The sequence below is a fragment of the Stieleria neptunia genome (assembly GCF_007754155.1).
Lineage (GTDB): Bacteria > Planctomycetota > Planctomycetia > Pirellulales > Pirellulaceae > Stieleria > Stieleria neptunia.
The window spans coordinates 5700567-5815909 of sequence record NZ_CP037423.1 but is presented as its reverse complement, the minus strand read 5'-3'; the positions used below and the strand labels follow the sequence as shown (position 1 = coordinate 5815909).

The 115343-nt window shown below is 58.7% G+C and carries 100 protein-coding genes, 1 tRNA gene, 1 other RNA gene and 1 pseudogene; 61 read left to right on the top strand and 42 right to left on the bottom strand.

Features of this window, described 5'->3' with window-relative positions:
• The first annotated feature begins 123 nt into the window (after positions 1–123).
• The 3 genes from Enr13x_RS20230 to Enr13x_RS20220 all read left to right on the top strand — a co-directional run bounded on the left by Enr13x_RS20230 (position 124) and on the right by Enr13x_RS20220 (position 3469).
• The gene (locus Enr13x_RS20230) at positions 124–1443 is read left to right on the top strand and encodes a Gfo/Idh/MocA family protein (protein ID WP_145388739.1); all 1320 of its coding nucleotides are present in this window, start codon (positions 124–126) and stop codon (positions 1441–1443) included.
• 80 nt (positions 1444–1523) lie between these two features.
• Positions 1524–2558: a Gfo/Idh/MocA family protein gene (locus tag Enr13x_RS20225; protein WP_145388738.1), complete on the top strand. Its 1035-nt coding sequence runs from the start codon at positions 1524–1526 to the stop codon at positions 2556–2558.
• Positions 2555–3469 (top strand): carbohydrate kinase family protein, encoded by a 915-nt coding sequence (locus Enr13x_RS20220; protein ID WP_145388737.1) that lies wholly within the window; start codon positions 2555–2557, stop codon positions 3467–3469. Before Enr13x_RS20225 ends, Enr13x_RS20220 begins: the two co-directional genes overlap by 4 nt.
• Here Enr13x_RS20220 and Enr13x_RS20215 read toward each other — a convergent pair.
• Both Enr13x_RS20215 and Enr13x_RS38110 read right to left on the bottom strand, forming a co-directional pair.
• Positions 3456–3782: a DUF6793 family protein gene (locus tag Enr13x_RS20215; RefSeq protein ID WP_145207679.1), complete on the bottom strand. Its 327-nt coding sequence runs from the start codon at positions 3780–3782 to the stop codon at positions 3456–3458. The genes Enr13x_RS20220 and Enr13x_RS20215 overlap by 14 nt on opposite strands.
• A 111-nt stretch (positions 3783–3893) precedes the next feature.
• The gene (locus Enr13x_RS38110; RefSeq protein WP_197455223.1) at positions 3894–4070 is read right to left on the bottom strand and encodes a hypothetical protein; all 177 of its coding nucleotides are present in this window, start codon (positions 4068–4070) and stop codon (positions 3894–3896) included.
• A 313-nt stretch (positions 4071–4383) separates the two neighbouring features.
• On the opposite strand from Enr13x_RS38110, the gene Enr13x_RS20210 reads away from it, so the two are divergent.
• From Enr13x_RS20210 to Enr13x_RS20090, 25 genes are all read left to right on the top strand, one after another.
• Positions 4384–4457 (top strand) — tRNA-Asp (locus Enr13x_RS20210).
• A gap of 118 nt (positions 4458–4575) precedes the next feature.
• A complete protein-coding gene (locus tag Enr13x_RS20205) occupies positions 4576–5757 on the top strand; it encodes a tyrosine-type recombinase/integrase (protein ID WP_145388736.1) in 1182 nt (393 codons plus the stop codon).
• A 61-nt stretch (positions 5758–5818) separates the two neighbouring features.
• A complete protein-coding gene (locus tag Enr13x_RS20200; protein WP_145388735.1) occupies positions 5819–6547 on the top strand; it encodes a hypothetical protein in 729 nt (242 codons plus the stop codon).
• A gap of 339 nt (positions 6548–6886) precedes the next feature.
• A complete protein-coding gene (locus Enr13x_RS20195; protein ID WP_145388734.1) occupies positions 6887–7096 on the top strand; it encodes a DUF1580 domain-containing protein in 210 nt (69 codons plus the stop codon).
• Positions 7097–7310: 214 nt separating this feature from the next.
• Entirely contained in the window at positions 7311–8600 is a 1290-nt protein-coding gene (locus Enr13x_RS20190; RefSeq protein WP_145388733.1) for a hypothetical protein, read from the top strand.
• A 757-nt stretch (positions 8601–9357) separates the two neighbouring features.
• Positions 9358–9765 (top strand): hypothetical protein, encoded by a 408-nt coding sequence (locus Enr13x_RS20185; RefSeq protein ID WP_145388732.1) that lies wholly within the window; start codon positions 9358–9360, stop codon positions 9763–9765.
• Between the two features lie 274 nt (positions 9766–10039).
• Positions 10040–10267, top strand: a complete 228-nt coding sequence (locus Enr13x_RS20180; RefSeq protein WP_145388731.1) for a hypothetical protein — start codon at positions 10040–10042, stop codon at positions 10265–10267.
• A gap of 234 nt (positions 10268–10501) precedes the next feature.
• Positions 10502–12610 carry a terminase gpA endonuclease subunit gene (locus Enr13x_RS20175; RefSeq protein WP_145388730.1) on the top strand — a complete coding sequence of 703 codons (2109 nt, stop codon included), beginning with the start codon at positions 10502–10504 and terminating at the stop codon, positions 12608–12610.
• Positions 12611–13397: 787 nt separating this feature from the next.
• Positions 13398–13622, top strand: a complete 225-nt coding sequence (locus tag Enr13x_RS20170; RefSeq protein ID WP_145388729.1) for a hypothetical protein — start codon at positions 13398–13400, stop codon at positions 13620–13622.
• On the top strand, positions 13622–15025 hold the full coding sequence (locus Enr13x_RS20165; protein WP_145388728.1) for a phage portal protein: 1404 nt from the start codon (positions 13622–13624) through the stop codon (positions 15023–15025). The genes Enr13x_RS20170 and Enr13x_RS20165 overlap by 1 nt, the downstream gene beginning before the upstream one ends.
• Complete coding sequence (locus Enr13x_RS20160) at positions 15022–16167, top strand: hypothetical protein (RefSeq protein ID WP_145388727.1); 1146 nt, start codon at positions 15022–15024, stop codon at positions 16165–16167. The genes Enr13x_RS20165 and Enr13x_RS20160 overlap by 4 nt, the downstream gene beginning before the upstream one ends.
• A 56-nt stretch (positions 16168–16223) precedes the next feature.
• Positions 16224–17162 (top strand): major capsid protein, encoded by a 939-nt coding sequence (locus tag Enr13x_RS20155; RefSeq protein WP_145388726.1) that lies wholly within the window; start codon positions 16224–16226, stop codon positions 17160–17162.
• A 4-nt stretch (positions 17163–17166) separates the two neighbouring features.
• Entirely contained in the window at positions 17167–17547 is a 381-nt protein-coding gene (locus Enr13x_RS20150; RefSeq protein ID WP_145388725.1) for a hypothetical protein, read from the top strand.
• A gap of 2 nt (positions 17548–17549) precedes the next feature.
• On the top strand, positions 17550–18059 hold the full coding sequence (locus Enr13x_RS20145; protein ID WP_145388724.1) for a hypothetical protein: 510 nt from the start codon (positions 17550–17552) through the stop codon (positions 18057–18059).
• A gap of 54 nt (positions 18060–18113) precedes the next feature.
• The gene (locus tag Enr13x_RS20140; protein ID WP_145388723.1) at positions 18114–18671 is read left to right on the top strand and encodes a hypothetical protein; all 558 of its coding nucleotides are present in this window, start codon (positions 18114–18116) and stop codon (positions 18669–18671) included.
• Positions 18672–18720: 49 nt separating this feature from the next.
• On the top strand, positions 18721–18972 hold the full coding sequence (locus Enr13x_RS20135; RefSeq protein ID WP_145388722.1) for a hypothetical protein: 252 nt from the start codon (positions 18721–18723) through the stop codon (positions 18970–18972).
• Entirely contained in the window at positions 18959–19462 is a 504-nt protein-coding gene (locus Enr13x_RS20130; protein WP_145388721.1) for a hypothetical protein, read from the top strand. Before Enr13x_RS20135 ends, Enr13x_RS20130 begins: the two co-directional genes overlap by 14 nt.
• A gap of 277 nt (positions 19463–19739) precedes the next feature.
• Complete coding sequence (locus tag Enr13x_RS20125) at positions 19740–20147, top strand: hypothetical protein (protein ID WP_145388720.1); 408 nt, start codon at positions 19740–19742, stop codon at positions 20145–20147.
• A gap of 9 nt (positions 20148–20156) precedes the next feature.
• Positions 20157–22784 (top strand): hypothetical protein, encoded by a 2628-nt coding sequence (locus tag Enr13x_RS20120; protein ID WP_145388719.1) that lies wholly within the window; start codon positions 20157–20159, stop codon positions 22782–22784.
• Entirely contained in the window at positions 22784–23806 is a 1023-nt protein-coding gene (locus tag Enr13x_RS20115; RefSeq protein WP_145388718.1) for a hypothetical protein, read from the top strand. Before Enr13x_RS20120 ends, Enr13x_RS20115 begins: the two co-directional genes overlap by 1 nt.
• Before the next feature lie 162 nt (positions 23807–23968).
• Complete coding sequence (locus tag Enr13x_RS20110) at positions 23969–24667, top strand: hypothetical protein (protein ID WP_197455222.1); 699 nt, start codon at positions 23969–23971, stop codon at positions 24665–24667.
• Positions 24661–25257: a hypothetical protein gene (locus Enr13x_RS39020; protein ID WP_145388716.1), complete on the top strand. Its 597-nt coding sequence runs from the start codon at positions 24661–24663 to the stop codon at positions 25255–25257. The genes Enr13x_RS20110 and Enr13x_RS39020 overlap by 7 nt, the downstream gene beginning before the upstream one ends.
• A 125-nt stretch (positions 25258–25382) precedes the next feature.
• Entirely contained in the window at positions 25383–26474 is a 1092-nt protein-coding gene (locus Enr13x_RS20100; protein ID WP_231743663.1) for a phosphoribosyltransferase, read from the top strand.
• 158 nt (positions 26475–26632) lie between these two features.
• Positions 26633–26995, top strand: coding sequence for a hypothetical protein (locus Enr13x_RS20095; RefSeq protein WP_145388714.1), 363 nt, complete (start codon positions 26633–26635; stop codon positions 26993–26995).
• Positions 26992–27915, top strand: coding sequence for a radical SAM protein (locus tag Enr13x_RS20090; protein WP_197455220.1), 924 nt, complete (start codon positions 26992–26994; stop codon positions 27913–27915). The genes Enr13x_RS20095 and Enr13x_RS20090 overlap by 4 nt, the downstream gene beginning before the upstream one ends.
• Positions 27916–28433: 518 nt before the next feature.
• Here the strand turns inward: Enr13x_RS20090 and Enr13x_RS20085 are convergent.
• From Enr13x_RS20085 to Enr13x_RS39435, 3 genes are all read right to left on the bottom strand, one after another.
• Positions 28434–28688 (bottom strand): hypothetical protein, encoded by a 255-nt coding sequence (locus tag Enr13x_RS20085; protein WP_145388712.1) that lies wholly within the window; start codon positions 28686–28688, stop codon positions 28434–28436.
• Between the two features lie 1085 nt (positions 28689–29773).
• Complete coding sequence (locus Enr13x_RS20080) at positions 29774–29995, bottom strand: hypothetical protein (protein ID WP_145388711.1); 222 nt, start codon at positions 29993–29995, stop codon at positions 29774–29776.
• Between the two features lie 632 nt (positions 29996–30627).
• A complete protein-coding gene (locus tag Enr13x_RS39435; RefSeq protein WP_261344141.1) occupies positions 30628–30750 on the bottom strand; it encodes a hypothetical protein in 123 nt (40 codons plus the stop codon).
• A 287-nt stretch (positions 30751–31037) separates the two neighbouring features.
• Between Enr13x_RS39435 and Enr13x_RS20075 the strand changes: the two genes are divergently transcribed.
• Positions 31038–32267: a DUF1015 domain-containing protein gene (locus tag Enr13x_RS20075; protein WP_145388710.1), complete on the top strand. Its 1230-nt coding sequence runs from the start codon at positions 31038–31040 to the stop codon at positions 32265–32267.
• 474 nt (positions 32268–32741) lie between these two features.
• Here the strand turns inward: Enr13x_RS20075 and Enr13x_RS20070 are convergent, their stop codons facing one another.
• From Enr13x_RS20070 to Enr13x_RS20055, 4 genes are all read right to left on the bottom strand, one after another.
• The gene (locus Enr13x_RS20070; RefSeq protein WP_145388709.1) at positions 32742–33803 is read right to left on the bottom strand and encodes an exonuclease domain-containing protein; all 1062 of its coding nucleotides are present in this window, start codon (positions 33801–33803) and stop codon (positions 32742–32744) included.
• A 255-nt stretch (positions 33804–34058) separates the two neighbouring features.
• The gene (gene rimI, locus Enr13x_RS20065; protein WP_095739449.1) at positions 34059–34535 is read right to left on the bottom strand and encodes a ribosomal protein S18-alanine N-acetyltransferase; all 477 of its coding nucleotides are present in this window, start codon (positions 34533–34535) and stop codon (positions 34059–34061) included.
• A 402-nt stretch (positions 34536–34937) separates the two neighbouring features.
• Complete coding sequence (locus tag Enr13x_RS20060) at positions 34938–36206, bottom strand: nickel-dependent lactate racemase family protein (RefSeq protein WP_145388708.1); 1269 nt, start codon at positions 36204–36206, stop codon at positions 34938–34940.
• A gap of 16 nt (positions 36207–36222) precedes the next feature.
• Positions 36223–37302: a tRNA dihydrouridine synthase gene (locus Enr13x_RS20055; RefSeq protein WP_145388707.1), complete on the bottom strand. Its 1080-nt coding sequence runs from the start codon at positions 37300–37302 to the stop codon at positions 36223–36225.
• Between the two features lie 211 nt (positions 37303–37513).
• Between Enr13x_RS20055 and Enr13x_RS20050 the strand changes: the two genes are divergently transcribed.
• Positions 37514–38548, top strand: coding sequence for an aldose epimerase family protein (locus Enr13x_RS20050; protein WP_145388706.1), 1035 nt, complete (start codon positions 37514–37516; stop codon positions 38546–38548).
• Positions 38549–38813: 265 nt separating this feature from the next.
• Here Enr13x_RS20050 and Enr13x_RS20045 read toward each other — a convergent pair whose 3' ends face one another.
• Positions 38814–39539, bottom strand: coding sequence for a 3-keto-disaccharide hydrolase (locus tag Enr13x_RS20045; RefSeq protein ID WP_231743661.1), 726 nt, complete (start codon positions 39537–39539; stop codon positions 38814–38816).
• A 172-nt stretch (positions 39540–39711) separates the two neighbouring features.
• Between Enr13x_RS20045 and ilvD the strand changes: the two genes are divergently transcribed.
• From ilvD to Enr13x_RS20020, 5 genes are all read left to right on the top strand, one after another.
• A complete protein-coding gene (ilvD, locus tag Enr13x_RS20040) occupies positions 39712–41388 on the top strand; it encodes a dihydroxy-acid dehydratase (RefSeq protein ID WP_145388705.1) in 1677 nt (558 codons plus the stop codon).
• 81 nt (positions 41389–41469) lie between these two features.
• Positions 41470–42456, top strand: a complete 987-nt coding sequence (locus Enr13x_RS20035) for a WD40 repeat domain-containing protein (RefSeq protein ID WP_145388704.1) — start codon at positions 41470–41472, stop codon at positions 42454–42456.
• Positions 42453–43370 carry a PSP1 domain-containing protein gene (locus Enr13x_RS20030; RefSeq protein WP_231743660.1) on the top strand — a complete coding sequence of 306 codons (918 nt, stop codon included), beginning with the start codon at positions 42453–42455 and terminating at the stop codon, positions 43368–43370. The genes Enr13x_RS20035 and Enr13x_RS20030 overlap by 4 nt, the downstream gene beginning before the upstream one ends.
• A 62-nt stretch (positions 43371–43432) precedes the next feature.
• A complete protein-coding gene (locus Enr13x_RS20025; protein ID WP_145388703.1) occupies positions 43433–43879 on the top strand; it encodes a Minf_1886 family protein in 447 nt (148 codons plus the stop codon).
• A gap of 154 nt (positions 43880–44033) precedes the next feature.
• The gene (locus tag Enr13x_RS20020; protein ID WP_231743659.1) at positions 44034–44846 is read left to right on the top strand and encodes a class I SAM-dependent methyltransferase; all 813 of its coding nucleotides are present in this window, start codon (positions 44034–44036) and stop codon (positions 44844–44846) included.
• Between the two features lie 403 nt (positions 44847–45249).
• On the opposite strand, the pseudogene Enr13x_RS20015 reads toward Enr13x_RS20020, so the two are convergent.
• The 3 genes and pseudogenes from Enr13x_RS20015 to Enr13x_RS20005 all read right to left on the bottom strand — a co-directional run bounded on the left by Enr13x_RS20015 (position 45250) and on the right by Enr13x_RS20005 (position 48278).
• Positions 45250–46411, bottom strand: a pseudogene (locus Enr13x_RS20015) (transposase).
• A 245-nt stretch (positions 46412–46656) separates the two neighbouring features.
• Positions 46657–47808, bottom strand: a complete 1152-nt coding sequence (locus Enr13x_RS20010) for a hypothetical protein (RefSeq protein WP_145388701.1) — start codon at positions 47806–47808, stop codon at positions 46657–46659.
• Between the two features lie 176 nt (positions 47809–47984).
• Positions 47985–48278, bottom strand: a complete 294-nt coding sequence (locus Enr13x_RS20005; RefSeq protein WP_145388700.1) for a transcriptional regulator — start codon at positions 48276–48278, stop codon at positions 47985–47987.
• Between the two features lie 595 nt (positions 48279–48873).
• Here Enr13x_RS20005 and Enr13x_RS20000 point away from each other — a divergent pair.
• From Enr13x_RS20000 to Enr13x_RS19985, 4 genes are all read left to right on the top strand, one after another.
• Positions 48874–51588: a hypothetical protein gene (locus Enr13x_RS20000; protein WP_145388699.1), complete on the top strand. Its 2715-nt coding sequence runs from the start codon at positions 48874–48876 to the stop codon at positions 51586–51588.
• A gap of 79 nt (positions 51589–51667) precedes the next feature.
• Positions 51668–52465 (top strand): tetratricopeptide repeat protein, encoded by a 798-nt coding sequence (locus tag Enr13x_RS19995; protein WP_145388698.1) that lies wholly within the window; start codon positions 51668–51670, stop codon positions 52463–52465.
• A gap of 405 nt (positions 52466–52870) precedes the next feature.
• Positions 52871–53605 (top strand): SGNH/GDSL hydrolase family protein, encoded by a 735-nt coding sequence (locus Enr13x_RS19990; protein WP_231743658.1) that lies wholly within the window; start codon positions 52871–52873, stop codon positions 53603–53605.
• 269 nt (positions 53606–53874) lie between these two features.
• Positions 53875–54462: a hypothetical protein gene (locus Enr13x_RS19985; RefSeq protein ID WP_145388697.1), complete on the top strand. Its 588-nt coding sequence runs from the start codon at positions 53875–53877 to the stop codon at positions 54460–54462.
• Between the two features lie 75 nt (positions 54463–54537).
• On the opposite strand, the gene Enr13x_RS19980 is transcribed toward Enr13x_RS19985, so the two are convergent.
• Complete coding sequence (locus Enr13x_RS19980; protein ID WP_145388696.1) at positions 54538–55008, bottom strand: nuclear transport factor 2 family protein; 471 nt, start codon at positions 55006–55008, stop codon at positions 54538–54540.
• Positions 55009–55064: 56 nt separating this feature from the next.
• Positions 55065–55649: a carboxymuconolactone decarboxylase family protein gene (locus Enr13x_RS19975; protein WP_145388695.1), complete on the bottom strand. Its 585-nt coding sequence runs from the start codon at positions 55647–55649 to the stop codon at positions 55065–55067.
• 223 nt (positions 55650–55872) lie between these two features.
• On the opposite strand from Enr13x_RS19975, the gene Enr13x_RS19970 reads away from it, so the two are divergent.
• Positions 55873–57492: a sigma-54-dependent Fis family transcriptional regulator gene (locus Enr13x_RS19970; protein WP_145388694.1), complete on the top strand. Its 1620-nt coding sequence runs from the start codon at positions 55873–55875 to the stop codon at positions 57490–57492.
• Positions 57493–57679: 187 nt separating this feature from the next.
• Here Enr13x_RS19970 and Enr13x_RS19965 read toward each other — a convergent pair whose 3' ends face one another.
• The 6 genes from Enr13x_RS19965 to Enr13x_RS19940 all read right to left on the bottom strand — a co-directional run bounded on the left by Enr13x_RS19965 (position 57680) and on the right by Enr13x_RS19940 (position 65961).
• Positions 57680–58936: a DUF1559 domain-containing protein gene (locus Enr13x_RS19965; protein ID WP_145388693.1), complete on the bottom strand. Its 1257-nt coding sequence runs from the start codon at positions 58934–58936 to the stop codon at positions 57680–57682.
• 1081 nt (positions 58937–60017) lie between these two features.
• Positions 60018–60245 carry a hypothetical protein gene (locus Enr13x_RS19960; RefSeq protein WP_145388692.1) on the bottom strand — a complete coding sequence of 76 codons (228 nt, stop codon included), beginning with the start codon at positions 60243–60245 and terminating at the stop codon, positions 60018–60020.
• A 129-nt stretch (positions 60246–60374) separates the two neighbouring features.
• The gene (locus Enr13x_RS19955; RefSeq protein ID WP_145388691.1) at positions 60375–61457 is read right to left on the bottom strand and encodes a hypothetical protein; all 1083 of its coding nucleotides are present in this window, start codon (positions 61455–61457) and stop codon (positions 60375–60377) included.
• Between the two features lie 203 nt (positions 61458–61660).
• Complete coding sequence (locus tag Enr13x_RS19950) at positions 61661–62860, bottom strand: efflux RND transporter periplasmic adaptor subunit (RefSeq protein WP_145388690.1); 1200 nt, start codon at positions 62858–62860, stop codon at positions 61661–61663.
• A gap of 2 nt (positions 62861–62862) precedes the next feature.
• On the bottom strand, positions 62863–65226 hold the full coding sequence (locus Enr13x_RS19945; protein ID WP_145388689.1) for an ABC transporter permease: 2364 nt from the start codon (positions 65224–65226) through the stop codon (positions 62863–62865).
• A 3-nt stretch (positions 65227–65229) separates the two neighbouring features.
• Entirely contained in the window at positions 65230–65961 is a 732-nt protein-coding gene (locus Enr13x_RS19940; RefSeq protein WP_145388688.1) for an ABC transporter ATP-binding protein, read from the bottom strand.
• A 453-nt stretch (positions 65962–66414) separates the two neighbouring features.
• Between Enr13x_RS19940 and Enr13x_RS19935 the strand changes: the two genes are divergently transcribed.
• Entirely contained in the window at positions 66415–66870 is a 456-nt protein-coding gene (locus Enr13x_RS19935) for a c-type cytochrome (RefSeq protein WP_145388687.1), read from the top strand.
• A gap of 41 nt (positions 66871–66911) precedes the next feature.
• Here Enr13x_RS19935 and Enr13x_RS19930 read toward each other — a convergent pair whose 3' ends face one another.
• Entirely contained in the window at positions 66912–67838 is a 927-nt protein-coding gene (locus Enr13x_RS19930; protein WP_145388686.1) for a helix-hairpin-helix domain-containing protein, read from the bottom strand.
• A gap of 171 nt (positions 67839–68009) precedes the next feature.
• A complete protein-coding gene (locus Enr13x_RS19925) occupies positions 68010–68474 on the bottom strand; it encodes a methyltransferase family protein (protein WP_197455219.1) in 465 nt (154 codons plus the stop codon).
• Positions 68475–68633: 159 nt separating this feature from the next.
• Here Enr13x_RS19925 and Enr13x_RS39430 point away from each other — a divergent pair, with 159 nt between their 5' ends.
• From Enr13x_RS39430 to Enr13x_RS19915, 3 genes are all read left to right on the top strand, one after another.
• Positions 68634–68762, top strand: a complete 129-nt coding sequence (locus Enr13x_RS39430; RefSeq protein WP_261344140.1) for a hypothetical protein — start codon at positions 68634–68636, stop codon at positions 68760–68762.
• Between the two features lie 420 nt (positions 68763–69182).
• Positions 69183–69827, top strand: coding sequence for a flavodoxin domain-containing protein (locus Enr13x_RS19920; RefSeq protein WP_145388684.1), 645 nt, complete (start codon positions 69183–69185; stop codon positions 69825–69827).
• A gap of 215 nt (positions 69828–70042) precedes the next feature.
• A complete protein-coding gene (locus tag Enr13x_RS19915) occupies positions 70043–71668 on the top strand; it encodes a glutaredoxin family protein (protein WP_145388683.1) in 1626 nt (541 codons plus the stop codon).
• 303 nt (positions 71669–71971) lie between these two features.
• Here Enr13x_RS19915 and ssrA read toward each other — a convergent pair.
• The 6 genes from ssrA to Enr13x_RS19890 all read right to left on the bottom strand — a co-directional run bounded on the left by ssrA (position 71972) and on the right by Enr13x_RS19890 (position 78779).
• Positions 71972–72344, bottom strand: a transfer-messenger RNA (tmRNA) gene (gene ssrA, locus Enr13x_RS19910).
• 850 nt (positions 72345–73194) lie between these two features.
• Positions 73195–75441, bottom strand: a complete 2247-nt coding sequence (locus Enr13x_RS19905) for a serine/threonine-protein kinase (protein ID WP_197455218.1) — start codon at positions 75439–75441, stop codon at positions 73195–73197.
• On the bottom strand, positions 75438–75746 hold the full coding sequence (locus Enr13x_RS38100) for a hypothetical protein (RefSeq protein ID WP_197455217.1): 309 nt from the start codon (positions 75744–75746) through the stop codon (positions 75438–75440). The genes Enr13x_RS19905 and Enr13x_RS38100 overlap by 4 nt, the downstream gene beginning before the upstream one ends.
• Positions 75747–76015: 269 nt before the next feature.
• Positions 76016–76579 carry a sigma-70 family RNA polymerase sigma factor gene (locus tag Enr13x_RS19900; protein ID WP_145388681.1) on the bottom strand — a complete coding sequence of 188 codons (564 nt, stop codon included), beginning with the start codon at positions 76577–76579 and terminating at the stop codon, positions 76016–76018.
• A 107-nt stretch (positions 76580–76686) separates the two neighbouring features.
• The gene (locus Enr13x_RS19895; RefSeq protein WP_145388680.1) at positions 76687–77295 is read right to left on the bottom strand and encodes a metallophosphoesterase family protein; all 609 of its coding nucleotides are present in this window, start codon (positions 77293–77295) and stop codon (positions 76687–76689) included.
• Positions 77296–77483: 188 nt separating this feature from the next.
• Entirely contained in the window at positions 77484–78779 is a 1296-nt protein-coding gene (locus Enr13x_RS19890; RefSeq protein WP_231743657.1) for an outer membrane protein assembly factor BamB family protein, read from the bottom strand.
• A gap of 162 nt (positions 78780–78941) precedes the next feature.
• Between Enr13x_RS19890 and Enr13x_RS19885 the strand changes: the two genes are divergently transcribed.
• Complete coding sequence (locus Enr13x_RS19885; protein ID WP_145388679.1) at positions 78942–79940, top strand: Gfo/Idh/MocA family protein; 999 nt, start codon at positions 78942–78944, stop codon at positions 79938–79940.
• Between the two features lie 72 nt (positions 79941–80012).
• On the opposite strand, the gene Enr13x_RS19880 is transcribed toward Enr13x_RS19885, so the two are convergent.
• Positions 80013–80438, bottom strand: coding sequence for a YkgJ family cysteine cluster protein (locus Enr13x_RS19880; protein ID WP_145388678.1), 426 nt, complete (start codon positions 80436–80438; stop codon positions 80013–80015).
• 435 nt (positions 80439–80873) lie between these two features.
• Here Enr13x_RS19880 and Enr13x_RS19875 point away from each other — a divergent pair, with 435 nt between their 5' ends.
• From Enr13x_RS19875 to Enr13x_RS19855, 5 genes are all read left to right on the top strand, one after another.
• Positions 80874–81590 (top strand): ribonuclease HI, encoded by a 717-nt coding sequence (locus Enr13x_RS19875; protein ID WP_145388677.1) that lies wholly within the window; start codon positions 80874–80876, stop codon positions 81588–81590.
• Positions 81591–81758: 168 nt separating this feature from the next.
• Positions 81759–84008 carry a 1,4-alpha-glucan branching protein GlgB gene (gene glgB / locus Enr13x_RS19870; RefSeq protein WP_145388676.1) on the top strand — a complete coding sequence of 750 codons (2250 nt, stop codon included), beginning with the start codon at positions 81759–81761 and terminating at the stop codon, positions 84006–84008.
• A 95-nt stretch (positions 84009–84103) separates the two neighbouring features.
• Positions 84104–84523: a bifunctional nuclease family protein gene (locus Enr13x_RS19865; RefSeq protein WP_145388675.1), complete on the top strand. Its 420-nt coding sequence runs from the start codon at positions 84104–84106 to the stop codon at positions 84521–84523.
• 12 nt (positions 84524–84535) lie between these two features.
• Complete coding sequence (panC, locus tag Enr13x_RS19860; RefSeq protein WP_145388674.1) at positions 84536–85393, top strand: pantoate--beta-alanine ligase; 858 nt, start codon at positions 84536–84538, stop codon at positions 85391–85393.
• 207 nt (positions 85394–85600) lie between these two features.
• Positions 85601–86569 carry a UDP-glucuronic acid decarboxylase family protein gene (locus tag Enr13x_RS19855; protein WP_145388673.1) on the top strand — a complete coding sequence of 323 codons (969 nt, stop codon included), beginning with the start codon at positions 85601–85603 and terminating at the stop codon, positions 86567–86569.
• A 69-nt stretch (positions 86570–86638) separates the two neighbouring features.
• On the opposite strand, the gene rsmG is transcribed toward Enr13x_RS19855, so the two are convergent.
• Positions 86639–87310 carry a 16S rRNA (guanine(527)-N(7))-methyltransferase RsmG gene (gene rsmG, locus Enr13x_RS19850; protein ID WP_145388672.1) on the bottom strand — a complete coding sequence of 224 codons (672 nt, stop codon included), beginning with the start codon at positions 87308–87310 and terminating at the stop codon, positions 86639–86641.
• Between the two features lie 995 nt (positions 87311–88305).
• Here rsmG and Enr13x_RS19840 point away from each other — a divergent pair.
• The gene (locus Enr13x_RS19840) at positions 88306–89331 is read left to right on the top strand and encodes a helix-turn-helix transcriptional regulator (protein WP_145388671.1); all 1026 of its coding nucleotides are present in this window, start codon (positions 88306–88308) and stop codon (positions 89329–89331) included.
• Positions 89332–89359: 28 nt separating this feature from the next.
• On the opposite strand, the gene Enr13x_RS19835 is transcribed toward Enr13x_RS19840, so the two are convergent.
• Both Enr13x_RS19835 and Enr13x_RS19830 read right to left on the bottom strand, forming a co-directional pair.
• Positions 89360–90166 carry an N-acyl amino acid synthase FeeM domain-containing protein gene (locus tag Enr13x_RS19835; protein WP_145388670.1) on the bottom strand — a complete coding sequence of 269 codons (807 nt, stop codon included), beginning with the start codon at positions 90164–90166 and terminating at the stop codon, positions 89360–89362.
• 504 nt (positions 90167–90670) lie between these two features.
• Positions 90671–90928: a response regulator gene (locus Enr13x_RS19830; protein ID WP_145388669.1), complete on the bottom strand. Its 258-nt coding sequence runs from the start codon at positions 90926–90928 to the stop codon at positions 90671–90673.
• A gap of 242 nt (positions 90929–91170) precedes the next feature.
• Between Enr13x_RS19830 and tmk the strand changes: the two genes are divergently transcribed.
• Positions 91171–91809 carry a dTMP kinase gene (gene tmk / locus Enr13x_RS19825; RefSeq protein WP_145388668.1) on the top strand — a complete coding sequence of 213 codons (639 nt, stop codon included), beginning with the start codon at positions 91171–91173 and terminating at the stop codon, positions 91807–91809.
• Here the strand turns inward: tmk and Enr13x_RS19820 are convergent.
• Complete coding sequence (locus Enr13x_RS19820) at positions 91788–93992, bottom strand: hypothetical protein (protein WP_145388667.1); 2205 nt, start codon at positions 93990–93992, stop codon at positions 91788–91790. The two genes, tmk and Enr13x_RS19820, sit on opposite strands and share 22 nt — an antisense overlap.
• Before the next feature lie 176 nt (positions 93993–94168).
• On the opposite strand from Enr13x_RS19820, the gene Enr13x_RS19815 reads away from it, so the two are divergent.
• Positions 94169–94837 (top strand): hypothetical protein, encoded by a 669-nt coding sequence (locus tag Enr13x_RS19815; RefSeq protein WP_145388666.1) that lies wholly within the window; start codon positions 94169–94171, stop codon positions 94835–94837.
• A 146-nt stretch (positions 94838–94983) separates the two neighbouring features.
• Here the strand turns inward: Enr13x_RS19815 and Enr13x_RS19810 are convergent, their stop codons facing one another.
• Positions 94984–95643 (bottom strand): metallophosphoesterase family protein, encoded by a 660-nt coding sequence (locus tag Enr13x_RS19810; protein ID WP_145388665.1) that lies wholly within the window; start codon positions 95641–95643, stop codon positions 94984–94986.
• 292 nt (positions 95644–95935) lie between these two features.
• Between Enr13x_RS19810 and Enr13x_RS19805 the strand changes: the two genes are divergently transcribed.
• The 4 genes from Enr13x_RS19805 to Enr13x_RS19790 all read left to right on the top strand — a co-directional run bounded on the left by Enr13x_RS19805 (position 95936) and on the right by Enr13x_RS19790 (position 100929).
• A complete protein-coding gene (locus tag Enr13x_RS19805; RefSeq protein WP_145388664.1) occupies positions 95936–98056 on the top strand; it encodes a vWA domain-containing protein in 2121 nt (706 codons plus the stop codon).
• 419 nt (positions 98057–98475) lie between these two features.
• Positions 98476–99600, top strand: coding sequence for a hypothetical protein (locus Enr13x_RS19800; protein ID WP_231743656.1), 1125 nt, complete (start codon positions 98476–98478; stop codon positions 99598–99600).
• Between the two features lie 657 nt (positions 99601–100257).
• The gene (locus Enr13x_RS19795) at positions 100258–100656 is read left to right on the top strand and encodes an HU family DNA-binding protein (protein WP_145388663.1); all 399 of its coding nucleotides are present in this window, start codon (positions 100258–100260) and stop codon (positions 100654–100656) included.
• A 54-nt stretch (positions 100657–100710) separates the two neighbouring features.
• Positions 100711–100929, top strand: coding sequence for a hypothetical protein (locus Enr13x_RS19790; protein ID WP_095740768.1), 219 nt, complete (start codon positions 100711–100713; stop codon positions 100927–100929).
• A 448-nt stretch (positions 100930–101377) separates the two neighbouring features.
• Here Enr13x_RS19790 and Enr13x_RS19785 read toward each other — a convergent pair whose 3' ends face one another.
• The 7 genes from Enr13x_RS19785 to Enr13x_RS19755 all read right to left on the bottom strand — a co-directional run bounded on the left by Enr13x_RS19785 (position 101378) and on the right by Enr13x_RS19755 (position 110400).
• Positions 101378–103021 carry a flagellar hook protein FlgE gene (locus Enr13x_RS19785; RefSeq protein WP_145388662.1) on the bottom strand — a complete coding sequence of 548 codons (1644 nt, stop codon included), beginning with the start codon at positions 103019–103021 and terminating at the stop codon, positions 101378–101380.
• A gap of 152 nt (positions 103022–103173) precedes the next feature.
• Positions 103174–103539, bottom strand: coding sequence for a flagellar hook capping FlgD N-terminal domain-containing protein (locus tag Enr13x_RS19780; protein ID WP_145388661.1), 366 nt, complete (start codon positions 103537–103539; stop codon positions 103174–103176).
• A gap of 10 nt (positions 103540–103549) precedes the next feature.
• Positions 103550–105496, bottom strand: coding sequence for a flagellar hook-length control protein FliK (locus Enr13x_RS19775; protein ID WP_145388660.1), 1947 nt, complete (start codon positions 105494–105496; stop codon positions 103550–103552).
• A 194-nt stretch (positions 105497–105690) separates the two neighbouring features.
• Positions 105691–106710, bottom strand: a complete 1020-nt coding sequence (locus tag Enr13x_RS19770; RefSeq protein ID WP_145388659.1) for a sigma-54 interaction domain-containing protein — start codon at positions 106708–106710, stop codon at positions 105691–105693.
• A gap of 36 nt (positions 106711–106746) precedes the next feature.
• Positions 106747–107133 (bottom strand): hypothetical protein, encoded by a 387-nt coding sequence (locus Enr13x_RS19765; protein WP_145388658.1) that lies wholly within the window; start codon positions 107131–107133, stop codon positions 106747–106749.
• A complete protein-coding gene (locus Enr13x_RS19760; protein ID WP_145388657.1) occupies positions 107120–108157 on the bottom strand; it encodes a tetratricopeptide repeat protein in 1038 nt (345 codons plus the stop codon). Before Enr13x_RS19760 ends, Enr13x_RS19765 begins: the two co-directional genes overlap by 14 nt.
• A complete protein-coding gene (locus tag Enr13x_RS19755; RefSeq protein ID WP_145388656.1) occupies positions 108154–110400 on the bottom strand; it encodes a tetratricopeptide repeat protein in 2247 nt (748 codons plus the stop codon). Before Enr13x_RS19755 ends, Enr13x_RS19760 begins: the two co-directional genes overlap by 4 nt.
• Before the next feature lie 211 nt (positions 110401–110611).
• On the opposite strand from Enr13x_RS19755, the gene Enr13x_RS19750 reads away from it, so the two are divergent.
• The 4 genes from Enr13x_RS19750 (at position 110612) to Enr13x_RS19735 (ending at position 115319) form a co-directional block, all read left to right on the top strand.
• A complete protein-coding gene (locus tag Enr13x_RS19750) occupies positions 110612–110905 on the top strand; it encodes a flagellar biosynthesis anti-sigma factor FlgM (protein WP_145388655.1) in 294 nt (97 codons plus the stop codon).
• Positions 110906–111000: 95 nt separating this feature from the next.
• Positions 111001–112413, top strand: a complete 1413-nt coding sequence (locus tag Enr13x_RS19745; RefSeq protein WP_145388654.1) for a flagellin N-terminal helical domain-containing protein — start codon at positions 111001–111003, stop codon at positions 112411–112413.
• 464 nt (positions 112414–112877) lie between these two features.
• Complete coding sequence (gene fliD / locus Enr13x_RS19740) at positions 112878–114872, top strand: flagellar filament capping protein FliD (protein ID WP_145388653.1); 1995 nt, start codon at positions 112878–112880, stop codon at positions 114870–114872.
• Positions 114873–114908: 36 nt separating this feature from the next.
• On the top strand, positions 114909–115319 hold the full coding sequence (locus Enr13x_RS19735) for a flagellar export chaperone FliS (protein WP_145388652.1): 411 nt from the start codon (positions 114909–114911) through the stop codon (positions 115317–115319).
• Positions 115320–115343: the final 24 nt, after the last annotated feature.

Genomic DNA, 115343 nt, shown 5'->3' with positions numbered 1-115343 from the left:
GCGATCCGTGGCGTAAGCTTCCAGCTTGCGTGTTGTGCTTGCTTGTCGGCTGGAGCGTTGCTCCAGGGGATCGCAAGCTGGAAGCTTACGCCACCCAACCTCCCTCCTCAAACACCACCCACCATGTCAACGACCAGGCGAACTTTTCTGGCACGCTGTGCATCCGGCATCGCGGCCACCACGGTTGCCTACCAAACGGGCAATGCGACTGCGGCGAAAAATGATCGTCCGAGTTTCGGGTTGATCGGCGCCGGCTGGCAACCGGAAACCAAACGACAAGGCCGCGGCATTGCGATCGGCACCCAAGCCGCTTCGCTGGGCGACATCCCAATGATCTGTGAACTCGATTCGGTCGCCGCCGACTTTGCGAACCAAAAAATCTGCGGCGGCAAAGCGACGATCGTGGAAGACTACCGTCGCGTCCTGGATCACCCTTCGATCGAAGCGGTGCTGATCGCCACCCCGGATCACTGGCATGCCAAAATTGCCATCGAAGCGATGCGGGCAGGCAAAGACGTGTATTGCGAAAAACCCGTCGCCGTGACGATCCAAGAAGGCCAGTGGTTGCGCGCTGTCGCACAGGAAACCGGCCGCGTGTTCCAAGTCGGGACGCAGCAACGGAGCGAATATGACCAGCGATTTTTGAAAGCGATCGTGATGGTTCGCGACGGCCGCGTCGGCCAACTGCGACGCATCCATATCGGACTGGGCCCCGGATGGAAGGGAGGCCCGTTCGCCTCCACCTCGCCACCCGCGTCGCTTAATTGGGAACGCTGGCTCGGCCCGGCTCCGCTGACCGAGTACATCCCCCAGCGGACGCACCGCACGTTTCGTTGGTGGTTCGAATACGCCGGCGGCCAGTTGTGCGATTGGGGTGCCCATCACGTGGATATCGCGCAATGGGCGATCGGCCAAGAAGACGGTGGACCGATCTCGGTCGGCGGAACCGCCACGATGAATCAACCGCTCCAAGCCGGGATGCCCACCAGAAGTGACATGTACAACACCCCCATCGAGTTCTCGGTGACCTGCAACTTTCCCGGCGGCATCGAAATGCAGATCGATTCGAAGCGAAATGGAATCACCTTTGAAGGCGACCGCGGACGGTTCTTCGTCAATCGCGGGACGTTGGAAGGCATCCCGGTCAACGCGTTGAAAGACCAACCGCTCGACGACGATGCGATCACAAAGTTGTATCGAGGTAGGCAACCGACGTCGCACATGCAAAACTTCGTCGATTGCCTGAAGACACGTGACACGCCGATTTCCGATATCAACACGCACCACCGCGTGTTGACGACTTGCCACCTGGCCAACCTGGCCTTGCGGTTGGGCCGCACCGTCCGATGGGACGCCGAATCGGAACGTGTCGTCAGCGACGAAGAAGCAAACGGTTTGATGTCTCGAAATTATCGCTCCGGCTACGAAATTGAGAACGTCTGACTTCCTCGGTTACCGCCACCGATCGTCCGCCGCGTCGGTATTTTACTTTCCAACGCATTCCTCCCTAATACAAACACACAATGAACCTGGTTCGATATGGATTGATCGGTTTCGGCGCTTGGGGAAAACACCACGCCGATGCGATCACCAAAGCACACAACGCCCAGCTGATCGGGATCGCCGCACACAGTGAGTCGACGGCGTCCGATGCGTCCCAGGCGTATCCCGACGCCTTCGTCACGACGGACTATCACGCCTTGCTCGCACGCGACGACTTAGACGTGATCGATGTCGTCGTCCCCAGCCATCTGCACCACGAAGTCGCCACGGCGGTGCTTCAATCGGGCAAGCACCTGTTGCTCGAAAAACCGATGGGCATCAACCTGGACCAATGCGATTCGATGATCGCATCGGCCCAATCGCACGATCGGTTGCTGTGCGTCGGTCACGAACTGCGACTGTCGTCGATGTGGGGCAAGGTCAAGGAAATGATCGACGACGGGTTCCTCGGCACGCCCCAGTACTGTCTGGTCGAACTTTCCCGAAACCCGTATCGCCAAGGTGCGGGCGGTTGGCGCTACGACATCAATCGGGTCGGAAACTGGATTTTGGAAGAACCGATCCACTTCTTCGATCTCGCACGCTGGTACTTGGAATCGGCAGGCACGCCCCAGTCGGTTTATGCGACGGCCAATTCTCGAGATCCGGAGCGTCCCGAATTGCAAGACAACTTCAGTGCGATCATGCACTTTGCCGGCGACGCCTACGCCGTCGTCTCACAAACCCTTAGCGCCTTTGAACACCATCAAACCGCCAAGGTCACCGGCAGCAAAGGCGCCTTGTGGGCTTCCTGGAGCGGGGCGATGGACCGGACCCGACACCCGACGTTCAAGTTGCGTGCGTTTGACGGCAACGAAGTGGTCGATGTGCCGATCGAAAAGCCGACCGGGGAGCTGTTCGAACTGGAAGACCAGATCGTTCGCGTCGCCGAGGCGATTCAATCCGGCCGCCCGCTGCATTGCACCGCCCAAGACGGGCGCTGGTCGGTGGCGATGTGCTTGGCCGCGTCGGCGTCGGTCGCCAGCGGTACAAAAGAACCGATCGATCAAGGATGAGTCAGCGAATGGACATCGTCGGCATCGGCGTCTCCGTTTGGGACAGCCTGATGCTGGTCGACGCGCTGCCGCAACCCGGTTCCGTCGTCCAGGCCGAACGACACCTTGAGGGCATCGGCGGTGGGATCACCGTCGCGATGGCGACCGCGGCACGACTGGGTTCCAGCGCCGCGCTGATCGATTCCCTTGGCGAGGACGCGGCGGGAACTCGAATCCTGCAGGCACTGAACATTGAAGGCGTCGACACGCAAGCGATCGTCCGATCGGCGGGCACAACCAGTTCGGTCGCTTCGATCTGGTCCGAAAGACAATCCGCCGAGCGGACGATCGTCTTTTCGCCCGGCTCGGCGTGCGAACGGTTGCAGTGGACGCCGCAAATCGAACAGCTGATCGCGCGATCCCGCGTCCTGCATTTCAATGGACGGCATGGCGATGTTTGTCTGCAGGCGATTCGCGTTGCCAGAGAAAGCGGAGTCAAGATTTCATTCGATGGTGGGGCATACCGCTATCGCCCCGAAATTTTGCCGATGCTCCGCGCCGCCGATCTGGTGATCGTCGCGCGGCAATTTGCCGAATCGCATCTGCAACCGCCGTCTGATTCCGAGCGTCGTCGCCCGGCAATGGAGTTGGCCGAGTCGCTGATGGAGGACCTCGATTGCGAGATCGTCGCCGTCACCGACGGGGCGGCGGGAAGTGCCTGGGTCGAGCGAGAGGGATCGGGTTTTCACCAGCCGGCGATTTCGCCGGAATTGGCGATCGACACGACGGGCTGTGGAGACACCTATCACGGCGCATTCCTGCACGGCTACGTGCGGGGGCATGGAACACGCCAAGCCGCAGAACTCGCCGCACGTGTGGCGTCGGAAAATGCCCGGCGGCTCGGTGGCCTGGCTTTCGCTACCAGCCCATGACCATGTTCGATTCGATCATTTTGCGAGCCTGATCGAGATCGCTGCCGGTTTCCATTCGGTACAAACGAATCGCATTGACCTTGTCGCCGGCCGATCGATTCAGACATTCGCGAGCGACCATGCACGGATCCAGCGTGGTATTGGTCAGGCCCAGAGCGCCTTTGCTGATGACCCAGGTGTCGCGAGGCCGTTTGGTCAGCCGGACAACCTCGTCATGGGGATAGGCGTCATGGACCACATCACGAGCGGCATCTTCGTTCTCTGCCCAAGTGATGATGATATGGGAGTTGGTTTCAATTTCAAAAAGTGGCATTTCCAGTTCTCCGTGCGAAGGGGCTCGCCGGGTGGTGGGCCGACCGGACCGGTCGAAAGTCGGGTCCAACAAATGACTCGGGATCTCTCGTGATTCTACGTCGCCAAGCTGTTATCGGTTTACACCGCTGCCCTTCAAGCACAAAAAGCCGAAAGCGACGGCGCATCCGGCGACAATTCCCCAGTGTGTGGTGGTCATCTGGTTGGAATACGTGATCAATTCGTTGCCGACGTCACGGATCAAGTCGCCGGCGGAGGCCAGAAAAGGCGGGTGAAAGCTAAAAAACATGGCGACGATTTTGGGGCATGTGAACGGGAAATCGAAAATGGCACGCGGATTTTTGCGTCTCGAAACGCAATCCACCGTAAAAACGCTAGGTCTCCAGCAACCGCTGAAGCACAAAATTTGACGGATGGGCAGAAATCCGAATCGTCCCGAGCGTGTTTTTTTTGGCAAAATGGGACCAGTCAAAACAATCCGACCCAGAAGGTTAAAGAAAGATCTGCAAATGAGCCGAAGCATGGTCTTGCGGCGGGATCGACCATCGATATAATCCCGCATCCACGAAGGATGGAACGCAAGATTTTGCGAACCAAACTTCGGCGCGGTAGCTCAATTGGTTAGAGCCCCGGACTGTCGATCCGGAGGTTGCGGGTTCGAGTCCCGTCCGCGTCGCTTTCTTAACTCTTGGTCGATACGCGACTTAGCGTAACCGCCACTTCGGCGTGCAGCCTGTCTCCGGAAGCATTCTTGATAAATCGATATCAAGAATCCCAGCAGAAGGCTTTCTACTATGCCACGCAAAAAGGGTGTACCGTCGATGCGGTACCACGTCAGCGGCCAGTCTGTCGTCACGTTCTGCGGTCGCAACTACTACTTAGGGCCACACGATTCGGTTGAGGCCCAGGCACGCTATCACGCGCTCGTTGCCGAGTACATCGCCAACGGAATGGCGTCACCACCGGAACAACCCGAGCGTCAGGTCGATTCCGTGATCACAGTTCGTTGCGTCACGGGTGAAGTCAGGGAACACGTCAAAACCAAGTATGCCAACAACAAGCAAGAGCTGGAGAGGTTCACAAATCTTTGCCAGTTGCTGGAAGACGAGTACGGCAACGAACCCGCAGCCGACTTTGGGCCGCGAAAACTTTCGGACGTCCGCGAGTTGTTCGTGAAATCCGGCAACTGCCGATCGTACGTGAATCGCCAGACCCGAAACGTGGTCGCGATCTTCCGACACGGAGTCAGCCGCGAGCTAATCAAGCCTGATCAATTGGTTGCTCTCCAGTCGCTTGAGCCGCTGAGGTACGGGCAAACTACCGCCAAGGAATCAAATCCTGTTACAGCGGTGGACATCGAGGCGGTACGGCTAACCGCTCAGCATCTCAGCCCGATCATCAAAGCAATGGTTCGCATTCAGGCCGCGACCGGGATGCGACCATCTGAGGTTTGCAAGATGCGTCCCTGTGATATCGATCAAAACGGGACCGAATGGATCTACCGCCCATCGAGCCACAAAACGGCACACCGTGGCAAAACGAAAGGAGTTCCGATTGTTGGCGATGCCAAGTTGGCGTTGATCCCGTACATGAAACGCGAGCCCGAAGCGTTTTGCTTCTCGCCAAAAGAGGCCGTGGAATGGCGTAACGCGCAATTGCGGAAGAATCGCAAAACCAAGGTTCAGCCGTCGCAGGTGTCCCGGAAGAAAGCCAACCCAAAAAAACTGCCGCGTGACCGCTACGACGCATCCAGCTACCGACATGCGATCCAGCGAGCCGCAAAGAAAGCCGGGACCGATCACTGGTATCCGTATCAGCTTCGCCACACGGCCGCCAGTGTGGTACGCGAAGCGCTTGGTGTCGAATACGCCCAGGCACTGTTGGGGCACAGTCGCCCGTCGATGACGGAGCACTACGCGAAGCTGAGTGAAGCCGTGGCAATCGAGGCGGCCAAGCGGGCGCCGTCGATCGGCTGAGCGTGTCTCCCCGTGAGACAAACTTAGGTATCATGCACTCACCCTTTTTTGGATTTCTACGATGAATGATGACGGCAATTTACTCGTTGACCACGTGTCGCGGAAAATTTGCGACTGTGCCAGGCAGGCGGCCGACAGGCTTATGCAGATCACTTTTTTGTGGTGCGACCGCAAGAGCATCTATGACGGGCACCCGGCTCCGGGTAGCTACTCTGCGTTGCTCGATCGTCCAGAGTCCGGTACGACCATTGTCGATGGCCGTGACATCCTCCAGGTGGCCGGTCTCGATGCCGATAGCGACCGAGCGACGCTCGAGCGGGCATTGCCTGATCGCGACGAAGGGGAGCCGGGCTCGATTGGTCGTCGGATCACAGCAATTCGCCAGATCAACCATGCGGCCGCCATGAAATTGCTTCGGCTGGCGGAGCGAGCACGGTCGTACGAGCCGCGGTCGCACGAGCCGCGGAAGCGACTCTCGCGAGAGGAGATCGTGGAGCGTCTGAACGTAGCAGCCGTGCGTATACGCCTGACGAAGGGCCGGCCGGCCAAAAGCCAACGCGAGCTAGCCGATGAGGCCCAGGTATCGCGGTCGAGCGTAGTGGCTGAGTACTGGCGACAGAACTTCGTCGTGGCGACGGCGCCCAAAGTGATGGAATACCGCGATGACCTATGCGGCATCGAACCTGGGGAGGACGGCGAGGATCTCTGGATCGATGAGATCAAGGAGCTGGAGCGACAGCAGCAACGCGACCTCGCATCGGAAGGCCTGCCGCAGCGGCGGCGGCTCTGACCGGCGCTATCGCCACGCTATCGCCACGAAAAAACCGATTCACCCTGCAAACCACGGTGAATCGGTTTTTTTCTTGCGCCGCTGGGACGAATGGTGTACCCCATCACTCATTCCTGGAGGCGAAGCAATGCAGCAACAGGCCGTACACTTCCTAACACCAGCGAGGATTTCCGAGCTACTCGGCGAGCCCCTGGACCGCGTCACAGACGTAATCGATTCGTGCCCTGACATCAGGCCGGCCGGCATGGCCGACACAACGCCGATCTACAGCCGGCGCTCGCTCGCTCGCATCCGCCATGAAATCAACGCAGCGGATGCGAAAACCGACGGGGGTGACGCATGAAGTCCACCGACCTGCTCACCGAGGACATTCTCACGATGTCTCAGGCGGCCAAGGAGCTGCCCAACCGGCCGAACGTCAGCACGCTATGGCGATGGGCCAACCGCGGCCTCAAAGGCAAGAAGCTGGAGACGCTCCGCATCGGCGGCCGCAACACCGTCACCAGTCGGCAGGCGCTCACACGCTTTCTCGATGCGATCAACGAGTGAGGCCAGCGCATAAAAAAAGCGGCGTCAGCAATCACTGACGCCGCCCCCTTTTCTGGAACACGCGACAGGGCCAGTCGGAGTCCTGTGCGATCCGGACAGGCGTAGCGATCAAAACCACCACGACAGCGACACTCCCAATGGAAGCGGCGTATTCGCCGCCGCGAGACCAGCGCAAAACCACTCGCGCCAGAATCACCTACCCACATCACACGTCATGAGTCTATCCGCGTCGCCGCCGAGCGGCAAGAAAAGATTACAGCGAGTTGGCTTTTTCGCGCCGTCAACGTTCGATGCCACGAAGAAAATCTCATTCACATACACCGACGGCGCACGCTACTTCGTCGGCCTGGTGATGCGGCACTCGGCGACCAGCGACGATGGACTGGCGAGGCTCAACGCTTCGCACCTGCGATCAATAACCGGATCGCGATACAGCAAGCAGATCATCACACCGTTATTGGCCGACGGCACACTCAACCGGAAACCATTCAGTCGGACAGAGCGCAAGTCGTTCGGATATCGCATCGGTGATCGATTCGCGGATGACTCGATCCACTGGACGCCGGCCACATGTCCAAGGATCCGGGATCGACTCACCGAACACTATCGGCGGTGCAGAGACGAGCGAGAGGCGACGTGGGCGCCGATCCACCACGCACTGCGGCAGATGCAGCAATCCTTGCGGATCGATCTCGACGCGGCCCTGACGGACATCAAGGACATGCCGATCGAGTCGCGACTGGGACAGCGACTACTAGTCGAGCAAATCGACCGACGACAAATGAGATACTCGGTTTGCGCACAGGGACGAGCACACAATGGGATCACGTCACTACGTCGAGACCTGAAACGTCACCTCATCGACGACAACGGGGAGAGGCTCGTCGGTGTGGACATCGTCAACAGTCAGCCAGCGATGCTCGCGACACTGCTACGGACACGCAACACCCACCCACCCACACACAGCACCCCACCCCCACCCTTCCACGGATCACTACCATATTACTCTGCGCACCCTTACAACCCGATAGGCGGGGAAACGAGACGAAGTCGGTCGACCGAGCGATACATCGAGTTGGCGTCCACGGGGCGATTGTACGAGGACTTGGTCGAGGGCACCGGCCTGACGCGAGAAGAGTGCAAGTCGCACTTCCTGAAAGACGTCCTGGCGAAGAAGGGACGCTACCAGCGAGCGGCCAAGCCGGACACTCGCTCGGTCGAGAGCTACGTGCGTGAGACGTATCCTGATGTCTTCGCGTTCATTCGCCGCGTCAATGCTGAGGATCACGGCGCACTGATCAGGCTGTTACAGCGTGTCGAGAGCAGTGTGGTGATTCACACAGTGGCGGCACTGCTGGTCGAGCGGTACCCGGACGTGCCGATCCTGACGCTGCACGACGCGGTATACGGGCCCACATCGCACGAGCAAGCGATCTCTGACGCATTCACCGAGTCCTGCCAGCGGCTCGGCATTCAGCTGGTCACCGAGCCGAAGCCGGCGTAATCGCCCCCCCGCGACGGCCGCCGCGCGGTGTTTCGGCGGCCACAAAAGTTGTCTCACCGTGAGGCGCTTTCGCTAACTCAAACAGAGGTTCGCACGATGTCAACGTCCACCGGATGCCCATGCTCAGTCTGCCGCCACCTGCGACGCGTCCCACGGCCACCATCACGGCGTCTGTTGCGCGTCGAGCGTGCCAGCTGGCACTGCGAGCCCACGCCACCCACTCCACGATACGACGGTGATGCCGGCTCCGATTGGATTGCCGACGTCGCCGATGTGCAGCCCCATTTGTCTCACGGTGAGGCGCTTTTGGGAGTGATCGAAGCGGGCAAAGTTTCCCACTTGGATCGACGGGCAAAGTTTCCCACGGCAAGTTGGTTTTTCTAAAACGCCGTAAATCGCCGGGCGAAGTGGCGGGCAAAGTTTCCCACTTTGCGGATCGGTGGGCAAAAGTGTCTCACGGTGAGGCGCTTTTTGGGCATCGAAAACCTGTCTCACGGTGAGGCGCAAAGGCAAATCCGGTCGCGGGCAAAGTTTCCCACCTGGCGATTGGCGGGCAAGGATTTCCCGCGGCTGGGAAGCGGGCAAAGTTTCCCACTTGGGTCGGGTTTTCTCCTCGGGCACGGGTTTTTTGACCCGTTTGGCGTAAATCGCATCCAGGTTCCCTGGGTGGATCCGAGCGAAAAGTGTCTCACGGTGAGGCGCTTTTGGCGGTGATCGCCGCATACAATTCACGCACGGCAACCTACACGAGGCACACATGACAGACGTAATCGGCGGAGTGAGGGTGGACGGCAGCGAGCTATTGATCGCCGGCGCGGCCACGCCCAACCGCGACAGCAGCACACCGATCAACGTATACACCGGCGAGACGATCTCGGTATCGGTGCTGGTCTATGACACCGATGGGACGACTCCGATCGATCTAGACGGCATCGATCTGGCAGTAGCCATCGAGGATGAGCGGTGTCAGCACATCGCCACGGTTGACTCGGACGATATCACGATTGCAGGATCGGACAGCAATCTGGTCGAGTTCACTTTGCCGGCGGCGGTAACATCGAAGCCACGCCTTGCTGGGTACGCGATTCGCGTTGCGAGCGGCGCGAAGTACGTCTACGCGCGGGGGACGATCTATGTCCAGCACGCGCCGGCCGCGGTAGAATAGCGGCGAAAGGGCTTCGCAATTCCAAAAAGGGCACAACGATGGAAATAGATAGGTGGTCAGCTGCCCCAGTGTCCTGCCCGATCGTGGGTCGTTTCGCGATCGGTGCGCATTTCTCCGCGCGGTAATCTCCGGCGAGAGTATCGCGCTCGGCGAACGATTCGGAATTAGCTTGGGCGTCCAGCAGCGCTGGGTCAGGGACGGCCTCGCCCGGCGTGTGCCGTCGATATGCTACCGGTTGGAGCATGAGTGGTACGTCCAGCGGCGTGCACGACTCATGACGATCTCGGAGGCTGCCCTGCGTACCGGCGAGGACGAGTCTGTTGTCCGCTGGCACTACGGCGTGGCTCAGACCGGCCAGATCAACTGGCGGACGCTGCGGGGATGCCCGGTCAGTAGGGCGCAACTCGCGTACCTGGAAGCGTGCGACGCACTGCAAGTGTGGAGGGACGCCCGTGGGACAGCCAGTCGTCGCAGTCGCGTCGATCGCAACGGCGATACATGAGGCCCAGCCGTGGATAGCAGATGGCAGCTCACATGCGCCGACGGCAAACAACCAGCGGCACAGACGGCCTCACAACGCAACGCCAACCAGAACGGCCAAGCGGGCGTGAACACACAGAAGCTCAGAGGGGACGTGGTGGCAGTCGGGCGAGAAAAACGGGTCCTTTCTGGGATCTGGGCGCGATCGATAGCTAAGGGAACAGTCGATTCCACGCATTCATAGGACATCAGGACCTTGGCGAATAAACGGCGTGACCAAAAGAACGAAAGCCAGAACCGTATCAACGCGCAAAAACGCGACATTGGGGATCTGCCGCCGGCGCCAGAGGGCGAGCTTGCCGAGCTGCGACGTCGGTGTGATGAGTCGCTACGGTTCTTCCTGGAATACTGTTTCCCGGCGGCGTTCTTTTTGGGTTGGTCGGATGATCATCTGCGATTGATTGCGGAGATCGAACGTATCGGGATCCGGGGCGGGCTAAAGGCGATCGCGCATCCACGGTCCGGAGGCAAGACTGCGATCCTTGTCCGCGCTCTTCTGTGGCTGATCCTAACGCGTCATCGTCGGTTTGCCGTGATTATCGCGTCGACAGCCAAAAAAGCGAAAGAGCTGCTGACCGGCATCAAGACAATCCTCCTGCACAACCAGTGTCTCCACGAGCTATACCCGCAGGAGTTGCACGCGATCCTGTCTCTTGGGGGCGAGGGCAAGAAAGGGCCAGCGCAAACCAGCAATGGTACGCTAACAGGCGTGGTGTGGAACACCGAACAAATCGGATTCGGTGTGGTCGATGGCTGCCCGTTGAAGGGCGCCGGTATCTCGGCGATCGGCTTGACCAGCGGCAACATCCGGGGGCAACAGTTGGTTTTGCCTGATGGCACAATTTTGCGGCCCGACGTCGTATTGCCTGACGACCCGCAAACTAAGAAATCGGCCAAGTCGCCAAGTCAGAACCAGGAGCGGTACGAGCTGATCATGGGCGACGTGTTGGGCATGGCTGGCCCGTCCAAGGCGATCGCGGCGTTATGCGCCTGCACCGTCATCTACGACGACGACCTGTCATCCCGATTGCTGGACCGAGAGCAGTCTCCCGAGTGGCAGGGTGACACGTGCGCGATGGTCTACGAGTGGCCGGCGAACGAAGAGATCTGGGAAGAGTACCGGGAGATTAGGCACGCCGAATTGCGGATCGGTGGCGACGGATCGGCGGCGAATCAGTTCGTGCGTGACAACTACGAAGAAATGCACACGGGTAGCCGTGTCGGCTGGGAAGCCCGCAAGGGATCACTGGACGAGGATGACGACACTGGTACCGAATGCGTCTCGGCACTTCAGTATGCATACAACCTTCGGTTCCAGGACGAAGCGACTTTCTTCAGCGAGTATCAAAACGCGCCGCTGACGTCCGTGATCGAAAAGCGGTTTGACCTGAAAGCCGATGACCTCGCGGCACGGATCGGCGGCGACAAGCGAAACGTGGTCCCGGCCGAATGCGAAAAGATCACGGCCTTTGCGGACTGTCAGGGAAACGTGTTGTTCTACATCGTGGTTGCGTGGACTTCGACGGGACGTGGTCACGTTATCGACTACGGGACGTACCCCGATCAAAAGAAGAGCTATTTCGCCAAGCGGCAAATTCGGTACACGCTTCAAAAGGCCGCAGACTCCGACATTCTCAATGAGGCGATATACGCCGGATTGGAGGTACTGACGGACCAGCTGCTGACTAGAACCTACAAACGCGGCGACGGCGCTGCAATGCGGATCGATCGCATGGGGATCGATGTTCGGTGGGGACACTCGACACGGGTGATCCGGCGGTTCTGCCGCGAATCTCAACACATCGGCAAGCTGCATCCAATGATGGGGCAGTACATCGGATCGGATAACCGACCGTGGAATTTCTGGACCCACAAAAAGGGAATGCGGCTCGGCGTTCACTGCCGAATGCAACCGCCACCGCAAAGCCAACCGGGTGCCCGCGAGATTCTTGTCGACACGAACTGGTGGAAGTCATGGGCAGCCGAACGGCTCTCAACGGTCAAAGGATCCGACCGCGCTATTCTTCTATTCAAAGCGAGTCCGACAATTCACCGCATGATCGCGGAACACTGGACGGCCGAGGACGCGATCGATCAAGAAGGACGCAACGGCAACGTGGTGACGGAATGGAAGCAATCACACAGCGGCATCGAGAACGACCTGTGGGACTGCCTGATCGGTGCGTCGGTTCTCGCGCACATCGAGGGCATTGCGGTTGAAGACGGCGTCCAGAAGTCCCCCGCGGCCAAAGCAACCACGCGGCCGAAAAAACGGCGTCGAAAAGTTTCCCCCTTAGCTTGCTGAGCAACATGGCAGCCAAACGAACTCGGCCAAAGACGGCCGCAAAGTCCCGAAACACTTACACGCAGGTGGACGTGATCCCGTCGGCGTGTCCCAAGTGCAAGAGTACGAACCGCGGACGGTACCACAACGTCCGCTCGATCAAGTCAGAGGGTGTTTCCCCGAGCGGTCTGCCGTACGCCCGCCTCGTCCTGAGGCGCACTCAGTGCGGGCAGTGCGGACAGCACCGGGTAGACAGATTCTTCGACAACCCGTGAGCCGTCCCGCCCAAAAAGCGCCTCACGGTGAGACACTTTTCGCGGCAAGTGGGAAACTTTGCCCGCCGAAAAACCCGCAAATTCCGGGGCCGATGCGATTGCGACCCCTGAGAGCGAGCCAGCCGAAGCGGGCTTCGACGCGGCGGATGAGGCGTCTGGGCCGGCAGAGCTTATCGGCGGCAAACGGGAAACTTTGCCCGCTTAAAAAGCGCCTCACGGTGAGACAACTTTCCGCGAAAGCCGAAGAGGCATGGCCGGTGGCGGAGCCTACCGACGGCGATGTGGCAAGTTTGCCCGCCGAAAAACCCGTAAATCGCGGGGCCAAACCCAAAGTAACTTCCGAAAGCGGTGCCGCCGAAGCCGGCGATGTCCGACGCCATGGACGAATTACGGTTTCGTGTGGCTGAAACATAGTCGGTGATTCGCGCACCCCAAAAAGCGCCTCACGGTGAGACACTTTTCGCGGCAAGTAACTCCGAGACGCGGACATCACGGTAGGGGGGAATCACGCGACGGCGCGTAGGATCGTCGGCATGAACAGCTACGAGTCTTTACGCGGCATTGAGACGCGTCTTGCCACCATTGACGCAAGACTGGCGTCTGGCATCGAGAGCGTGTCCACCGACGGCACAAGCACCAAGGTCAACTTGGCCAGCTTGCGGCAAGAGCGTGAACGGCTGACGAAACTGCGTGATGGCTTGGTACCGCGGCGCACCCGTCGGCCCGTTGCCTCCCGGATTAGCCTGGGAGGCTTCTGATGCTGGGGACCTTCACCAATCGCGTTACATCGTTTTTCTCCTACGACGCGTTGAATCCCCGCGGCCGACGTCGCGCCATCACGCGCGGTGTGGTCCGTGAGGACCACCACGTACGAGGAACGAAACGCAGGAAGCTGCAAGAGAATGCAGCGGATCTCTGCCGCAATCTGAGTCTTGCGGCGTGGATGGTCCGGCGGCACCTGGACTACGTCTCGGCGTTTGACTTTCACGGCCGCAACGAGGACGAGCAGCTAAACCAACAAATCGAAAGGCTCATGTTGGATGATTCGCGCCCGTCGCGTTCTGACCTATCAGGGCGATTCGGCCGCGAGAAGCTGTTTCGATTGGCAGAGGCCCGGCGAGTCTTGGATGGCGACACTGGCTTAATCAAACTTAACGATGGGCGCCTACAGGGCATCCAAGCGGATCTAATCCGAGATCCTGTCGATATGGGGGCCAGCGAAAACTGGGTAGACGGGATCATGATCGGTCGATTCGGCCGGCCTCTGTCATTTGCCCTGCACCGGCGGGCCAGCAACACATCGGTTGAGTTCGTTCGCCGAGTCAACGCACCGAATGTGATTCATTACGGGTTCTTCGATCGGTATGCCGGCGATCAGGTGCGTGGAGTCTCGCCGCTGGTTTCGGCTCTCAATCCCCTTCGTGACGTCTACGAAAACTTTTCGTACGCACTGGCCAAGGCGAAGGTGTCTCAGCTCTTTGCGTTGGCGTTCTATCGCAATGGCACTGAATCGGCCGGCGAACTTGGCGAGGATGAAGACGGCCCGACTGATGAGAGCACCGGGGACCCTGCTGGTTACAAGGTCGACTTCGGCAGCGGCCCCCAACTTTTGGACTTAGATCCCGGCGACAGAGCTGAGTTTCTCGAATCCAAGCAACCGTCCAGCGAGTTCCAGAAGTTCACGCAGTTGGTGGTCCAGGTCGCGTTGAAGGCGTTGGACATTCCATACTCGTTTTATGACGAGTCTCATACGAACTTCTTCGGCAGCCGAGCGGCGTGGCTGCACTACGAACGGTCGTGCAAAGACAAGCGAGACGACCAGATCGAAATGCGGCGGAACTACACCGTCTGGAAGATCGCCGGATGGGTCCGTGACGGACGGCTGACGCTGCCCCGTGGCATGCGTGTTCTTGACGTCGCGTTTGAGTGGGTGCCCCGTGGGATGCCGTGGTGGGATCCCAGCAAAGAGATTCGCGGACACGTGGCTGCGATCAAAGGTGCGCTGGACAACCCGCAACGAATCTGCCGTTCGACTGGCACCGACCTCTACGACAACATCGATCAAATCGCGAAAGCACGCGAGTACGCGGCATCCAAAGGTGTGTCGCTGGAGTACGCGATGGAACCGGAAGCAATCCAAGTAATCGAGACAGACCAATGACAAAGACAATGGACCCACCGGCAAAACAGTACGCACGATTCGGACGCGCAGACGGTGCAGACCCGGTGATCGACCGAGCCGGTGGCAAGTATGGCGCGGGCATCATCCGTGGCGTATCGCTTGCGGCCGTTGGTGAGGCGTTGGGCCACGAGATGTGGCTCGACCAGATCACCATCGAGCAGGTAGCGGAGTACGCACAGGGCAAGGCCGAGACCGGGCTCAAGTGTCGCTTCACTCATCCCGGTTTGTGCTCCGACGGCATGGGTCGTCACCTTGGTCGCCTGATGGACGTCAGGGTCGAGGGTGAAAAAGCCGTGGGCGATTTGCACTTTGCAGAGAGCGCTCACAGCACGCCTGACGGTGATCTCGCCGAGTACGTGATGCTGCTGACCGATGAAGACCCGGCCGCCGCTGGGCTGTCGATCGTGTTTCATCACGATTTCGAATCAGAGGACGCGTTTGGCGAGGCGCACCAAGAGGACTACGAGTATGAGGACCGTCACGGGCGCACCGTCAAAACCAAACGATTCAAAAGCCCGGACGATCGCAACGAACACGGATACCCACACGTGCGGCTCTCAGAGCTGCGCGCTGCCGACGTGGTCGACGAGCCAGCGGCCAACCCTGACGGTCTGTTTGATCGTTCGCCGTTGGCCCGTCAGGCAGACGAATTTCTCAGCTACGCCGCTGGTATCAGCGACACCAAGCCCCAGTCATCGGCATTCGATGTCGATGGCGACCGGGCGTCCCAATTCTTTGCCCATTGGCTCAGTAGCCACGGGCTTTCCCTTGTTTCAGAAACGGAGCTAGCCGCCATGGCAAAGACCGAAACGCCGGACGCACCGGCAGCCCCAGAAGTGACGCGAGAATCACTGCTCGCTGAACAGAAGCGATACACGGACAAGTTCGGTGCCGAAGACGGCGTCAACTGGTTTACCGACGGCAAGAGCTACGAAGAGGCGTTGGAACTGTTCTGCGACAAGCAGGCGGCGGCGCTCATCGAAGCTCAAGGGTCGCTGAGCGAGGCTCAGGAAAAGCTTTCGTCGATCAACCTTGGCGAAGAGCACCCGATCGAGACTCACCCCGGTGATGAATCGAAGAAGGTCAGCTTCGCGGAGTACACGCGGGCACGCAAAAACTGACCCGTCGATAGCGGGCATTCACAACAAACCACTTTTGAACCAAGGAAAATCGAACGATGGCTAACGCATTCGTCACCACAACCGAGCTGTTGCAACTGGGCGACGGCAACATCTCCGACATCGAAGTTTCGGAACTGCTGGAGGACGCGCCACTATTGGCGGCACTCTCAGCAATCGAAGCGTCCAACGACACCAGCCACGAGTGGTTGAAGAAAACCGCGGCGCCCACGACGGGCTTCCGTGCGATCAACGACGGCCGCGAAAACAAGAAGGCCACGTACACCAAGGTCGTCAAGGCGCTCAAGCTGTTCGACGCCGGGTTCTCGATCGATATGGGACTCCTGAAGTCCAAGAACGGTGACGCGCTGCGAACCCGTGAAGCCAAAGATCACTTGATGGCAGCCTTCGCGGACTTCGAAAAGCAAATCGTTTACGGCACCGGCCAAGACGCGGATGGCTTTGGGGGCTTCGCCAATGAAACGACGTGCGACGACTCGGACGATTCGATGGTCATCAACGCCGCTGGCACAACCGCCAACACGGCTTCGTCCGTCTGGGCCATCCGAATCGGTGAGCCCGCTGTGAGCGTCGTGTACGGTGCCAACGGGCGGATCGAGATCGGCGAAGAGTTCCCGACCGTGCTGGATGGATCTGCAACCGGCGTCTACGACGCGATGCGAACCCCGATCCTGTTCTACGGCGGCCTGCAAATCTCGACGACATTAGACTTGGGGCGGATCTGCAACCTGACCGCCGACAGCGGCAAGGGACTCACCGATGACCTGTTGTCCGAGTTGTTCGCCCTGTTCCCGGCGGGACGCAAGCCCAACGCATTCGCGATGAGCCGACGCAGCCAAAAACAGTTGCAACAGTCGCGAACCGCGACCAATGCCACTGGGGCTGAGGCACCGTTCCCGACGGAGGCGCACGGCGTGCCAATCGTCGTGACGGATCAGATCACCGACACCGAGGCGCTCCTCACGGTAGCCGCGTAAGCCGATGTCACTGATCGATGATGCATTGTCGTTACACGCGGACGTCCTGGAGGGCGCCGCAGGGGAGGCCGTGACGTATCAGTTCGGTGATCTCACCATCGCCATCGAACAGGCGGTGCGTGGACAGTCCCGGTTTGATGCGGTGCAGTCTGACGGCGATGTGTACACCGAGGTCCGCACGGTCGATTGGATCGTTCGCCGGGCACTGATGATCGATCCGGACACAGAGGAGACCGTTGAGCCCAGCGTGGGCGCGACGATCACTGATGTGGGCGGGGCGGTCTACGACGTGATCCCCAGTCTGAACCCCACGGGCTGGCGATGGTCGGACGCACGACGCGTCTCGTACCGAATCCACACGACGTTACGACAGAGCGCTAGCTGACCATGGACGCCCAATACTTTCGACGATCGAGATTCCGCGACAACCTCGCGGTGTTGCTTCAGAGCGGGTTTGAGGACGAGACGGTAGAGACCTGCCTGATCGTTGATTACTCGCGTGAGGAGATCGAGGAGTACGAAAACAAACGGCTGATCGTCGTCCGGAACGGAACGCAATCGATCGATGCCAGCGAGGGCGCGGTCAATGAACGAATCATCGTTGTTGAGGTGGGAGTGTTAGGAAACCTCTCGCCGCTGCAACAGGGCGCCGGGAAAACCAAAAGCGATTTCCGGCAACAACGAAAAGAAGAAGCCGACGAGCTGGACGCGTTGGCGCAAGAGATCATCGAGCTATGGTCACCGACTGGGCAGATGACGAAGCTCGGGAGCGAAAACTTTGCGTTCAGGTCGCTTGATAGCGTCACGTTGGATGTTGATCGTCTTTACAACTCAAATGTTTACCTCTCCCTGATTCGCCTCAGCTACTACGACACTCTCGACCGAACCAACCCTTAACCATCACCCCCGATCGCGGGCGCCGCTCGCGTGAAAACAAAAGGACCGATAGTCATGGCAACAATCACTGATCCGGTAGCAGCACAGTTCGGCAAGCTGACCCGAGGCGGGTACAGCGGACGCGAGCAGAAGATGTATTACGACAAAACGCTTCTGAGCGGCGGGTACACCGATGACTCACTGAGCGATGAGGCAGCCGCATGGGTCGAAATCCCGCACCGGAATCTTCAGTACACAGACGGCCCCGGATTGGGGAGTGTCGAAATTGGAGACTACAACTTCAACACACCTGGGTTCTCAGGTTTTAGCGGCAGTTTCGAGTACGTTCGCAAACGTTCGGCCGACGCTGTCTACGCTGCGTTGAAGAGCGCACAGCGAAACGGCACCCTGATGAGGATTCTGATCCTGTCAGACGAGTTGTCGGTGGCAAACGCTCGCGGTGTGGTCGCGCCCGTGTTGTTTGGGGAAACACCGAACGGCGGCAACGGTGCTGACCCGGTGTTGACCACATTCAATTTCGGCATGGCGGAAGCCATCGACGAATTGGGGAATCTGGAGACGGATCAAGACGTCGTCGTTGCGACCGGCGGAACCGATCCGGTTTCCGCGTAGCCCGCTCCTGACAGTACCCCTGACCGTCACCGCCAACCGGAGAACTGGAATGGCAAAAGAACGCAAAGTCGCCACCGTCAGTCCACACGTGGAGGTTGAAATCTGGCGACTCAGCCAACTGGCGAAGCGCATCGGCGACAGCGCCACCGTGGCGCGGATCGACCGTCTGACGAAAGACATGTTGCCCGGCCAAACCATCTGGATTGGCGGGGCGCTCTATCAGTCATTCGAGGACGCAGCGAACACGCCGAAGCAATCCCCCCCAAGCGATCAAGAACAGGAACCGAATGAAAACGTTTAAGGACAACATGGGTCAGCAGTGGACCGTCGCCCTGTCGCTTCAGCGTGTCCGCGCGATCAGGGAGCGTATCGGAATCGATTTGTTCCACCCGACGCAGTATCAGTACCTGATCTCGTCTCTGACGGAGCGTCTGACGTATCTGTTCCTCTTGTGCGAAGAGCAAGCCAAGGAGGCGAGCATCGGCGCGGACGAATTTGAACAGCGACTCTATGGAGATGGGTTTGCCGATCAGGCGTCCATCGCGTTACTCGCGGAGACGGAAAATTTTTTCCAGAAGTTAGGCCAAACCGCGATGGCGATTCTCGCTCGGAAGCAGATCGAATCGATCAAAGCTGGGCAGGAGCGTTTGCTGGAATTGATCGACTCCGGCGAATTCGAGAGGCAGCTAGACGAGGGGACAGCGGCCGTATTGTCGATGATCCCCGAGCCGACCAAACCGCAACCGAGCAGTGGCAGTGGGTCGCAGAACTCAGCGCCATCGCCAGAGTAGATCCTTGGCCATGGACCCTCCGGGAGTTGCACGCGGCAGCGGTTGAGGCGCGGAAGCAGAACTGGGACCCGGCAGCGCGAATGATGGCGGTGCTGGGCAACCAAGGTAAATCCATGCTCGACTTTCACCCGTACCGCGACGCGTCAGACTTCCAATGATCGGACTCGACTTCAAAGTTTCAAAAGCCAACTTCTTCGATTCGGACAAGATCCGGAATCAGCTGGAGAGCAAAGAGCGCCGGGCGCTTTCGCGTGTTGGGTCGTACATCCGTCGGCGCATGCGTTCTAAGATTCGGAAACGCAGGCGACCGAGTAAGCCAGGGCAGCCTCCATCGGCACACACGACCGGGTTTGCATCGCTGCGAACGATTCTGTTTGCCTATGACCAACAGCAACACTCAGTCGTCGTCGGTCCCGTTCTGTTGAACAAGCGGCAATCGTTGATCGAACCGGTCGACGGGACGGTGCCCGGAACTCTGGAGATCGGCGGAACGATCCGCATTCCAGAGGAAAGCTACGACGGGTCGACCTGGTACGCAATCACGCGCCGCAGTCGTCCATCAAGCCGCAAGAAAAAGCGTATCCGTACAGCGAGGGTCGAGCCACGTCCATTCTCCGGCGTGTCGCTGGAAGAAGAGGTCGAAGCGGGAACCATCCCGACAGAATGGCACGGAATCCTCAATTAAGGGCACAGAATGAACAGACGAGGAATCAAAGCGGGCGACGCATTCGTTGAGGTTTCAATTCGCGATCGCCTGGAACAGGGCATCCGTGGAATGCAGGGCCGTATCAATCGGTTCGCGGGTTCCGTTGGTCGACTCGGTGGAATCTTGACTGCGTCGTCGCTGGCGAGCGCCGGAGTGTTCGGTGCGTTGGCTAAGACATTCGCGTCCACTGGCGACGAAATCGACAAGATGAGCGCACGGACGGGCGTGGCGGTTCAGACGCTCTCGGGGCTGGGGTTCGCCGCGGAGCAGTCAGGGGCGAACCTGGGGGCGGTTGAACGTTCGATGTTTGGACTGTCGCGTTCGATGCTGGATCTGTCTCGTGGATCCGGTGAGGCTGTGGACGCCTACGGACGCTTGGGAATCACATTTCAGGATGTTAACGGCCTGTCCCCGGAAGATCAGTTGCTGAAAGTCGCTGACGGCTTAGCCGCCGTCGAGGACACGTCTTTGCGTGGCGCATTGGCTCAGAAGATCTTTGGGCGTGCTGGTCGGGAAATGCTTCCCTTGCTCGCGTTGGGGGCTGAGGGCATCCGGGGCTTAATCGACGAGGCCGATTCACTCGGTCGGGTGCTGAGCGAAGACGACACCAAGGCGGCAGCCGAATTGACGGACGCAATGAACCGCGTTCAGTCGGTCATCAAATCAGTCACGCTGACGATCGGCGGAGCACTCGCCCCCGCGTTCACCGACATCGCAAATACTGTGTCCGACGCGTCGAAATTCTTGGTTGGGTTCGCCCGAGAGAATGAGGGCGTGGTGCGTGGTGTCTTTGCGTTGATCGCCACTGTCGGACTTGCCGGTGGTGGCCTGTTGGCATTTGCCGGAGCGGCGAAGATTGCTGCGATTGGTTTAGGCTTGGTCACTGGTGCGATGTCGCTTGCGAGTTTCGTCTCCGGAGCAGCGTCGGCGCTTCTCGGTATTTTCGAAGCGGTGGTGCTGTCGGTTTCCGGGGCGATGGCGTTTGCAACCGGTACGACTGCCGGGCTTGCTGCTGGGATGACGCTGCTAGCTGCGGCGGAGGCTGCCAACGCGACGGTGGCGGCGTTCTTGACTGGTGTCTACACCGCGCTGGGAGGCATTGCCGCTGTACTCACTGGAGAGATCGCACTCGGTACGGTAGCGATGGGGATTTTTAGCGCTGTTGCCGCTGCGGCTGGCACCGCTGTCTCGATCGCATTCGCGCCGATCACGCTTATCATCCTCGGCGTCACGGCTGCCATAGGCGTTCTCGTTGGAATGATGGCGATCGCAGCGGTAAAGGCGTTCAACTTCGCCGGGACGTTCGACGTCATAAAAGGAGCCCTTGGGGGCGTCGCCGACACGTTTTCGCAAGTTTTCGACACAATTCGCGCGGTGATCGGTTCGGGCGATACAGAGCAGCTCTCACGAGCCCTGTGGGCGTCTATCAGGCTCATCTGGTATCGGGGCATACAAGGAGCCGTCTCACTTTCGAAAACCGCGTTTGTCGGGTTCCTCGGATTCGTCAAACGATTCTTTGGGGAGCTGATTTCGATCTCTCTCGACAGTGTCGGTATCCTCGTGGACATGTTTATCCGCCCGTGGAAGATCTTGGACCGCATCCAAGGCATCGTCGGCAAAATTTCAAACATCGGTGGCAGTTTCGACATCAGTGCGAACGTCGAAGGCGCAGAGGCTGAACTGGCGGCGATCCGGCAATCACTGGCAGCCGATGAGGAACGAACGGGAGAAGCCGAAAAGCGTAAAGGCATCCTTGATTCGCTGACCGGTCTGGCAGCGCCGGGCGCCGATGACGGTGCGGATGACGCCGAAGCGATCGCCCAGCGCCGTGACGATCTGTTGAAATCGCGATTGGCGGCGCTGGAACAAGAGCGGATTGCGATCACTCAGGGCAAGGATGCTGCCGAAGATTCCGCAATCCGAAGCATGGATCTGGAAAAACAGCAGATCGAATTGTTGCTTAAGAGAACGCGAGCCCTGCGTGATCTGAAGAAACAACAGGAGCAAACCCAAAAGCGGCAAGACGAACGAGTCGACGCGGTATTTGAGCGCGCGGGCCAGTTGTCCGATCAGGGTGTGGGGCCATCTGAGGTGTTCGCCCGAGTATCAAGACAGATTGATGCTGATCTGGCTGCGGGCATCATCGATGACGACGACGCAGCGAAAGCCAAAGAACGCGCGAGAGGCGAGCGGGATCAAGCTGCTGATCAGTTACGGCGCGAGGCCGAGGCGATCGCGGAGGCGATGAAGACCGCCCACGAGAAACTCCAGGACGAAGTAGACCGAATCAGATTCCTGGAAAAACAGGGTGTATTGGATCCGAAAATTGCTGACAGCGCCGAGAAGGCATCCCGAAAGGATTTCGCAGATCAACAAGAACAGATCCGCATTGCCAAAGAGCAAGAGGAAGAGCGGATCAAGCAGGAGTCGCAACGGCCAGAACGCGCAAGATCGGATTTCAGAGCCCCAGAGCTGTCCACGACGTCGGGCTTTGCCGTTGGGGCTCAATCACTCAATGCGTTTGGAAGCGTGCAGGAGCGGCAGCTAGAGAAGCTCTCAGCGATTGCGACCAATACGAAAGTGCTAACCAAGAAACAAGGCGGGTACGCTGAATAATGGCAACGATCACTGACCCAGTCGCATCAAGCTTTGGGAATCTCAATTCCGACCTGGATGATGGAGTCTACAACGACGTCATCGTCAAAAACGGCCTCTACATCACCGAGTTGCGCGGTCGATCCGGAGCGAGCACCCGCAGCTCGGGACGCGCGAGCCGGACGTGGAAAGTGCAGGGCGACAGCAGCCCTCAGACTTGCCGCGCTGCGTTGCTTGCTGCTGGTGACGATGGGAGTTTGGCCGACCTGTATACGTACGACAATCTGAATCTTCAGGAGGTCTCGTACGACAACCAATTTTTGAACGGCTGGGAACTCACCGGCGACTACAGCGACACGCCGCTGGTGGGAGGTAGCCTGAAGGTCAGCGTGTCGACGACCGGCGCGACGATCAAACTTTATCAGTCGACCAATGAGCGAGTTTATCCAGCGTTCGCGGGAGACCCCGCTACCGCTCAACCGTGTCGCTACTTCCGGGGTGCGATCGATGTGCAGCCGGAAGGCGATCGAATGTCCCCACGGGGATCGGACATCGTTATCCCGACTCTCCGGGTAAACGTCACGGGTCGGATTGCGTACGAGTACGTCGACACCGAGATCGAGTATTCCAAAATACTGGCTCGACTGACTGGGACGGTCAATCAGAATTGGCAGTTTCAAAAACCCGATGGTGTCGGTGGATTCGTAACCGGGACGGGCTTCGCTCCCGGTGAGCTGCTGTTTCTCGGCGCAGACGGTGACATTATCGCAGACAAAGACCCGCTGCTGACGTTCAGTTTCTTGGCATCGCCGAATCTGGACAACGTAACGATCGGAACGATTCCGGGCGTAACCAAAAAGGGCCACGAGGTGGGTTGGTTCTCTTTCAAACAGATGCTGGACGACGTGGCCGGGCCAACCGATGACGGCGCGGCTGGCGGAAACAGCAAACGCAGTGTCGTTGTGGTCGAAGGGTACCACGTTCACACCGTCTACGCGGCAGCGGATTGGGATGACCTCGCTTTAGCAAAAGCCCCCAGCTAGGACCAACCAGTGAAAGTACCGAGAAACATACCACTGGTGAAAGCTGGCGATCAGCCTTCTGCAAGTCATCAGAATCGATTGATCCAACAGGTCGTGGCCAATGCGTCCGCGATCACGACATCGCCGTCAGCTCCAAACCTCGGTCGAGTCATCCTCCGATGTATGAACATCAGCGGGGAGGATTACGAGATTGGTGAGGCGGTCGTGTGGGATGACGTTCTCTCAGTCACCGATGCCGATGATTTCAATCCACGCGAGGCACTGGTGGACTTCGTGTGCGAGGCTGATCGACCGACATGGCACGACAGCGTCGCCTCTCTCGGTATCGTGCTGGACGACACGCCTGATGATGACTTTGGGCGGGTCGTGATCGGTGGTGCTGCCGTTGTTCGGTTGTCTGACGCGACCGATGGAGCCTATGCGTTCATCGATCCATCAACGCCGGAGCGCTGGAAGCTATCAGCCAGCTCCGGTTACAAGGTCATCGACAAAATCAACGACGATTGGGCGGTCGTAAACCTGTCCAGTTTTCAGCCGCTCTGGCGCTACGAGCTGACGCAAGACAGCCAAGCGCCGAGCACGGCCACCGCAAAGTTGATCGCGCTGGATGGAACCGAGTTCGCGGCGTCGATCAACCTCAGTGATCCACTGAGCACGACGACGTACCGGGAGACCGGGGACAAAGGCTACTGTATCCTGACCGGGGACAAATTCGAGGCGTTGGTGCCAGCGCCCAAAACGCTCCAGGTGGTAACCGATTTCATCGTTGGCGAATCGGGTATCACCATCGAGCGAAAAAATGTCACGGTATTCGGCACCGAAAACGTGGACGATGAGGTGATCGAGGGGACTGAGTGCTGATGACGTTCCCGATTTTTAACGACGGTCTGATTCTGTTCGCCGATGGCGCCCCGGCAATGTCGGATAACTGCTGCTGCGGATACTATCGAGCCAGCTACGGACCGTGCTGCCCAACAACAGGCGTCGGGTGTAGGTGGCCTGCTGCACCAATTAGCGGGTTGACGTTTTCGTGGAGCACCTGGAACAGATATCCCAGCTCCCCGCTGGTGTCCGAGGAAACAATCGAAGGGCTGGTGTCGCAGTCCGGTGTGTCATACACAGACCAAGCGGATCGCCCCGACAATTGCCCGCTGAATATGTACATCCCTGTTACCGGTGAGGTGCGCACGCATGGCACCGACAGATTTGGGCAGCCCTACGACAACACGGTTGAAATCGACAATTACGCGATCTTCAAGCCCAATAACAGCCAGCCGCGATATCAAGACGGGGAATTCATTTACTACACACCGAGTGGCTATCCCTACAACTTGCCTGTTTCGCCTGGAGGCGATTGCTTTGGTGATAGGAGCTACACAGGCTCTTCCAGTTCATCGACGCAATCAGAGTCCGTGTCGCTGGACTTTTACATGGACGCAAGGAACTGCTGAAGAAGATGAAGACATACAAATCCACGTGCGTCCACTGCGGGCGACTGACGGCACTAAATGAATCCAACGAGTGCCAGGTATGCCAAAGCAAACGAGAGGCCGGACAGCCGCTCCCGAAACGCAAGGTGAAGCCACGAATCGTTGACCGCGCACACCTGCAAAAGTCGATTGCTATCTGCGAGACCAACCAGTGCGGTAACTGGGGCACGCGAGACGGGCGCACCGGGTGTCTGTTGTTGCCGAAGCCTTGCGACATCGAACGACGATTGCTTGCCGGTGCTGGTTGCGTGGCTGACCCGCCCCAGTTTGGGCCACACCAGCCACCGGGGCATGCTTTCGCGCCGAAGGCAGACGCCCGATTTGTCACCGCACGAGACTTTCAGCAGGACATTCTACGGCTAGCGGGCATGGTGCCCAATGACATCGGTTTAATAGTCGGTGTTGCCCGTTCGGGTATGTCCGTTGCGTCGATGCTTGCGATGTATCTTCACCTTCCGATGGCAGCGATCAGGCAGACTCAGGGGGACGTTGTCCACGTGGGCAACGGGTGGCGGTTGAATGAATCAAAACACGCGATCAAAAAGACGCGGGCGCTGGTGGTCGATGATACCGTGATGACGGGCAACAGCCTCAAAGCCATACGCCCTGTGATGGATAGAGAGTTTCCGGAAGCGACCACGGCAGCTGTCTACGTCAATCCTTCTGCGAACGTCAAACCAGACATACACGTGGTGGATTTGCCATGGCCGCACCTGCTGGAGTGGAACCTCTTCAATTCGGTGATGAGCCCGAACACGGCTTGCGATTTCGACGGGATACTCTGCCGGGATTGCTCACCGGAGCAGGACGACGACGGGGAGCGTTATCTCGACTTCATCCGGAACGCCAAACCGCTGTACGTCCCACGCAAAGAGCCAGTGCCGCTGATTGTCACCGCAAGGATTGCGAAGTACCGCAAGCCGACAGAAGCGTGGCTGAGACGCCATGGGATGCGCTGGTACAAACTCGTGATGCACCCGGCCAAGACGTTGGCGGAGCGAAACCGGGACGACATCGCCGCGTACAAGGCACGTCACTACTCGGAATGGCTGGAGACTCACACACCGAACCCGGCGCCCGCCATGTTTATCGAGTCTGATGACCGACAGGCGCGGGCAATCGCACGCAACGCAAAACGACTGGTCGTCTGTCCGTCTACCGCAGGGGTCTACACCTGATGCTCTACGTTCGCGGACGATTTCTTTTTATCCACATTCCGAGGACTGCGGGAACATCGATCACTACAACGCTAGCGCGCCATGTGCTGAGCGCCAATCCAGAGGCGGACATTCTGCTAGCCACCGGGCTGACGCGACCGTTGCACCAGCACGCAACCGTGACGGAACTTCGGAATCACATCCCAGACTGGAATGCGATTTACAGATTCGCCGTGTATCGTGATGCCAGCGAGATCATCGAGAGCGACTATCGGCTGCACCGGAGTCTGGCGGATGCAATCTCACTGGAGCCAGAGTTTCAGCAAAGCGTAAGGGCGGCCGGTGGGGAATCGCTGCAACAGTTCGCCCGCAGACGCTGGCACCCATGGACGCATGGACGATCACCGTGGGACCACTGGACGACGGGGTGTGGTGACATCCATCGCTATGAGTTCACGGCGCTGTCGACCGAGTGGCCGCGACTGTTGGGCTCACTTGGGCTACCCGAGATTCCGCTAATTCAATGCAATGCGAGCCAATGATCAATTGCTGCAAGGTCCCCTTCGAAACGATTTACCTGCATCACGGCTGGGGCAGCACCTGCTGTCCAAACTGGTACGACGCATACGACAAGCGAACGGATTACACCCAGGAACCCCAGGACGTCTGGCGCGGCGCGGTGATCGAGTCACACCGCCGAGAAGTTGCATCGGGCGACTACTCTCTGTGCCAGCGTTGCCCGTTGGTCGCTGATGAGGGGATGAAAGCACCAATCCGGGGCGACTGGGAACACGGCCCGAAGTATGTGCACATCGCCGACAGCATGACATGCAACCTGCACTGCTGGTCGTGTCGGGCCGGACGGTGTCTGTCGGACCCGTTAGCTGATTCGGAATCAGCTGAGCGTTTCCTGCGGAGGTTCTTGGAGCACTACCGAACGACGATTGAAGAGGTGACGCTCCTGAACTCTGGCGAAGTGTTTGCGTCTCAGCGTCACGTGCGGCTGCTGAACGAGTTTGATTGGGGAACGATCGGTATTGGCATCATCACCAATGCAACGTTGATCGAACGCAAGTGGGCAACGGTCCAAAAGATTCACGGATCGATTCAGCGGTTTATCGTCTCGCTCGATGCTTCGAATGAGGAAACGTATTCAAAGGTCCGACTCGGTGGATCGTGGGACGCAGCGGTACGCGGTATGGAATTGATCCGGGATCTGGGGCGTCCTCTCGTCCTGCATTACGTGATAAGCGACAAGAACGTGCGTGACATTGCCAGATTCGCCGACTGGGCTCAGCGATGGGCTCCGGAGCGAGTGGAGCTTATTCCGTTGGCAAGAACCTATGCCCGCGATGATTGGGCAGATCGGGACGTGTTTCGAAGTGGCCACTCGCTGAACCACATCCTGCAAACGGAGTTAGCAACCGCCACAACGATCCCAGGTGTGCGGCTGCTGTCGTGACTGGAAGCTAGTTGAATTTGCCGCTGCGTAGTCCGTTTCGCCAAAACTTCCCGCTCTGGCAGACGTCCTAGAAGATCAGCCACTTGCCGGCGGCCTCTGACCACTGATACCGAGTCTTGCACCCGGTACACATGGTACGTCCATTGACACTGTAAGCGTATTCTCCGCGATCAATTCTCGTCCGGCAGTCAAAACACCGGCACGCGCGTTTCGGCACGATCGGCATCGGCTCTGTTCGGTCTTCAGCTTGCATGGTCACATCCCAGGCGGATACTCATCGGCGTCGTGCCGCGGTTCGCGTATCCAAAGCTCTATCGCCGGCAGCGAAAACCACCGACGACCGTTCTTCTTCAGCCGCTTCCAAAGCGACTTGTTCGCAGCACACCAATCATTCCAGTAAGTGGTGGGCCTGGACCCTTCAACCATCAGCCGGGCAAGGTGTTCCGGCAAAATGCCGGCTCGCACGACAGGATGGTCCCAATCCCAGTTTTCCACGTCATCGTTTTCGTGATCGCACGTCATTGATGCGCACCATTGCTTTCAGTGGCCCGACGCTCACGAATCCCCTGCCATTCGCTATGCGGCATCGCCGCCGCCGTGATGGCCGCGATGATGTGATCACCAACCATTTCCCAGATTTTTCCGTTGTTCACCCGCAGATACGGGATTGCGTGCTCGTTGATCCAATCCTTGGCTTGCTGCGGTTTCCCAAAACGGAACCGCTCTTGCACGTCGATGTGTGAGTACGTTTTCCCGCGTTCAAAGCGAACCATTGCCCTGCTCCTTTGAGTGTCTGCCCGCCGGGACATCCGACTGGCCAGACCGGTGAGAATCTTGTGGCCGAAACGGACTGTCAAGCAAAATTCGCCGTTCGACGCGCCTCACCGTGAGGCGCTTTTTGTGGCCGGTTGCTGCACGACCGATCCGTATCCGGTGGACGCTGCGGAACTTACGATGAGCCTCACCGTGAGGCATAAATCCCGAGAAAAACTCCGAGAAAAACCTTCGGGATCAGTGTCAAGAACGCCCATTCCAGCCGCTTGCGACGACGCTGAGAGCTTCGGGCCCACTGGACGCGTTTTCGTCCCGGGCGGCTACGTCCCGCCGTGTAAGCGTCCAGGCGAGGGCGGCGGGGCAATCTAACCAAGAGCCAAATAGCCGTCGCTCTGGCCGCCCTGAAGGACGCGGGAGAGAGGCGAGGGGCGAAAGTGGGAAAAGTTGCCCGCGGCCAAGGTTTTCAAAAATCAGCTAAATTGCGGGACGAAACGACACAACGTCGCACAAACCGCGCGGCGGTTTTGGTTCTAAATCACGACAAGCACCTGATGGAGAGTTCAATGAGCACCGCGGTCAGACCAGTCAAAGCGAAGTACCTGTTCCGTGACGACGACGGCTAGATTGACCCGCAGGCGTTGCCGCAATCTCAACCCCAGCCGCAGACCTAAACGGGAAATGTGGAAAACTTGCCCGCGAAAAAACCGCTAAATCGCCGGCTAATACGGAATCGGACTCAAAAGGCTCGGGGCGTTCCCGCGACAAGCTGGGCGAGGAAGCGAGCGACCGGCGGCGGATCGGTTACTGATTCCGACTGAGCCGCCGTTCTAAAAAGCGCCTCACCGTGAGACAGATTCGGACGCGAAAAGTTGTCCCACGGTGAGACAACTTTTCGTGGGACAACCCACCCTGCGGATCATCGGCTGTTCATTGCGCTCCGATAGGCCGTGCGGCAATGCGTACGGGCCGTTGCCATCTACGGCGAAGAGATTGGCCGCAATCGCGTCACGGCTGCTCTACGGGCCGCTGAGGCGACGTGAGGCCGCTGCCGACGATGCGGCGAGCGTTTCACTGGCGGCCGGCTCTACGGCGACAGCGGTTCGCAGAGCACGTCCACGGTTACAGTGGTGTTATTGTCCACGAAGTAGAACTTCCGCCGGACCACTTTCCATTCCGACGTGCCAAAGTTGAGGATGTCGCCAGGCATTGGGATCACTGACGGCTCGCTGCCGCTGATCTCAACCGAGTCCCAGCCATTGGAAATGATAGATTCAGTTTGGTCTGTGAATCTGACTTCATATTCCATCTGTGAGTCCTCTGCGGAGTATGGGGTGTCGAACGGGCAAGCATCGCAAAGATAATAGTCCGCCGGCGAGCAAATAATGCGACTTGATGAACCATGGGGGAACGAATGGCATTCCGTAAGCGACGGGTGATCGAATCCATGCAACAAACAAGCTCGCCGTCCGAAGCGTCCGGAGGATGTTCGTTCGGGGGGGCATTCTTGATATCCCGCATCAAGAATCGTGGTTCTTAACCTGTAGTATCAAAATCAACGCCACTAATTGCACGAAGCAGTGCACCCAGATAACATGTTCTGCTAAGTCGGAGACGGCTTTTCCTTTGCAAAGGTCAAGAATTGGGAAGGCGCACGGTTCGTCCTGTCGATCCGGAGGTTGCGGGTTCGAGTCCCGTCCGCGTCGCTTCGAAAATCGCCCGGTGTTTCACCGGGCGATTTTTTTTTACAGCCACTGCATCGACCACCAACATCCAACGGTGCCACCGCAGGTCCAAATCGCCAAATGGTGACACCCACCGTTTTCCTGTTGCCTCGCTTTCAGAGAGTTCGTCTGAGACCGAAACGCTCTGGCGCCCGATGCATCCGCGTTCCTCTAATGAAGCCCACACTGCGAACACACATCGTTGACTGAAACTGAGTTAGTACAAGCCGCGATCGACTTCGCCAACCGGCGGTATCCGAGCCAATCGTCGGTCGTTGCCGCCCTGCTCACCGATCGCGACGACGTGTACACGGGCGTCTTGACGTTGATCATCTCTCACGCGTATCGCGTGATGCCTGATACACGAAACTTACGCGAATGGCTTACCGCATCGGCGGCTGGCGTGGGGTCACGGTGGGGTGAGGTTGCGTGGGATTCCGGGCAGTGGCGCTGACGCCAGCTTCTCGAGTTCACTGGCCGTAGGGCATCAGCGCGTTGCCTCCATCGACCTGTTTGGTGCCGGCCGTCGGGCCTTTGGTGCGGGGGTGTCGCAGAGTCGGTCGTGGGCGTATAACGGTCGCGTTTCTGATTTCCCTCCCCTGTTTCTTCAGCGAAAAAAACTCTCCGATGCCACGCGTTCAACCGTTTCGTGCCGTTCGCCCTACCGCGGAAAAAGCTGCCCGAGTCGCCAGCGTTCCCTACGATGTCGTCAATCGCGAGGAAGCCGCCGCGCTCGCCGAAGGAAATCCGGATTCGTTCTTGCACGTGGTTCGTCCCGACATCGATTTGCCGGCGGAAACAGATCCGTACGCCGATGAAATCTACGCCAAAGCCGCCGAGAATTTGCAGCGGCTGATGGGCGACGGTGTGTTGCAGCAGGACGATGCCGAAAGCATTTTCCTGTACCGCCAGATCATGAACGGCAACAGTCAAGTCGGTGTCGTGTGCTGCTGTCACGTCGAGGACTATGAGAACAACCTGATCCTGAAACATGAGTTCACGCGCCCCGCGAAAGAAGACGATCGGACTCGACACGTGATGACGCTGGGCGCCCACGCAGGCCCTGTGTTCCTGACTTATCGCGATGATCCCGACTTGAACGGATTGGTGGATGCGGCGGTCCGCGAAACCCCGCTGTACGATTTCACGGCCGACGATGGCGTGCAACACACCGTGTGGAAGATCGAAAAGACCGCCGGTTACGTCGCGAAGCTCACCGCGGTCCCCGAGTTCTATGTCGCCGATGGACATCACCGGGCCGCGAGCGCTTGGCGTGCCGGAAAAGCTCGCCGCGAAGCCAATCCCGATCACAACGGAAACGAAGAATACAACTGGTTTTTGACGGTGCTGTTCCCGGCGTCTCAATTGAACATCTTGGCGTACAACCGGATCATCAAAGACCTCAACGGCCAAACGCCCGATCAGATTCGCGAACGACTGAGTGAAGTCGGCAGCCTGGAAGAAACGAGTGATCCTGTTCCAGATCGCGCGGGAACGTTTTGCATTTACCTGGATGGGAAATGGTCGCGTTTGCGAGTTCCGGCCGATTCGATTGATCACCACGATGCGATCAACAGCTTGGATGTCGCAATCTTGGAGCAACGTGTGATTCGTCCGATCTTTGGAATCGAGGATGTTCGCACCGATCCGCGAATTGACTTTGTCGGCGGGATCCGCGGGACAAAGGAATTGGAGAAACGCGTCGACTCGGGCGAGTGGGCGTTTGCGGTTTCGATGTTCCCGACCTCGATTGAGCAATTGATGGCGGTCAGCGATGCCGGCGAAGTGATGCCGCCCAAGAGCACGTGGTTCGAACCCAAGTTGCGGAGCGGATTGCTGACGCACTTGCTGGATTGATCGAAGCGGCGTCGGGCGAGTGATAGCGAGGGCTTCGATGAAGCATTGGCTGCCGCTAGGACGCGAGCATTCGGGGTATTCCCGCCGCCGTGGGGATGCCGATTCTGTTACTGCAGGATTTGGCAACTGATTTAGATTCTCTCCCCCTGGGAGGGTTCTTCCGCGAATTTAGTGGCTGCTCTCGGATACTCGGGGAAGGTTTTTTGAGGGATGACTGCGATGTCCGATGGTTCTGTTCGGTCTGATGGCGAAGCCAGCTGTAGCGGAGACGGGCTCTGCGGAGGAGCAACCCGCCTAGGAATCACCTGGTCTGCGATGCGGCGAAGGTGCTTCGTGCCCTCCACCGGCCCGCATCGCCGGAGGGGCGTTTGAACCGAGCGGTTGTCGTCCAACACCCATTCGGACATCGCAGCAATGCCTCAAAAAACCTGGGTCCTGAGTGATTAGCCACTAAAATCCACGAAGAACCTCGTCTTAAAGGCCAAGCCGTGACAGGAATTCGCTTTCCGTTAGGATCTCGAGTTCCGCTTGACCGGTCAGGTCATCAACCTGTTGTTGATCGACATCGGACGAGCCGAGCACGACGCAGTTGGTCGATGCATCGACGTCGTCTTGGTAAACGCCGCCGCTGCGGCGGGTCAAGTCGATGGCTTGTTCATTGCTGATCACCTGCAGACGGCCGACAAAGACGATCTGTTGGCCACGCAGCGGTTGAATGAACTCGGCGCGAATCGACAGTCGTTGCAAGTCGATGGCGGGTTCGGTGGATGCCGGCGATCGTGTCGCAGGATCGGCGTAGGCTGCTTCGGACTCAGCGACGATGGCGTGTTCGTCGAAGGGGTTCACCGGAAGCGGCAACAATTGGCTGCCGCCGCGCCGCAGCGTCCGCTTGGGAAGGCCTTTGTCGGTCTTTCGTTTCGACGCCGACTTGCGTGGGTTGCCTTTCTTTGACGCATGGCTGACCCCCCAGGGGCCTGCTTTTCCGCGCACGATGCGGAGCTTCTGTTCCAGGTCTTCGATCGACTCGGCGGCGCGGGCGATCCCGGCCGCCAACAAGACTTTGGCGCACGCCCGCGAGTCCTCCAATGCGTCGTGATGCTTGAACTCCACGCCCAGCCAATCCGAGAGCGGCTTGAGTCCGAAGCGACGGCGGTCGGGCCAGGTTTGACGCGCGATCAGTCGAGTGCAGGAAAATCGTAGATCGGGGATGTCGCAATGGTGTCGCTGCAGGCATCCGATCAACACGCCGATGTCAAACGGGGCGTTGTGGGCAATCAAACAGTCGTCGGCCAGGAATTCGGAAATCTCGCCCCACAAATCGCCAAAGGTCGGTTCGTGCTGGACGTCCGCCGGCGAGATGCCGTGGATGCGAATGTTGCCCGGTGAAAAGAAGAACGGATCCGGGCGGATCATCCACATCTGCTCGCGGACCATTTGGCCATCGCGGACGACGACGGCGGCGAGCTGACAAGCGCTATCGCGCCGTCGATTCGCCGTCTCGAAATCGATCGCCGTAAAATTTGCCAGGAACGCCATGGCGAAAGTTTACGGACCGACGCCACGATTTCCCAGTGGCGTAAGCTTCAATGCCACTTGCTTTGACGCCAAGCGGGCTGCTCTGGTTAGCGGTAGGGCGCGAGCCCTCCGGTCTTTCACGGTGTTTTTGAAACGCGACCGGACGGCGCGCGCCATTCCGCTAACACCTAGAGAGCCTAAGTAAGTGGCATCGGGCGTAAGCTTCCAGCTTGCGATTCAGTCAGGTGGTTTCTGGCAAGCAGGATGCTTACCCCACTAGCCGGCCATGCGGGAGATGCGGTTGCCGGGTTGGGCGATTTCGCTGGCGCTGGGGTGGTAGCGGTATTGCATCAGGTAGGCGTCTTCGACGGTGTCGTCGTAGAAGTCGCGGAGCACGCTGATCGCCCGGAATCCCAGGTTTTTGAAGAACAGTTGGGCGTCCAGGTTGGTTTCCCGGACTTCCAGCATGATGCGATTGCGACGCTCGTGCGACAGCTTTCCGAACAACTTGCTGCACATCGAGTTGCCGACGCCGTGGCGGCGTTGGTCGGGGTGGACGGCAAAATTCAGGATGTGCAGTCGGTTCTTGTGCAGTTCGTAGATCATGAAGCCGACGATTTCGTCGTCTTTCTCGGCGACCATGCCGATGCAATTGCGTTGTCGCAGGCAACGGATGAAGTCTTCCTCGGTCCACGCGAATTCGAAACAATTCTGTTCGATTGCGAGGACTGACGGCATGTCGCGGCGAATCATCCAGCGGATGTGCACGCAGACCGGGGTTTCTTTGGCTTGTTTCACTTCTGGGCTCCTTTCCAGCGAGACGAAACCCGGCCGGTGTCACCGGTCCGGTCATTCGATAAATGCGTCAACAAAACCAGCAAATCGTCCCGATCATCGCGTCGTTTGCCGTGTGCGGGGAAAATAGCAAACGACCCGTTACGAACCAAGACAGATTGTGAAGTCTTTCGAATTGGCGCGTTTTATTCTCTCACTGCTTTGATACCGAGACGCATGTGCCCCGCCCCGACTGGATCCGCATGACGTTTCGGATCAATCATCGAGGGCGCTGCGTCTTTCCCATTGATTTGCTTAAATTCAAACGGTTCTGGCGGGGGGATGCTACCAAAATACCGGCAAACGGAGAAAATAGTTTTGCTAACTCAACTCAGCTTGCCAAAGCCCTAGAGCCGGGTTCTGGATGTAATAGAACTCGCTGCCGTCGACGTCGGTGTGCCAGCCGTCGGTCAACGTGCTGACGTTGTACCGGTTCATCAACGCGTTGATGTCGCCGGGGGTATAGCCGACCGACGAGATCTCCTCGGCCGAGAGCTTTCCCGCCCCGTAGACGACTTCAAAGCGGTTTTCATGGGAGCCGTGAACCAGGTGTGCCGCGGCCGATGGGTTGGCCGCCAAGTCTTCGTTTTCGGCCACCAATTGCACGATCTCTTTTTTGGTGCGGTAACCGTATTTGCGAATCAACCGGTCAATCTCGCCATCTTCCCCAAACTCTTCGACCGCCGGTCCCAGGATGGTCAGCCGGCCGCCGGTCGCGATCGCCAAACGGGTCCGATAGATCGCCTTGTTGCCCAGCCAGGTGCTTTTGAATTCCGACGGATCCAGGTAGGCGACGACGTGCTGGGGCGGTTTTTCGAGGTGGGTGATGTTGACCTGATAGGCGAGTTCGGCGGCTTTGAAGAACGTCTCGTGATCATCGCCGATGTACAGGCCTCGCGTGTGCAGCGTTCCGTCGCGCATTTGTTGGATCACGGTCAAGGCGTAAACGATCGGCATGCCCTGACAGAATTCGTCTTGGGCGTAGTTCAGGATTTGCCGCAGCGGCGTGTTCGCCCGCCCCAGCGTTTGTTCGATGCCGTAGACGGCGCTCAAGTAATGGCTCTCGTTGATCCCCTCGACGCCGCCGGTTCCGACAAAGACGTTCTTGTTGTAGTTGGCCATCCCGATGACTTCGTGCGGCACGACTTGGCCGATCGAGAAAATCAGATCGTGACCGCCGTCGCGGAGCAGTTTGTTGACTTGGGCTTTCCAGGGTTTGTCGTACAGCCCCCCCGTGACTTCGGAAACGTAGGATGCCGGCACGGTGCCCAAGGTCACCACGTCGTCGCGCCAGCGGTGGGGGCGAAACAGATCCAAGGGCACGCCGGGGAACATGTGCGCCAGTTGTTCGGGCTTCATGGCGCTATGGGTGCCCAGGGCCGGCATGATGTCCGCGACGCGTTGTCCCAGCATCTCGTGGCACAGCGCGGTGATTTCACCGGCGCGGCTGAACAGCCGTGTGTGGTCGGGCGGCAAAAGCAAGGCCTTGTCGGGCAGCCCGATCTTGGCAAAGGTTTCTTCGAGCGCCCGTCGTAAATCGTCCGACGTAAGCGAAGTCGATTCGCTGCCGGTTTCAAAATAAGTCGTCATGGTCCGTGGTCCGGTGTCATTCTTCCTGGCTGCCGTGGCAATCGCGGGGGATCATCCGCCCGGGGCCGTCGCTGCCGTACTGGATTTGAATCGCGGATTCGAAATCGTCCCGCGTTTTGATTTTGACAAACGCCTGGCGAACCGATTCGTATTCCGGGTGCGATTGGCTGTATTTAATGGCGAATTTCCTCATCAACAAGGGGGCCCGCCCCTCGCCATAGGTCTGTTCACAGAGCGAAAAGTGTTCGCGCATGACATCGGCTTGCTGGTGCAGCGACGGCGGATCGGGCAGCGATTGGCCGCCAGCGAGCGCCCGGGCTTGTTGGAAAATCCAGGGGTTGCCGATCGCTCCGCGGGCCACGGTGACGCCGTCGATTCCCGTTTGGTCGATCATCCGCAAGCAGTCTTCGGCGGAGAACAGATCGCCGCTGCCGAGAATCTGCATCGATCGACCGACGTGTGATTTCACCTCGCTTAAGAACTGCCAGCGGCTGGGGCCGACATAGCGTTGGACGACGGTCCGGCCGTGCACGGTGGCGGCGGCCAGGCCGGCGTCCCTGGCACCGTCCAGGATCTCGAAGAACGCGTCGCGGGATTGCTGTGTCTCGTCGATGCCGCGACGCATTTTGACGGTGACCGGGATGTGGGGGGGGACGATGTCGCGGGTTCGCTGCAAAATCTCGATCGCGACCTTCGGCTGTGACAGATGAAATCCGCCCCGACATCGCCCCAAAACCTTCTTCACCGGACAGCCGAAATTGACGTCGATGATGTCAAACCCGGCTTCGACCAATTTGAGTGCGCCGAGAGAAAACTGTTCCGGTTCGGCCCCCATCAATTGTCCGCCGACGGGGTGTTCGTCGGGGTGAATGTCCAGAAAGTGTTTCGTCTTTTGCCGTTTTCCCAGCGCCAACAAGAACTGGTCCAGCATCACTTCACAGACGCTGTAACTGGCACCGTGTCGTCGTGCGATCACGCGCATCGGCAAGTCGCTGTAGCCGCTCAACGCCGCTTGCACGACGGGAAAACCGATCCGCACGTTGCCGATGTCCAGGTCACGATAGCGACAGGGGGCCGCCGTGCCAGGCTCGTTCATGGGGTGCTTCTTTGGGGGGGCGGTTGCGGCCGAGCGCGATCGGCCGCCGGACGCGATCTGCCGATCGCCGACGTCAACGGTGCCCCCATTCAATTCCCCAAGCGGACCCGTCATGATGTTGTGTGACCTGACCTTGCCATCGATTTGTTTCGTCGCATTGTGTCTGTTTCCCCCGTTTTCCCGCCCGCCAAAACCGTCTTTCCCATCGACCATGAAGATCGAAACCACACCGTTTGGAATCGCCGACGATCAGCCGATCACCCGCTACACGCTCATCAATTCGAGCGGTCACCGAGTCAGTGTGATGAACTTTGGCGCCATCCTGTTGGATGTCCAAGTGCCCGATCGCGACGGGGCGCTGGCCAACGTCAATGCGTGCTTTGGCTCCCTGGATCGCTATGTCGCCGGGCATCCGTACTTCGGCAGCAGTGTCGGTCGGTTCTGCAATCGCATCGGCAACGCAAAGTTCACGATCGACGGTACTGAGTATGCTCTGGTCGTCAATCACGGAAAACACCAACTGCACGGCGGGGTCAAGAATTTTTCCTACCAGGTGTGGACCGCCGAGACGCTGGAGCAGGACGGATCGGTGGGCGTGCGATTCCGCCTGACCAGCCCCGACGGGGACAACGGCTTTCCCGGCAACGTCGAAGCGACCGCCGAGTACAGCTGGAATGACGCCGACGAGCTGAAAATCGTCTACACGGCGACCACCGACAAGCCGACGCACGTCAATCTGACCAATCACAGCTATTGGAATCTGGGCGGCGTCGGGACGGGGACCGCAACCGACCACGTCGCGACGATTCCCGCGGATCAGTTCTTGGACGTCGACGAGGACTTGATCCCGACCGGCAAGACCAACGACGTGCAGGGGACGCCACTTGATTTCCGTACGCCGACGCCGCTGGGCGAACGCCTGGACCGACTCCCCGCGACCAAGGGCTATGACCACTGCTACGTCGTGCCTGGCGAGCCGGGCCGGTTACGAAAAGCGGCGTTGGTGGCGGATCCCGATTCGGGGAGGACGTTGGAGATTGAAACGACGCAGCCCGGGATCCAGCTCTACACGGCCAATCACCTTGGCGGCGGCCCCGAAAACGCCGGGCTCGGATCCCATGACGCGTTTTGCCTGGAGACGCAGCACTATCCCGACGCGCCCAACAAGCCGAATTTCCCCAGCACGTTGCTGCGACCGGGAGACAAACTCGTTGAAACGACGGTTCATCGTTTCGGCGTCAATTAGTGCTTCGTCAACGTTTAGGCACAGGCACAAATCGCACGGGCATACGTGTTGGTGTGCAGGCTTTCGAGACCGTCCAGCTTAGGGCTAGCGCGAAACGCGACAAATCTGACCGAATGGGTGAGAGGTGGTCGGCGGAGGGGTGTACGACGTCCTTTCTAGGTCGTCGCGCAGAGCCCCACGGGCGACGGCCCGGAAGGGCCATCGTACTCGAAACACCGGTCGTTCATTTGCTGGACGGTTTCTCAAGGCAGGACACCAACGCCGCTCAAAGCTCTTTTAATCTCACGTTTCGGTAATAGACCTCCAGCGGCGGTCCGCTGTGGACCTGCAGCGCGATCACGCCATCGCGTTCGATTTCGGGATCGGGTTCGGTGTAGTCCACCGTTTGGACGCCGTTCAAAAAGATCTGGATCCGGTCGCCGCGGGCGATGATTTTTAACGTGTTCCATTGGCCGCGTTTCACCGTCTTCATCGCCAGCTCGGGTGATTCGGCCAAAAACTTTCGTCGTCTGGATTCATCATACAACGCCCCCCAGCAGGTACCGTTGGGCATGAATCCGATGTCCGCCTGGTAGCCGATGACTTCGGTGTCGTTGGGGATGCGTTTGGTGCGGAATTGAACGCCGGCGTTGTTGCCTTGTCCGACCAATTTCGCTTCGACCGATAACTCAAAGTCGCGATAGGACTTGTTGGTACACAGAAACTGGTTGGCGGGTATTTTTTCGGTCGCGCTTCCGGCAATGATCGCTCCATCCTGGACGCGAAACCACTTGGTGTCACCATTCCATCCGTCGAGCGTTTTCCCGTCGAACAACTGAACCTCTTCGCCGGCCGGGGTGTCAGCGGCTGACAAGCAGGCGGCGGGTACCATGCAGGCGGCGGGTACCATGCAGGCAACGGCGACCAGACAGACCACGGCATCCAGGCAGGCGGCCGGCAACGCCGAACGCGATAATCCGTACAGCAGGTTTGGACGCAGGAGGCTGGGCATGGCAAAAAATCCGATGGCTGGGATCGCCGAGAGTCCGGCGGATTGTGAAACGGGCAACGATCATGATAATAACCGTTCGAGCTCCCGTGCGATCAACCGCCCCGGTTTTTTCCCCGCCGCAAGCTGGAAGCTTACGCCACTCCATCCCCTTTTTCCCCAAACACCGTAACTCATGTCCCAGCTGAACAAATACTCGAGCAAGATCACGCAGCCGAAAAGTCAGGGTGCCTCCCAAGCTATGCTCTACGCGACGGGATTGACCCGCGAGGACATGGACAAGCCCCAGGTCGGGATCGCGAGCGTTTGGTACGAGGGGAACAGCTGCAACATGCACCTGTTGGACTTGGCCGCCGAGGTCAAGGGCGGTGTGGAAGCGGCTGGCATGGTCGGGATGCGATTCAACACCATCGGCGTCAGTGATGGGATTTCGATGGGCACCGACGGAATGAGTTACTCCCTGCAAAGCCGCGATCTGATCGCCGATTCGATCGAAACGATCATGGCGGCCCAGTGGTACGACGGACTGATCGCGTTGCCGGGGTGTGACAAGAATATGCCGGGTTGCTTGATCGCGATGGGGCGATTGAATCGCCCGGCGATCATGGTTTACGGCGGCACGATCAAACCCGGCTTTCGCAACGGAGAAAAACTGGACATCGTCAGCGCGTTTCAGTGTTACGGCCAATTCATCGCCGGACAGATCAGCGACGACGAACGACAAGCGATCGTTGAGAAAAGTTGTCCGGGCGCGGGAGCCTGTGGCGGCATGTACACGGCCAACACGATGGCCACCGCGATCGAAGCGTTGGGCATGTCGCTTCCCTATTCCGCCAGTGCACCGGCGGAAGACCAACAGAAAAAAGACGAGTGCCGACTGGCCGGCGAAGCGATGTTGGAATTGCTAAAGAAAGACATCAAGCCGCGCGACATCATGACGCGGGCTGCATTTGAAAACGCGATGGTCACCGTGATGGCGCTCGGCGGCAGCACCAACGCCGTGTTGCACTTGATCGCGATGGCGCGCAGCGTCGACGTTTCGCTTTCGATCGACGACTTTCAATCGGTCAGCGATCGGATTCCTTACCTGGCCGATCTGAAACCGAGCGGAAAGTTCGTCCAAGAAGACTTGCATTCGATCGGTGGAACGCCGGCGGTCATGAAGTATCTGCTGGAAAAAGGGCTGATGGACGGTTCATGCCTGACCGTGACCGGCAAGACGCTTGCCGAAAACGTGGCGGACTTGCCCGGGTTGAAGGAAGGTCAAAAGATCGTCAGCTCGGTTGAAAAACCGATCAAGCCCAGCGGTCACATTCGGATCCTCAAAGGCAGTTTGGCGCCCGAGGGTGCGGTGGCAAAAATCACCGGTAAGGAAGGATTGAAATTCACCGGCCCGGCGCGTTGCTACGACAGCGAAGAACAGATGTTGGCGGCGCTGGAGCAGAAGCAGATCCAAAAAGGCGACGTCGTCGTGATCCGTTACGAAGGTCCCCAAGGTGGGCCCGGCATGCCGGAGATGTTGACGCCGACCAGTGCGATCATGGGAGCCGGTTTAGGGTCCGATGTCGCGATGATCACCGATGGTCGATTCAGCGGCGGCAGCCACGGATTCATCGTCGGGCACGTCACCCCCGAAGCACAACTCGGCGGGCCGATCGGATTGCTCCAAGACGGTGACCAAATCACCATCGACGCGGAAACCAATTCGTTGGACGTGGCGCTGTCGGACGAGGAGATCGCAGCGCGGAAAGCGACTTGGGCCGCCCCGTCGCTGAAGGCGAAACGCGGGACGCTGTACAAGTACATCAAGACCGTCAAATCCGCCAGCGAAGGTTGCGTGACCGACGAGTAGGATGCCGTGATCAGAAAGCGTTACAATGAAGCTTGATGATTCCTCCCCCCCTCGATTCCCTCCTTGTTCAGAATGCGACTCATGAAAATTCGTTGTTTGGCCGCGCTGTTTCTTGGTCTGCTGACGATTCCCTCCCAGGCTGACGATTCCGGCGGCGGAAAGGCTGTCGATTCCGAATCGCTTTGGATCACCTCGATTACCGCTGCCGGTGACGGAAGTTTTGTCGCCGGCACGGCAACCGGATTGCTGTTGCGTCCCGGATCGGTGACACGGTTTCAAGCCGACGCGGCCGACCAACTGGAACAGCTTTACGAGCATCCCGCCGCCGTGTGGACGGTCGCAACCACGTCCGATGGAAAAACGATCGCCAGCGCGGACTACAAGGGCAATTTGGTGGTCTACGATGTCGAATCCAAGACGCCGACGACCCACGAGGGGGCCTTTGAACGCTGGTGCCAAAAAATCGTCGTCTCGCCCGATGACCAGATGATCGTCGCGGGGAACGAATCGGGGAAACTGTTTGCCTGGAGCGTCGCCGACGCCAAGGTGTCCAAATCGGTTGAACTGAGTCAGGCGTCAATTACCTCCCTGGCGTTTTCCCCCAATAAGACTCAACTGGCCGCGACCGATGGCGAGGGAAAAATCCATTTGCTGAAATGGCCCGAACTGGAAAGCACGGGGGCAGTGGCGGTGGGGGAAGAAACCGCGTGGTGCGTGGCCTACGAAAGTGATGCGTCGCTGATCGTGGGGTCGGCCGATCGCAATTTGTATCGGGTCGAAGCCAAGCCGGATGCGAAACCGGAGTCGATCGCCAAGGGCACGGACTGGATCACCCGGATCGCCGTCTCCGATGCCGGCCAGATCGCGGCGTCGGAAGTCAGTGGAAAAATCCATTTCGCTTCCGGAGGCAGTGTTTCGACGATCGGTGCCGAGAGCGGTGTTTGGGCGCTGTGTTTTCGGGGGGCAGGACAATTGCTGGTCGGCACCCGCAAGAACGGCATCGTCACCGCCGGTCAACGCTGGGCGTGGCAACCCGCCGTCGCGAAAACGGCTGAGGCCAAGGAATGACGAGTCCGGATGGACCGGAACGTTTGACGCCAACGGAACCGCCGAAACCGAAAAAAGGCTGGGAATATGTCGCACGGTTCGGCTCCATGCGAATCCTCGGCGTGCTCAGTGCGCGTGAGAGCTTTCGCTACAACGACCAGGTGGTCGCGCGAACCGAACGCGGAACCGAAATCGCAACGGTGCTCTGTGAAGCGACATCCAACGCGCTCGATTCCATGGACGAGCCCACGGCGGGAAAGATTGTCCGGCGGCTTTCGGAGGATGATCGCACGCAGTGGGAACACATCCAGGCCCAGACCCGCGATGATTTGGCGATCTGTCAACGCTGCGTCGACGCGCGGGGGCTGAAAATGGATTTGGTGGACGTGGAGCGTCTGCTCGGCGGAGAACGGATCGTCGTCTACTACGTCGCCGAGGGGCGGGTCGATTTTCGCCAACTGGTCCGCGATCTGGCCGGCGAGTTCCAGACGCGGATCGAAATGCGGCAGATCGGCGTCCGCGACGAGGCCAAGCTGCTGGCCGATTATGGCGATTGTGGCCAACCGTTGTGCTGTGCGACGTTTTTGAGCAAGATGCCGCCGGTGTCGATGAAGATGGCGAAACTACAGCGATCGACGCTGGATCCAACAAAAATTTCCGGGCGATGCGGGCGGCTGAAATGTTGTTTACGCTATGAGTTTGAGACGTATGAGGCACTTGCGGCCGAGCTGCCGCCGATCGGTGCGGAGATTTTGACCCGAGAAGGCAACGCTTCGGTCTTGGCTCACGACATTCTTTCGCAACAATTGATGGTGCGAACGGAGGACAAACGGAGGATACTGGTAGGTGTCGACCAAGTCGTCCGTGTGACCAAGGCGCCGCCGCCGGCCAAACCCCGCCGCAGCGGGCGAAAAGGCGGCAGTCGAGACGCTTGACGGATGGTCGAGGATGACGGTGTGATGAATCTGATAAATAACGAATCAAGATAGACCGCGACATGAGCAATGAATTGACCAACTCGCCCCTCCAAGCGATGCGAAAGTTGTTGAAGGAGGACGCGCGGTACAAGTACGAGGCCTATCAGTTCATCCGAGAAGCTCTGCAGTTTGCCCACGAGCATCTGCCCGAGCTGACTCAAGCCACCGTTGCGGCGGAGTCAATCTCCAAGGGCCGCCCCAAACACATCACCGGTCAGCAACTCTGCGAAGCCTGTCGTCAATACGCCATCGACCAGTACGGTTACCTGGGCAGCATGGTGCTGGGGTCGTGGGGGATCAAATCGACCAGCGACTTCGGTGAAATCGTTTACAATCTGATCCGCATCGAGCAGATGCGCAAGAGCGAGTCGGATCGTCGCGAAGACTTCGACGACGTCTACCCCTTTGATGGCGCGTTCGAACCCGAATTCTCGTTGCCGAAAGTCGTCGACGATCTGGAATGCTAACCACGCAATCACGCGTCAAAGTGGAGTAAGCATCCTGCTTGCCACTGCGAGCCTGCCGCCGTTGAGAAACCTTTGCAAGCTGGAAGCTTTCGCCACCGTGTCATCCATATTCTCACCTGCCCGGCTTCGCGTCACGCGCCTCACAATCTATTTGTTGGTCGCGACAACGTTGATCGGGACCGCGTTGCTTGGTCCGGCATGTTGCGCGCAAGACGCTGTCGTTGAGGAGAGTTCGTCGGCGGCAGAAACGGCGAGTCAACCATCATCGGACGAAAAACCCAAGGAGCGGGCGCGGAAGAGTTATCTGGGACGCGTCGTCGCGCAACCGATGAGCCATCTCGGCGCGTCCTGGTTGGTGCGACCGGAACGCGATGACGAAGAAAACGCCTCCGAGTCGTTTCAGAAACTTGGGCTCGAACCGGGCATGGTGCTGTGTGATCTCGGCTGTGGCAACGGTTATTGGACGTTGCCGATGGCCAGGAAGGTCGGGCCGGAAGGAGCCGTCTATGCCGTCGACATCCAAAGGGAAATGCTGCAGAAACTCCGTCAACGCGCCGATCAATTCGGCCTAAAAAACATTCGCCCGGTGTTGGGGACGATCGACAATCCCAAACTGCCCCAGAACAAGATCGACTTGCTGTTGATGGTCGATGTGTACCACGAGTTCTCGCACCCGCAATCGATGCTCTGGGAAATCCGACGTTCCCTGACTCCCACCGGAGTCGTTGCGTTGTTGGAGTACCGGAAGGAAGATCCGACGGTTCCGATCAAACTGCTACACAAGATGTCGAAACGTCAGATCATGAAGGAATACGAAGCGAACGGTTTCAAGTTGGTCCGTGAGTACAACGAATTGCCGTGGCAACATCTGATGTTTTTTGCCCGCGACGACAGCCCGCTCGCAGCGATTGAGCCCGAACCGACCGAGCAGGTGCTCCAACGCATCGGCCCCGCCGGCGAGCAATGAACGCGTGCTGGTGTCCAGCCTTTCGGGACCGTTTAGCTTTCTCTATCTATCTGGTATCTATCTGGTATCTATCTGGTGCCACCCACCGATTTACCATCACCGATTGGTGCCACCCACCGATTTACCATCACCGATTCACCGATCACCGATTGGTGCCACCCACCGATTTACCATCACCGATTGGTGCCGCCCACCGATTGATCATCACCGATTGATCCCGCCCACACGCAATACGCGACAGCCGATTCACACCGCTGAGGCCAGCATCGTCAGTGAGTTGCGTCACACAAGAATCGCAGACGCTGCGCCCGATGACGAGGAGACCGGGATCCCCGGTCGAGGGGCAACCGCGGCTCGCTGAATCACTGGTGCGCCGACCGGAGTGATTCGGACCGGAGAAATGTTAGGCGGTGAAACACTCGGCAACTTGTCGTTGCCCCTTCGCCCATTTCCGGCCGCTCGACTCGGCGAACTGCGACATGCCGTTCGGTGAGCCTGCGCAACAACTGTTGCCGAAGTAGCGTTGAAAGTTCCAGACCAAGTCACGCCACATCGACAAGTCGATTCCGAGACGCGAAACCAGACCTTGCATACTTGGCGGTAGCTCTCCCCGCCCCTTCTTCACTCTGTTTCGCAGTCCAACGGAGAAGCTTGACGTAGTCTTTCAGGCTGATCCCGAGAAACCCCTTGTCGCTCGCCCGCACGCCAGCCTGGTTCGGTTGAGCGTCGTTGGAAAGCGTCGACTCATCCAGGGTCAACGGAGCCAGCCATCCGTCGCGGCGGATGCGCTTACCGGTCGGATTCTTTCGTTTGGCCCGCTTCTTTTTACGCAGTTCATCTACCGGCGTGGTGCGACGCTCTTCGCCGGCCTGTTCCGTGGTGATCGGAACCAGATCAAAAGCGGCCGAATCGATTTCTTGACCCTGCTCCCCTTTGATCCGATCGTATCCGGACGTGTGGACCGACTGGTCGGGCGATTCCGCCATCGCGGCACGGACCGGGTTGAGGTCCACGTACATCGCACACGCCAGCAATCCGGCCTCATCGGTGATGCATTGCAGTTTAAATCGGCCTTCCCAAAATCGACCGGTGCACTCGTCTTGGCGGTTGGCCATCCGCGCGATCGGCTCGCTCAAGGAACGCATGAACCAAGAGATATCCGACAAGCGACGACGCACTTCGGCAAGCCTCTCTTTATCGGAGACCAACATTTGAACATCGTTTTCGGTGGGCTCACCCAAATGTTCTTCCATTCGGCGGCCGGGAAAGACTTTTAGCCAGCGAATCGCGACCTCTTGATCGGTCCATGCGGCGACGACATCGGGGCGATTGCGGAGGACCAAATGCATGTGATTGGACATCACGGCATAGGAGAGGACATCGATGCCGAACACAGACGCCAGCGCTTCCATCCGCCGCCGAATCCACTCGCGTCTGAATCCGTAGTCCTTGCCGGTCGCCTGATCGACCCCGGCTAAAAAAGCACGCCGGACACACCGCTGAACGGCATGCACGATCGACACTTCGTCACTAGCAACCTGTTCCGAACGCAGCGGACGTCCCATTACAAATCCCTCCCCATGAATCCGTGGTGGTGCGATTCTACCCCGGTGGCGACGGCGAGTCAAATAAATGGTGGGTGGCACCATTTGGAAGTGGTGGGTGGCACCATTTGGAAGTGGTGGGTGGCACCATTTGGAAGTGCTACCCCGGTGGCGACGGCGAGTCAAATAAATGGTGGGTGGCACCATTTGGAAGTGGCGTTTGGAAGTGGCGAGGTGCTCGAATGCATCGGCCCCGCCGGCGAGCACTACAACACGTCTGTTTTGATCGCTGATCCGTCGGGGCGGGTCAGCCGGAATTGAAATTGCCAATCTTGTGCCCACGGTTCCGTTTGGGCGTTCTGCAGGACCTTGATCATCACGGTGTTTTCACCGTCGACCAACTCGCAGTCTTCGACATATTGGTCGATGCGTGTTCCCGAATGGTAGACTTCATTGCTGGAGACGAGTTTTCCGTTGATCCAGACTTTGTTGGCGGTGATGCAGCCGATCCGAATCTGTGCCGCCATGGGCGTTGCTTCGCCGTCGACGTTGAAGGCGGTGAAAACATAAGCGGCGGCATCTTTTTCGTTGGACAGCGGTCCGTTCAAATCGACCATGCCCAGATTGTCGTCACTCTCAATCTGTTGCCAGGTGACGGTTCGCTTTTTCCCCGGTTCCGGTTTGGGTTCGCCGGCGGCATCTCGGGCGATCGGTGACCCCGATTCGAGGTAACGGTTTTCGGGAACGTAGGCCGTGTCGAAGTGTTCGCTGTCGGTGTTGTCGAAGGGGCCGATCAGCCACCAACGACGCATCATGCCCAGTTCTTCGGCGAGGTCGATGTTGACATCCAAATCGGACAGCAGCTTTGCCGTCTTCTCCAACTGTTGCGGGCTGCGACCGTGGGCGATCACTTGGCCAAAGACTTGCTCGGCCTGATCGGGTTGTGTCGACATCAGCGCCGCCCCCGCCTCGATCATCGACTCGATCTTGAGGTAGCGGATCGGCAACGAGGGGTCTGTTTCAGCCTCGGCTAGCAATTCAGACGTCAGGTTCTTGTCGTGTTGGGTCAACAACTGGTACGCGACGTAACGTGCGTCGGCGTTCTTGGAGCGATCGGCAAAGAACCCCAGCAGGGCGTCTTTGGGAAAGGCCCCGTTGTCACTGACGTCGGCCGCGATCGCCCGCAACCAGTTTGTCCCACGTTTGGAGGCGCCGTCAAAACCGTCGAGAACATCGGTCACCTGATCGCTCGGCAGCGATTGAAGCTGGTTGGCCGCTGCCGACGCGTCCTGGTCCAGCGCCACCGAGCCGTCGGTCTTGGCAATCGCTCGAATCGATTGCTCCACGCCGGGCTGGGCTGAGAACGCGGCAGGAATGGACCAGATCGTCACCAGCGCGATTCCCGCCAGGGGTCTCATGCCCGCTCGGGGTGTGAAACAACGCGAGAGCGAGCGGCAGCCGGGACGACTAGGAATGAGACGAAATTTTCGAGTCTTGTTCATCGATCAAGTGGGTCGGGTTGGGGCGGGCGAGATTCGCAGCATGATAGCCGAATCGGACACCGCCCGTCGAACACCTTGATCGGGAACGCCGCTTAGAGCAGGTCTTCTTTTTCCAAGATTTCTCGGTACTGATCACGTTCGCGACGGGTCGCTTCGAGATCGAAGACGAGGTATTTCATGTCCAACCGAAGCTGCGACAGGGCCTCTTGGACGAGGTTCAGGATACGACGCCGCCGGGTGCTGCAATCGATCGCTCGTGAAAGCGCCGGCGCGACCGTGTCACGGTAGCGTGCAGGGAGGGCGTCGATCGCTGCAGTCAGCTCACGCAATTCTTGAGGAATTTCGTCGCCAACTTGTTTGTTCGATCCGATCGTCGTCTTTTGCATGCGCCAGGGCTCCGGAGAGAGATACGTTGAAGGGTTGCTTTGATTGCCGTCCTTTGCACTCGCGATGCCGAATCCAGCCAGCACAGCCGAGGTTTCTGCGTAAGGTGTTTCGCAGCAATGGCTTAGGGTGATCGCAGTTTCTGCGATGTCAAAAGGAAACGTTGAAAAAAATCAACACCGTTTCGGCTTGGCTTGACACCCTAAATCTTGATACACAAACGTCTTACGTAGTAAGCGACGGGTTGCGACGTGATGTGGAGATTTTTCTACATCGTCGCGTCAACCGCACACTTTGTTACACGAGTCACCGGCAGGCTATCAGTGGTTGCTCCGATAGCGACGTCCCCGTCGTCCTGCTGATTGTTTGGGCAACGCAGATTTGGGTCAACAATTGAAGTTCAAATACCGAGTGCCGCGTCCGAAAGTGTTGTCAGTCGTTCGGGCTCGGCAAAGCTTGCCGTCGGTCGATCGCTCCGGCAGCTCCAACCAGGGCCGAAGGCCCGGTGGTGTCGAGCGGTCAAAAAGCGAAAAAGACGCCTCCTTGCCCCGGTTCGGATCGCCCCGACGGTCGCCCCTTGCCGCGATCCTGATTGCCGTGCTTGTCCCTGTTTTCGTTCTCTCAGATTGCCCGCTCGCGCGAGCCGATCTGTTTGATTCGCTCGATGCCTATCCACCTCGCTGGCACCTGGACACTTCCGATTGCGACGCACGCGTGATCGATCACAAGAACGTCGCCGGTGGCGGGGTTGATGGGGGTGGCTGCGAGTCGATGACGTTCCAAGCCGGCGTCGGCAGCGAGTCGATCTTGGTCTATCCGATCGAACCGGTTCGCGTGTTCAATGATCTGGTGGCGAACGTTTCGATCATGAGCGCCCGAAAGGGCGCGCGGATCGGCTTTCGTGTCCGGTTTCCGTTTGTCCGCGATCCTCAGACGCGTCGTCCCGTTGCGGCAATCATTTATGGGGCGACCTATGAACATCCCGGCAAATTCCAATCGCTCGGGATCGGCAATGTGGAACGCGAGCTACGAATCAAGATCGCCAAACTGCGCTCCGTGCACGGAACGGATGCGAACGTCAAGAATCCGTACATCGATGCGATTGCGATCAACGCTTACAGCGGTCCCGGGACGACGACGTTGCGGATCGACCAGGTGTCCGTTCGCGGAATGATTCCGGTGGGGGATCATGGCCGTGTCGAGATGGTTCCGTCGAGTCGTGAAACGGGAACGGTCGATCTCCGCGGTGAACCCGGTCCGCTCGGTGCGCCGCGGTTGTTGCAAATGCGGCGTCCAGTCGCCGAACGCAAACGCTCCGGTCAGAGCGTCGTCGCGTCGGCGTTTCCACAGGACAACGTGATTCGTATCCTGGAGCATCGTGGAGAACCCCTGGACTGGGTTCGCTCGTTGGGGTTCGATGCGGTCTTGTTGTCGCGCCCTCCGACTGCGGATCTTTTGCGTGAAGCGATCCAGTCGCAATTGCTCGTCTACGCACCGCCGCCGGTGGCGCCCGATCCCGCGCTCGCCGCGCTGCTCGATCCGGTGATGGCCTGGTACCTCGGCGGCGGAGTCGCGTTGGACAATTCTCGTGTTTCACAAACCGATCAAACCGTTCATCGTCTGCGGCTATTCCCCGAAACCTGGCAACGCCCGATCGTGATCGCGCCGGTCGAACGTTGGGCGGGTTATGCATCGATCGCCGATGCAATCGTCTCCGATGCGGCGCTTCGCGGTCGAGGATTGTTGGCGGCCGAGCAGACACTGGTGTACCAGGATCGCCGCGCCCGAATCGGCAGCGGGACCGAGGTCGCCGTGGCGATCGAATCGTCACCACCGAGCAAGTTGGCGGAGATGAATCGATCGATCAGTGCTGCGATCGGGGCGCCCCCCGGAGGCAACTTTCGCTGGCATTCGATGTTCACTCAAGTGATTCAGTCACTCGAACAATCACCCCGCGCGATCGTGTTTCGTTCTCACGAGTCGCTCGTTTCCGGGTCGCTGTTCGCCCACCAGCGATCGATGGCACTGAGCTATGTGAATCGATTTGTGGCGATGATGGGGCCGTGGATCGCATCGACACGCCCGGCCGCGCCGTACCGGATCCGTGGCGCCGCCTATCGTTGCGGCCGATTGGACGCCGACGGAGACCAGTTTTTGCTGCTCACGTCCGACCAGACGGTGCGCGACCAGACTCTGGCGGGCGACGGACGCGCTGTCGAGATCTTGCTGTCGCCGGAAATGGTGCATCGCACGGCGTGGCGATTGACCAATTTTTCGGCCCAACGGATCGACATCGCCCCGACCCCCACCGGTGCCCGGATCGAGATCGTTTCACCGGACGTCGCCGAAGCCATCGTGATCAGTGCCGATTCGTCCCTGGGCGCCCGGCTTGAGCAATCCGCGCGACGCTTTGCCGCCCGGGCGGCTTCGGATCGTTGGCAATTGTGCGTTGATCAAGTCCGTCAGATTCGCCAAGACTGGGACCACGCCGTCAGCTCCGGCGCGACCGAGGCGATCATGCCGGTCGATCTTTTGACCGCGGCGCGGCGGACACTCGATGATGCGGAAACCGTTTTTCGTGCCGGTGATGCCGAAGCCACCTTGCGCTTGTCTCGCCGCGCCGATGCCTGGTCGGTTCGTTCGAGTCTGCAGCTTTCTCAGGCACTGCTGTCGGGAACCCTCCCCGCCTTTTCGCCGCGGCACGTCAGCAGCCCGCCGATCGACGAAGGCCGTCCGACCTTGCAAACGGCGTGGCAGCCGCTGATGCGAGACGAAGGCTGGAGCGAGAATCTGATCGCAACGGGCGGCTTGGACCAGCCCGATGTCTTGTCGTCCGGCGGCTGGACGTTTGGGCAACGGAAACTGGTTCGAGCGCAGTCCGATGCCCGCTGGATGTCCCGCGGATTCTTCAGCGGCCGAGGCGCGATCGCGCTGTCCGCGGCCGCCACGGCCGGTGAGTCACTTGGCGGCGGCTACGAAGGCACGATTGCGATTCTATCGAGCCCCACTGTCCGCATTCAGCCGACTCAGGCCATTCGTGTCGATGCGATGATTCGCACGATCGGGTTCGGTGCACCGCATCAAGGAATTTTGGTCTATGACAGCTTGGGCGGCCAAGAGATGGGAATCTTGGTCCGCGGTGCGACCGATTGGACTCCTATTCGACTGTACCGGCAAAGCACCGGAGAGACGGAGGTGCGTGTGATGTTCGAAGTGATCGGCGACGGAGAAGCCGTGATCGACGAAGTGGAAATCAGTGTCTGGGATCCGGCCCCCTTACCCGAGCTTCCCTTGCGTCGACTTACTCCCTAGCTCCATCACGTTTGCATTTCGTTTACGCTGGTGCCAAGCTCCCCTACCCAAGCAAGACTAAAATCCCGAGCCGTCACGCATGCCAACGACCATCAATGGAATTGGGACCCAGTATTACGGCCGAAAGAACCCGCGCGTTTATGGCGGCATCTGTGAATCATGCCAGCGACACGTGACGTTGACCGACTACGAAACCGGTTACTACATCGTCGTGCTGTTCATTCCGGTCATCCCACTGGGAAAGAAGCAGATCATCGGGGAGTGCTCGGCCTGTCGACGGCACCGAGTCATGCCGCTTAAAGAATGGGAACGGATTCGAGAGGAAAACTTGGAGTCTGGGTTGGCCGGCTTGGCGGAAAATATGGACGACCCGTCCAAGGCGCTCGAACTGCTGCAAAGCATGACCGTCTTCAACCAGCTTGACGAAGCGATGGAGCTGGCGGCGGCAACCGCGAAACAGCACGCCAAGGACTTTGACACCCTGATCGACATCGGGTCGTGGTATGAACGCCAAGGACAGACCGAGCTGTCCAATCGATGTTTCGACCAGGCGATCGCGTTGGACCCGGCGCATCCGACCAGCAAGCGAATCCAAGGCGTCGACGCACTTCAGTCGGGCAACCCGAACGAGGCGGCGAAATGCTTTGAGCCGCTGCGTAAGTCGGCCGACTTCTACGACCCATCCCTGTTCTACATGTTGGCCAACGCCTATCAAGCCAAGGAGATGCACGAGGAGGCGCTCGAAGAGTTCAAGGATCTGCTCACCCGGATCCCCGAGTTTGGCAACGACAAGGAATTCCGCAAGGCCGTCAAGAAATCCGAAAAGGCGACCGGAAGCCCGACGTCGATCCTGCCTAAGAAAGGACTGTTCGGTTGAACCCGCTGTGCAACCGGCGTGTGTCGACGGCTTTTCGCACGAACGATGGCCCTCCCGGGCCGTCGTCCGTTGGACTCCCGACGACGACCTAGAAAGGACGTCGTACAACGGTCCACTTTCCGAGTACGACGGCCCTTCCGGGCCGTCGTCCGTGGGACTCCCGACGACGACCTAGAAAGGACGTCGTACAACGGTCCGCTTTTCGAGTACGATGGCCCTTCCGGGCCGTCGCGAGGAAGACTCTCCTGGACGACCTAGATAAGGACGTCGTACACACCGGCGCATGTTGGTCTCTCGCTGGCGATCGATTAAACTTTGCCCCAAGTTCGGGTGACGTGGCATGGCGCCATGACACACACCCGAATCAACTTGATGCTACCGTCACCCTTTTTGGCAAGATCCTTGATGAAACGTCGCACCTTTCTGTCCGTCGCCGCGTCGGCGGGCACCGTCGCCTGCCTCGACCAGCCCCGACTCTTTGCTGCGGAGAAGATGACCTTGTCCAAGGACGACGTGATCCTGTTTCAAGGTGATTCAATTACCGACGCCGGGCGCAACAAAAAATCGCCCGTTGCCAACGAAGGACTCGGACGCGGTTACCCCAACTTCATTTCCGAATCGCTGCATCACGATTACCCGGATCTGAACCTGCAAATCCACAATCGGGGCATCTCCGGAAACAAAGTTCCCGACCTGGACCGTCGCTGGCAAAAAGACTGTATCGACATCGAACCGAAAATCCTCAGCATCCTGATCGGAGTCAACGACATCTGGCACATGCTCAACGGCCGCTATGACGGAACTGCGGAAACCTATCGCGACGGGTTTGCCGCGTTGCTGGAGCGCACCCGAGGTGCACTCCCGACGACGACAATCGTGATCTGCGAGCCGTTTGTTTTGATGAGCGGCACGGTCAAGGAAAACCGTGACAAATGGTTCCCCGAGTTCGACGTCCGCCGCAAGCATGCCAAAGAAGTCGCTCAGAACGCAGAAGCCATCTGGGTTCCTTTCCAAACCATGTTCGACGATGCGGTGGCCGAGGGAACCGAGGCGAAACTGCTGGCCGGCGACGGCGTCCACCCCACCCCGCTGGGGCACCAACTGATGGCCAAAACCTGGCGCGAGGTGGTTGGAGTTTGACTCGGCCAGCGCCGGGGACGCCGGATCACGCCGATGCGATCACGCCGACCAATCGCTCCTGGGTGATTGGCAAAATCATTCGGGGCAGGAGAAGACGAAACGTCGCCAATTTCTGATCCGATGTCGTTGCCCGCGAGAGAACGTGGATCCCCTGTGGTTTCCACGCTGTGGCGCGATTTTTGCAGGTGATCTGGACGAGGAAACAAAAGTCATCAGCGCATCGCCACCATGGAAAGAGCGGGCGAATTCGCACAATTATGGGTGGACCAATGTCACACTTCAAAGCGGTCGGATTCGTGTTTTGCTTGTTGGTTGTGTTGGCCACCGCTGCGTTTTGCCAAGAACACCAGGCCAAGACGACCGAGCCTTCATGGCATGACTTGAATGTCAAACACACCAAAACGCAGTTGGCGTTGGCGAACGTTGAACTGCTCTCTGCCCAGGAGATCAACAAGGAGTCCCCAGGAACGATCGCTCGACTCGTGATCGAGCGACTGAAGTCCGACGTGGCGATCGCCGAGCAACGGTTCCAAGAGGCGGAGATGGCGACCGTTGGTGGAAGCGAACGCATTCGGCTTCGCAACGCCCAAGAAAAAATTCGTTTGGCGAAACTCAATTTCGAGAACGGAAGACTGCTGCACGACAACGGAATGGTGAATGACCTGGAATTGGAACGCCTAAAACTGAAATACGAGCTGGCACAGTTATCGCTTGTGCTGTTGAAGAATCCACAATACTTCAACACGATGCTCCAATCCCTGGACGCCAAGGTCGATCGTTTGGCAGACGAAATCCTCTCACTCGATCAACGACTTTCAAGACTCGAACCGATCCGAGGTTTCATTCCGACGAATTGACCGCGCGGGTGTGCGACGGTATTCCCGACAAGTCGGCCGCCATCTGTGACGGCCGACTTTCAAATCAAGCCCCGCCTATTTGACGAACTCTCCCAAGCCGGGATGGTCCGCAGGACGGGGCCCCATGGGCCAGTGGAACTTTCGATCCGTTTCGTCGATCGCGTCATCGTTGATGCTGGCTTCGCGGCGTCGCATCAAACCATCGTCATCGAACTCCCAGTTTTCATTGCCGTAGGCACGAAACCAATTTCCCGTCTCGTCGTGGTACTCATACTGAAACCGAACCGCGATCCGGTTCTCGGTGAATGCCCACAATTGCTTGACCAAACGGTACTGCTGCTCCCTGTCCCACTTTCCAGACAGGAACTCGACGATCTGCGGACGCCCTGCGACGAACGTGTCACGGTTTCGCCATTGGCTGTTCGCAGAGTAGGCCAACGAAACACGTTCGGGATCGCGCGTGTTCCAGGCATCCTCGGCAGCCCGGACTTTTTGCTCCGCCGTGTCACGGGTGAAGGGCGGTCGAATGTCGGTCGGCTTTGGCATGCTGTAATCCTCTTCGTTCAGAGATGTTGAATGTGATGATCAGCTTGCAGCGTTGATCAGGCCACGCCGCAGGTCTCGCTGTGGCAACCGCCAGACGATGGCGAGTCGATCGGCTCGGCAGGCGGGAAGTCGTTGTCCGTTTCCGCGACGTGGTTGAAGTAGTTGGTCAACAGGTTCAGCGCCGTGTTGGCCACGACTTCAGCAATCTCGCCGTCGCCCAAGCCGGCACGCCGGGCCGCGGCGACTTCGTCGTCAGAAACCAGACCGCGTTTTTCGACCAACTGTGCCGCGAGCTTCACGATCGCATCGGACTTGGCATCGGCGGCGGTCACCGATCGGGCGTCACGGATCTGTTCGGACGTCAGTCCGACCATCTTGCCGATCGCCGTGTGAGCGCCCAGGCAATAGTCACATTGATTGGCCTGCCCGACGGCCAAAGCGATTCGCTCGCGATCCTTGGCCGACAGTCCGCCCGCGGCGAGCGCGCCGCTGAATTTCAGGTACGCGTCCAGGACGGCCGGCGAGTTGGCCATCGTCGACATCATGTTCGGGATCATGCCCAACTTGGACTGAACTCCGTTGAGCAATTCTTGGGCGCTGCCGGTTGCGTTCGCGGGGTTGATGGGGCTGATTCGGGTCATGGCTACTTTCCTCATACAAAGGGGGGTTTTGAACTGCAAGCAGTGAAAGCCACTGCTCGTCGGTATCCGCTCAAGCATGTCCCGGACCAAAACGCAAAGAAACCCGCAACTACAATGCTGAACAGCACTTACGACACCAAAGGCGAAAACGTGAACGACACGAGATCTCGTCAATTCACGAAATATCGCTTGCCGATGACGAATTTTCGCGTATGTTTTGCGAATGCTCGGCGACAAGACACCCCTGATCGATCAGCCCAAGACGCTGCTGTTGGAGATGGCCCAGCGGCTGCAGGTCAACGATGCGCTCAAGTTGATCGTCGATCACATTGCCGCGTCGCCGGCGGTGGCGTTGGTGAGGATCTGGCTGATCCGTCCGGGGGCCGGCTGCGAAACGTGTCCGCTGCGACAGGAGTGCCCCGACCAAACCCAGTGCCTGCATTTGGTGGCCAGCGGCGGCGCGTCGGTGGTGGCCCCCAACCGCGACCTGTCGCGGACCGACGGCGCGTTTCGACGGTTTCCGATCGGGGTCCGTAAAGTGGGGCGGATCGCCGCGACGGGCGAACCGTTGGAAGTTGGCAATCTGGCCGGTGAGCCCGATTGGCTGGTCCACCCGGACTGGGCCCACTCGGAAGGCATTCGCGGTTTCGCCGGCCAACCGCTGGTGTACCGCGGCGAGGTGCTCGGGGTGCTGGCGGTGTTTAGCCGAACCACGATCAACGACGAAGACCTGGACTGGCTGCGCACGATCGCCAACCATGCGGCCGCTTCGCTTGCCAATGCGTCGGCATGGGAGGAGATCGAATCGCTGCGTCGCCGGCTGGAGATGGAGAACGATTACCTGCAAGAGGAAGTGCGGACGAGAAACGCATTCGGCGACATGGTGGGCAAGAGCGCGGCGCTGCAAAAAGTCGCCGAGCAAATCGAGCTCGTCGCTCCGACCGATTCAACGGTCTTGGTGACCGGCGAAAGCGGCACCGGCAAGGAGCTGGTCGCCCGCGAGATTCATCGACGTTCTGCGCGCAGCGATCGGCCGCTGATCAAAGTCAACTGTGCCGCGATCCCACGCGAGCTGTACGACAGCGAGTTCTTTGGCCACACCAAGGGCAGCTTTACCGGCGCGGTGCGTGATCGGATCGGGCGTTTCGAATTGGCCGATGGAGGCACGTTGTTCCTGGATGAAATCGGGGAGATCCCACTTGATCTGCAGAGCAAGTTGTTGCGGGTGCTTCAAGAATCAGAGCTTGAGCGTGTCGGCGAAGAACAAACTCGCCGCGTCGACGTGCGGATCATCGCTGCCACCAATCGCGATTTGGAAGCGGAGAGCGATGCCGGCCGATTCCGCAGCGACCTCTACTATCGGCTCAGCGTGTTCCCGATCGAGCTGCCACCGCTCAGTCACCGCAAGGACGACATCCCGTTGCTCGCCGAACATCTTCTTGCGCAGCTGGCCCGCAAGCTCGGCCGTCCGACACCGCGGCTGACCAAGGCCAACGTGCATGATTTACAGCGTTACGATTGGCCCGGCAACGTTCGCGAGTTTCAGCACGTCCTCGAACGCGCCATGATCACGTCGAAAGCCGGACGCTTACGGTTCCAGCTCAATTCCGGCCTCTCCGCAAGTCGGCAATCATCCGTCAACGCGGCGGGTGCAATCGAGCCCGCTGATGAACAACGGGTGATGACGGTTGCCGAGTTGCGTGAACTGGAAACTAACAACATTCGCCGCGCCCTGTCACAATGCAACGGCAAAGTGTCCGGAGCCGGTGGAGCCGCTGAATTGCTCGGCATGAAACCGACCACCTTGGCATCACGAATCAAGAGCTTGGGAATTGCCCGCTGACCGTACGCTTGCCATCCAAGTAGAAGAGCATCGAGCGATTCATTCCTGTCGAATGCCGCGCCCGTTGCGAAAGGAGAAGATTCGAAACAACAAAAAAACTCTCGGCCTTTCGTGGGGCCGAGAGTTTTTTGTAATGGGTTCGCGTCCCGTCGATGACGAGTTGTTCGCGAGTCACATACTCGTGGGGCTATTGATTCAACTGTTCTTGAATCGTTTCGCGAGACGCCCTTGTTCCAAGCGCTCCCCAGAGGCCATAGGGACTTTGCGAGCCCGGGACGGAAACACCGTTGACGGGTGTCTGCCAAACCATCTCTTGGTGCAGGTCGCCGGATTCGATCGAGTCGGTGATGAAGATCACGGCGCCGTCAGCCAGCAAGACGTGTGCTCCACCCTGGTGCCGGCTCGACGGCGGGAACATACCGGTTTGCCCGGAATTGTTTCCTCCACCGATCGGGGCGTTGGGCGGGAAAATCGTGTGGACACCACTGAAGTTGGGACGAAAGTCGGCCCACTTGAATCCGCGTCCGTTGTTCGCATTTTCCGTCGGTATCCCCGTCGCCCAATACTTGGGTCGTTCGGGATCGAGTTGGTTGTTGTCGACGCAATAGCTGGGGTTCAAACGGATCTCGTTAGGGGGATTACCGTTGATGCTTTGCGTTCCTCGGGAATCGCGATCACCGAGATCGGTGAGGATCTCGGCGAATGCGACGGTGTTGGACAAGCCATCCAAAATGTCACGGAACTTGGAGTCTTTGTGGGGCACGAACACACCGCGGTCGGCGGCGAGTGACCGCAGGGCCCAAGTCTGGTTCGTCACGACCTCACCGCCGCGTGAGGCTTGGTGCTGTTTCGGTCCGCGAACCGACCATTCCATCGAATCACCCAAGCAGGCGGCGTAGTTCGTTCGCCCTTGTGCGGGCAGACCGACGCCGGGATCGCTGGGGCAACGCAGCATCGGGATCTCGGTGACCCAGGGACGGTATTGAATGAACTGTACGGTCGGACCCATCGGAGGCCAAGCGACGGTCAGACGGTTGTCCGGGTCGATCGCGTTGATGTAGCTGGGGTTTGAAATTTCGTCCCAAATGGCTTGCTGCTCCATGAACGGAGTCAAGCCGACCAGGGCACTCAAACGCCAGGCGTTGGAATCGCCATAGTTCGTCCACCAGTTCGTGGTGGCGTCGACGGAACCGAAGGGCGCCGCTCCGTTGGGGGGACTTCCCGTGCCGACGCCGTGGATCGGAAGTTGTTTGTAAGCACTGTGATAGTTATGAACAGCCAACCCCAATTGCTTGAAGTTATTGCTGCAACTCATTCGACGGGCGGCCTCTCGCGCTGCTTGAACGGCGGGAAGCAGAAGACCGACGAGGATACCGATGATGGCGATGACAACCAAAAGCTCAACAAGTGTAAAACCGTTGCTCGGACGAGCGGAACGCTTCATTGAAGGGTCTCGATGTAGAAGGTGAAAAGGTAACTTTGAAATACAAGTCGTTAAACTTACGTTGCGGCCAACAAGTTTCGAAGATTCGACGCGCAATTTAAAAACATCACAATCCGCGAATCGAGATCGTCCGACAGGCTACTGTCAGGTGGGCGTTCGATAGCCCCGACCAGGAGCCCCAGACCAGGCCGCTCAACAAGAGCTTGCATAATGGTAGGAGCCTACATCGTTGCTAAGCCGGTTTTGTTGTCAAGGGACGCCGTCACGAATTGATGTCCCGGCGGTCACTAGATAGGACGGCCGCTCCCTAGCAGCCTCGCTAAAGTGCGTTGTGACAACCATAGACCGATAAAGTTTTTTTGGATCCCACGTTCGTCATGGATCTGTCCCTGACGTTTTCGATCACTATTCTGGGTGAAAGTTTGCCACCCTAACGACGATCGAGCTGGCGTTGCAAACGATCCGACGAACGCCGCGGGCCCCATTGTTAGTGGTCAGGAAGCGCCCCTTCATCAAGCCTAAGAGCGGCTCTTAAGAATTCGTTAAGGGGTAGCGGTACTCGACACAAATTGACGATCACCTCCTCTCTTCTGGCTCCCCTCTCCCCCAACAATCTGGCGAGCCCCAGCGAGCCAGAGTGTTGGGGGAGAGGGGCTGGGGGTGAGGGGGGGAATCCAATCGATCGTGACGCATACGAGCAGAGTAGACCGAAGGCGATACTTGATAGCCAAGCAGTTGAACCCGACAACAATCACGCCTCAACATGATCGGCGATCTAGCACGTCAATCGATGTGAAGCGTCTCAATGCTGAGCCCCTCACCCCCAGCCCCTCTCCCCCAATCAACCCGTCGTAGAGATTGAGAGTTTGTAATATCGCATCGATAACTGGCATGTCGACCGTGTTGTATTGGCAACCACGGCTTGATTGGGGGAGAGGGGAGCCAGAAAAGATTGCCGGCTTATTTACGTAGACATCAATCCCTGCCTGGGAGGGTGTCTTTAGAGGTGTCGAGACAAATGCTGCCCAGAGCAAATGTTGCCCGGAGAGCGTGGGCACGTCTGGATCGCGGCGACGGAATCCTAATGCAGTTGGACGCCGCGTTGGACAGTCACGGTCCCGAACAGCTTGGCCAACTCCTGCTGCAGGTTCAAGATCTCGGTGTCGGAATCCGTTTCGACGGTCAGCTCATCGACCACCGTGCTCCCGCTTTTGATGGAGATGCGGTGCTCGGGGTGTTGCTGCAACGCAACCTTCTCGTCGAACTCGCCTGCATCGACGGGTGGATTGAAGATGAATCGTGTGGCCATGGGAGCTTCCAGTGTCTATGACGAAGCGGAACAGGGTCGCGAAACAGGGTCGCGATCCGAACATTCTAACGAGTCGCCAGCCATGGCTGGACGACTCGACGCAACCGGATCGTCGCGAACGCAGCCGGTTCAAATTTCGACGTGGGTCACGCCCGCGACTTCATCAAAGTGGCCAATTTTGAGTACCTGGCCTTTGGATCCGGGGAACTCCGCGACAAAGGCCGGGTCGCAGACCAACACCGGCGGCGACAGCGAGGTACCGATGGTGATGCCGATGGAAACCAGGTACGACGCGCCGATGGAGAACGCGACAAACCAAGGTAGCTGTCCCGCCGCCATGCGGATCAATTGATCTCGCTTGGCCCGCGAGAGTTCGTTTTCGACGCCGAATTGCTCGATCACATCATACCGCTGCAGGGGGTTGGTCAGCTCCAACATCTCATCAAAGGTGCACCCGGTCGTGCGATTCTTTTCAAAGGTCTTGGCCGCGCGCAAGGCGGTCTTGCGGCGTTGAAATTCCAGCTTGGCCTGATAGGCGTCGATCGCTTTTTGTCGCCGCTGGATCGCCCGATTGGCGATGGCCCGCGGCAGGGCAAAACTTGCGCGTGCCACTCGACGCATCACGTGCCGGGGACGGCGAAACAGGTACAACCGCCGATACTCCGTAAACACCTCCTCCTGAATCTTCGTGATCGCGGCCGTCAGACTTTCTCCGGACGTGAAGATCAATTCATCATCGACTTCGATGCACAGGGGTTTCAGGTAATAGACTTTGACGCCGGGCTGCTTTCCGGGACCGGCCAAAAACTCATCCAGGCGCGTTTGCACACAAGCGGGGACCGAGTCGGTGATTTTGTCAAAATGTTCTTGTTGCGTAACGGTGAAGAACAACTTGGTTTTGGGCAGCCGGATCGAAGCCTTGGTGAGTTCCAGTTCCCGGACTTCGGTGAATTGGCTGCGATGCTGTTGGACCACCGCCTCCCAACTGCTGTCTTTCGACGTCAAGATTCCCGACTGACGCAGCATCGTTTCGGCCATCTCCGTGCTGGCGTCCTTGGGCGGCACGAGGATCGGATCGCCGGTCCACGTTCCAAACGGTTCCAGTTCCTGATCCAACGTAAACGGCTGAGCTGTCCGCGGGTCGACCTTGGAGGGCCTCACCCGTGAAGCAGGCTTCGTCTTGACGTTCCCAAGCATACTTGTCGTTGCCATGCTGACTTCCCCTGTGACCGGTTCTTGAAAAGAAGAGAGGTGAACTCGTCGCGCTCGAACGCTTCGGACGCCGTTAAGCGGACCTCTCGATCAGGCACTCGTTGATCAGGCTTTGGCGGACACTGCATCAGGCGCGCGTGCCGACAAGTTCAGCCAGAATTTTACCGCGATTCTTGGCGTCAAATTCAAGAAACCTTTCAAAATCAGTCCAAAACGGTGACCGGGGTGCCGGGAGCGAGCTGGTCGCTGGGGTATTCGATCACGCGTTCTCCTTCCACCAACCCCGAAACGACTTGGCCCTGAGACTCGTTTTGAATCCCGATCTCGACCCTTCGCAGTTCGGCGGCGCCGTTTTGCACGACCAGCACGTGCCATTGTTGTTCGTAGCGAAACAGGGCGTTGTTGGGGATCAACAGGGCTTTGTCGAGCTGGTTGATCGTGATCCGAGCCTCGATCCGATAGCCGTCGCCCAGCGAAGCGATCCGCTGGGGCGGTTCGTTAAAATCGGCGATCACGTTGACGCGTTGCTCCTCCACACCGAGCGACGAAATCTTGGTGAACGCCCCCGGTTCAACGACGCGAACGCTACCTTTCAGTGGAGACTCGCCACCCCAATGTTCGATCGTGACGTCCGCGCCGGTTCGAATCTTGACCGCGTCGGTCGACAACACGTCGATCTCCATTTCCAAGTTGCGAGGATCCCCCAGTTCGATCAACGGGGTTCCAACCGTGACCACCGTGGAGCTTTTCTCCATCACGCGTAGGACCCGACCGTCGATGGGGGAAGAGATTTCGAAGGGGGACACCTGCACCTCGGCGTCCTCTTGTTCGAACTGGTTCAGAGCCGCCTGGGCCATTTTGAGTTCAAATCGTGAGATCTCGGCTTCGAAGGACGCGGTTTCGATCGCTTGTTTGTCCGCCAGCATCTGAGACTCGGCGATGTCGTATTCGTCCTGCGACATTCCCCTTTGGGGCAGCAGCCGTTTGGCGCGATCGAATTTCGTTTGGCTCAAGCCGAAATCGATCCTGGCTTGTTGCTCCCTCGAATCGGCTCGCAACACCGCGGCCTCGGCGGCTTGTACCCGGGCATGGGTTTCGGCCAACGAACGTTGATCCAGCAACGCGGGGTCACTGGGCAAGATCACCGCCAGCAGCCGATCGACACTGATGTAGTCGCCTTCGCGAAGTTCGATGCGTGACAAACGGCCCGAGACCGGCGCAGACACCGTGTACTTTTCGCGAATCCGCGTCTTGCCGTCCTCGACCACCGACACCCGCAACGGCCCGACGGCGACGGGAGTCGCACGGACGGCAACGGGGCTGGGAAAAAGTGCGGCGATGGCGACCATGACGAGCGCGATCACCAGAATTCCCCAGAGCAAAGTCTTCAGCGAAAATCGCACCACTAGTCCCTTGTTTTGAGCACGCTGATCAGATCCAAACGCTTCACGCGTCGTTGCACCAACAGCGCCGAAAGGATCGTCGCCACCACGACGACCGACGAGGCCAACAGCAACGTGTTTCGGCTGATCACCAACGGAATCCGGTAGTTGTCGGTATCCAATCCTGCGGTCGTCACCGCCGCCAAACCGTACCCGATCAGGCAGCCCAGCGGGATCGCCAACGCGGTAAAAATGATGATCTCTCCCAACAGCACGGTGGACACCTCGCGATTGGTAAACCCGATGACACGCATCGTCGCCAAGTCGCGCTGCCGCTCGGACAACGATATTTTTGCGGTATTGTAGACCACACCGATCGCGATCACCGCCGCGAACATCACGATGAAGGACCGCATGACCAAGATGTTCTCGGCGACGGTTTGTTCAAAACTTTGCATCATCGCGTCCTTGATCGTGACACTGCCCACCCCCGGGCGTTCTTCCAGCTCGGCGAACACCGCGTCGATGCGATTCGGATCGACCTTTAAAAACACCCCCGAAGCGACATTGGATTCCAACAGCACCTCGTGAAGACGGCTCTTGTTCATGTAGGCATTGATTCCCGCAAACTCCTCGACGATCGCCGAAACCTCTAACGTCAGCGTCGGACGCTTGCCTTCCAGCACTTCGACAATCACTTCATCACCGATCTGGGCACCCAAGACCTCTGAGAGTTTGCGGTTGAGCATGATTCCGAAATCGGGCACTCGAACCTGCCGCTCGTCCGCGTCCAGCAAACGATACAGCTGGGGGTTGGGCAGAATTCCCATGATGCCGATCCGCCGCGACCGGTTCTGAAACCGAATGCGGGTGGCGACACTTCGCATCGTTTCACTCTCCAAGACCCCATCCAGATTCTGCACTTCGTACATCACCGATTCGGTTGCCGGTTCCACAAAGGTGACGGTTAAGTCCTGGCGCTGAGCGAGGCGGAACTGGAACTCCATCATGTAATTCATCGCGTCGAGCGAAAAATTGCCGAGCACCATCACGGCGACGGCCATCGCGATCCCGACGACCGAGAGCGCCGCACGGACCGGTCGCCGAGTCAAATTGCGGAGGACCATCCGCATCTCCGGTGCCAAAAACCGCTTGGGAACCAAACGCTCGACCCACGACGTTCGGAAGCTCGGCGGTGCTTCGGGCCGCATCGCTTCGGCCGGCGGCAACGTGACCGCCGATCGCACCGACAGAAACGTTCCTACCACCGCCGCAGCACTGGTCATCAAGAACGCGGCGCCGACGGCAGGCCAATTGATCAGAAACGTCAACGACGGAAATTTGTAAAACTCCTCGTACATGCCCATCATGTTGGCGCCCATCCAAAATCCGATCAACGAACCGGCTACGCTGCCGCCCACGGTGATCACGAACACCAGATTCAGGTAATGGGCGCCGACTTCGAAATCAGAATACCCGAACGCTTTCAGGGCGGCGATCTGCTCGCGTTGTTGCGTGATGATGCGGGAGACTGCGATGTTGAGCAGAAAGGCCGCAACGCCCAAAAAAATCGCCGGTGCCATCACCGCCATGCCGCGAAGCTGTGACAACTCATCCGACAAATACCGGTGCGACAATTGCTCGTCCCGGTCGTACGCGCCGACGCTGCCGTAGGGTTTCAACAAGCGGTCCAGTTCGTCGATCACGCGCGGCGTTTCGTGACCGAGCGCCAAGCGGACGGTGACGCTGTTGAAGGCGCCCGTCATGTCGAAGGCGGCTTCCAAGTCGCGCCGGCCGATCCAAAAGATGCCGAATCGTTTGTCGTCCGGCAAAATGCTGCCGGGCTGAACTTGGATGACGTATTCCGGCGACAAGGCGATCCCGACGATCTTCATCACCTGGGTCTTGCCGTTGACGATCGCGCGGACCTGGTCGCCGGGCACGAACCCGTGCGCCGCGGCAAACACCTCCGAGACGACGACTTCGCCACTGCGCAACGGTTCGATCATTCGCCCGCGGCGGATGTAGACCCGATTCAACTCGCTTTGACCGCGATCGGGCACGCTGATCAAACGAGCGGTGGCCGGTTCGGACATCCCGGCGACATCCAACAAGACGTCGTAGACCAGACGCGTTTCAACGGCGGCGACCCCCTCGATGTCGCGCAGTCGGGGCAACAGGGCGTCGGGAGTTCGGTGCGTCGACGAAAAGACATCCGCAAACCGATAGTCGCGGTAGAACGCGTCTTTGGTCGCCGTCAACGATCGATAAGCACACATCGACATCACAAAGGTGGCGACCCCGGCGGCAATGACCAGCACGATCGCCGCCGCCTGACCACGCAGTTGATACAGGTCTCGCAACAGTTTGCGGTCCAGCTTTCGCATCGCTCACCACCTCAGGTCTTGAGCCGCGATCTTGGTCGAGTTGGTCTCGATCCCGGCGATGTGACCGTCCGACAACAGGATCACCCGGTCGGCCATTTTGGCGATCTCCGCATTGTGGGTAATCACCGCGGTCGTCGTCCCCAATTGTCGATTGATCTGCCCGATCGCTTGCAACACGACGACGCCCGTTTGCACGTCCAACGCGCCTGTCGGTTCGTCACACAGCAACACTCTCGGGTTCTTTGCGATCGCCCGGGCAATCGCGACGCGCTGTTGTTCGCCCCCGGAAAGCTGAGCGGGAAAGTGGTCGGCGCGAGGCTTAAGCCCGACCAGATCCAACGCCTCCATCGCCTCCATCGGTGAAGCGGCGATCTCGGTGATCAATTCAACGTTTTCACGAGCGGTCAAACTGGGGATCAGATTGTAAAACTGGAACACAAATCCGACGTTGTCGCGGCGGTACTGTGTCAGCTGGGAGCCATCGCTGGCGGTCAATTCGTGATCCAGGTAGTGAACCGTACCGGACGTGGGCGAGTCCAATCCGCCCAAGATGTTCAGCAACGTCGACTTGCCGCTGCCCGATGCCCCCAACAGCACGACGAACTCGCCTTCGTAAAGTTCCAAGCTGACCCCGCGCAGCGCGTGCACTTCCACTTCGCCCATCTGATAGATCTTGGTGATGTCGACGGCGTGAAACACGCTGGTTTGACTGCCCTGGGCCTTCGATGCGTTCATAGTTTGTGCTAAGGGCCGCGTTATGATTGAGAAATGCCACCGGCCGAAAAAGTAGCCGCACCTGCAAAGTCGCCATCGCCGATCCAATCGATTCGTTTCGGTTGCGGGTGTGATGGCACTCGCATTCGCAGTACGCGTTCGCCATCGAGCCGAGGGTGGACGCACCTTTTTATAACGGATCCGCCAATAGGGAATCGACACGGATCGTGCGGTTGGGATCAACCGACCGTCAGCGATCGGGATGGGGTGCAAGACAGTCTGGTGCCGCGCATGACGTTGGTCATTTAGCAACGGTTCGGCCTCCGATCCTGAGCGGTAACGCACATTGTCACTCAAAGTGTGCGTCACCGGCCTCGCGTTGGGTGAGAATGCAGGACTTCCCAGTTGGCACAACGCTTGCGTTTGTTGTTTGATCGTTGCGGTTTTAGCTCCCTTCCCAATGAAGACCGATCGATGATCAAGTCATTCAAAACTGCGTTGTGCGTGCTTATGTTGTCGGCGCTGGTGGGATGCGCGCCGGATCCCAAGTCTGGCTGGGGGTTTACGCTGCCCGAAGGTGATGCCGAGCGCGGAAAAGCCACGTTTGTGGCGTTGCAATGCAACGCGTGTCATACCGTCGACGGGGTGGAGTTGGACGCCGACGTTTCGGAAGACGTCACGACGGTCGCGTTGGGCGGCAAAAAAGGATACGTGGTGACTTACGGAGACCTCGTGACCTCCATCATCAACCCGTCGCACCGATTCGCACTCGGTTACCAATCCGACGAGATTCAAGAGGGCGAGGTTTCCAAGATGCGGTCGTACAACGACGAAATGACGGTGACGCAGTTAGCGGATCTGGTCACGTTCTTGCAGCAGCATTACCAAGTGGAAATCTACGTGCCGACGCCGTTCGTGCCGTATTATTAATCGGCTGGGAGCCTCTCCCACTTTTTTCGGTCAATGTTTCGTCACTGCGGGTTCCTCAAATAGATTTCGCGGCACTCGTCTTCGCGGCCTCGAATGATACGACACCCGTGTAGTTTCCCGAACTGGGACGTGATCACCGTCCAGCGGCCGTGTTGTTGGTCGTCGTCTCGGTAGATCACCACCCAATCCTTCGTCGTATTTAATTCGTGCGCGCGTGCGGAGTTGGAATACAAGGCGGTGTAGTGGCGGTCGTCTCGCTGGGTATGCAAGATCGGCAACCAAGCCACGCCGCCGGGATTGAATTTGGTGGGCGCGACTTTGGGCAGTTTGTCTTCCCCTGCCTTGCGACGGTACTCGGCGTCGACATCCAGAATCTCGGCAACTGGTATCGAACGATCTGTTTGCGGATACAGGGGCGTCATCGGACTGGGGTTTCGTCGCAAACGTTCCGCCAACACCTCTTCAATCGCGGAGGCACGTTTTCGACCAATCCCGGGAACTTGACCGAGTTTGCCGTGGATCGCCGCGCTATACAGTTCGGGCAGGGTCTCCACGTGTAGCGCGTCATAGATTCGATGGGCCAACTCGGGCCCGATCGTGGGCAACGTCGTAAAAATCTTTTCCGCAGTCGCCTCGCCACGCAACCGATCCAGCAACGGAACGCGACCGGTTCTCAGATATTGGTCGATCAAACTGGCGATCGATTGCCCGACCGTCTCGATTCGAATCAAGCCCTCGATTCCGTGCTTCTGGTCAATCCAACGCACGGGGGTTTGAAGATTCAACAAAGTGCCGGCCGCCTTGCGGTAAGCCGACACACGGAACTCGCTGGCGTGTTGTGATTCCAGCAAGCTGGCGATCTCACCGAGATGATTTGCGATCCGCCTGTTTTCGTCTAACCCGACGCGTCGCCGTTCGGCCGGATCGTCGAGGGCCGCAATCGAAGATGAAGACTCCGCGTTATCCATGACACACCGCCTGCAGTTTCGTGGTCCTAGGATCGTCACCAGAAAACACCGTCGGGACTGATCGATTATACACCAGCAGACCACGTGCCGGTGGAGTCGAGATCGCTTGGGATCGGATGCGGCCGTCAGATCGATTGCCAACTGCCTTGCAATCAGCCTTTCTTCCTTCGGTTACCAGCGAATCGGAAACAGCCGCCCGACCCGCTGCTGATAAGCGTGGTACCCCTCAAAGCGGTCCCGCATCGATTGTTCCTCATGCTTCGCTTTGGCATACAGAACCACCAGCAGCGCGACCCAGCCGACGACCCGCCACCACAGCAACGGGGTCCACAGCAACGCAGCGGTAAACCACAACAACCCCGCATACATCGGGTGACGGACGATTCCGTACGGCCCGTCGGTCAGCAACTCCGTTTCGTCGGTCGTCGTCGGATGGATCCGAATCTTCCGCCATCCCACTTTCGCCCACGCCCAAACCGCCAGCGCGATCCCCGGCGCGGCGATCACCAACGCCGCAACGGGCAGCGGCGACCAGCGGGCCGACAAAACCAGTGTGGCGGCGAGCACAAACTGTGCAACAATCAGGAACGCGAGCAATCGACCGGTCTCGTGGACGGAGTGTGCGAAAATGGCCAACACGCGGCAAACGCGCGACGATGTTGCACGATGTTACGGTCAATCGGAACAGGGCGAAATTGGCACAGAAGATGCATTCTGCAAATTCCCGGCGTCGTGTCAAAGCGTTCGGGATGCCTGGATCCGAGTACCCCGGTCTTCAAACCCCAAGGCAAAACGATGAGCCGCATCAATTGGAAGGACTCACCCCATGAGAAGATCTTTTGGATTTCGGTGATCGTGATCGCGATCATGTCGCTTTTGATCTTCGCCAAAACGGTGGCGGGAACGCTCACCGCGATGTTCTAACGTCTGAACGGCCTATTGATTGAAAGATGCATGCGTGAGCTAGGGGCCACGCGGCGCAGCTCGTTTTTGCGTTCCGGCCAAGCCTGAATACCATCGATATTGACACCGAATGAGTCAGCGGCACGGCGCGAGCGGGCTGTCGTTTTTGTGAGCCGCGCGCCCGTAAGCGGCCGGGCACTGCGACGCTGCCCGAGGCCTTACGGCCAGCGGCTCACCATTGACTCAGCAGATCCCGACTCAATCGACAGCCCGCGAGCCCTCCGGTTTCGGCTCGAAAGACCGGAGGGCTCGCGCCCTGCCGCTAACAAAACAACACCCCGTTTGGCGTCACGAGAAAAGGCATGGGGTTCATGCCAACGCCTTGGTTCGGAACATCGATAAAATCAACAAGCCGGTGATGCGCCGGCAAGGACAGACTGAATGCGCGCTCTGATTCTCTTTGCGACTGACGAAGGCCAAACCGAAAAGATCGCCCGTCACATCTCTCAACGACTGACCGAGCAAGGCATTGCAACGGACCGGCACAACATTGCGGTCGATCCCAATCGGCCGATTGCGTTGGATGCCTACGACGCGGTCATCGTCGGCTCCCCGATCCACTACTCCCATTACGACGTCCGTCTGGCGGAGTATCTCAAACAGTTTCGCGACCTCTTGCACGAAATGCCATCGGCGTTTTTTTCGGTCAGCCTGGGCATCATGAGCGAAGACGACAGCGAACAGGATGAAGTGCGAAAGATCACCGCAGCCTACTTACACGAGACCGATTGGAATCCCCTGTTGACGATTCATTTCGCCGGCGCGTTGACCTATTCCAAGTACAACTGGCTGAAACGAAAACTGATGCAGTGGGTCGCCAAGAAAGAGGGCGGTCCGACCGACACGCGTTTCGATTATGAGTTCACCAATTGGAAGCAGGTCGACTTGTTTGTCGATCAGTTTGTGGAGTTCATTCAGCGCTGTAAGCAGCCCGACGAAGAGTACGCGCATCGCACGATGTATTCCAAACCGGTGCGTCGGTACTCGGTCGCCAACCTGCGCGCCAAAGCTGAAGAGTCAGCCTGAGCCTGTGACGATTCGAAGCACGCCATTGGTATGCTGCGTGCACTGATCGCAAGGCGGTCGTGCGGTTTTTGAAGTCACCCTCCTGGCAGGAGGGTCGAGCGCAGCGAGGGGAGGTCGAACGATGAATCGTGACCTTCAACGTCTTCGATAAAGACACAAGCTTCGTCCTGAAAGTAGGCGACCGATTTCCAACACGCATCATGGGCCGAGCAACCATGGCTTTCCGAATTGCGCTACTGGGTTTTCTGTTCTTGTCGTCCGCATCGCTGACTTGGGTACGCGCCGACGACCGCCCGCCCGATGAGACGACGAATCGAATCCGCATCGATGTGTTCGTCCGCAGCGACCGCGAATCCGCCGAAACCGTTCAGGCGTATTGCGATCAACTGAAACAGCGAATCAACGGGTTGGACATTCAAATTCATGATGTGCTTCATGAAAAAACGCAACTGCTTCGGCTGTACAAACTGTCCAAACAAGCGGGCCGAGAAAAACCGTTGCTGCCGGCGTTCTACACCTGTGACCGGATGTACTTTGGCTTCGACGATGCGACCCGAACGGGCCCGCAGATCGAACAACTTTTCACCGCCAACCTCTACACGCGTACCACTTGCCCCAAATGCAAAAAACTGAAAGCGTTTCTGCCGACCTTGCAACAACGCTGGCCGGCGATCCGATTCGCGATCCATGATGTCGATCGATCTGCGGCGGCTCGGTCGCAGTGGGAAACACTGTGCCGTAAGGCCGGAAGCCCGCCGGGATTGCCGACGATTGATTTTGCCCGACGCATCCTGATCGGCTACCAAGGCGACGAAATCACGGGTGCACAACTGGACCAGTTGATCAGGGACGTCTCGGGGATGAAACCATCAAAGCCGTTGAGCCGGAATCAGCAGCGTGGCGTAAGCTTCCAACTTGCGATGTTGACGATGCCCAAGCTGGAAGCTTACGCCACTTTCTTGCTGGTCGCTCAAGTGACGACGCCGGAGGTTTCCGTCGATGACATTCCGATCGACCTGTTGGAACTCCCCGATGAAGCCACTCCGTCGCAGTCCGGTGAAAGCGAAACGCCGCTGGAGGTGGTGACGAGCGACACGATCGATGTTCCGATGCTGGGGCCGCTAAACGCTTCAGAACTCGGCATGCCCTTGTTTACGTTGGCGATCGGTTTGGTCGACGGGTTCAATCCCTGCGCCATGTGGGTGCTGGTGTTTCTGCTCTCGGTGCTGGTCAACATCAAAGACCGCCGCAAGATTTTGCTGATCGCGGGGACGTTCGTCTTCATCAGCGGGTTAGCCTATTTCGCGTTCATGGCAGCCTGGCTGAATATCTTCCTGTTGATCGGAATCGCGAGACCGGTGCAAATTGCATTGGGCTTGCTGGCGCTGTTCATCGGCGTGATCAACGTCAAGGACTTTTTTGCGTTCAAGCAAGGGCTTTCGTTGTCGATCCCCGAATCGAGCAAGCCTAAGTTGTACCGTCGTGTACGCGAGATCGTCAGCGCCAAGTATCTGACGGTGGCCTTGACCGGTGCGGTGGTTCTGGCGGTCATCGTCAACATGATCGAACTGTTGTGCACGGCCGGGCTGCCGGCACTGTACACTCAAGTGCTGACGATCCAGGATTACCCCGCCTGGAAGAACTATGCGTTTTTGGCGGTGTATATCGTGGCGTACATGCTGGACGATACGCTGCTGGTCACGGTGGTCGTCGTGACGCTCTCGCACCGCAAACTGCAGGAGCGTGAGGGACGGTGGCTAAAACTGCTCAGCGGTGCCGTGATCTTGCTGCTCGGATTGGTCATGCTCCTTCGTCCTTCCTGGTTACAACTCGGGTCGTAATCTCAACACGCGACAACCCCAAGCACGACCATCCAGCGCCCGGCATTTTCCAACGTCTTGCGCGATCCCCGAGTGCTCTGCCGGACGACGTACGATTGCGACAACAGCGTCGATTCGACGCTGATCATTACCGTCCTGTTGCCCTAGCTCCAACGTGTCGTGCTCCGCGCGCCGAGCAATGGGATCGACATGTTTCGCCATCCATCGCACGCACGCACGCACGCACGCACAAGACAGCGATCGTCCAATGGGATGTCTGTGTACGAAAAAAGCTGCTTTCGAAAATTCGAAAGCAGCTCTTTGTGATGGAGGCGGAGGGAATTGAACCCTCGTCCCGCGATGCGTCCACGACGGTGTCTACGTGTGTAGTCCTGCGGTTATGAGCCGAAACTCGCTTCGCTTACCACGGCGCTGCTGGACAAACTACGTGGCTCGCTAGCTCGAATCTTGTTTAACCCACCGCGTCTCGAGCAGGACGGTGGGCGATCCAGAATTGTGACGGACTTTCAGGCGACTCTGGCAGCCCCCATCAGTCCGGGCAGCCTGTAATTAGGCAGCCAATTGGAGATTTTCATCTGCAATTAAAAATTGTGATCAGCTTTTTACGTGGCCAACTGATCAACCACGACACGCGACCATACGCTTCCAATCATCCGGTCGAATCCAAGTCGCCCCCCTGACTGGTCGGTCACCGCCAACTCACTAAAAAAATTGCAGCTTGTCGGCGGAAAACGATGCGTCGGAAGTGACACGCGATCACTCCCGAGGTTCACTCCATCTTAACACGCCGCCGAGTTCGGGCAAGAGATTGGCAGAACGATGGGGGCAGAATGATGACCGGAGGCCGGCTCGCGGCGAATCAATGGGCGTGCGAAAAAGTTTTTATTTTCGATGTCAACGTCGTAACATTTGGTCGCCGCCTCCGCTCGGTGAAGTGAACTGCCAGCCTTGGAGCCCATCCCAACGGTTTTCCGACCGATTCCGACCCCGTAAAAATGAGACCCGCTGATGAATCGCCTTCATCCATTCGTATTGCTTGTCGCTGTCTCCGTTCTCGGGTCCGGCTTGATCGCCGGGGGTGATGCATGCGCCGGCGGTAACAGCGGCTGGGGCTGGGCCAAACCCATGAACAAACGGATGGGGGCGTTCTACACAAGCAACAAAAACGCAAACTTCAGCCGCCAGCGTTCCAAGCCATCGAGCGGGTCCAGCTACCACCGCCGGCTCCCGACGGCGACTCCATTTCGCCCGGCGGCACCAGCCAACGTGCCGCAACGTCACCTTCCCCAAGTCGCCGTGCCGGCCTCGGCGACGCCAGTCATCGCTGCGGAGACGCGTACCCTGCAGAAACGCCCCGTCGCAATTTGGTCGGCTGTGCCGCAGCCCGCATCGTCCCGTTTTAGTACCCCGCCGCAAAACACGCTGCCTAGCCCGGTGACAACCTCGGCCACAAATCCACCGCGCCCCGGTCGGGACCATCCCTTGCCCCACCTATCAACCAGCAACAGTTTTTGGCAGTAGCCCGGCTAGTAGATCGGGTTGTGATAAATGTCATGCCACAGCACAGCGACAAAAACTTTGCCGTCTGACCAATAGCTGCCGAGGCTACGCGGATAAAACCCGTCCGATCGTTTGGCGGACCGCATTTCCCAAAACTCCGGCGCGGTGAGTCCGACGGACAACTCCCAGTGTCGCGGCGTATTGTTTTCACAAAAGACGGCGGCAAACCTTGCCTCGGGAGTTCCGCTGTTCAATTGAAAGTATTCCAGACGCCAATCGTCTTGACGGTGCAGTGCAACGCGTTGGACCAATTGCTCCAACGTCAGCTGCCCGTACGCATGATTGGCGAGGCCGGGACGATGCTTGGTTAGCAAATGAGTGTTCGTCTCTCCGTTGGACTCAACGACAGAAATCGAGAGCGGATATTTCGAGCTGTTCTGAAGCCCGCTGATCACTTGCCGAATCGGACGTTGACCGTGATTCCGCGTTTCCCAATTGCCCATCGAACGCTTCCAAAGTTTGATGCCTTCGCATTCCCACGGCTTTCGGCCGGGGAAGGGGATTGTCAGTCTCCAGTAAACACCGTGGGTTCCTCTCATCTGTTGATAATCCTTCCCTGCCTCGCGATCATCTTTGACGAAATTGGCTTGCCACTGCGGAGTGTTTCGCTGGGTGATGGCGACCGCATCAAAGGTTGGATCTGTCGATCCGGAACGCAACCCGATCCCAATAGGAACTGCGTCATCGAGTCCACTGAGCCATTGTTCCAAACTCGAACGGCTGGCCCCCAGCAGCACCGCGGAGGCGAGCACCTCGGGATCGCGACCTTCCCGCACCGAGTCCATCGTCGGGTTCTCATCTTGAATCGGCGGCTCTGATTGAACCAGCAGCCCCGACTCCAACGTGTCAGTTGAAGCCGCACCTGCCAACGGATCGGCATCCGACTTGTTCGATTCAGCGGACGTCCCGCTTGAAGTCGTCCATGAACCTGAATTCCAACTGTCAATTTTGGCGATCGCCAACGCCGAGATGGCAAAGCCCACCGCGAGGACTCCGACCACACCTGGCACGCGTTTACGTGTTCCACGGGAAGCCCCGCTCGTCTTGATTTGCGGACTAACCTGAGCGTCTGAGCGATCGTGTTCCGCGAGGATCGGTGGAGCCGCCGTGGACGTTCTCGGCGTCGCATTCGATGCGTGCATGGGCGGTGCGAAATGCGTTCGCAAGGCATTCGCGACGTCCAACCCGTTTTGAAAACGATCCTCCGGTTTTTTCGCGTGCAGGCGGGAAACGACATCGACCAACCACGAAGGGACTTCCGGAATCAGCTCTTGTATCGCACGAGGCTGTTCTTCGGTCAGGCGTTTCATGACGGCCAGCGAGTGCGCCGCCCGAAACGGCGGGCGTCCGGTCAACATGACGTACAAGACACTGCCCAAACTGAACAAATCGCTGCGCTGGTCAATGGTCTGTCCCCGTGCCTGCTCGGGCGACATGTACATCGGCGTCCCTGCAATCATTCCACTCCGGGTCAGACTCGCATCGTCGACGGCTCGCGCAAGTCCAAAATCCGTAATTTTGGCCTGATCGCTGCCGCGTTGCAGCAGGATATTGGCGGGTTTGATGTCACGATGCAACAGATTGCGATCATGGGCCGCGGCCAGTCCTTCGGCGATCTGAGCGCCCCACCTGCAGACATCCGCAATCTCTAGCGGTCCGCTCTGGGCCACATACTGTTGCAGAGAAGGACCGTCGATGAATTCCATCGTCAAATAAGGAAACGGGCCACTTTCGACCGAATAAACATTGACGATTGAACTGTGTTGCAAGGACGCCGCCGCGCGCGCCTCACGCAAAAATCGCTTCCGCGCCGGCGAGGTGGCCGTCAGCTCGGGCGCCATCACTTTCAATGCGACGATGCGATGCAGTTTTTCGTCAAACGCTTTAAAAACGATTCCGTTGCCACCGCGACCGAGCAGCTGTAACGCTTCAAAGGTGCCGATGCGTCCGATCGAATCTTGACGCGTGGGGCTGTCGAAGAAGGGAAAATCCGGATGTTTGCCGCCATCGGTTTGCACTGTCGTTGTCTCGGTTGGCATCGTCAGGCTGATCGGTAGGTCGAGGAATCCGCTCGCCTGCCGATGTGCCGAAAGTAGCGATTCGACCGACCGGCGCAGGGCTGCATCGTCGCGGCAAGCACGGTCAAGCATCTCGCGCCGTTGCCGTTCGTCATCGATCTCCAGGGCCGCATCAAAGAGTTCAAATTCGTTCATTCTTTGACGCGGTTGCAGGTGAATTGCCAGTTGTTCCCTGACTGATCGGTCAGGATTCCAGTCCACCGTCCGTATCGCTCGTACGTCAGCCGCGCCGTGCCTTTCATCCCTTTGCGCCATTCACCGGACCGATCGACGGCGCGAAAATCAGTGAATTCAAGACGCGTCTTTTTTCCCCTGGGAAAATTCTTGCCCACCTGCTTATTGAGTTCCGCGTCGGTGGGGGTGTGCTTTTGAAAGACGATTCGATCGGAAATACGATATTGCCCTTTTAACGTCGTCGAGGGACCCGTTTTCGAGACCATGGTGAACCGCCAAATTGCACCATCAATAAAATCGCCTCCCTGACCCCAGGCGGCATTGCAGGAGCAAAGTCCGCCGATCCAGACGAGTAAAAAGAACGCAACCCATTTTGGCCGGAATCCCCCGACTCGCATTTGCATTGTAAACATCGCAACCATTCATCCCGAGGAAGTCGTTCGTCCGCAGGCCAATCAGCCTTTCATTTGATAGTGCGAGAAAACCATGTCATGCTTGCCAAGCAATTCACCTTTTTTTCCTGATTGAATTGTTTTCAAAGTTCGGCTTGATCTGGATGCAGTTCGCGATAGAGCCAAGCGCGGGCATAGGTCCAGATTCGACTTGCCGCACGAGGTGAAATCCCCAACGCCTCGGCCGTCTCGGTCAAGGAAAACCCGGCAAAATATCGCATTTCGACGAATGCGGCGGCTTGCCGGTTTTCATTCGATAGTTTTACCAACGCTTCATCAATCGCCAGAAGTTCCTGGGGCCGATCGGGGCGAGCCATCTCCACCAGCTCCTCTCGGCGACTCCCTCCGCCATGTTTGATCGAGTTCTTGCGCCGCGCGTTGTCGACCAAAATGCGACGAATCGCGCGTGCGGCGGCACCGAAGAAGTGCCCGCGGCTATTCCATCTCGCGTCCGCCTCGCCACCCAAAAGCCGCAAGTAGGCTTCGTGGACCAATGCGGTCGGCTGCAGGGTTTGTCCAGCCGATTCGTGGGCGAGTAAGCCTCGGGCCAATTGACGCAATTCGTCATAGACCAAGGGCAGCAATTGATCACCCGCGTCCGGATCTCCGGATTCGATGCGATCAAGAATTTCCGTCACGTCAGACATCGCGTCTCTCTGGCGAATTCGGCTACTGTTCCAAGAGAGCAGTGTCACGCGATCTGTCAAAATTCGCGGTGACCGCCACCGCGGTCTCATGACCGACAAACCCCTCGTCAATCGAAATCAATTTCCAACGTCACGCCTCGCGGGCCGGCGTTGAGCACCAGGCTTTGCTCCAGCGTGACCTGCTTTTCCCAGTCGTCGTGGATGTGACCGCAGACCACCAATCGCGGACGTTTGGTCAGCACGCAATCGCGTATCGACTGGCTGCCACGGACTCTTCGGCCGCTGTCGCGATCGACCGTATCCAGCGGCGGTGAATGCACGACCAACACGCCGCCCTGCTCGCAACCGCTGAGTAGCTCGGTGGCTTGTGTTTCGTCAAAATCATACGACCAATCGCCGAACGGCGTCACCGGGATACCGCCCCCGACGCCCCAAAACGGAACGCCCCCGACCTCGCAACCTTCGCCGTGCAGAACCGTCGCCGACGTCCAGCCCTCGGTGGCACTGCGGAGCTCTTCCACGGTCTCTCCGTTGCCGGGCACCAGAATCGAAGGTTTCTCGATGTCCGCCAGAATCTCCAGCGTATCGGGGAGACCTTCGTGACGATTGGCAAAATCCCCGGCGCCGATCACGACATCAACCTCTTCGGCAAGCCGGACCAGGTTTCGCGCCGCTTCTCGATTGCGGTGAAGATCGCTAAAGCAGAGAAATTTCATGAGTCCTTCGGAAACGAGGAAATGACGAAGAAGCGTGTTGTGTTTCAGTTTAACACTTTCTACTTACGCTGAAAATTCATGTCACCCCAACCAGCGCATCCGCCGCGGCAGAGTAGGGCATGCTGTGCATGCCAGTCACGCACAGCGTGACCTACTAATCGTCAACGCAAGCTGGAAGCTTACGCCACTCACGGCCCGATGGCGATCAGGTATTCCTGGCGACGACCGGATTCGTTGATGCCGGTGCGGACGTAGAGTCGGTTTTCGACGGCGACCGGCGTGGCAAAGATCGAGTCACCGGTTTGGATTTCGGCCAGGGACTCGAACCGATCCGGAAAGGCTTGAAACAGAAACACTTCGCCGCGTTGGGTCGCGACAATCACGTGGCCATTGGCCAAGAGGGGCGAAGCGCTGATTCCGCCGCCGAACAGACGCGTCTTCCACATCTCTTTGCCATCTTGCGTCCGCCAACAGTACGCCACGCCATTGTCCGCGACGGCGAACAGAAAGTTTTTGATCGCCAACAGAGACTGTTCGTAGCACATCACACGATTGCTCCACATCAGTCGCTGTGTGCCATCGGCGGCAACACACCAGGTCCCCGCGTCTGGATTGCCTCCGCTGACCATGACGTGCCGATCGTCCCAGACCACCGTCCCGCAGATCGCTTCGGTCGTCGTCCGGACCTGCCAGAGCAAGCGTCCTTTCAACGGATCGTAGGCCGCAAACGTTTCCGCCCCGGCGATCAACAGCTGTCGCTCTCCCGCGATCGTCGTCACAATCGGCGACGCAAAGTTCAAGTTTGCCGGCCGCTCAATTTTCCACACTCGTTCTCCGCTGGCGCGATCCAACGCATAAATCCCGCTCTCTTTGCCGTCGTACTCGGCCGCCACGATCACCAGGTCGCCTTCGATGATCGGGCTGGCACCGTACCCGAATTGAAAACTGGACGGTTTGAATTCACAGACACGCTTCCGCCAAAGCTGGCTGCCGTCGGTCGACAGCGCCGTCAGCACAATCGCATCGTCGGTGTGGAACGAGGCGAACAATCGCTCGCCGTCATAGGCCATCGACGGAGACGCGTGCGAGTTGTTGGGATGGATGCGAGCAGGAAGCGTGCCGCGGTGCAGCACCATTTCCCGCCGCAGCTTTCCCGATCCCGCTTCGAGTTCCAAAACCGATTGCGTGCCGGCGTCGACGTCCGCCGTGGTCAAAAAAATCGCGTCACCGACAAAAATGGGTGTCGAATGCCCGCGGCCGGGCAATTTGGTCTTCCAGGCGATACCTTCCCCCGTCCGCAGATCCCAGTGACGCGGCAAAACGACGTCGTCCGCAGCGTGATTGTCCGAAGTCGGGCCGCGCCATTGCGGCCACGGTCCCGCCTCGGGGGCCTGCGCCAAACCGACCGCGCCGGCCGATAGGCTGAGCCAGAGGGTTGCGATCAAGCAGAGACGATTCGTCGGTGGGTTGGAATGTTTCATCATAGAACTGTAGAAGCGAAACGGAATCAATGATAGGTTTCCACGCATCGGCCTGGTCACTTGTTCGTCGCGTCCACTCGTCGGTTCGATTCCGGCGACTGACTCGACGGAGACGAACCAGGTACAATGGCCCGAAAACTTACTTCGAATAGGACAACAGAGCGTATGCGTGCGGGAATCGTCGGCGTGGGGTTTATGGGCTGGATTCACTATCTGGCCTACCAGCGAAGTGATCAAGCTGACTTGGTCGCTTTCTGCAGTCGAAACGAAGCAAAACGCGGCGGCGACTGGACGGGGATCAAGGGTAACTTTGGGCCTCCCGGCGAGCAAATCGATGTTTCCGACATGGGCGTCTACGAATCACTCGACGCGATGCTGACCGATGATTCGATCGATTTGATTGACATCTGCTTGCCGCCAAGTTTGCACGCCGAAGCGATCGAAAAATCAATCGCCGCCGGAAAGAAAGTACTGTGCGAGAAACCGTTGGCGCTCGCCGCCGAGGATGCGCGGCGGCTGGCACAACTCGGCGCCCCCGGCGATGTAATGGTCGCCCACGTGCTGCCGTTCATGCCGGAATTCGGACTGTTGGTCGACGCGGCACATGACGGTCGATTCGGACGACCGATCGCGGGACGATTCAAACGCACCATCTCGCCGCCGGATTGGATTCCAGATTTTTACGATCCGACCAGCGTCGGCGGACCGCTGATCGATCTGCACGTTCACGACGCGCACCTGATTCGCGTCTTGTTCGGAATGCCCGACTCGGTGGAAAGCAGTTGCATCCGCAACGACTCGGTGCCGAAGTTCTACGAAACGCTGTTCCGCTATGCCGACGGGCGACCGGTCTCGGCCGGCGGCGGTGTCATCGATTCTCCGGCGCGGGGGTTCACGCACGGCTACGAAGTCTCCTTCGAACGGGCGACGATCCAGTTTGAATTCGCCGCGTATGCCGATGAAACCACCGCGACGATCCCGCTGGTGATCCTTCACCAAGACGGACGCGTCGAACGCCCCGATCTGGGCGACGGTGATCCGATCGCCAGCTTTGTCAAAGAACTCGATGCGGCGGCCGAATCGATTCGCAGCGGTGAAGTGTCGCCGTTGCTCGATGGCAATCTGGCCGCCGACGCCATTCAAATCTGCCAGTGGCAAGTTTAGGCGGACAATCAGTGGGATAGGCTTCCAGCCTGTCGTCTCGTGAAACGCAAGCTGGAAGCTCACGCCACTGCGCTACACGCGTTTCTGCTTGCGCTGCACTTCGATTTCTTCGAACGTGTACAGTTTGCCTTTGCCGGCGCCGGGGCACTCTTCGCAGGTCTCGCGCCAGGCTTTCTTGGTCTCGATCGTCGAATCCCAGAACGGCCAGGTTCGGCATTGGATCGGGCGGGCTTGGTAAACCAAGCAGGTCCGTTGCTGGGGGTCGAGCAAGATGCAGTCGCCGTCGGGATATTCACGCAAACTCTTCTGGGAACCGACGCGGCGGACGAACTGGGATTCGAATGCGTCGACCGACAAACTCATCGCATCGGCCATCGCATCGATCTCGTCTTGTTCGACCCAAACATAGCCCGGATCGCCACTGCAACACGCTCCGCACTGCGTGCATTCGAATCGCAAACCTTCGTGGTACCAGGGACGTTGCGTGTTGCGTGGCATGATGATTGGGACGAGCAAAGAGTTTCGCGATGCGGTCGTGCGAGAGGCAGGGGAGGGCGGCCGGAAGACGCTTCGAGCCGCAAAGGGCACCGATTGTAGCGAATGGTAGCGTCCTGACAGCGGCCTTCAATCGGCGCAAGCAAAATCTACTGGACAAACTTTGGCGACGCGGCAAAGTTTGACGAGTCCACTCTTGCACGACGAGAGTGCCTGCCCCTCCCAATCCTGCGGGCAACTCTCGTCGTCGCACTCGATGGAATGGATCACTGGTCAGGCGGCCCGGATGCCGAGTCACTCGCAGATGTCACGCGAGTTCGTTTTCTTCCCGAAGCATCGTCAATGGAGCTGCGTGCCGTGAAGCTGTCATTCCCAATGGACCCCGTCGGCCCTTCGCTGATGACGCAAAACCGAGCCCTCCATAATCCACCAATTGCCGTGCCCTCCTCTGGACTCCCCTCCCACCAGAACCCGGCCATTGAAACGGATTACCTGCTCGTTTGCGAAGCCTACTCGCGCTCGCTCACCGATGGACGGTGGCGATTCACACTCGAAGCGGCCGACGGGGAATTGATCTTAGACGCCGAAGACCAGGAACTCGGCGACCTGAACCGGCTGACGTTGTTGGCCGCCGTTCGCGGACTGGAATCGCTGGAAGGCCCCAGCGCCGTGACGCTGTTGAGCAACAATCGTTACCTGATTCGTTCGCTTTCCAACTCGCTGCCCCGCTGGCGTCAAAACAACTTTCGCTGGGAACACTTCGGCCGGCGGATCGAGGTACAGCACGCCGATCTGTGGCGCCGGATCGATCGCACCCTGGCGATCCATCGCGTCCAAGCCTGCCTGGTCAGCTCCTGTCTGGTCAGCCACGGGCACAACGATCTCGGCCAGGCCGCCGATTTCGATCCAACCACTCGGGCGACCTCAGCGGAATTGCCGCAGCAACCGTCGTCGGCCGGTTCCTCCCACTACCGCGTCGACACACCGCCCAACCGCCCGCGTCTTGGCAGCCCCCCCTCGACCGCTGGCAGCACCGTGCCGGCCCCCAGCCGACGGTTGCGTCGGCTGATCAACGGCGACGCGGCCGCCCCCCAAACACCATCCAAACTCCGCCGCCGCGGACGGTTTACCGCCGCTGACCTGGAATCCGAATAAATCGGGACGTTCCGCCGTCCGCACGCTTCGCGGTCGTCAGACGCCCCCGACTGAGCATTTTTTTCGCGGCTCCGCAGAGATTTCGCGGCTCCGCCGTTTCATGACTCCGCAATGGATTTTGCGAGTCGCCTGTCAAATTTGACCCTTTTGGACCCACCGTTTTTCGACATGCACACACAGATTTCCCTCACCGATCTCGGACGACTCGTTGACGGTCATTTGGAGAATCCTTCGTCAATCCTCGGCCCGCACACGGTCGACTACCGCGGCACGAAGGCGACGGCCGTCCGCAGTTTTTTGCCAGATGCCCAGGCGGCTTGGGTCGTCGATCACCCCACCGGAAAGCGTCGTCCGATGCGTAAACTGCATCCAGCGGGGTTTTTTGAGGCAATCTGCTCAGGCACGGTCGACGCCGCCGCGATCGGGCATAATGATGAGGACACATCCTCGACGCACTCAAGTTATCGAATTCAAATGGCTGACAAAACTGGCAAACTCATCGAGACGCACGATCCCTACGCGGTGCCTTCGATTCTGACCGATTTCGATCGCTACCTGCTCGGCGAAGGAAAATTCTATCGGCTCTTCGACGCACTCGGCGCCCAGCTGCGCAGCGTCGACGACATCGACGGCGTCAATTTCGCCGTTTGGGCACCCAACGCCCGAATCGTCCAGGTGGTCGGTGATTTCAACGGCTGGGACGGACGTGGCCACGTCGCCAAGTTGGACATGTCGGTCGGGATCTGGGAATTGTTCATCCCGGGTGCCAAGGCCGGCCAGAAATACAAATTCCGGATCTTGGACCAGCACGGTCAATGGATCGACAAGACCGACCCGGTCGGGTTCGCCGCCGAATTGCCGCCGTTGACCGCATCGATCATCACGGACTTGGACAAGCACAGTTGGAACGACGACGCTTGGATGGAGCGGCGTGCGGCGACCGATCCGATGCACGCCCCGATGAATGTTTACGAGTGCCACTTGGGGAGCTGGCAAAAGGGTCCCGGCCGCACGCACGGTTGGCTGGACTATCGTGACTTGGCGCACCGTCTGGTCGATTATTGCCACCGGATGAACTTCACCCACGTCGAATTGTTGCCCGTCACCGAGCACCCCTTCACCGGATCGTGGGGCTACCAGACGGTCGGCTACTTCGCACCGACCAGCCGGCACGGAAGCCCCGAAGACTTCATGTACTTTGTCGATTACCTGCACCAACACGATGTCGGTGTGCTGGTCGATTGGGTTCCGGCGCACTTCCCCAAAGACGCGCACGGGCTGCGGCGCTTCGATGGTTCGGCGCTGTATGAACACGAAGACCCACGCCAGGGCGAACACCCGGACTGGGGCACGATGATCTTCAACTTCGGTCGTAACGAAGTTCGCAACTTCCTGGTCGCCAACGCGATCTTCTGGTTGGAGAAATACCACATCGACGGTTTGCGAGTCGACGCGGTCGCTTCGATGCTGTACCTGGATTACAGCCGCGAAGACGGCGGCTGGATCCCGAACCAGTACGGCGGTCGCGAAAACTTGGAAGCGATTGATTTTCTCCGCGAGTTCAACGTGGCCGTCCACGAACATCATCCCGGTGCGGTGACGATCGCCGAAGAATCGACGGCATGGCCCGGCGTTTCACGGCCTGTCTATGACGGCGGACTCGGTTTCACCTACAAGTGGAACATGGGCTGGATGAACGACACGCTGACCTACATGCAGAAGGAACCGATTCATCGCGGGCATCACCAGAACGATCTGACGTTCAGCATGATCTACGCCTTTACCGAAAACTTCATGCTGCCGCTCTCGCACGATGAAGTCGTTCACGGCAAAGGATCCCTGATCAGCCAGATGCCCGGTGACGTGTGGCAGAAATTTGCCAACTTGCGGTTGCTCTACTCCTACATGTGGACGCACCCGGGCAAGAAACTGTTGTTCATGGGCGGCGAACTGGCACAGTGGAATGAATGGAACCACGACGACGGCCCCGATTGGTTGCTGTTGGATTTCGAATCCCATCGCGGCGTGCAGAATCTGGTTTCGGATCTCAACAAACTGGTGATCGAAAACCCGGCGTTGCACCAATTGGATTTCACCGGCGACGGTTTTGAATGGGTCGACTGCATGAATTGGCAGGAAAGCACCCTGGTCTTCCTGCGCAAGGGCCTGGCGGGGACCGAGCCGATTTTGATCTGCTGCAATTTCACCCCGGTGGTACGGCCCAATTACCGGGTCGGCGTTCCCAAGGGCGGTTTTTGGAAAGAGATTTTCAATAGCGACAGCGAACGGTATGGCGGCTCGAACGTCGGCAACTATCCCGGAGCGAAATCGACCGGCGATGGCCACCACGGACGCAGCGACAGCATCCTTGTCAACATGCCACCGCTGGGTGTCACGATGTTCCGCCTGGAAAAATAGCACGCCGTCGCATCGTGTCCGTGGTCGCGATCGGTGGTAAACTTTGAACCAGCGTAACGTTTCACGATCTTCCAGTCCCATTCTGGTCCGCCGCGATGCCGGTTCAAATGCAACTTGCTCGGATCATCATTTCCGAGCTGACCGAAAGCCAAGTCATCTATTTGCGCGAGATCGATGGGGAGCGCGAGTTCCCCATCTTGATCGGCATTTTCGAAGCGACCAACATCGACCGACGCGTCAAAGAAGACGGCTATCAACCGCCCCGACCGCTGACCCATGACTTGGTCGTGCGAACGGCCGAAGCGCTCGGCGCGTCGATCCATAGCGTCGTGATCAGCGACCTGAGCAATCAAACGTATTTCGCACAACTGCGTCTGGAGACCGAAGAGGGCGAGATGATCGAAATCGATTCCCGCCCCAGTGACGCCATCGCCGTCGCCGTCACCTTCTCGCCGCCATTGCCGATCTTTGTCGCCGAGCATGTGCTTGCCGAAGCGACCTCGAGCATGCCTTAACCGACCAGCGACATGCAGATTCTAAGAACGACCGAACAGGCCACGGAGCTTGTTTGGCAATGGCGCCGCCGCGATGCAACGGTCGGTTTGGTGCCGACGATGGGGGCATTGCATGAAGGCCATCTTTCGCTGGCGCGGACCAGCGTCGGTCGGTGCGATCAGACCGTCGCCACGATCTTCGTCAACCCGACCCAATTCGCACCCCACGAAGACCTGAACAACTATCCTCGCACGCTCGACACCGACCTGGAAGGGTTGCGCCGAGAAGGCGTGTCCGCCGTGTTTGTTCCCGAATCGGACGAAATCTACCCGCCGGGATTCAGCACAGCGGTCCAGCCGCCCAGTGTCGCCCGATCACTCGAAGGCGAGTTCCGACCGACGCACTTTCAAGGCGTCGCCACGATCGTGCTGAAACTGTTTCACATCCTGCCGACCACACACGCGTTTTTTGGCCAGAAAGACTATCAGCAACTGTGTGTGATCCGGGCGATGGTCCGTGATCTGAATGTCTCGATCGAGATTGTCGCCTGTCCGACCGTCCGCGAAACCGATGGACTGGCCATGAGCAGCCGGAATCGTTATCTGAACCCCGCCCAACGAATCCGAGCGCTGCGACTTTCCGCGGCGCTCAATGCTGCCGAGCACGCGGTCCGCGACGGACAACGCGATACGATCGAAATCGAACAAATCATGCAGTCGACGTTGTCGGCCGACGGACCTGAACAGGGCGTCGACTCGATCGATTACGCCACATTGGTCGACGCACAAACCCTGCAACCGATCCGGCAGATCCATGAACGAGCCGTCGCGCTGATCGCGGCCAAAGTCGGCTCGACGCGATTGATCGACAACCGACTGATCGATCCTTAACGGAAGATCAGGTCGCGTTTTGCCGGTCACGACGCCTGCGATTTTGACGTAGCGGCCGAACGCAACGAATGCACCGTGAGCGCGGTCGTGCGGAGACCAAGCTTTCGATACGATGACGGTCCAAGTGCAGCGGCCGTTCCCATCGTTCATTCTTTCACCGAGAGAGTGGACGAGCGAGTGATTCTTAACGCCTTACCCATCCGACACATGATTCAACGCATTCTTGTCACCGGCGGTGCCGGATTTTTGGGCTCCTACCTCTGCGAACGTCTGGTCGAACAGGGCCACGATGTCATCTGTCTGGACAATTTTTTTACCAGCCAGAAGACCAACGTCGCTCATTTGCTCGATTGCCCGAATTTCGAACTGATTCGGCACGACATCACCAACCCGGTGTTTTTGGAAGTCGATCAGATTTACAACTTGGCCTGCCCGGCCGCTCCCGGGCATTACCAGTACAACCCCATCAAAACGATGAAGACCAGCGTGATGGGTTCGATCAACATGCTGGGCATCGCCAAACGCTGTGGCGCACGGATCTTGCAAGCCAGCACCAGCGAAGTCTACGGCGACCCCGAAGTCCATCCGCAGGTGGAATCGTATCGCGGCAGCGTCAACCCGATCGGAATTCGTGCCTGTTATGACGAAGGCAAACGTGCGGCCGAAACACTGTTCATGGATTACCACCGCAGCAACGGGGTCGATGTCCGCATCGTGCGAATTTTCAACACCTACGGCCCCCGCATGCACCCCTTTGACGGGCGCGTCGTTTCGAACTTCATTCGTCAAGCGTTGGCCGGCGAAGACATCACGATCTTCGGCGACGGCTCTCAAACGCGGTCGTTTTGTTTTCGAGACGACCTGGTCAACGCGATCATCGCCATGATGAGCCACAACGATTTCATCGGACCGGTCAACATCGGCAATCCGGACGAATTCACGATTCGCGAATTGGCCGAACAGGTGATCGAGATTTCCGGATCGGCGAGCAAGTTGATTCAAAAACCACTGCCGGCAGACGATCCGACCCGTCGGCGGCCCGACATTTCGCTGGCCAAGAAAGAACTCGGCTGGGAACCCAAGATCAAGCTCGCCGATGGATTGCGACAAACGATCGACTGGTTCAAATCGATCGACCTGAGCGACTACCGTCCGCCGACACCGAACTACGTGTGAGCGACCGGCAGAATTCAGAACGTGGGATAGGCTTCCAGCCTGTCGATGCGCTGTGCAACTGATTGCTTTTCAGCTGATTTTCATCGGCAGTTCGCGCCCCTTCGGCCAAATCTGGACGATGGCGCCTTGCTCTTCATCGCTTTCGTCGCCGAGCGGGTAAGACGCGACCTTCCGCAATTGCAAATTGCCCATCAAGCCCTGATGGCGTGCTTCGCCGCGTTCCTCGATCCATTTCGGCCCTTTGATCAGCAACATGCGGTCGACGTTGCTCCAATGAGGCTCGATCCAGCGGCAGAGCTTGGAGATGCTTCCCACCGCGCGGCAAACCAGACTGCTGAAGCGAAAGTCATCCAACAGATCTTCGCCCCGCGCCGAATAGACGGGCACGGGCAGATCCAGATCGGCAATCAATTCGCCCAGCACGCTCGCTCGCTTGGCAACCGATTCGGCCAACGAGACATCGATGTCCGGTCGCAGGATCGCAAGGGGGATCCCCGGCACGCCATTGCCACTGCCCAGATCCAGCACCTCTTCGCCCGGATCGAGGATGGGCGCCAACTGAAGGCAATCTCGCAAATCGCGGCCGACAAACAACTCCCACGTCGTGTGACGTGTCAGATTCAATTTTTCATTCCAGCTCCACATTGCCTCCGCATAGGCCTGCAGTCGAGCTGCGATGTCGCCATCGAGTTCGACGGCATGATTCTTCAGGGCGGTCTCAAAATCAGGATCGAGAGGCATGGGCTAGCAAAATTAAAAGAGCGAAATGTCAAGATCCGCATGATGATGCAATCACCTGCGTTTGGGAACATCCCCGACGATCCCAATATCTCAGGGACAGTCCCCGGGTGATCAGAATCCCGGATGATAGGACGATGATCCGGGGACAAACGCCGGGTGATGGCCCCATGGCACCTATACGACGCATGCGTCCTATTCGACCTATCCGTCCCATTCCATTCCCGGGGACAGACCCCAGGACGGGTGCATGGGGACAGACCCCGAGCATCCCTGGGTGATCGGGGACAGGTGATCGGGGACAGACCCCGAGCATCCTAGGACCAATGGGACCTATACGACGCATGGGTCCTATTTGTCCCATCCGTCCTATTCCCCGCATGGACGGGTGCATGGGGACAGACCCCGAACATCCTAGGACCAATGGGACCTATACGACGCATAGGTCCTATTTGACCTATCCGTCCCATTCCATTCCCGGGGACAGACCCCGGGTGATCGGGGACAGACCCTGGATGATCGGGGACAGACCCTGGATGATCGGGGACAGACCCTGGATGATCGGGGACAGACCGGATGATCGGGACAGACCCTGGATGATCGGGGACAGACCCTGGATGATCGGGGACAGACCCCGGGTGATCGGGGACAGACCCCGGATGATCGGGGACAGACCCCGGGTGATTGGGGACAGACCCTGGATGATCGGGGACAGACCCTGGATGGTCGGGGGACAGACCCCGGGTGGACGGGGACAGACCCCGGGTGGACGGGGACAGACCCCGGGTGGACGGGGACAGACCCCGGGTGGATGTGGGGACAGACCCCGGGTGGGTGGGAGGCGGGACCGTTTTTTTTGAGCCATCGTTTGGCAAACCACTGCTCTGGGGCCCCGGTGGCGCGTAGAATCCGGCCACCTCGGCTCGACGCTGGGTTTTCACGAGTGGTTGAACTCGTGTTTTCGTTTTGGTCGCGACTCGTAAGGAGACGAATCCCAAATGGCACGTAATGAACAACTCATTCGCCAGCACAAGTTGCTCCAGCTGCTTGAATTGTCGCGTTTCGGTCGCACGCTGGAAGAGCTGCGCGGCGATTTGGTCGCCGACTTGGGCCTGACCAAACTGCACGAACGTACCGTCCGCCGCGACTTGGAAGCACTGCAGGCTGCGGGTTTTGATATCCAGTCCGAAACCGTCCAGCGCGGACGCGTGTTCAAGTTGGGCCAAAACACCACCGACGTCCACGAAATCGGCATTTCGGCGACCGAATTGATCGCCTTGTCGATCGGACGAGAACTGCTCTATCCGTTGATGGGCACCCAATACTGGCGTGGCATCGAGACGTTCTGGAATAAAGTCCAGGAAGCGGTGCCCAACGGGGTCTTCGACCACTACGCGCGGTACCGTGCCGCGCTGCACGTTTTCGGTTCCCCCAGCAAATCCTACGAACGCCAGGAAGGGATGCTGAAAACGATCAACCGCGCCATCCTGGAGCATCGTCTCGTCGAAATCGAATACGAATCGATCGGTAAACCGGTGTCGACTCGAAAAATCGAACCCTACGGACTGGCCGTCTACCAGAGCAGCATCTACATCGTCGCCGCGGTCCCGGCAACGCCAGCAACCGATCAACCGGAGAAAGGCCAACGTTTACGGAATTGGAAACTGGATCGATTTCATCACGCCACGCTGCTGGACGAATACTTTAAGCCCGACCCACAAATCGACTTGTCGAAGTACCTCGGCAGCAGCATCGGAATCTTCTCCGGGGATTCCACCACGCTGGTCAAAATCCGCTTGGGAAAACGTAGCGCCGCCTACCTGCGTGAAGACCCCTGGCATCCGGAACAATCACTCGAAGAGTTGGGCGACGACCATGCCATGCTGACCGTCCCGGCGGCTCACCCCCGAGAGATTCTGCCCAAAGTCCTCTCCTTGGGTGCAGATGCGGAGGTCATCGAGCCGGCGGAGTTCCGCGAGACGGTCGCCGAATCGGTACGCGAGATGGTTGCCCACTACACCTGAACGGCATCCGGCCCGACCCAAGCATTGATCAACGGGGACGGCGGTACCGACGATTCCCGATGCCCCTGGCGAACGGTCGAAAATACCGATAACCCCGCTCCGATAAATAGCTCCGACGAACCTGTTCTTTCCGGATCCGATCGCCGAAGTACCACGGCAAAAACCGTGGGTGAACGGCACGGATGTCGTTGACCGGTGCTGCGATCGGGACGGCAGGTCGCCCCATCACCCCGCCGTGCGGAGCGACCTCGCCGATTTGCCGAAACCCCATGATGCGGCGATAGATACGGACATGTTTTGGGTGAACCGTCGCCAACAGATCGTCGACTCCCTGCCGACGTGCAAACTGCACCGCCGCAGCCGTCATGGCAACCAAATGCTCCGTCCGGGGCTTGGAATAATCCGGTGCCACCGCGAACGATGATAGTTCGGCGGTTAGTTCGTTTGCCTCGCGTTCGCGCTGCACCACGTCTTCAAACACCTCCTCCATCGGCAACCGATGGTGCTCATCCAACACCAACGAGAGGGTTGCGACACGTTTCTGATCCGCTCGGCCGGAGAACACCTGGGTTTCACGCCAAAGATGAAACGGCAAGACACGCATCCCGCTTGCGGTCGGGTCACACAGCCCCGCCTTCACGTAACTGTCGTGTAACGTTCGAAAGGCTGCTTCATAGTCGTGAAGCGAACGAGCGGTAAAACACTGAACGGGAAACAGCTCACCTGCGGCCCAAGTTTCCTCAGCAGTCCGCGTCCCCGCGGCAGTCCATGCCCGCGCATGCAGCCGATCAACGCCACCGACCGACGTCTCCTGATCGTCGACAGCTTGGGTCACGACTGGAGTCATGGCTGGCGCAGCAGAGACCTTTCCTCCGCCTTTACGTTCGATACGATCAGACTTGCCCATTGCCAAGCTCCTTGGTTCGCGGCGAATGCCCGAACAGAACCTGGAAGCAAAAAGAGGGCCAATGCAAAATCAGCCGGCGTATCCCTCATGCGTTCGCACGCCGGCACGCCCGGAGCTGATTCCCAAACGGCCAGTTGGTCAGCGAGTGCCCAGCCTGACGGGCGCGCGACCAATCAACCATCGGGCGAAGCGCGGCTGGGTTTTATCGTCGAAACACCTGCCGACGCACGGGATGCCGATTGTAGAAGCGGCGGAATTGATCGTCGCGTTTGGCGCCAGGACTTTTGCAGCGCGAACCCTCTCTGGCGATTGCTTGCTGCGCAAATGCCGTCTCTCCCAGAGGGAGAGAAACTAAATGAGTTGCCAAATCCTGCAGTAAAAGAACCGATGTCCCCCGCGGAGGCGACATGAGCCCCCGGCACGGAACACCCCTCAACCGGCGGGCGTGGTCGTCGAAGTGGGGGTGTCGATCACTGGCGGTTGACTCCGCGACAGCACCGAATCCACACGATCCATCAACCGCTTCGCGTCATCGATACAGCCGGGAGCATCGTCCGATGCCGTCGCGACAAATTCCGCATTGCAATGGCGGCAGGCGACGACACGACCGAGCAACGAGCCGCGGATCTGAATTCGCCGCCCACACGTAGGACAAGACCGTGTGAAGCGAACGAGACTATTGGTACTCATCAGCCATTCCTAAACAGAGAAATCCATTGACTAGGGCTGCAAGGGCAAGAACTTACCCCTTCTGGGCACATTAATCAAGCTTAAAAACACAAAGCCACTCTTTTGGCAACCACTGAACACGCCGCAGGTGGCAAAAAGCTGCATTTCGGCAACATCAGCCGCCTTCCCCTTCCGAAAATCGGCTGCATCCGGTCGAATCGCAGCGTTCGTCCATTCCCTTTATCGTTTCAAAATCAGTCTCAATGCCGCCAAAACCTGGTCATTTTATCGCCGTCGACGGAATCGACGGCGTCGGAAAATCCACACAAATCCAAGGGCTGGAGCGTCTGATGGGAGAACTCGACTTGGAGTTCCTAACGACGCGCGACCCGGGAAGTTCGGAAATTGGCCGACGTTTGCGGACCTTGTTGTTGGAAAGCCGGCTGACCATGCATCGACGAACCGAAGCGATGCTGTTCATGGCCAGTCGCTGTGAAATGGTTGAAACGACGATTCGACCGACGCTTGCTTCCGGAACGAGCGTGATCAGTGATCGTTTTTTGTTGGCCAACGTGGTGTATCAAAGTGTCTGTGAGGGTCCGACGGAGGTATCGCCCGACTTGCTTTGGCAGATGGGGGACCTTGCCAACGGGGGGCTGCGTCCCGATCTGACCTTGTTGCTGGACATGCCGGCCGAACAAGCGATGCGGCGGATCGAAGGGCCGACCGACCGCATGGAGTCGCGCGGGGCGGAATACATGGAGTCGGTCCGGCAATCCTTCCTGACCGAATTGCCCCGGGCGAGTCGGTTCACCGCCGTGATCGACGCCGCCGGTTCGCCCGAGCAAGTGCAGGCAGAGATTCGCAAGGCGGTCGAAAACTATTTGAGTGCGTCGACCTGATCGATCAGCGTTTTGCCGCGGACTTTGGTTTCGCCAAAAACCGCGATCGGACGAAACCGCAGTGGGCCACCGCCGAGCGTTTTGGTTTCCACCGTCACCGTGCCCTTGTCGGCCTGCACGTCGGCGACGCTCTGACCGAGATGATGCAGTTCAATTCGGTCGGCGCCGGGGCATTCAAGGCGGACCTCGATCGGCGTGGCGTTGCTGCCGTCATTGCCAAACCCGTCCACCTGGCCGCGTGCTTTGGTCACGGTTGCCGTCGGCGCGGGGTGATCGCCTTGAACGTCGACTTCTGAAAGAAAGGTGACGCGAGGCTCGGTGCGATCGAGCCCAGTCAACGTTGCTCGAACGTCGTAGATGCCGGATGTGCCTTCGGGCCAATTGACTTCAACCGTCTGGACATCGACGGCCCCGGCCAGCGGAACAACCTGGAACAGTCGATCATCGATGGAAAGCTCCAGTGAAGCGGGCCGCGACTTGGGGATTTTCAATCGCAGCGAACGACGCAAGATTTTCAACCGCCGTTTGCCTTCGGTGACAAAGCGGGCTTCCACCAATTCATCGGGCGCTTTTGCAAATGGTTGCGCCAGTGGGTCGCCGACGATCAACAATTGATAGGGCGATGCGACGGATTGATAAAAGGACTCGATCGCCGAAAGCCCCCGCGCGTAGTACCCGTAAAGCATGGGTGTCGGAAATTTGTACTGCAGCGAATAGGGCTCGGCGACGGCGCCACTGGACATCGCGGCGCCGGCACTGAGGAACGCCGTCAATTTGGTTTGGGATCCGATCTCGAACGCCCCACCGAAACTGGTCAAATTCTCCGCAATCGAACCGCGCACCAAAATCCATGGCTTTCCCATCACGTCGGCCGTCGAGGTGCCGACCATCAACCCCACGATCGCGCCCTGTTTGGTCGGAACGACGGCATTAAACACCTCGGTCTCGAATCCGTTTTCTTGCAGATAGACAATCGTATCGGCGACTCCTGGAAACCTGGTTTTTGATCGAACATCGCCGCTGGTGCTGAACGCGAAGCGGCCTCTGGGAAACGTCCGATCGCCCTTGCCGGCGCGCAACAAGATCCGCACCGCATCGCTGAGCGTGGAGCCATGGGGATGCACGACGGCTAACGAACAGGCGGCCAAATAGGGGATCCCGCCGTCTTTGATTTCCACCGGACTGCCGGTCAACGTCCACCCCACGCTGGACGAAAACGCTTGCGGCCCCTGCCATGCGATCGGGCTGTCATCGAGATACGGCAGCGCTTTTTGGATTTGCGGGTCGACGAGATGTTTTTCCAGCGCGGGCGTCTCGGTCAAATAACTGGAGGATCGCCAGCCGGCTTTGAGTGCGGCGCGAATCATTTCGACCGCCGGTTCGGCTTGCCCATCGAGTGAATACGCCTCGGCGGCGCGAAGCGCCAGTGCGGGCATCGTTCGCGGATGCCCCTCGTGAAGCTTCCTCCAAATCTCTGCCGATTCGGCGTACTTTTCCTCCTCCAGCAGTTTCACACCTGCTTCAAACTGTGACTTCTTTTCCCCGGCAAAGGGGTTGAGGAAATGCCGTTCAAATTTCCCCCGCGCGTACAGGTTGGACGCAAAACTCAAATACCCGGGATCGTCGGCCAAGACATAGCGGTAGAAATACGTCAGCCCCGTGATCGAGGCGACCGGCAACTGATACCGCTTCGCCGTCGGATCGGTCAGCTTGTCCCGATGCGACGGGATTTTGACGGCGGTCGGAAAGTCCGCCGAATAGGCGATCACGCGAGCCGCCGGCGAAATGCCCCGCGCATCAATCTCGGCCAACAACGGTTTCAGAATCTGATCACGAAACGATTCCAGTTCGATCTGCAGACCAGCGGGGACATCACTCAAGACGATCACGTTCTTGGTCGGAATCTTCCGTGCATCGATGTAATGGTTGGCGACGGTCCGAGAGACCATGGAGTCACCGTTGACCACCACCACCACATTTTCGCTGCTCATCCCCGCGTGAACCGCGTCGACAAGACAGAGCACCGCCAACGACAGGATTGATGCGATCGCGACATGGCGAACCGAATTTCGTTTGGCGATAACCGGGGGGAAACCGACCGGCCGGCGGGGGATCAGGGATGAAGTCATGCTAGGCTGTTTCCAATCCGCGTCGGGCGGGTCCTTGCTGGGAATCGTTGACATTGTGATTGGGACGAAAGTTCGACGTGATCACAACGGGGGCAACGGTGCAAAAATGGGGACCGACCGGGAAAGTGTTCGATCCCGGTTCGGTTTCTAACTATTCTACTGTGTGAACTCCCCAGTGATTCTCCCGTCGCAGCGGGCAATCTCCACGCGCGTTTCTCGGACCACGACCGATGCCCAAGCCCTCCGCATTTCACCGCCTGCTGATTGCCGTCTCGACCGCGTGGCTGTTGTCGGTCGCCTCTGCAAAGGCCGATTTTGAGATCTCGATCGGTAGCGGAACGATCGACCCGGGCGGCAATCTGCTGTTGGAAATTGGGATTTCCAGCGATGCGCCGCCGCAGAACTTGGCTGAATTTGAGCTGATCTTGGAGATCACACCACTGAGCGCAGCTCCGGGAAGTTCCTTGGTGTTCGTCGATCCACAATCGGAAACGTTCCTTGCCGACGCCGACTACATTTTCGCCGGGACCAGCGAATCGATCGCGGACGACCTTCCCTCAACGCAAAGCAATTCAGGCAGCAGGATCACACTGTACGACCTGAGCATCGACTCGCTGGGGGATCCTTTGGATGTTTCTGTGACGTCGGGCAATCTACTCGCGACGGTCGACATAGGGCACCTGCTCGGTGGGGCGATGCCAGCGGCAACCGCCGGTGACCAATACGAAGTGGGCGGTGCCGTGGAATCTTTTTTCACCGACGAAAGCCTAGCCGACCTCAACTTTACGTTCACGCCGGGCGTCGTCACGGTGGGTGCGGTCGCCATTCCGGAACCCGCCGCGACAACGATGCTGATGCTCGCCAGCTGCGGTTTGGTCCTTCAACGCCGGCGCCGCTAGTGGTGCGTCGACGTTTAAACTGAGGGTGCCGCGGAAAAGGGGTCAGGTACCAAAAATGCGAAGCACCCTTCGGGCCATTTGGTTTTTGGTACCTGACCCCTTTTCCGCTCGACAAACGCGGGCTCGAACGTTCAACGCCGTCGCCGTTAGTCCCTTAGCTCTCCCTTTTCATTGGCCTGCCAGACCTGCCGCGTGTTGACGTCCATCGCCGTCAACCAACCGCCGCCGTAACAATACGTGTCCAAGCAAATCAGGTGGCCTGAATCGAGAATTTCTCCGTCTCGATTGGCGGTGTGGCCGACCACCGCAGTCTTGCCACTTTGATGTTGGGGCGGAATTCCGTTGGTCAGCGAGTACCAACGCAGCATCTCGATCTCCTGTTGTTCCAAGGGAAGCTCGGGATCGTAGGCGGCATGGGTGAAGAAGAAGTCACCGGAGAGATAAAAATCGCCCAGCGAGTCGAGAAACTGTTGGTGTTCGGGCGGCAAAAAATCCAAATCGCCGTCGAAGCCATAGCTTTCCAACGTTTCCAACCCGCCGTAACGCAACCAAGCGTGGTGCGAGCCGCCGTGGTGAAGGACCTCCAACATCATTTCTTCGTGGTTGCCCAACACGCCGACCAACTGAGACCGATCGGCAAGTCGAATCAGCGTGTCGATGACCCCGCGAGAGTCCGGCCCCCGATCGATATAGTCCCCCAGCGTGACGATGATGTCCTCGCCGGTCGGATCAATCGCATCCAACAAAGTCTCCAGGGCGGTGCGACAACCATGAATATCTCCGATCGCGATCAATCGTTGCGTCACAAATTTTCCTATGCTTGGCCGGCGTTTCCAACGATCCCGATCCCTTTCCCCCACCACACCCCCCTCTGCCGGAGGAGTTTTGAGTACAAAGCGTGCGAGATCAGCGTTCGTTCAAATAGAGTTCAGGTGAACAGGTGGTCTCAAACTCGTTTCTACGTTGAAAGTTTGTGAAAGCTCAGCGACACTGTCTAGGCAGCGATGACGATGGCAATGCTTTCCCCGTTCTCCGGGCCCGCATCTGCGGTGCTTCGCTCAACCCTTCTCTGCAAGTTTTCCAGGATCGGATGTTAGCATGAGTACCACTGAATTTCCCAGCACCGATTCGGCCGAGTTTCCGGAGCGTCCCGACGACGCTTTCGATCTGGGGGATCAGCAGCTGGGGGATCAAGATCTGGACGAGGTCGATGCCTGGGACGAGGAGGAACTGGAAGAAGAACCGGTTTTGCAGACGGACGAGTCGGCGGCGCTGTTCGGCAGCATGGCCGTGCACATTCTGATCATCGTCTCATTGGCGATCGCGCCCAGTGCGGTTTTCAAGGACGAAGAAGCGGTGGTGATTGTTTCGCCGCCGGTGGAAACCGAATCCGAACCGCTGGTCGAAGAGGTCGTCTTCAGCGACATCCCGGAGATCGCGATCGGCGCCAACAGCACCGCCGAGGCCGAGATGGCGGACGCGTCGGCTGAGATGTTCGCGGAAATCGCCGAGATCCCCAGTCCGGTCGAGCTCGAAAAGAGCGACTTGGGCGACATCGAAGTCAATCGGATTTTCTCCCAACCGATGGCCCCAATGGACCGCCTGACCGATCGCAAAGGCACCGTTGGTGAAGGCGCCAGTGGAGCGGCCGGTGCCGTCGACCGTCTGACTTTCGAAATCCTGCAATCGATGGAAGAACGTCCGACATTGGTCGTCTGGCTGTTCGACCAAAGCGGATCCTTGCACCGCCAACGACGAGAGATCCGAGACCGATTCGACCGGATCTATGACGAGTTGGGCATTGTCGCCGACGCCAAAGCCAAGGACGAAAAAGAACTGGCCGCCCAACGTCGACGTGGCATGAACCACGACGCCCAATTGCTCAATTCCGTCATCGGGTTCGGCGAAACCATCACGCTCTACACCGAGACCCCCACCGAAGACGTCGCCGAAATCAAACAGATCGTCGACAACATCGAAACCGATTCGTCCGGAACGGAACGCGTCTTCACCGCGGTCAAAAGTGCCGCCGAACAATACAAGTCGCTACGCGTCAGCCGTGGAGGCAACGAACCGCAGCGGAATGTGCTGTTGATCGTCGTCACGGACGAGCGTGGCGATGACGAGCAACAGGTCGAAGACACGATCGAGATTTGCCGTAAATACGGCATGCCGGTTCACATCATTGGCGTCCCGGCCCCCTTCGGACGCCGCGAAACGTTGGTCAAGTACATCGACCCCGATCCCAAGTATGACCAAACCCCGCAATGGGCATCGGTCGACCAAGGCCCCGAGTCGTTTTTGCCCGAACGGGTCCAATTGCCGTTCACCGCCAATTTCGAAGAGGAGCCGACGATCGACAGCGGGTTCGGCCCCTACGCCCTGACACGGCTGAGCTATGAAACCGGTGGGATCTATTTCAACGTGCACCCCAACCGCAACGTTTCCCGCCGAGTCAACAAGCGCGACGTGGCCGCGTATGCTTCGGACATGGAATACTTTTTTGACCCGGTCGCGATGTCTCGCTATCGCCCCGACTATTTGTCGCCGCGCGATTACGTCGCCAAAGTCAAATCGAGCCCGCTGCGGAGCGCCCTGGTGACCGCAGCCCAACTGAGACCGGTCACGGGGATCAGCCGCCCGAGGCTGCGTTTCATCGGAGCCGACCAAGCCCGACTGTCCGGTGACTTGACCCGCGCACAGCAAGACGCGGCCCGACTGGAACAACCCCTGGCACGGATGGCGATGACGCTCGAGCCGGGCATGAAGTACCGTGAGTCAGAGGAGAGCCCGCGCTGGCGAGCAGGATTCGATCTGGCCATGGGACGCGTCCTGGCCCAGAAGGTTCGCACGGAAACCTACAACGCCATGTTGGCCAAAGCGAAACTGGGGATGTCGTTCGAAAAAGAAAAGAACAACACCTGGATCCTGGAGCCGAGCGACGAGGTGACCGTCGGCAGCAAATGGAAACGCGAAGCGGAAACGGCCAAGACGCTACTGGAAACCGTCGTCAACGAGCACCCCGGCACACCGTGGGAATTGCTCGCCAAGAAGGAACTGGAAGTGCCGATCGGTTGGACATGGACGGAAGACTTTACCGATCTGTCCCCGCCGCCTCGGCGCAACCCCGGCAATAACAATAATCCCCCGCGGCCGGCCAGTGACGACAAAAAACGGATGCTCAAAAAGGCACCCAAACGCCCCGTGCCGAAGTTGTAACCACCGCCGGGCACGCCTCGTGCGGAACCATGGGTTCACATCCCGGCGGGACGCGCCGTGATATATTTTTAGCGGTAGGGCGCGAGCCCTCCGGTCTTTCACGGTGTTTTTGAAACGCGACCGGACGGCTCGCGCCGTTCCGCTAACACCTCGTCAAACACAGGCACAGCGGGAAGCGTCACGGCCTGTTGATCTATTCGGGATCTGCTGAGTCAATGGTGAGCCGCTGGCCGTACGGCCTCGGGCGGGCGCCAGAATGCCCGGCCGCTTACGCGTCGCGGCTCACGAAATCGACAGCCCGGTCAGCGAGCGGCGCGTCGTGCCATCCCCCGCAAAACTCTCTTTCGCCCCCGACATCGGATTTGATACCTAGGGACGAGTTGACGATCTATCGACTCGATATCCAGGGAAACCAACCGATGATGCGTCCCTCCCGACGTTCGTTTGCCGCATTTTGCACCGCCGCCGTTGTCACCGGGCTGTCCGCTGCCCCAGCCCAGGCTGCACCGCCGAGCCTGTTGCGGCTGTTCGGAAAATCCAAACCGATCGACGAAGCCGACTCGTTCGTGCTCACCGAAGAGGATGGCCCCTGGCTCTTGCTCGCGACGACCTTTGTCGGCGAAGACGCCAAAGACCGCGCCCAACGAACCGCCGTCGAAATCCGCAGTGAGCTTCGATTGCCCGCGTTCATCTACAAAGAAGACTTCAATTTCACCGGCACCGCCGGAGAAGACAACGCGACCGGCAGACGGGCCCGCTACGCGAACCCCCACCAATACCAGGCGTATGCCGTTCTGGTCGGCGAATACGACTCGGTCAATCACGAAAGTATCGACGACGACCTTGAACGACTTAAAACGGCCGACCTGGATGTGTTCCGCGATCCCGACGACGTGGCCGCCGAATACAACACGGAATCCCCGGCGTCGATGATCAAGGCATTCGGCGAGCAATTGTTCAAATCGCGTAAAGGCCGCGGACGCAATCCAATGGCGGCCGCCTTCGTCACCCGAAATCCGCTCCTGCCCGAAGGGTTCTTCCAACAACCCGAAGTCGATTCATTCGTCAAACAACTCAACGAAGGCACCGACTACAACCTGCTGGAAGCCGATGGCAAGTTCACCGTCGTGGTCCGAACCTTCAACGCCTGCGGCACGATCCTCGGCGCCAAGAACCAAGACAAGTTCAAGCCGAGCGAAGAGCGGATGGCGAAATTCGCCCGCCAGGCCGACAAAATGGTCAAAGAACTTCGCAAGCAGGGCGAGGAAGCCTACCAGTACCATGACCGCGATCGCTCCGTCGTCACCATCGGAAGCTTTGAATCCCTGGGACGCGAATTGCCCGGCGGCGGGTTTCAGTACGAGCCGGAAATCCGACGGCTGATGCAACAATACAGCGCCCTGAACGCCTCACGCGCCAAACGCGTCCCCGGTCGTCAAGGCGTCGCGGCGAATCACGTCGCCATGATCCCGTTCGACGTCCAGCCGACACCGATCGCGATTCCCAAGGCCAGCAAACGCAGCCTCTACAGCGCCCTGCGATAGGGGCTTTGGCTCTGAAGGTGTTGGCAACGCAGGGAAGACAAGTGGGCTAGGCTTCCAGCCTGTCGACGCTGCAATGACAGGCTGGAAGCCTCTCCCACGCGCTCGCTCCGACACGTCTTTCCTGTGCGGTTCTTAGTAAGACGCGACGCGCTCACGCCCCGTCGAATGAGTGAGCCGCGACGCGTCAGCGGCCGGGCATTCCGGCGCCCGCCCGAGGCCTGACGGCCAGCGGCTCACGATTGACTCGATCAAGCGACAGCCTGCGCGGCATCAATGTCCATGGCATCGACAAGCGACATCTTAGCCAGCGGGCGTCTCACCGACGCCAACGGTTCCCCCCAACATTCCGCCGCGGCAGACCGGTTCGCGTGCCGTCGATGCCCCGGCCCTGCAGTTCTGCTCCCGCTCCGCAGCTCCAGTCGCAACAATATTTCCGGTTATGCGGAATGGTTCAAGAATCCGGCATCGACATGCCGACACTGATACCAAGAGCGGTCTGCTTTGCCAGGAATCCGCCCCCGTTCACATGGGGGCGTTGGCTTGACGACCGACTCCGGCATCCCTATGCTTCGGCCTTTAAGTTGAAAGCTTGCAAAGGGTTACATCATTCGCCCTCAAGCGTTTTTTGGGTCGGCGGAGAGCCAGCAGGAGTCGGGAGTGACCAAGAAAGACATCGTCCGAACGATTTCTGACGAAGTAGGCCTAACGCAACAACAGACGAAGAAGATCGTCCAAAAGACCTTTGATTCGATTATCGAGACGCTTGTCCGCGAGGGTCGAATCGAGCTGAGGAATTTTGGCGTTTTCGAAGTCAAGCCGAGGGCTGCACGCCGTGCGCGTAACCCCCGGACAGGTGATGAGGTGATCGTACCGGAAAAGTACGTCGTCACCTTTAAGCCTGGCAAGTACATGGAGGTCAGGGTTCAAGACGCAGAACTCGACGTTCACCATGACGGACTGTCAGGTGGCGTCGACGACGCAAACGCGAGCCCCCCGGCTTCTCCAACCGATACCACGCCGTCCAACAAGAATACCGGTCGCTGGGACGAAGATTAATCGCTCGTCACAGGGGTCGTGGCCCAACTGAAAACGTTCACGGAGGAACGTCCTATGCGTCGCTTGTTCCAACTCACCATGCTGGCCGTCTGTGTCAGCAGCTCCGTCGGATGCTTTCTTCCGATCTATTCGCCGCGTCCCGAACGCCGTGTCCAGCAATTGCTGTACACCTCTGAAGACATGCGGTCGGTGATCGACGAGTGGGAACGATTCTGGTTCCTTGATTCGCCCAGTCACCTGACCCCGATTCGGACACACGGCGGCATCATGTAGCCGGCCCAAAGGATTGTCCGCAAGAAAAATCCGCACGGCTCTCAGTCTGTTGATTTGGCGAGCCGTGAACCGCGCAAGGACCGTCGGAAGTATGCGTGGCGGGGATTGATTGTGGGATAGGCTTTTAGCCTGTCGTTTTCGCTATGACAGGCTGGAAGCCTATCCCACTTATTCTTCCGGCGGTCCAATGCGGCCGGGCATTTCGGTGCCAGCCCGAGGCCTTACGGCCAGCGGCTCACCATCGACAGCCCGCTCGCGCAGTCCCGCTACGATGTTAGCGGCAGGGCGCGAGCCCTCCGGTCTTTCACGGTATTTCTGAAACGCGACCGGACGGCTCGCGCCGTTCCGCTAACACCCTGAGAGTCAACGGACGTGACATTGCGGCGTCGCAATGTCACGTGCTGACGTACGCGGGCTTCGATCAAACGCCTGCCTGACTAGGCTGCGATTATCGGATGATGTTGGTCAGCTCTTCCAACATTTCGTCCGACACGGTGATCGTCCTTGCGTTGGCCGAAAAACCTCGCTGAGCGACGATCAACTGCGTGAATTCTTGGGCAATGTCCACATTGGATCGTTCCAGCTGGCCCCCCATGATCTGCCCCCGGTTGCCGGACATCCCGGTTCCCAGCGATGCTTCTCCGCTGCTCATGGATTGCTTGAAATAGTTGCTACCCACGGCGTCGAGTGCGTTGGGATTGCTGAACGTGGCGATCGCAAGTTGGGCAAGCGGAATCGCCCGTCCATTGGACGCCAATCCCGTCAACTCACCGGTCGTGGAAACCGCGACGGAAGTCAACGATCCCGGCGGGATCCCGTCTTGCATCTGCGTGATCGAGAAATCCGTCGCAAGATGGCTCAGCCCGGAGAAGTCGAGCGCGATTTCTTGTGGTGCGGTGATCCCGTTGAATTGAATTTCGATGTTCGCGTCCCCCGCTCCGGTCAACCCCGCCAGCCCATAGCTGCCGTCTTCGTTGAACGTCAGATTCAACACCGAATTATCGATCAACACGCCGGATTCGGCGCGGATGTCGGCGGTCACCGACCAGGTATTGGCAGTCTCTTTCAAGAAGTCAAAATTGATCCGGTGGCTTTCGCCTCGCACGTCAAACACTTCCATCGACAACTCGAACGTGTCGCCGTTGCTACCCTGGGTGCTGAGGAACATCGAGTTGGCGGAGAAGCTTGATCCGCCCACGTTGCCGGACGCATCGCGGAGCAACAGGCTGAGATAGCCCTCGCCGGTCGTATCCGCAGTGACTGACAGCGTCCCATCGGCGGCCAAAGCAGCCGTCGCGCCGGTCAGTGCACCGTTGAGCGAGTCGACCAGATCTTGCAGCGTCGCGGTTTCCGCGTTCATGTTCACGGCGAACGGCGTACCGTCGGGGTTGGTTCCAGAAATCTCAATGACGTCACCGGCGACGTAGTCATCGGTGTTGATCGTCAAATCATTCAGCAACGTTGTTCCGTCGGCCACACCGCCAGCGGTCGAAAATCCCGTGAAGGACTGCAACACCTCTGCCACCGGTGGCGAAGAACTCGACGGCAGGTTGCCGGTAAAGTTGACCATGCTGCTTGCTTCACCAGCGATCGGCGCCCCGATCGGGACGTTGATGTAACTCTCGCCGATATCCTGGAACGCGACACCGCCGTCGGCACCTTCGCCGACGTCCCCCATACGCTGCACCAAAAACCCGGTCGCCGGGTCGACCAGACGGCCGTTGGAGTCCAGCGAGAATGCCCCGGCGCGCGAGTACACATTGTCATTGGCCTGACCGCCCAGCGTAAAGAAGCCTTCGCCCTGGATCGCGAAGTCAAAAATCTGTGATGTCGATTCCAAGGTCCCCTGAGTGAAGCTTCGCGTGATCTGCGCCGTCTGGACCCCCGTTCCGATCGCTTGCGGGTTGATCCCGCCGCTGTCCTCGGTGGCCGCCGACGCACCCCGAGCGACGTTGTACATCAAGTCACTGAACACAGCCGACTGGGACTTGAATCCCACGGTGTTCATGTTGGCCAGGTTGTTGGCGACGACGTCAAGTTTTTGTTGGTGGGTGCGGAGTCCGGTGATGCCGGTCATCAAAGATCTAGACATAAGTTGCCCCTAGAAATGGTAGATGGTTGGTTGGAAATGGAATGAAAGAGAATGAGAAAGAGGTGTTGGATCCTGCGAGTGGGATAGGCTTCCAGCCTGTCATTGCGACATCGACAGGCTGAAAGCCTATCCCACCCGTTTTCCGTTGGTTGCTAAGCGGCCTCGGCCACCCGTGCGATTTGATCGAGGGAGACGGTTTGACCATCGACGAGCACCTGAATGGAGTCATCGATATTGAAGACGTCGGTCGCGACTCCAGACTTGATCGAACCCGATGCTTCATCGAGGTAGTCGACCGACTTGCCGATCAAGTTGACGCCCTGCGTCAGTTCCTGCAGCTGCATGTACTGATTGAACGATGCATTCAGGTTTTCGATCCCTTCCAGGATAGAAAACTGTGTCAAGTCATTGATCAACCCTTCCTGGTCCACCGGGTCCACCGGATCCTGGTGCTGTAGCTGAACGGTCAATAACTGAAAGTAGTCGATTGAAGCGGTTTGCGAGTTGATTCCTTCCATCTGTCTCTCCTTATGCCACGATGTTGATGCCGCCACCGGATACCGATGCTCGGCTCACCTGGGACTGCGTTTCTGATTTTGATTGGTAGCGATGCTCGGCGGGCGGTTGCCGACCCTCCGATTCTGTCGACGATTGATCTTCGAATGAAATGTTGACCTCGGATGAATCAAACCCGAGGTCGGATAGGGCCTCCATCAATTGGTCGCGGTGACCGGCCAATAACTCGCTGGTCACAAACTCGGTTGCGATGATTTGTGTTTCGATCGATTGATCGGACTGGGTGACCTGAATCTTCAGTGTTCCCAGTTCAGCCGGATGAATCTCGACGCGGACGGTCTGGCCTTCAAGCTGCAGACTCGCTTGCATCGCATCCTTGATCACTTCGGCCGTCTTTTTGACGGCTTCCGGCGATGCCGGAGACTGCGCGATGAACTCTTCCAACGAAAGCGTCTCCAGGATCTCCTGGTCGGCACTCACATCGGACGCCGCATCGAATGAAGCATCGATCGGCAGGATCGTGGGCTGTTCGTTCGCCTCCGGGACCACATCGTTCGGATCGCCCGAAATAGACGCGTCAAACGAATCATCGCGCCGTGATTGCTGGCCGCCAAGCTCCGGCTGACCGCCAGAATCGGACGGCGCGGGCTCGAGGGCTTCCGGGTCGACCGACAGATCGCCCGACTCTTCCACATCCGGTGACTCTAAATCTGCGACCGACTCTTTCGCAACCGGTTGGATCGCCCCCGAGACGGCAGCGTTTTCATCGACCGCCCCAACTGCCGAATCGGATACCGACCCCGGCGCCAGCGGTTGTGGTGTGTCTTGTCCGGCGAGATCTGCCGTGACCGCATCGTCGACCGCCGAGTCGGCATCGGTTGCCCCGCCCCGTTCGTCCGATGCGATTTCGTTGTCGAAACGATCGGCCACATCCGAACCTGAGTGGATGGCCTCGCTTGGCGCGACAACCTGTTCCGTCGAAGCCGCGCCGGCAAGTGAGCCGCTTGATTGGGAAAGCCCTCCGGCATCCACCGAATCTTCAACTGCGACGGTTTGCGGCCATGAGCCCTCGGAAGCCCCGCTGATCGGAACCGCAACATCGGCCAACCCGCCCGACTCCGCGCGAACTGACTCCAAGCCTTTTTCCGGCAACTCGCCGTCGGCGGCCTGCACCGGTTCCTCCTCAACCCGATCACCCGTCAGCGGCCTGGCCCCTGTTTCGGCGCTCTCACTGTCTGTGTTGGCCGAAACGAAATCATCCGGTGTCCGAGATTGCTCAGCCGGCTGATTCGGCCCCGCGTTTCCGCCGGCGTCCAACGGTATGCCCGCCGCCACGGCCACGACTTCAGCATTGCCAGCCGAATCGGAGACGGTTGTGTCGTCCTGATCAACCGACGGGAGCTCGACATCGGATGAGACCGCATCGTCCGGAGATTCCGCTTCATTGACGGGCACTCCATCGGCCGGCGTCTCAAGCTCAGCATTCGCATCGGCCGAGGAGACGGAATCGATGTGGGCGAGTGTTGCGTCGTCACGCACGACCGGCGACACTCCGTCGTCCTTTCCCCATTGCTGCGACAGCAATGGGTCCACTGGAATGGCCATCGCATCGCTTTGGGAGCTGGCGTCGCCTGCCACGTCCGCCGAAACCTGCGATCTCGTGTCGATTGCCAGGCTCGCCGGTGCCCACTCGGCGTCTTGCCACGTTGAAGACTCCCCATCACCGTCCGCTGCCTGGGTCACGACAAGCTCGGTGGTGGACGCAGCCGCAGCGTTCCCCGCTGCAACCGCAGACGCCTCCACTTGTGCGTCCAGGTCATCGATTGCCAGCAGCTTCTTTGCGACCGACTCGAACGACTCAGACGCCTCGGCTGCACCCGCCGACTTGCCCTTCGATTGAGTAGACGCCGTGTCGGAGCAAGACGCCGTGCAAGGGAAATCGAAAAAGAGGTTTGCCATTTTTTCCTCGAAGTGAGTTTCAGTCCGCAGACACGTCGGCGGAACACTTGGCAAACGCTGTGCCAAACTCGTCAGAGGCTCAAAATGGCTTACTTATCGACGGGTCATTTACGCAGAATGATCAACCGTCATTTCTAAAAATCTCTCAAGTCGCCGGCACGGCAAATCCTGCAGCGCCGGAGGCAATTGTTTCCTCAGGCGGCCTTGCGATCGTCGCCCGAACTCTCGCGATATCGCTTGATTTTATTGGTCAACGTCCGCGGCGAGACCCCCAGTTTTTCCGCGACCAACCGCCGATTGCCGAACCGATCGATGGCGGCGGTAATGATCTGTCGTTCGACGTCTTCCAAATGCGTGTGCAACCAACGCTCCGGCAACGGTTCGTGCGGTTCAGATCCGTCTTGAACACCGTCTGGAACTTGAGCACCGTCTGGAACACCGCCGCCGTTTCGCTGCTCAGCGGAGTCGGCACTCTCGGGCAGCCCCAGATGCTCGACACTGATCCGAGGACTGTCCGACAACACGCAAGCCCGGTGAATCACGTTGCGTAGCTCGCGGACATTCCCCGGCCAATCGTGACGAGCCAGCGCTTTCATCGCAGCCGAATTCAGGCCTTCGATTTCCACGTCGCCTTCGTTTTTAAACTGCCCGATGAAGTGCATCGCCAGGGGCGGAATATCACCGATGCGATCACGCAGAGGCGGAATCACAATTTCAATCACGTTGATGCGGTGAAACAAATCCAACCGAAAGTTGCCGTCTTCGATCTCGCGTTGGAGATCTCGGTTGGACGCCGCGATGATCCGCACATCGTGGTCGATCGGCGTGCTATTACCGACACGCTCGAACCGCTTCGATTCCAGCACACGTAACAATTTCGCTTGTGATGCGATCGGGATCTCGCTGACCTCATCGAGCATCAGCGTGCCGTCGTTGGCCAACTCGAACCGTCCTTGCCGCGCCGCGACGGCACCTGAAAAAGCGCCCTTTTCATGCCCAAAGAGTTCACTTTCGAGCAGATTCTCTGGCAGCGCGGCGCAATTGACCGTCACCATGGCCTTGGACGACCTGGGACTGGAGTGATGGATCAGTTCGGCAAACAGTTCTTTGCCGGTACCGCTTTCGCCGGTCAGCAATACCGGGGCACTCGAACGCCCCGCTCGTTGAGCGAACTTGATCAGCTGTTTGATTTTTGGTGATTGAGTGATAATCATCCTAAAGACGCCTGGCTACGGGTCCCAAAGGTCGCGTCAGGCGTGATGGTTCCCCCGATAGGCGTTTTGCATCTGCACCGCGCGGACACTCCCTTGAATCTTGGGAAACAACCGCCGCAGCGAGTCAACCGATGCCTTCTCCAGACCGGCCAACTTCGGCATCAACGATTTCACCACGTCGATCGTCTCGTCCGTCAAGACCTTGATCTGACCGCTGGCCTGCTCATGTTCGTCTTGATAACGCTGGCGAAGCGGTCGCAAAAGATCCTCGGTCTGCTTGATTTGCTTCATTTGCTCATTGATCGACTCGACACCACGTCCGGGCTCGCGTTCAATCGTCTCAATGATCTCGCTGAGACTTTCGTACTGTTGCTTGAGCTGGATTGTGTACTCGATCAGCGTCTGTTCTTCATGGGCTAACATATTTTTCTGACCTTTCGAGGAGGGCATCAAAGTCTGTCGACACGCGACTAAATTTCACCTGCGTTCCGTCTGAGGCTTCGGAATACTTGAGCCACCACTGGGCTGCCTTGACGGGATAATCCGTCGATTCTTCATTGGCGATCTCACGCAGCGTTCCCTGGGCTTTCTCAAACTGACCGAGCTTGCGCTGGCACAGTGCGATCAACAGATCCAGCCAGGTGCGGTCGGACTGGGAAAGCCCATCCACCGAAACGGAACGAAACGCCTTGAGCGCCGATTCATAGTTGCCGGTGCGGTACAGGCTCTCCCCCAACGCCATCGCATTGACCGGATTGGGCAGGATCCGCTCGGCAGCCACTTCCGTTTCGGCCGTCGCTTCTTCAGCGGCCTCTTTTACCGGAGCCGCACTGTCCAAGCTGTCATCAATCGACGACATCGCTTGGCTAGAATTTTCGGCCGACCCGGGAAGACGAACCGGATTGCTTTGAAGCACGTCGCCGTCGGGCACGGACAGCGTGGGCGCTGCGGTCCCGCCTGGAATGCCGGACGCTTGTTCTGTCGGCGCCGCCATCATCCGGTCGCGACGAAGCCGCTGCAAAATTCGAATCCGCTCGCGGATCTCCGACAAACTTCTGGTCGATCGACCTGCAGCCTGCCCCGGCGCGTCGTTGGTCACGTCACGATCGCCGCCGCCGGTGCCGCTGCCGGTGCCGCTGCCGGTACCAGGAATCCAATCACTTGGACGGCCCGGTTGAGGCGATTGCTCAAGTGCGGATTGGCGTTCCAGCCGCGCCTCTTGTGTCGTTTTGATCAAGGCGTCGAGCTGATCTTGCACGCCCTGGTTGCTTGCCGAATTACCGCCCATGATCGAACGCAGCGACGGCGCGTCTTCGGCGGTCGTCTGGCCGAACAACGGACCGACTAGCCCGAACACGGCGACGAAAGGAAACACCCACAAACATTTACCGGATACTTTTGCAATCAACGTGACGCAGCCTATTGATGGTTGTGTTCGAACTTTCATGGCGACACCGCCGCTTCACCGTCTGTCTCGGGCGCCGTCCCCTCCGACTTGGGCAGCAGCCCCGCAAAGCACAAGGCCGCCGCGTAGTGGTCGCCCGATCGTTGCAGCGTTTCACCGAGCTTCTCCAGCGCGCTCGATTGAATGCCTTGATCGAGATTCATCCCCAAGAGACGCCGACAGATGGTTTCACTTTGTTCCAGATTCCCCAGGTCCAACTGAACCGACGCGTGCAGGTACAACACCTTGGGCAAGAGCCCCGCCGAAACCGTCCCGAACGATTCAATCGTTTCGTTCGCCTTGTCCAACGCCTGCGAAGCGTAATACATCTCCGCCAACTGCAGCCGAATCCGCTCGTTCCAATAGCCGGCCGGCGCAATGTCCAATGCTTCGCTCAAACGATCGATCGCTTTGGATCGCAACCCGACCGCCGAGTAGGCTTTGGAAACGATCAACGCGTCGGCAAACGAAGCGACGTCATCCGGCTGGAGCGCCGCCAACGCCAACACCACTCGCTGCCCTTCATCCTGCAACCCCAGCGTCGGCCCGACATGTTGAAACCTGGCGAACGACGAAAACACACTGGCCAAACGACCCAATGACTCTCCGGCCAAATCCGCCGACGCATCAAACAGAACGGCGTTCGCGGAATACGGATCCCCCGTCAACAAGTAGGCCTTCGCAAGAGTCATCGCGGTACGCGCAAACACCGCCGGCTCAGCGGCCCGACGCAACCCTCGCGAGGCCGCCGTGATCGACTTCTCCAACTGACCAAACTCCAACTCCAAGTCCGCGATCATCGCGTAAACCTGCGCCTGAAGCTTTGCCGACAACGTCTGATCGAGCGCCATGTAGCTGGAATGCAACGCATTGAGTTTTTCGCCGCGGACAAGGGAAAGCGATGCCTCATTGAAATACAACTGGGCGCTCAACTCATCGGCCGGGTCGAGATCCCGGGCCGATCGATATTTCTCCACCGCGACGTCCCAACCACCCGACAGCCGAGCGTTGTTGCCATCGTTCATGATCGCCGCGGCCGTACGCTCGACACTGCTCTTAAACTCCAACTGAACCTGCAACAATGTCCGTTGCGTGCGAGCCAAATCAAACGAGGCCAAGTCTTTCGATGTCAACTCATCACGCGCCATGATCGTCAACACGCCCTCGGACTGACTCCAAGCCAACGACAACGGCTCCAGCGTGTGATCCAATAACATCGAGACCGGCATCACGGGCGAATCAACATCCGCCAGACGGCCCACCAACGCCGACTTGGCCTGCTCGGTCACTTCCACCTGCAACCCGGCCAGACGCTGCAGCTCGGAAATCAGCTCCAACACCGAGATGCCTTCCAGGTGAGCTTGAACAAGCATCAGCGACACGCCGCCGTCGTAGTCCTGAAGCAATTTCAAACCTGACGCAGGATTGGCCGGCGGATCGGCAGGCGACTCGAAATCGGCCAGCTCAAGGATCGGCTCCACCATCACCGGGCACCAGTGGTACTCCATCGGCTCTTTCCTCAGGGCCTCGACCACCACTTCGCTGGCAAGCAGTCGTCTTTGCAGACAGTCGGCCAATTGATGAATAATCGACTGACGAATGATCTCCGGATGGCCTTCGTGGGAATAGACCAAAAACAACTCACCCAACAGCGCGATCGCTTCGCCCAACTGACCTTCGCGCTCCCACAGCCGAGCCAACCCCAACAGACTGACCAACTGTTGGGCAGAGCCTTTCTTCGCGACCCGGATGGCACTGTGGTAATGCTTCTCGGCTTGCTCATGCAAACCCGCCAACTCGGACGCCAAACCCAATCGAATCAGCACGGCGCAGTCGACCGGCAGATTGGCTTGCTGCCACAGTTTGCTGTAGTGCTTGACGGCACCGATCGAATTCCCGCCGAGCAACAGTCGGTCGCCCAGCTCGAGAACGCCGAAGTCGATCGGCTGACTGCGCTGCGACGTCGGACCGGCATCATTCCAGATCCCCGAGACGGTTCCGGGATCGGCCAGCACACCCTGAGGGTCCTCCCTCACGACGGCTTCCGCATCTCCCGTTGCCCCGATTTCTTCGCTGCCCAGCGGCTCGGCGGCGACGTCGCCGCCACCCTCGACGGCCGGGGCCGGCTCCAGGGCGACCGGCGACTCGACGTCCACGTCGGGCTCCGACGGCCAATTGTAGACCAGTCCGCCGACCGCACCGATCGCCAGAAACACTGAAATCCACAAGACTTCCGCTCGAAACACCGTGTTGCATCCTGCATGAGACGTTGCCCGCATCAACGTGACGGGGCATTGAAAAGCGATGGATCTGGCGCATTCCGGACATGCGCTATTGTCCCTTCATTCGCTACGACTGTATCGACTAAAAAAGCTTTGCGGCTTGAAGAATTTATACGCAAGTTCGCCGCCGGCCTCTCGACAACCCATTTCAGTCACCCATTGCGGAGAGAGAAACATGAGAATCAACCCCATTGGAAATTCGCAGCCCGCTCAATACAAGCGGCTCGATTCCCAGTCGACGGCCCAGCAGAGTGAGACGCCATCGCCGACCCAGGCTTCGGCGCCTCAATCTTCGGCGGCCTCAACCCCGATTCAACTCGATTCGATCCGCGATTTATCACAGGTCCTCAATCAGTCAGCTGATGTGCGAGAGTCCGTGGTGGAAGCAGTCAAACTGAAAATACAAAGCGGCGAATACCTGACCAAAGAGGCTGCGGTCGATACGGCCAGGTCCATTCTCGACTTGTAATCTTGCGGGGGGTCCTCCTTCAATCGCAAGAGCCACGGATGCACTCATTGTCACGGACGTTTCTTTGAATCCCTAATCCAGAGTTAGCAAGAGAAATGAGCTTAACAATAACCAACAACGTCGGCGCTCTGAATGCCCGCAACAATTTGAACAAATCTTCGAACGCGTTGAACAAGTCGATCGAACGACTGTCGACGGGTTTCAAAGTCAATCGAGGTGCAGACGGTCCTGCGGCTCTGGTGATTTCGGAGAAACAACGTGCTCAAATCGCCGGTCTTCGAACCGCCATCGACAACACCGAAAAGGCTGTGGCCGTCGTCCAAACCGCCGAAGGCGCGTTGAACGAAATCAACAGCATTTTGATCAAAGTTCGCTCGCTGGCTCTGGATTCGGCTAACTCGGGCGTCAACGATGCCGACGCGTTCGCCGCAAACCAAGCGGAAATCGACAACGCGTTGGAAACGATCAATCGAATCTCTGCCAACACCCAATTCGGCGAGAAATCGCTGCTCGACGGAACGGCGGGCGTGACCGGCACGACCGACGACACCGACGTCACGTTCCTCAAGGGCGGCAGCAACACCAGCGATGGAACGTACACCGTCGAGGTGACCACCCAAGGTGAACGAGCCAACATCACCGCCGGTACTTCGCAAACCGGCAACTTGGCCGCCGACGAAGTTCTTTCGGTCAACGGCGTCAGCATCACGTTGAACTCGGGATTGAGCCGTGCCGGCGTGGTCGCCCGAATCAACGAATTCACCGACCAAACCGGTGTCGTCGCCGAAGACGTCTCCGGCGGAACACGGTTGCGATCGATCGAATTCGGCTCCGATGCCGAGATCGAAGTCGTTTCCGATACCGCTGCCGCTACAACGTCCTCGGGCTTCGGCACAACGCTCGATTCCGACCAAGGTGTCAATATCGCTGGTGAAATCGATGGCGTTGCCGCATCCGGCAAAGGGGACACGCTGACCAGTGTCTCCGGTTCATCCAAAGGCACGGTCGTCCGTATCGGCGACCTGGCAACCGATGCGGTGCTGACCGAAGACGGTGCCCAAGGCAACGTCTCGATCCAGAACAACGCCTTGGTGTTCCAAATCGGTGCCAACCAGAACCAAACGGCCCAAATCTCGATCCAATCGGTCAACGCCGACGCCATGGGCGTTGCCGTGACCGGATCGAAGTTCAACAGTTTGAACGAAATCGACGTCACCTCCTTCGACAACGCTCAAGACGCGTTGAAGGTGATCGACGCGTCGATCGACGAACTGTCCAACATGCGAGGCGAACTCGGTGCGTTCCAATCGAACACGCTCGAATCGATCGCCAACAACATGCGGTCGACGCTGGAAAACACCGTGAACGCCGAATCGGTCATTCGCGACACGGACTTTGCCGAAGAAATCTCCAAATTCACCAACAACCAGATTTTGGTGCAAGCGGGGACGTCGGTTCTTTCCAGTGCCAACCAAACGTCGCAATCGGTTCTGTCGCTGCTTCAGTAAGACGGACCAGACTGAGACCCGCCGCCGGGCTTGGAAATCCACCCCTTCCTCTCTCGGCGGTACGCGTCAGCGTGCTCTCCGCGATCGTGCCGCTGTTTCACCAAGCGGTTCGTCCGCGGCGGGCACGCTGACCTTGTTTTTGGCCCTCCGGATACACGTTTCATCGCCGGCATGATCGATGCCGCATGTGAAGCCGTAGCCATCCTCCGGATTGGCAGTGGCGGTTTACCGTCGGATCCGACTTTTGCGCTAACATCCCAATGCACGCGTTCTACGATTCCGATGGAACGATTTGGGGGTGAGATCAGAACGGACTCGTGACGTAATCAACTTGGATGATGTTATCCCGTCAGGGTGCTGAGCTCTTCGGCTGCCAGTCCACAGGGCGACTCGCAGCCTGAGATCCCGCCACTTGACGCCTTGTAAAGCCCACGCGGCTACACCTCGCCACAAGAAGATTGACGATGTTCAATATTGACGGGATCGTTTCTGGATTCGACACCACAAGCATTATCGAAAGTCTGCTCGGGTTCCAGCAATCTCAGATCGATACGTTTAATTCGCGTAAAGCGGAAGTCACCACCAAACAGACGACGTTCAAAGGCATCGAGGCCCAACTCGTCACGTTGCAGTCGTCTTTGGGGCGACTCAACCGCGCGACCAACTCGGTGTTCGATGCGCGGACCGCATCCAGCACCAATGAAGAGGTGGTCACCGCGACCGCAGGCAGCGGTGCCATCGCGTCCAGCTACCAAATCAGCGTCGAGCAACTCGCAACCGCCCACCAAGTCGCCTCGCAAGGGCTGTCTTCGACGACCGAACAAATCGCCACCGGTGACATCACATTCAAGGTCGGTGACCGCGCCGAACAGACGATCAGCATCAACGAAAGTAACAACACGTTGCAAGGGTTCGTCAACACCGTCAATGAACAGGTCGACGATCTAAACGCCAGCGTCATTTTTGACCAGGCGGCCGGTTCGCATCGTATCCTGCTGTCTTCCAAACACACCGGAGCGGATAACACCATCTCGGTCACCAGTGCCCAAGATCCGCTCACCGGCGTGCTTCCGGATTTCTCCGGGCCCGCCGTCCAACCCCCCCTCAACGCGATCGTCAAACTCGGCTCGGGCGTCGGCGCGATCTCGGCGGAATACGATTCAAATACCATCGATGGCCTGATCGAAAACGTCACGCTCGAACTCAACAAAGCGGACCCGGGCAGCGTCATCAACATCGAAATCGATACGGATACAGAATCCGCCAAAGAGGCGGTCCAAGGATTCGTGGACAATTTCAATGCCATCGTCGAATTCATCGATTCACAATCGCAATACAATCCCGACACCGAAGTCGCAAACCCGCTGCTGGGCGATCGCTCGGCCAGCACGATCAAGAATAAACTGCTGACGATCGTTTCCGAATCCGTCCCCGGTTCCGGGCTGGCACGACTGAGTGAAATCGGTATCGATCTGAATCTGCAGGGCAAGCTGGCCATCGATTCGGCGAAACTGGACCAGGCGCTCAATGGTGAACTCGATGACGTCGATGCCGGCGACATCCGCAACCTGTTCGGGCTGAACGGTTCCTCGACCAGCGCAGGCATCCGATTCCTCGGTGGAACAGGACGGACCGAACCCTCCGAAACGCCCTACGAAGTCGATATCACCCAAGCCGCCGAGCGGGCGTTGGTCACCGCGACCAATGCCGCCGCGGCAAGCATCGTCGTCGACGGATCCAACAACAGCTTCGAAATCACCGTCGACAGTGTCGTCAGTGAAACCCTGACGCTCAGCGAAGGAACCTACACCACCGAGGAACTGGCGGCACATCTGCAATCGGTCGTCAACAACTCGTCCACCCTGGGTGTGCACCACGTCGAAGTCAGCGTCGGCAGTGACAACCGATTGAGCATCACGACCGAAGCCTACGGGTCGGCCGCCAATGTCTCCAGTCTCAGCGGTACCGCCGCATCCATTCTCGGATTCGATGGCAGCGAAAACGACGCCGGCCAGGATGTGGCCGGACGATTCCTCGTCAACGGTGTTGAAGAAATTGCCAAAGGAACCGGCCGCATCCTGGCCGGTGATCAGGACAACGAAAACACCGCCGATCTGCGCGTCGAAGTCACCCTCGGTGCCGCCCAAGTGGTGGCCGGCAGCGAGGCTGAACTGACCGTGACTCAAGGCATCACCGGACGACTAAACGATTACATCAGCAGCGTCCTGGATGCCGATACCGGACTTCTGAAAACCGTCAACGAAACCTTCGAGTCGCGGATCGCGTCGATCGACCAATCGATCGAAAAAGTCGAAGAATTGACCGAATCGAAACGCGAGTACCTAATCGCGGAATTCACCGCTCTGGAAAGTATCCTCAACGAACTCCAGACCACCGGAAACTTTATTTCGACTCAGTTGACGTCGCTGGGCAATTTCAGCGGCAATAACAGCAAGTAGCACCTTCACACGACATTTGCGCACAGGGGACAGTGAATGAATCTACTCAAGACCTACCAACGAACGAGCATCAAACGCGGCTGGACACGGGTCGACTTGCTGCTGATGCTCTACGATCGGGCAATCGGCGAACTCGAATCCTGCGAGATTGCCGCCGACTCGGGCGATCAAACGCTGTACTGCAAGCACGAGTTGGCACTGCGTAAAACGATCATGACGATTCACGCCGGGCTTAAGCCCGACGAAGACGAAGTCGCCTTCAACATCGCGCGTCTGCTGCATTTCGTGATGGTCCAGTTTGACGACAAAGACTACGCGAGCGGCAAGAAGGTCCTCGGTCAGATTCGAGACGGCTTCGCCCAAATCGCCGACCAAGCCAACGAGATGGAGCGTCAAGGTACGATCCCCGCACTCCCCGAAACCGACACCTTCGAATCCATCGCCTAACCGGGGGTCTGTCCCCACACAACC

Coding starts and splice junctions, on each gene's coding strand:
- Enr13x_RS20230 (WP_145388739.1), top strand. CDS start 124: ATGTCAACGACCAGGCGAACTTTTCTGGCACGCTGTGCATCCGGCATC.
- Enr13x_RS20225 (WP_145388738.1), top strand. CDS start 1,524: ATGAACCTGGTTCGATATGGATTGATCGGTTTCGGCGCTTGGGGAAAA.
- Enr13x_RS20220 (WP_145388737.1), top strand. CDS start 2,555: ATGAGTCAGCGAATGGACATCGTCGGCATCGGCGTCTCCGTTTGGGAC.
- Enr13x_RS20215 (WP_145207679.1), bottom strand. CDS start 3,782: ATGCCACTTTTTGAAATTGAAACCAACTCCCATATCATCATCACTTGG.
- Enr13x_RS38110 (WP_197455223.1), bottom strand. CDS start 4,070: ATGTTTTTTAGCTTTCACCCGCCTTTTCTGGCCTCCGCCGGCGACTTG.
- Enr13x_RS20205 (WP_145388736.1), top strand. CDS start 4,576: ATGCCACGCAAAAAGGGTGTACCGTCGATGCGGTACCACGTCAGCGGC.
- Enr13x_RS20200 (WP_145388735.1), top strand. CDS start 5,819: ATGAATGATGACGGCAATTTACTCGTTGACCACGTGTCGCGGAAAATT.
- Enr13x_RS20195 (WP_145388734.1), top strand. CDS start 6,887: ATGAAGTCCACCGACCTGCTCACCGAGGACATTCTCACGATGTCTCAG.
- Enr13x_RS20190 (WP_145388733.1), top strand. CDS start 7,311: ATGAGTCTATCCGCGTCGCCGCCGAGCGGCAAGAAAAGATTACAGCGA.
- Enr13x_RS20185 (WP_145388732.1), top strand. CDS start 9,358: ATGACAGACGTAATCGGCGGAGTGAGGGTGGACGGCAGCGAGCTATTG.
- Enr13x_RS20180 (WP_145388731.1), top strand. CDS start 10,040: ATGACGATCTCGGAGGCTGCCCTGCGTACCGGCGAGGACGAGTCTGTT.
- Enr13x_RS20170 (WP_145388729.1), top strand. CDS start 13,398: ATGAACAGCTACGAGTCTTTACGCGGCATTGAGACGCGTCTTGCCACC.
- Enr13x_RS20165 (WP_145388728.1), top strand. CDS start 13,622: ATGCTGGGGACCTTCACCAATCGCGTTACATCGTTTTTCTCCTACGAC.
- Enr13x_RS20160 (WP_145388727.1), top strand. CDS start 15,022: ATGACAAAGACAATGGACCCACCGGCAAAACAGTACGCACGATTCGGA.
- Enr13x_RS20155 (WP_145388726.1), top strand. CDS start 16,224: ATGGCTAACGCATTCGTCACCACAACCGAGCTGTTGCAACTGGGCGAC.
- Enr13x_RS20150 (WP_145388725.1), top strand. CDS start 17,167: ATGTCACTGATCGATGATGCATTGTCGTTACACGCGGACGTCCTGGAG.
- Enr13x_RS20145 (WP_145388724.1), top strand. CDS start 17,550: ATGGACGCCCAATACTTTCGACGATCGAGATTCCGCGACAACCTCGCG.
- Enr13x_RS20140 (WP_145388723.1), top strand. CDS start 18,114: ATGGCAACAATCACTGATCCGGTAGCAGCACAGTTCGGCAAGCTGACC.
- Enr13x_RS20135 (WP_145388722.1), top strand. CDS start 18,721: ATGGCAAAAGAACGCAAAGTCGCCACCGTCAGTCCACACGTGGAGGTT.
- Enr13x_RS20130 (WP_145388721.1), top strand. CDS start 18,959: ATGAAAACGTTTAAGGACAACATGGGTCAGCAGTGGACCGTCGCCCTG.
- Enr13x_RS20125 (WP_145388720.1), top strand. CDS start 19,740: ATGCGTTCTAAGATTCGGAAACGCAGGCGACCGAGTAAGCCAGGGCAG.
- Enr13x_RS20120 (WP_145388719.1), top strand. CDS start 20,157: ATGAACAGACGAGGAATCAAAGCGGGCGACGCATTCGTTGAGGTTTCA.
- Enr13x_RS20115 (WP_145388718.1), top strand. CDS start 22,784: ATGGCAACGATCACTGACCCAGTCGCATCAAGCTTTGGGAATCTCAAT.
- Enr13x_RS20110 (WP_197455222.1), top strand. CDS start 23,969: ATGAACATCAGCGGGGAGGATTACGAGATTGGTGAGGCGGTCGTGTGG.
- Enr13x_RS20090 (WP_197455220.1), top strand. CDS start 26,992: ATGATCAATTGCTGCAAGGTCCCCTTCGAAACGATTTACCTGCATCAC.
- Enr13x_RS20085 (WP_145388712.1), bottom strand. CDS start 28,688: ATGGTTCGCTTTGAACGCGGGAAAACGTACTCACACATCGACGTGCAA.
- Enr13x_RS20080 (WP_145388711.1), bottom strand. CDS start 29,995: ATGGAATATGAAGTCAGATTCACAGACCAAACTGAATCTATCATTTCC.
- Enr13x_RS20075 (WP_145388710.1), top strand. CDS start 31,038: ATGCCACGCGTTCAACCGTTTCGTGCCGTTCGCCCTACCGCGGAAAAA.
- Enr13x_RS20070 (WP_145388709.1), bottom strand. CDS start 33,803: ATGGCGTTCCTGGCAAATTTTACGGCGATCGATTTCGAGACGGCGAAT.
- rimI (WP_095739449.1), bottom strand. CDS start 34,535: ATGATTCGCCGCGACATGCCGTCAGTCCTCGCAATCGAACAGAATTGT.
- Enr13x_RS20060 (WP_145388708.1), bottom strand. CDS start 36,206: ATGACGACTTATTTTGAAACCGGCAGCGAATCGACTTCGCTTACGTCG.
- Enr13x_RS20055 (WP_145388707.1), bottom strand. CDS start 37,302: ATGAACGAGCCTGGCACGGCGGCCCCCTGTCGCTATCGTGACCTGGAC.
- Enr13x_RS20050 (WP_145388706.1), top strand. CDS start 37,514: ATGAAGATCGAAACCACACCGTTTGGAATCGCCGACGATCAGCCGATC.
- Enr13x_RS20045 (WP_231743661.1), bottom strand. CDS start 39,539: ATGCCCAGCCTCCTGCGTCCAAACCTGCTGTACGGATTATCGCGTTCG.
- ilvD (WP_145388705.1), top strand. CDS start 39,712: ATGTCCCAGCTGAACAAATACTCGAGCAAGATCACGCAGCCGAAAAGT.
- Enr13x_RS20035 (WP_145388704.1), top strand. CDS start 41,470: ATGAAAATTCGTTGTTTGGCCGCGCTGTTTCTTGGTCTGCTGACGATT.
- Enr13x_RS20030 (WP_231743660.1), top strand. CDS start 42,453: ATGACGAGTCCGGATGGACCGGAACGTTTGACGCCAACGGAACCGCCG.
- Enr13x_RS20025 (WP_145388703.1), top strand. CDS start 43,433: ATGAGCAATGAATTGACCAACTCGCCCCTCCAAGCGATGCGAAAGTTG.
- Enr13x_RS20010 (WP_145388701.1), bottom strand. CDS start 47,808: ATGAGACCCCTGGCGGGAATCGCGCTGGTGACGATCTGGTCCATTCCT.
- Enr13x_RS20005 (WP_145388700.1), bottom strand. CDS start 48,278: ATGCAAAAGACGACGATCGGATCGAACAAACAAGTTGGCGACGAAATT.
- Enr13x_RS19995 (WP_145388698.1), top strand. CDS start 51,668: ATGCCAACGACCATCAATGGAATTGGGACCCAGTATTACGGCCGAAAG.
- Enr13x_RS19990 (WP_231743658.1), top strand. CDS start 52,871: ATGAAACGTCGCACCTTTCTGTCCGTCGCCGCGTCGGCGGGCACCGTC.
- Enr13x_RS19985 (WP_145388697.1), top strand. CDS start 53,875: ATGTCACACTTCAAAGCGGTCGGATTCGTGTTTTGCTTGTTGGTTGTG.
- Enr13x_RS19980 (WP_145388696.1), bottom strand. CDS start 55,008: ATGCCAAAGCCGACCGACATTCGACCGCCCTTCACCCGTGACACGGCG.
- Enr13x_RS19975 (WP_145388695.1), bottom strand. CDS start 55,649: ATGACCCGAATCAGCCCCATCAACCCCGCGAACGCAACCGGCAGCGCC.
- Enr13x_RS19970 (WP_145388694.1), top strand. CDS start 55,873: ATGCTCGGCGACAAGACACCCCTGATCGATCAGCCCAAGACGCTGCTG.
- Enr13x_RS19965 (WP_145388693.1), bottom strand. CDS start 58,936: ATGAAGCGTTCCGCTCGTCCGAGCAACGGTTTTACACTTGTTGAGCTT.
- Enr13x_RS19960 (WP_145388692.1), bottom strand. CDS start 60,245: ATGGCCACACGATTCATCTTCAATCCACCCGTCGATGCAGGCGAGTTC.
- Enr13x_RS19955 (WP_145388691.1), bottom strand. CDS start 61,457: ATGGCAACGACAAGTATGCTTGGGAACGTCAAGACGAAGCCTGCTTCA.
- Enr13x_RS19945 (WP_145388689.1), bottom strand. CDS start 65,226: ATGCGAAAGCTGGACCGCAAACTGTTGCGAGACCTGTATCAACTGCGT.
- Enr13x_RS19940 (WP_145388688.1), bottom strand. CDS start 65,961: ATGAACGCATCGAAGGCCCAGGGCAGTCAAACCAGCGTGTTTCACGCC.
- Enr13x_RS19935 (WP_145388687.1), top strand. CDS start 66,415: ATGATCAAGTCATTCAAAACTGCGTTGTGCGTGCTTATGTTGTCGGCG.
- Enr13x_RS19930 (WP_145388686.1), bottom strand. CDS start 67,838: ATGGATAACGCGGAGTCTTCATCTTCGATTGCGGCCCTCGACGATCCG.
- Enr13x_RS39430 (WP_261344140.1), top strand. CDS start 68,634: ATGAGCCGCATCAATTGGAAGGACTCACCCCATGAGAAGATCTTTTGG.
- Enr13x_RS19920 (WP_145388684.1), top strand. CDS start 69,183: ATGCGCGCTCTGATTCTCTTTGCGACTGACGAAGGCCAAACCGAAAAG.
- Enr13x_RS19915 (WP_145388683.1), top strand. CDS start 70,043: ATGGCTTTCCGAATTGCGCTACTGGGTTTTCTGTTCTTGTCGTCCGCA.
- Enr13x_RS19905 (WP_197455218.1), bottom strand. CDS start 75,441: ATGAACGAATTTGAACTCTTTGATGCGGCCCTGGAGATCGATGACGAA.
- Enr13x_RS38100 (WP_197455217.1), bottom strand. CDS start 75,746: ATGGTCTCGAAAACGGGTCCCTCGACGACGTTAAAAGGGCAATATCGT.
- Enr13x_RS19900 (WP_145388681.1), bottom strand. CDS start 76,579: ATGTCTGACGTGACGGAAATTCTTGATCGCATCGAATCCGGAGATCCG.
- Enr13x_RS19895 (WP_145388680.1), bottom strand. CDS start 77,295: ATGAAATTTCTCTGCTTTAGCGATCTTCACCGCAATCGAGAAGCGGCG.
- Enr13x_RS19890 (WP_231743657.1), bottom strand. CDS start 78,779: ATGATGAAACATTCCAACCCACCGACGAATCGTCTCTGCTTGATCGCA.
- Enr13x_RS19885 (WP_145388679.1), top strand. CDS start 78,942: ATGCGTGCGGGAATCGTCGGCGTGGGGTTTATGGGCTGGATTCACTAT.
- Enr13x_RS19880 (WP_145388678.1), bottom strand. CDS start 80,438: ATGCCACGCAACACGCAACGTCCCTGGTACCACGAAGGTTTGCGATTC.
- glgB (WP_145388676.1), top strand. CDS start 81,759: ATGCACACACAGATTTCCCTCACCGATCTCGGACGACTCGTTGACGGT.
- Enr13x_RS19865 (WP_145388675.1), top strand. CDS start 84,104: ATGCCGGTTCAAATGCAACTTGCTCGGATCATCATTTCCGAGCTGACC.
- panC (WP_145388674.1), top strand. CDS start 84,536: ATGCAGATTCTAAGAACGACCGAACAGGCCACGGAGCTTGTTTGGCAA.
- Enr13x_RS19855 (WP_145388673.1), top strand. CDS start 85,601: ATGATTCAACGCATTCTTGTCACCGGCGGTGCCGGATTTTTGGGCTCC.
- rsmG (WP_145388672.1), bottom strand. CDS start 87,310: ATGCCTCTCGATCCTGATTTTGAGACCGCCCTGAAGAATCATGCCGTC.
- Enr13x_RS19840 (WP_145388671.1), top strand. CDS start 88,306: ATGGCACGTAATGAACAACTCATTCGCCAGCACAAGTTGCTCCAGCTG.
- Enr13x_RS19830 (WP_145388669.1), bottom strand. CDS start 90,928: ATGAGTACCAATAGTCTCGTTCGCTTCACACGGTCTTGTCCTACGTGT.
- tmk (WP_145388668.1), top strand. CDS start 91,171: ATGCCGCCAAAACCTGGTCATTTTATCGCCGTCGACGGAATCGACGGC.
- Enr13x_RS19820 (WP_145388667.1), bottom strand. CDS start 93,992: ATGTCAACGATTCCCAGCAAGGACCCGCCCGACGCGGATTGGAAACAG.
- Enr13x_RS19815 (WP_145388666.1), top strand. CDS start 94,169: ATGCCCAAGCCCTCCGCATTTCACCGCCTGCTGATTGCCGTCTCGACC.
- Enr13x_RS19805 (WP_145388664.1), top strand. CDS start 95,936: ATGAGTACCACTGAATTTCCCAGCACCGATTCGGCCGAGTTTCCGGAG.
- Enr13x_RS19800 (WP_231743656.1), top strand. CDS start 98,476: ATGATGCGTCCCTCCCGACGTTCGTTTGCCGCATTTTGCACCGCCGCC.
- Enr13x_RS19790 (WP_095740768.1), top strand. CDS start 100,711: ATGCGTCGCTTGTTCCAACTCACCATGCTGGCCGTCTGTGTCAGCAGC.
- Enr13x_RS19785 (WP_145388662.1), bottom strand. CDS start 103,021: ATGTCTAGATCTTTGATGACCGGCATCACCGGACTCCGCACCCACCAA.
- Enr13x_RS19780 (WP_145388661.1), bottom strand. CDS start 103,539: ATGGAAGGAATCAACTCGCAAACCGCTTCAATCGACTACTTTCAGTTA.
- Enr13x_RS19775 (WP_145388660.1), bottom strand. CDS start 105,496: ATGGCAAACCTCTTTTTCGATTTCCCTTGCACGGCGTCTTGCTCCGAC.
- Enr13x_RS19770 (WP_145388659.1), bottom strand. CDS start 106,710: ATGATTATCACTCAATCACCAAAAATCAAACAGCTGATCAAGTTCGCT.
- Enr13x_RS19765 (WP_145388658.1), bottom strand. CDS start 107,133: ATGTTAGCCCATGAAGAACAGACGCTGATCGAGTACACAATCCAGCTC.
- Enr13x_RS19760 (WP_145388657.1), bottom strand. CDS start 108,157: ATGAAAGTTCGAACACAACCATCAATAGGCTGCGTCACGTTGATTGCA.
- Enr13x_RS19750 (WP_145388655.1), top strand. CDS start 110,612: ATGAGAATCAACCCCATTGGAAATTCGCAGCCCGCTCAATACAAGCGG.
- Enr13x_RS19745 (WP_145388654.1), top strand. CDS start 111,001: ATGAGCTTAACAATAACCAACAACGTCGGCGCTCTGAATGCCCGCAAC.
- fliD (WP_145388653.1), top strand. CDS start 112,878: ATGTTCAATATTGACGGGATCGTTTCTGGATTCGACACCACAAGCATT.
- Enr13x_RS19735 (WP_145388652.1), top strand. CDS start 114,909: ATGAATCTACTCAAGACCTACCAACGAACGAGCATCAAACGCGGCTGG.